This is a genomic window from Kitasatospora sp. NPDC089509, assembly GCF_044749365.1.
Classification (GTDB): domain Bacteria; phylum Actinomycetota; class Actinomycetes; order Streptomycetales; family Streptomycetaceae; genus Kitasatospora.
The window spans coordinates 716147-829319 of the sequence record NZ_JBIVHS010000001.1; the positions used below are offsets into that span (position 1 = coordinate 716147).

The 113173-nt window shown below is 70.9% G+C and carries 102 protein-coding genes and 9 pseudogenes (2 of these 111 cut by a window edge); 40 read left to right on the forward strand and 71 right to left on the reverse strand.

Features of this window, described 5'->3' with window-relative positions:
* Positions 1–1081, forward strand: the 3' portion of a protein-coding gene (locus ACIP4P_RS02790) for a mobilization protein (RefSeq protein WP_400914020.1). Its footprint begins 665 nt before the window's first position; only the last 1081 of its 1746 coding nucleotides appear in the window; its start codon lies beyond the left edge, outside the window; its stop codon occupies positions 1079–1081.
* A gap of 71 nt (positions 1082–1152) precedes the next feature.
* Complete coding sequence (locus tag ACIP4P_RS02795) at positions 1153–1551, forward strand: hypothetical protein (RefSeq protein WP_400914024.1); 399 nt, start codon at positions 1153–1155, stop codon at positions 1549–1551.
* 320 nt (positions 1552–1871) lie between these two features.
* On the opposite strand, the gene ACIP4P_RS02800 is transcribed toward ACIP4P_RS02795, so the two are convergent.
* Positions 1872–2888, reverse strand: coding sequence for a hypothetical protein (locus ACIP4P_RS02800; RefSeq protein ID WP_400914026.1), 1017 nt, complete (start codon positions 2886–2888; stop codon positions 1872–1874).
* Positions 2889–3563: 675 nt separating this feature from the next.
* On the opposite strand from ACIP4P_RS02800, the gene ACIP4P_RS02805 reads away from it, so the two are divergent.
* The 3 genes and pseudogenes from ACIP4P_RS02805 to ACIP4P_RS02815 all read left to right on the forward strand — a co-directional run bounded on the left by ACIP4P_RS02805 (position 3564) and on the right by ACIP4P_RS02815 (position 7097).
* On the forward strand, positions 3564–3770 hold the full coding sequence (locus ACIP4P_RS02805; RefSeq protein WP_400914028.1) for a cold-shock protein: 207 nt from the start codon (positions 3564–3566) through the stop codon (positions 3768–3770).
* A 187-nt stretch (positions 3771–3957) separates the two neighbouring features.
* A pseudogene (locus ACIP4P_RS02810) lies at positions 3958–4441 on the forward strand (prenyltransferase/squalene oxidase repeat-containing protein); the annotation flags it as partial.
* A gap of 886 nt (positions 4442–5327) precedes the next feature.
* Positions 5328–7097 carry a hypothetical protein gene (locus ACIP4P_RS02815; protein WP_400914029.1) on the forward strand — a complete coding sequence of 590 codons (1770 nt, stop codon included), beginning with the start codon at positions 5328–5330 and terminating at the stop codon, positions 7095–7097.
* A gap of 599 nt (positions 7098–7696) precedes the next feature.
* Here ACIP4P_RS02815 and ACIP4P_RS02820 read toward each other — a convergent pair.
* The 7 genes from ACIP4P_RS02820 to ACIP4P_RS02850 all read right to left on the reverse strand — a co-directional run bounded on the left by ACIP4P_RS02820 (position 7697) and on the right by ACIP4P_RS02850 (position 10718).
* Complete coding sequence (locus ACIP4P_RS02820; protein ID WP_400914030.1) at positions 7697–8050, reverse strand: hypothetical protein; 354 nt, start codon at positions 8048–8050, stop codon at positions 7697–7699.
* Positions 8047–8397, reverse strand: a complete 351-nt coding sequence (locus ACIP4P_RS02825; protein WP_400914032.1) for a hypothetical protein — start codon at positions 8395–8397, stop codon at positions 8047–8049. The genes ACIP4P_RS02820 and ACIP4P_RS02825 overlap by 4 nt, the downstream gene beginning before the upstream one ends.
* Before the next feature lie 112 nt (positions 8398–8509).
* Positions 8510–8839: an esterase gene (locus ACIP4P_RS02830; protein ID WP_400914035.1), complete on the reverse strand. Its 330-nt coding sequence runs from the start codon at positions 8837–8839 to the stop codon at positions 8510–8512.
* Between the two features lie 87 nt (positions 8840–8926).
* A complete protein-coding gene (locus ACIP4P_RS02835) occupies positions 8927–9139 on the reverse strand; it encodes a hypothetical protein (RefSeq protein WP_400914036.1) in 213 nt (70 codons plus the stop codon).
* A 547-nt stretch (positions 9140–9686) separates the two neighbouring features.
* The gene (locus tag ACIP4P_RS02840; RefSeq protein ID WP_400914038.1) at positions 9687–9929 is read right to left on the reverse strand and encodes a winged helix-turn-helix transcriptional regulator; all 243 of its coding nucleotides are present in this window, start codon (positions 9927–9929) and stop codon (positions 9687–9689) included.
* 161 nt (positions 9930–10090) lie between these two features.
* Positions 10091–10438, reverse strand: coding sequence for a hypothetical protein (locus ACIP4P_RS02845; RefSeq protein WP_400914039.1), 348 nt, complete (start codon positions 10436–10438; stop codon positions 10091–10093).
* 31 nt (positions 10439–10469) lie between these two features.
* Complete coding sequence (locus ACIP4P_RS02850) at positions 10470–10718, reverse strand: DUF317 domain-containing protein (RefSeq protein WP_400914041.1); 249 nt, start codon at positions 10716–10718, stop codon at positions 10470–10472.
* Between the two features lie 378 nt (positions 10719–11096).
* On the opposite strand from ACIP4P_RS02850, the gene ACIP4P_RS02855 reads away from it, so the two are divergent.
* The 3 genes and pseudogenes from ACIP4P_RS02855 (at position 11097) to ACIP4P_RS02865 (ending at position 12440) form a co-directional block, all read left to right on the forward strand.
* Positions 11097–11741: a hypothetical protein gene (locus ACIP4P_RS02855; protein WP_400914042.1), complete on the forward strand. Its 645-nt coding sequence runs from the start codon at positions 11097–11099 to the stop codon at positions 11739–11741.
* 23 nt (positions 11742–11764) lie between these two features.
* Positions 11765–11836, forward strand: a pseudogene (locus ACIP4P_RS02860) (hypothetical protein); the annotation flags it as partial.
* Positions 11837–12086: 250 nt separating this feature from the next.
* Positions 12087–12440 carry a Tn3 family transposase gene (locus ACIP4P_RS02865; protein WP_400914044.1) on the forward strand — a complete coding sequence of 118 codons (354 nt, stop codon included), beginning with the start codon at positions 12087–12089 and terminating at the stop codon, positions 12438–12440.
* Between the two features lie 163 nt (positions 12441–12603).
* Here ACIP4P_RS02865 and ACIP4P_RS02870 read toward each other — a convergent pair whose 3' ends face one another.
* A complete protein-coding gene (locus tag ACIP4P_RS02870) occupies positions 12604–13008 on the reverse strand; it encodes a hypothetical protein (protein ID WP_400914046.1) in 405 nt (134 codons plus the stop codon).
* A gap of 480 nt (positions 13009–13488) precedes the next feature.
* On the opposite strand from ACIP4P_RS02870, the gene ACIP4P_RS02875 reads away from it, so the two are divergent.
* On the forward strand, positions 13489–14127 hold the full coding sequence (locus ACIP4P_RS02875; RefSeq protein WP_400914049.1) for a hypothetical protein: 639 nt from the start codon (positions 13489–13491) through the stop codon (positions 14125–14127).
* A 628-nt stretch (positions 14128–14755) separates the two neighbouring features.
* Here ACIP4P_RS02875 and ACIP4P_RS02880 read toward each other — a convergent pair.
* Positions 14756–15235 carry a chitin-binding domain-containing protein gene (locus ACIP4P_RS02880; protein WP_400914050.1) on the reverse strand — a complete coding sequence of 160 codons (480 nt, stop codon included), beginning with the start codon at positions 15233–15235 and terminating at the stop codon, positions 14756–14758.
* A 654-nt stretch (positions 15236–15889) separates the two neighbouring features.
* Here ACIP4P_RS02880 and ACIP4P_RS02885 point away from each other — a divergent pair.
* The gene (locus ACIP4P_RS02885) at positions 15890–16651 is read left to right on the forward strand and encodes a hypothetical protein (RefSeq protein ID WP_400914051.1); all 762 of its coding nucleotides are present in this window, start codon (positions 15890–15892) and stop codon (positions 16649–16651) included.
* Positions 16652–17288: 637 nt separating this feature from the next.
* Positions 17289–18059: a glycine-rich domain-containing protein gene (locus tag ACIP4P_RS02890; protein ID WP_400914053.1), complete on the forward strand. Its 771-nt coding sequence runs from the start codon at positions 17289–17291 to the stop codon at positions 18057–18059.
* A gap of 341 nt (positions 18060–18400) precedes the next feature.
* On the opposite strand, the gene ACIP4P_RS02895 is transcribed toward ACIP4P_RS02890, so the two are convergent.
* The 3 genes from ACIP4P_RS02895 to ACIP4P_RS02905 all read right to left on the reverse strand — a co-directional run bounded on the left by ACIP4P_RS02895 (position 18401) and on the right by ACIP4P_RS02905 (position 20003).
* Entirely contained in the window at positions 18401–18589 is a 189-nt protein-coding gene (locus ACIP4P_RS02895) for a ClpX C4-type zinc finger protein (RefSeq protein ID WP_400914055.1), read from the reverse strand.
* Between the two features lie 373 nt (positions 18590–18962).
* On the reverse strand, positions 18963–19361 hold the full coding sequence (locus tag ACIP4P_RS02900) for a hypothetical protein (RefSeq protein WP_400914058.1): 399 nt from the start codon (positions 19359–19361) through the stop codon (positions 18963–18965).
* Positions 19362–19817: 456 nt separating this feature from the next.
* Complete coding sequence (locus tag ACIP4P_RS02905) at positions 19818–20003, reverse strand: hypothetical protein (protein ID WP_400914060.1); 186 nt, start codon at positions 20001–20003, stop codon at positions 19818–19820.
* Between the two features lie 234 nt (positions 20004–20237).
* On the opposite strand from ACIP4P_RS02905, the gene ACIP4P_RS02910 reads away from it, so the two are divergent.
* Positions 20238–20513, forward strand: a complete 276-nt coding sequence (locus ACIP4P_RS02910) for a hypothetical protein (RefSeq protein WP_400914062.1) — start codon at positions 20238–20240, stop codon at positions 20511–20513.
* Between the two features lie 45 nt (positions 20514–20558).
* On the opposite strand, the gene ACIP4P_RS02915 is transcribed toward ACIP4P_RS02910, so the two are convergent.
* The 3 genes and pseudogenes from ACIP4P_RS02915 to ACIP4P_RS02925 all read right to left on the reverse strand — a co-directional run bounded on the left by ACIP4P_RS02915 (position 20559) and on the right by ACIP4P_RS02925 (position 22711).
* Positions 20559–21623 (reverse strand): hypothetical protein, encoded by a 1065-nt coding sequence (locus tag ACIP4P_RS02915; protein WP_400914064.1) that lies wholly within the window; start codon positions 21621–21623, stop codon positions 20559–20561.
* 53 nt (positions 21624–21676) lie between these two features.
* A pseudogene (locus tag ACIP4P_RS02920) lies at positions 21677–22531 on the reverse strand (polyprenyl synthetase family protein); the annotation flags it as partial.
* A gap of 45 nt (positions 22532–22576) precedes the next feature.
* Positions 22577–22711, reverse strand: coding sequence for a hypothetical protein (locus ACIP4P_RS02925; RefSeq protein ID WP_400914065.1), 135 nt, complete (start codon positions 22709–22711; stop codon positions 22577–22579).
* A gap of 660 nt (positions 22712–23371) precedes the next feature.
* Between ACIP4P_RS02925 and ACIP4P_RS02930 the strand changes: the two are divergent.
* A pseudogene (locus ACIP4P_RS02930) lies at positions 23372–23710 on the forward strand (recombinase family protein); the annotation flags it as partial.
* 94 nt (positions 23711–23804) lie between these two features.
* A complete protein-coding gene (locus ACIP4P_RS02935; protein WP_400914445.1) occupies positions 23805–24014 on the forward strand; it encodes a hypothetical protein in 210 nt (69 codons plus the stop codon).
* A gap of 184 nt (positions 24015–24198) precedes the next feature.
* Here the strand turns inward: ACIP4P_RS02935 and ACIP4P_RS02940 are convergent, their stop codons facing one another.
* On the reverse strand, positions 24199–24525 hold the full coding sequence (locus ACIP4P_RS02940; protein WP_400914425.1) for an undecaprenyl diphosphate synthase family protein: 327 nt from the start codon (positions 24523–24525) through the stop codon (positions 24199–24201).
* Between ACIP4P_RS02940 and ACIP4P_RS02945 the strand changes: the two are divergent.
* Positions 24423–24644, forward strand: a pseudogene (locus tag ACIP4P_RS02945) (cytochrome P450); the annotation flags it as partial. The gene ACIP4P_RS02940 and the pseudogene ACIP4P_RS02945 sit on opposite strands and share 103 nt — an antisense overlap.
* 143 nt (positions 24645–24787) lie before the next feature.
* Positions 24788–25108, forward strand: a complete 321-nt coding sequence (locus ACIP4P_RS02950) for a hypothetical protein (protein WP_400914067.1) — start codon at positions 24788–24790, stop codon at positions 25106–25108.
* Between the two features lie 7 nt (positions 25109–25115).
* Here the strand turns inward: ACIP4P_RS02950 and ACIP4P_RS02955 are convergent, their stop codons facing one another.
* The 27 genes and pseudogenes from ACIP4P_RS02955 to ACIP4P_RS03085 form a co-directional block, all read right to left on the reverse strand.
* A complete protein-coding gene (locus ACIP4P_RS02955) occupies positions 25116–25601 on the reverse strand; it encodes a hypothetical protein (protein ID WP_400914068.1) in 486 nt (161 codons plus the stop codon).
* A 28-nt stretch (positions 25602–25629) separates the two neighbouring features.
* Entirely contained in the window at positions 25630–26448 is an 819-nt protein-coding gene (locus ACIP4P_RS02960) for a DUF317 domain-containing protein (protein ID WP_400914070.1), read from the reverse strand.
* Between the two features lie 614 nt (positions 26449–27062).
* Positions 27063–27692, reverse strand: coding sequence for a hypothetical protein (locus ACIP4P_RS02965; RefSeq protein WP_400914072.1), 630 nt, complete (start codon positions 27690–27692; stop codon positions 27063–27065).
* Positions 27692–28183 carry a hypothetical protein gene (locus ACIP4P_RS02970; RefSeq protein ID WP_400914074.1) on the reverse strand — a complete coding sequence of 164 codons (492 nt, stop codon included), beginning with the start codon at positions 28181–28183 and terminating at the stop codon, positions 27692–27694. Before ACIP4P_RS02970 ends, ACIP4P_RS02965 begins: the two co-directional genes overlap by 1 nt.
* Positions 28180–28920 (reverse strand): glycosyl hydrolase, encoded by a 741-nt coding sequence (locus ACIP4P_RS02975; RefSeq protein ID WP_400914076.1) that lies wholly within the window; start codon positions 28918–28920, stop codon positions 28180–28182. Before ACIP4P_RS02975 ends, ACIP4P_RS02970 begins: the two co-directional genes overlap by 4 nt.
* Complete coding sequence (locus ACIP4P_RS02980; RefSeq protein ID WP_400914078.1) at positions 28917–29507, reverse strand: DUF4913 domain-containing protein; 591 nt, start codon at positions 29505–29507, stop codon at positions 28917–28919. Before ACIP4P_RS02980 ends, ACIP4P_RS02975 begins: the two co-directional genes overlap by 4 nt.
* Before the next feature lie 136 nt (positions 29508–29643).
* Positions 29644–30357 (reverse strand): HAD family hydrolase, encoded by a 714-nt coding sequence (locus ACIP4P_RS02985; protein ID WP_400914081.1) that lies wholly within the window; start codon positions 30355–30357, stop codon positions 29644–29646.
* 27 nt (positions 30358–30384) lie between these two features.
* Entirely contained in the window at positions 30385–31596 is a 1212-nt protein-coding gene (locus tag ACIP4P_RS02990) for an MFS transporter (protein WP_400914083.1), read from the reverse strand.
* 160 nt (positions 31597–31756) lie between these two features.
* A complete protein-coding gene (locus ACIP4P_RS02995) occupies positions 31757–32629 on the reverse strand; it encodes a DNA cytosine methyltransferase (RefSeq protein WP_400914426.1) in 873 nt (290 codons plus the stop codon).
* A 121-nt stretch (positions 32630–32750) separates the two neighbouring features.
* Positions 32751–32942 (reverse strand): annotated as a pseudogene (locus ACIP4P_RS03000) (DNA methyltransferase); the annotation flags it as partial.
* Positions 32939–33526 (reverse strand): hypothetical protein, encoded by a 588-nt coding sequence (locus ACIP4P_RS03005; protein WP_400914085.1) that lies wholly within the window; start codon positions 33524–33526, stop codon positions 32939–32941. The gene ACIP4P_RS03005 and the pseudogene ACIP4P_RS03000, both read right to left, overlap by 4 nt.
* A 53-nt stretch (positions 33527–33579) precedes the next feature.
* Complete coding sequence (locus ACIP4P_RS03010) at positions 33580–34731, reverse strand: DnaB-like helicase N-terminal domain-containing protein (RefSeq protein ID WP_400914086.1); 1152 nt, start codon at positions 34729–34731, stop codon at positions 33580–33582.
* Complete coding sequence (locus ACIP4P_RS03015) at positions 34731–34973, reverse strand: hypothetical protein (protein WP_400914088.1); 243 nt, start codon at positions 34971–34973, stop codon at positions 34731–34733. The genes ACIP4P_RS03010 and ACIP4P_RS03015 overlap by 1 nt, the downstream gene beginning before the upstream one ends.
* Positions 34974–35049: 76 nt before the next feature.
* A complete protein-coding gene (locus ACIP4P_RS03020) occupies positions 35050–36834 on the reverse strand; it encodes a type IV secretory system conjugative DNA transfer family protein (protein WP_400914090.1) in 1785 nt (594 codons plus the stop codon).
* Positions 36835–36943: 109 nt separating this feature from the next.
* Positions 36944–38179, reverse strand: a complete 1236-nt coding sequence (locus ACIP4P_RS03025; RefSeq protein ID WP_400914092.1) for a hypothetical protein — start codon at positions 38177–38179, stop codon at positions 36944–36946.
* Positions 38180–38323: 144 nt separating this feature from the next.
* Complete coding sequence (locus ACIP4P_RS03030; RefSeq protein ID WP_400914093.1) at positions 38324–38827, reverse strand: hypothetical protein; 504 nt, start codon at positions 38825–38827, stop codon at positions 38324–38326.
* 75 nt (positions 38828–38902) lie between these two features.
* Positions 38903–39400, reverse strand: a complete 498-nt coding sequence (locus ACIP4P_RS03035) for a hypothetical protein (RefSeq protein WP_400914096.1) — start codon at positions 39398–39400, stop codon at positions 38903–38905.
* Complete coding sequence (locus tag ACIP4P_RS03040) at positions 39333–40343, reverse strand: hypothetical protein (protein WP_400914098.1); 1011 nt, start codon at positions 40341–40343, stop codon at positions 39333–39335. The genes ACIP4P_RS03035 and ACIP4P_RS03040 overlap by 68 nt, the downstream gene beginning before the upstream one ends.
* Before the next feature lie 43 nt (positions 40344–40386).
* Complete coding sequence (locus ACIP4P_RS03045) at positions 40387–41145, reverse strand: hypothetical protein (RefSeq protein WP_400914100.1); 759 nt, start codon at positions 41143–41145, stop codon at positions 40387–40389.
* A gap of 98 nt (positions 41146–41243) precedes the next feature.
* Entirely contained in the window at positions 41244–42356 is a 1113-nt protein-coding gene (locus ACIP4P_RS03050) for a hypothetical protein (RefSeq protein WP_400914102.1), read from the reverse strand.
* 420 nt (positions 42357–42776) lie between these two features.
* The gene (locus tag ACIP4P_RS03055) at positions 42777–44282 is read right to left on the reverse strand and encodes an ATP-binding protein (protein WP_400914104.1); all 1506 of its coding nucleotides are present in this window, start codon (positions 44280–44282) and stop codon (positions 42777–42779) included.
* Between the two features lie 24 nt (positions 44283–44306).
* A complete protein-coding gene (locus ACIP4P_RS03060; protein ID WP_400914105.1) occupies positions 44307–44756 on the reverse strand; it encodes a DUF6238 family protein in 450 nt (149 codons plus the stop codon).
* 35 nt (positions 44757–44791) lie between these two features.
* Positions 44792–46261 carry an SCO6880 family protein gene (locus tag ACIP4P_RS03065; RefSeq protein ID WP_400914107.1) on the reverse strand — a complete coding sequence of 490 codons (1470 nt, stop codon included), beginning with the start codon at positions 46259–46261 and terminating at the stop codon, positions 44792–44794.
* Positions 46262–46321: 60 nt separating this feature from the next.
* Positions 46322–47839: an ATP-binding protein gene (locus ACIP4P_RS03070; protein WP_400914108.1), complete on the reverse strand. Its 1518-nt coding sequence runs from the start codon at positions 47837–47839 to the stop codon at positions 46322–46324.
* Positions 47840–47875: 36 nt separating this feature from the next.
* Entirely contained in the window at positions 47876–48571 is a 696-nt protein-coding gene (locus tag ACIP4P_RS03075; protein ID WP_400914110.1) for a hypothetical protein, read from the reverse strand.
* On the reverse strand, positions 48571–48879 hold the full coding sequence (locus tag ACIP4P_RS03080; protein ID WP_400914111.1) for a DUF6112 family protein: 309 nt from the start codon (positions 48877–48879) through the stop codon (positions 48571–48573). Before ACIP4P_RS03080 ends, ACIP4P_RS03075 begins: the two co-directional genes overlap by 1 nt.
* 81 nt (positions 48880–48960) lie before the next feature.
* Entirely contained in the window at positions 48961–50148 is a 1188-nt protein-coding gene (locus ACIP4P_RS03085) for a C40 family peptidase (RefSeq protein ID WP_400914113.1), read from the reverse strand.
* A gap of 571 nt (positions 50149–50719) precedes the next feature.
* Here ACIP4P_RS03085 and ACIP4P_RS03090 point away from each other — a divergent pair.
* Positions 50720–51466 carry a DNA-methyltransferase gene (locus ACIP4P_RS03090; RefSeq protein WP_400914115.1) on the forward strand — a complete coding sequence of 249 codons (747 nt, stop codon included), beginning with the start codon at positions 50720–50722 and terminating at the stop codon, positions 51464–51466.
* 90 nt (positions 51467–51556) lie between these two features.
* Here ACIP4P_RS03090 and ACIP4P_RS03095 read toward each other — a convergent pair whose 3' ends face one another.
* A complete protein-coding gene (locus ACIP4P_RS03095; protein WP_400914117.1) occupies positions 51557–52492 on the reverse strand; it encodes a hypothetical protein in 936 nt (311 codons plus the stop codon).
* A 269-nt stretch (positions 52493–52761) separates the two neighbouring features.
* On the reverse strand, positions 52762–52935 hold the full coding sequence (locus tag ACIP4P_RS03100; RefSeq protein WP_400914119.1) for a hypothetical protein: 174 nt from the start codon (positions 52933–52935) through the stop codon (positions 52762–52764).
* Positions 52936–53361: 426 nt separating this feature from the next.
* On the opposite strand from ACIP4P_RS03100, the gene ACIP4P_RS03105 reads away from it, so the two are divergent.
* Together ACIP4P_RS03105 and ACIP4P_RS03110 are read left to right on the forward strand one after the other, a co-directional pair.
* Positions 53362–53526, forward strand: a complete 165-nt coding sequence (locus ACIP4P_RS03105) for a hypothetical protein (protein WP_400914120.1) — start codon at positions 53362–53364, stop codon at positions 53524–53526.
* Between the two features lie 564 nt (positions 53527–54090).
* Entirely contained in the window at positions 54091–54582 is a 492-nt protein-coding gene (locus ACIP4P_RS03110; RefSeq protein ID WP_400914122.1) for a hypothetical protein, read from the forward strand.
* A gap of 36 nt (positions 54583–54618) precedes the next feature.
* Here the strand turns inward: ACIP4P_RS03110 and ACIP4P_RS03115 are convergent, their stop codons facing one another.
* The 4 genes from ACIP4P_RS03115 to ACIP4P_RS03130 form a co-directional block, all read right to left on the reverse strand.
* Positions 54619–55332 carry a trypsin-like serine protease gene (locus tag ACIP4P_RS03115; RefSeq protein WP_400914123.1) on the reverse strand — a complete coding sequence of 238 codons (714 nt, stop codon included), beginning with the start codon at positions 55330–55332 and terminating at the stop codon, positions 54619–54621.
* Positions 55333–55666: 334 nt separating this feature from the next.
* Positions 55667–57544: a hypothetical protein gene (locus ACIP4P_RS03120; RefSeq protein ID WP_400914125.1), complete on the reverse strand. Its 1878-nt coding sequence runs from the start codon at positions 57542–57544 to the stop codon at positions 55667–55669.
* A 24-nt stretch (positions 57545–57568) separates the two neighbouring features.
* Positions 57569–58648, reverse strand: coding sequence for a hypothetical protein (locus tag ACIP4P_RS03125; RefSeq protein WP_400914127.1), 1080 nt, complete (start codon positions 58646–58648; stop codon positions 57569–57571).
* Positions 58648–59193, reverse strand: a complete 546-nt coding sequence (locus ACIP4P_RS03130) for a hypothetical protein (protein WP_400914130.1) — start codon at positions 59191–59193, stop codon at positions 58648–58650. The genes ACIP4P_RS03125 and ACIP4P_RS03130 overlap by 1 nt, the downstream gene beginning before the upstream one ends.
* A 210-nt stretch (positions 59194–59403) precedes the next feature.
* Between ACIP4P_RS03130 and ACIP4P_RS03135 the strand changes: the two genes are divergently transcribed.
* Entirely contained in the window at positions 59404–60111 is a 708-nt protein-coding gene (locus tag ACIP4P_RS03135; protein WP_400914132.1) for a hypothetical protein, read from the forward strand.
* 43 nt (positions 60112–60154) lie between these two features.
* Here the strand turns inward: ACIP4P_RS03135 and ACIP4P_RS03140 are convergent, their stop codons facing one another.
* The 5 genes from ACIP4P_RS03140 to ACIP4P_RS03160 are packed head-to-tail and all read right to left on the reverse strand — an operon-like array spanning position 60155 to position 71007.
* Complete coding sequence (locus ACIP4P_RS03140; protein ID WP_400914135.1) at positions 60155–61279, reverse strand: hypothetical protein; 1125 nt, start codon at positions 61277–61279, stop codon at positions 60155–60157.
* 9 nt (positions 61280–61288) lie between these two features.
* Entirely contained in the window at positions 61289–61981 is a 693-nt protein-coding gene (locus tag ACIP4P_RS03145; protein ID WP_400914137.1) for a hypothetical protein, read from the reverse strand.
* 60 nt (positions 61982–62041) lie between these two features.
* Positions 62042–65860, reverse strand: coding sequence for a hypothetical protein (locus ACIP4P_RS03150; RefSeq protein WP_400914139.1), 3819 nt, complete (start codon positions 65858–65860; stop codon positions 62042–62044).
* Positions 65857–68166: a hypothetical protein gene (locus ACIP4P_RS03155; RefSeq protein ID WP_400914142.1), complete on the reverse strand. Its 2310-nt coding sequence runs from the start codon at positions 68164–68166 to the stop codon at positions 65857–65859. Before ACIP4P_RS03155 ends, ACIP4P_RS03150 begins: the two co-directional genes overlap by 4 nt.
* A gap of 6 nt (positions 68167–68172) precedes the next feature.
* Entirely contained in the window at positions 68173–71007 is a 2835-nt protein-coding gene (locus ACIP4P_RS03160) for a DUF6603 domain-containing protein (RefSeq protein ID WP_400914144.1), read from the reverse strand.
* Positions 71008–71375: 368 nt separating this feature from the next.
* Between ACIP4P_RS03160 and ACIP4P_RS03165 the strand changes: the two genes are divergently transcribed.
* Complete coding sequence (locus ACIP4P_RS03165; protein WP_400914146.1) at positions 71376–72722, forward strand: hypothetical protein; 1347 nt, start codon at positions 71376–71378, stop codon at positions 72720–72722.
* Between the two features lie 272 nt (positions 72723–72994).
* Here the strand turns inward: ACIP4P_RS03165 and ACIP4P_RS03170 are convergent.
* Positions 72995–73138, reverse strand: a pseudogene (locus ACIP4P_RS03170) (IS5/IS1182 family transposase); the annotation flags it as partial.
* Between the two features lie 127 nt (positions 73139–73265).
* Positions 73266–74069, reverse strand: a pseudogene (locus ACIP4P_RS03175) (transposase family protein); the annotation flags it as partial.
* Position 74070: 1 nt separating this feature from the next.
* Between ACIP4P_RS03175 and ACIP4P_RS03180 the strand changes: the two are divergent.
* Positions 74071–74193 (forward strand): annotated as a pseudogene (locus tag ACIP4P_RS03180) (transposase); the annotation flags it as partial.
* Positions 74194–76092: 1899 nt separating this feature from the next.
* On the opposite strand, the gene ACIP4P_RS03185 reads toward ACIP4P_RS03180, so the two are convergent.
* A complete protein-coding gene (locus ACIP4P_RS03185) occupies positions 76093–77169 on the reverse strand; it encodes a PIG-L deacetylase family protein (RefSeq protein ID WP_400914148.1) in 1077 nt (358 codons plus the stop codon).
* 744 nt (positions 77170–77913) lie between these two features.
* Here ACIP4P_RS03185 and ACIP4P_RS03190 point away from each other — a divergent pair.
* On the forward strand, positions 77914–78312 hold the full coding sequence (locus ACIP4P_RS03190) for an ATP-binding protein (protein ID WP_400914150.1): 399 nt from the start codon (positions 77914–77916) through the stop codon (positions 78310–78312).
* An 8-nt stretch (positions 78313–78320) separates the two neighbouring features.
* Here the strand turns inward: ACIP4P_RS03190 and ACIP4P_RS03195 are convergent, their stop codons facing one another.
* Complete coding sequence (locus tag ACIP4P_RS03195) at positions 78321–79550, reverse strand: PP2C family protein-serine/threonine phosphatase (RefSeq protein WP_400914152.1); 1230 nt, start codon at positions 79548–79550, stop codon at positions 78321–78323.
* 118 nt (positions 79551–79668) lie between these two features.
* Entirely contained in the window at positions 79669–80034 is a 366-nt protein-coding gene (locus ACIP4P_RS03200; protein ID WP_400914155.1) for an STAS domain-containing protein, read from the reverse strand.
* 198 nt (positions 80035–80232) lie between these two features.
* Between ACIP4P_RS03200 and ACIP4P_RS03205 the strand changes: the two genes are divergently transcribed.
* Positions 80233–80526, forward strand: a complete 294-nt coding sequence (locus ACIP4P_RS03205) for a helix-turn-helix transcriptional regulator (protein ID WP_400914157.1) — start codon at positions 80233–80235, stop codon at positions 80524–80526.
* Positions 80527–80624: 98 nt separating this feature from the next.
* Here ACIP4P_RS03205 and ACIP4P_RS03210 read toward each other — a convergent pair whose 3' ends face one another.
* Complete coding sequence (locus ACIP4P_RS03210; protein WP_400914159.1) at positions 80625–80780, reverse strand: DUF6131 family protein; 156 nt, start codon at positions 80778–80780, stop codon at positions 80625–80627.
* A 176-nt stretch (positions 80781–80956) separates the two neighbouring features.
* On the reverse strand, positions 80957–82525 hold the full coding sequence (locus tag ACIP4P_RS03215) for a threonine/serine exporter ThrE family protein (RefSeq protein ID WP_400914162.1): 1569 nt from the start codon (positions 82523–82525) through the stop codon (positions 80957–80959).
* Between the two features lie 373 nt (positions 82526–82898).
* On the opposite strand from ACIP4P_RS03215, the gene ACIP4P_RS03220 reads away from it, so the two are divergent.
* The 5 genes from ACIP4P_RS03220 (at position 82899) to ACIP4P_RS03240 (ending at position 89701) form a co-directional block, all read left to right on the forward strand.
* A complete protein-coding gene (locus ACIP4P_RS03220; RefSeq protein WP_400914165.1) occupies positions 82899–83825 on the forward strand; it encodes a SigB/SigF/SigG family RNA polymerase sigma factor in 927 nt (308 codons plus the stop codon).
* Positions 83826–84012: 187 nt separating this feature from the next.
* Positions 84013–85143, forward strand: coding sequence for a helix-turn-helix domain-containing protein (locus ACIP4P_RS03225; protein ID WP_400914167.1), 1131 nt, complete (start codon positions 84013–84015; stop codon positions 85141–85143).
* Positions 85143–86315, forward strand: a complete 1173-nt coding sequence (locus ACIP4P_RS03230; RefSeq protein ID WP_400914170.1) for a PLP-dependent cysteine synthase family protein — start codon at positions 85143–85145, stop codon at positions 86313–86315. The genes ACIP4P_RS03225 and ACIP4P_RS03230 overlap by 1 nt, the downstream gene beginning before the upstream one ends.
* Before the next feature lie 271 nt (positions 86316–86586).
* On the forward strand, positions 86587–88113 hold the full coding sequence (locus ACIP4P_RS03235) for an RICIN domain-containing protein (RefSeq protein ID WP_400914172.1): 1527 nt from the start codon (positions 86587–86589) through the stop codon (positions 88111–88113).
* Positions 88114–88171: 58 nt separating this feature from the next.
* Entirely contained in the window at positions 88172–89701 is a 1530-nt protein-coding gene (locus ACIP4P_RS03240; RefSeq protein ID WP_400914174.1) for an RICIN domain-containing protein, read from the forward strand.
* Between the two features lie 91 nt (positions 89702–89792).
* Here the strand turns inward: ACIP4P_RS03240 and ACIP4P_RS03245 are convergent, their stop codons facing one another.
* Both ACIP4P_RS03245 and ACIP4P_RS03250 read right to left on the reverse strand, forming a co-directional pair.
* On the reverse strand, positions 89793–90341 hold the full coding sequence (locus ACIP4P_RS03245) for a hypothetical protein (RefSeq protein ID WP_400914177.1): 549 nt from the start codon (positions 90339–90341) through the stop codon (positions 89793–89795).
* A gap of 52 nt (positions 90342–90393) precedes the next feature.
* The gene (locus ACIP4P_RS03250; RefSeq protein ID WP_400914180.1) at positions 90394–91539 is read right to left on the reverse strand and encodes a hypothetical protein; all 1146 of its coding nucleotides are present in this window, start codon (positions 91537–91539) and stop codon (positions 90394–90396) included.
* A gap of 343 nt (positions 91540–91882) precedes the next feature.
* Here ACIP4P_RS03250 and ACIP4P_RS03255 point away from each other — a divergent pair, with 343 nt between their 5' ends.
* The 3 genes from ACIP4P_RS03255 to ACIP4P_RS03265 all read left to right on the forward strand — a co-directional run bounded on the left by ACIP4P_RS03255 (position 91883) and on the right by ACIP4P_RS03265 (position 95796).
* Positions 91883–92605, forward strand: a complete 723-nt coding sequence (locus tag ACIP4P_RS03255; RefSeq protein ID WP_400914182.1) for a hypothetical protein — start codon at positions 91883–91885, stop codon at positions 92603–92605.
* Between the two features lie 76 nt (positions 92606–92681).
* Positions 92682–94559, forward strand: coding sequence for an FG-GAP-like repeat-containing protein (locus ACIP4P_RS03260; protein WP_400914183.1), 1878 nt, complete (start codon positions 92682–92684; stop codon positions 94557–94559).
* Positions 94560–94731: 172 nt separating this feature from the next.
* The gene (locus tag ACIP4P_RS03265; RefSeq protein WP_400914185.1) at positions 94732–95796 is read left to right on the forward strand and encodes a M12 family metallopeptidase; all 1065 of its coding nucleotides are present in this window, start codon (positions 94732–94734) and stop codon (positions 95794–95796) included.
* 57 nt (positions 95797–95853) lie between these two features.
* Here ACIP4P_RS03265 and ACIP4P_RS03270 read toward each other — a convergent pair whose 3' ends face one another.
* Positions 95854–96744: an LLM class flavin-dependent oxidoreductase gene (locus ACIP4P_RS03270; RefSeq protein WP_400914188.1), complete on the reverse strand. Its 891-nt coding sequence runs from the start codon at positions 96742–96744 to the stop codon at positions 95854–95856.
* Between the two features lie 417 nt (positions 96745–97161).
* On the opposite strand from ACIP4P_RS03270, the gene ACIP4P_RS03275 reads away from it, so the two are divergent.
* From ACIP4P_RS03275 to ACIP4P_RS03290, 4 genes are read left to right on the forward strand one after another with little or no spacing between them, the layout of a single operon-like run.
* On the forward strand, positions 97162–98559 hold the full coding sequence (locus tag ACIP4P_RS03275) for an NAD(P)/FAD-dependent oxidoreductase (protein ID WP_400914190.1): 1398 nt from the start codon (positions 97162–97164) through the stop codon (positions 98557–98559).
* Positions 98556–99974, forward strand: a complete 1419-nt coding sequence (locus tag ACIP4P_RS03280; RefSeq protein WP_400914192.1) for an aspartate aminotransferase family protein — start codon at positions 98556–98558, stop codon at positions 99972–99974. Before ACIP4P_RS03275 ends, ACIP4P_RS03280 begins: the two co-directional genes overlap by 4 nt.
* On the forward strand, positions 99971–100393 hold the full coding sequence (locus ACIP4P_RS03285; protein ID WP_400914195.1) for a hypothetical protein: 423 nt from the start codon (positions 99971–99973) through the stop codon (positions 100391–100393). Before ACIP4P_RS03280 ends, ACIP4P_RS03285 begins: the two co-directional genes overlap by 4 nt.
* Positions 100390–101868: a GMC family oxidoreductase N-terminal domain-containing protein gene (locus tag ACIP4P_RS03290; RefSeq protein ID WP_400914197.1), complete on the forward strand. Its 1479-nt coding sequence runs from the start codon at positions 100390–100392 to the stop codon at positions 101866–101868. Before ACIP4P_RS03285 ends, ACIP4P_RS03290 begins: the two co-directional genes overlap by 4 nt.
* A gap of 9 nt (positions 101869–101877) precedes the next feature.
* Here ACIP4P_RS03290 and ACIP4P_RS03295 read toward each other — a convergent pair whose 3' ends face one another.
* The gene (locus ACIP4P_RS03295) at positions 101878–102573 is read right to left on the reverse strand and encodes a type 1 glutamine amidotransferase domain-containing protein (protein ID WP_400914198.1); all 696 of its coding nucleotides are present in this window, start codon (positions 102571–102573) and stop codon (positions 101878–101880) included.
* A gap of 98 nt (positions 102574–102671) precedes the next feature.
* Between ACIP4P_RS03295 and ACIP4P_RS03300 the strand changes: the two genes are divergently transcribed.
* From ACIP4P_RS03300 to ACIP4P_RS03310, 3 genes are all read left to right on the forward strand, one after another.
* Positions 102672–103619 carry a LysR family transcriptional regulator gene (locus ACIP4P_RS03300; protein ID WP_400914200.1) on the forward strand — a complete coding sequence of 316 codons (948 nt, stop codon included), beginning with the start codon at positions 102672–102674 and terminating at the stop codon, positions 103617–103619.
* Between the two features lie 99 nt (positions 103620–103718).
* Entirely contained in the window at positions 103719–104306 is a 588-nt protein-coding gene (locus ACIP4P_RS03305) for a TetR family transcriptional regulator (RefSeq protein ID WP_400914201.1), read from the forward strand.
* Positions 104307–104436: 130 nt separating this feature from the next.
* A complete protein-coding gene (locus tag ACIP4P_RS03310; RefSeq protein WP_400914203.1) occupies positions 104437–105120 on the forward strand; it encodes an isochorismatase family protein in 684 nt (227 codons plus the stop codon).
* Positions 105121–105162: 42 nt separating this feature from the next.
* Here ACIP4P_RS03310 and ACIP4P_RS03315 read toward each other — a convergent pair whose 3' ends face one another.
* Entirely contained in the window at positions 105163–105987 is an 825-nt protein-coding gene (locus ACIP4P_RS03315) for an alpha/beta hydrolase family protein (protein WP_400914205.1), read from the reverse strand.
* A 369-nt stretch (positions 105988–106356) separates the two neighbouring features.
* Between ACIP4P_RS03315 and ACIP4P_RS03320 the strand changes: the two genes are divergently transcribed.
* Complete coding sequence (locus ACIP4P_RS03320) at positions 106357–107745, forward strand: hypothetical protein (protein WP_400914207.1); 1389 nt, start codon at positions 106357–106359, stop codon at positions 107743–107745.
* Between the two features lie 69 nt (positions 107746–107814).
* Here ACIP4P_RS03320 and ACIP4P_RS03325 read toward each other — a convergent pair whose 3' ends face one another.
* The 4 genes in view from ACIP4P_RS03325 to ACIP4P_RS03340 are tightly spaced (at most 43 nt apart) and all read right to left on the reverse strand, a layout consistent with a single transcriptional unit that may run on beyond the window.
* Positions 107815–109860, reverse strand: a complete 2046-nt coding sequence (locus ACIP4P_RS03325; RefSeq protein WP_400914209.1) for a dipeptide ABC transporter ATP-binding protein — start codon at positions 109858–109860, stop codon at positions 107815–107817.
* A gap of 21 nt (positions 109861–109881) precedes the next feature.
* On the reverse strand, positions 109882–110832 hold the full coding sequence (locus ACIP4P_RS03330; RefSeq protein ID WP_400914211.1) for an ABC transporter permease: 951 nt from the start codon (positions 110830–110832) through the stop codon (positions 109882–109884).
* A complete protein-coding gene (locus ACIP4P_RS03335; RefSeq protein ID WP_400914213.1) occupies positions 110832–111776 on the reverse strand; it encodes an ABC transporter permease in 945 nt (314 codons plus the stop codon). Before ACIP4P_RS03335 ends, ACIP4P_RS03330 begins: the two co-directional genes overlap by 1 nt.
* A 43-nt stretch (positions 111777–111819) precedes the next feature.
* Positions 111820–113173: the 3' portion of an ABC transporter substrate-binding protein gene (locus ACIP4P_RS03340; RefSeq protein WP_400914215.1), read on the reverse strand. The gene runs 518 nt beyond the window's last position; 1354 of the gene's 1872 nt are visible here — the last part of the coding sequence; the start codon falls outside the window, past its right edge; it ends in the stop codon at positions 111820–111822.

The following is a 113173-nucleotide window of genomic DNA, read 5'->3' on the forward strand; positions in this document are numbered from 1 at the left end:
CGAGGCCGGCCTGCGGGTGAAGCTGCGCCATCTGCCTTCCGGTGACCTCGTTGGCTACAACGTCGCCCTACCCGGCGACCGCAACGCCAGTGGGGAGCCCATCTGGTTCGCCGGGGCCAAACTCGCCCCCGACCTCTCCCTCCCCAAGATCCGCCACCGCCTCGACGCCGCACCCGCCACTGGCACCCCCATCCCGGAGGACCGTCCGGCCCGCCCCGGCCGCTCCGCTCCCGCTCGCCGCCGTCGAGACGCTGCCCACGCTGCCGAGCGCGCCGTCGCCGCGCTCGACCAGGACGACGACGAAGCCGCCGCCTACCTCGTCGGCGCGGGTGAACTCCTCGACGCCCTTGCCCAGACCTCCCCGGCCGCCACCCGCGCCGAACTCCGGGCCGCAGCCCGTTCCTTCGAACGCGCCACCCGCAGCCACGTCCGTGCCGAAAACGCCGATATCCGCGCCCTGCGCTCGGCCGCCAGCGGAATCGTCCACGCCGGCAGCGCGCTTGGCCGGGGCGAGGACGGCGGTGCCACCGCGATGGTTCTGTCCACCTTCGTCCTCGTCACCCTGGCCGCCGCCCGCTGGCACTCCGCCCGCGGCCACGCCCAGCAGGCCGCCGCCTCCTGCCAGGCCGCCGACCACCTCCGCTTGGCCTACCAGCAGGCCGCGGCCACCCCGATGCGCACCCTGCGCGACATTGGCCGCGCCCTCCCTAAGGGCGAGCGGTTGCGCTACGACACCACCATCCGCACCGTTCTCCGCAGCACCGGTAACCCGAAGGGCCCGGCGAGCGAGTACGACGCCTTGGCCGCCGTCCTCGCCGAAGCCGAGAAGGCCGGCCATGACCCCAAGGCCCTCCTGGAGAAGGCCGTCGACCGGCGGGAGCTGGAAACCGCCCGCAACACCACCGACGTCCTCGTGTGGCGCATCCGCCGCCTCGCGGACCTGCCCGCCAACCCCGAACACCCCCACACCCGTGCGGCTGCCGGCACCCGGGCCCGGACCGGCCCGGCCCAGGCCCGCACCGCGCGGCCGGCACAGCCCCAGCCCCCGGCCGACCCACACCGCCCGGCACCACGCCGCTGACCCCGAAATCCCTCGACACCCGGTTCCACCAGGTGTTACGCAAGTACCCGAGCACCGCGAACGGAGAGCCCGTGACCAGAGCAACCGAGCACACCACCACCGCCCCGACCCCGATCACCAGCCAGGCCCCGGCCGCCTCCGACCCACTCCTGCAACTGGAGTACGAGACCCAGCCGCCCAGCGGACCCGACACCGTCCGCCTCGCGCAGCGCCCCTCCGAACTGGTACTGCGCGGCATCCCGGTGACCTGCTCCAACTGCCGCGCCCGCCGCGACTGGCTGCTGATCAACCACCGCCGGCACGTCTGGATTGGCTGCCGCTGCGGGGCGGAGTGGCTGGAGCCGGAGATCACCCGGCGGGACTTCGACGCCATGATCGCGGACCCGACCTGGACCCGGTACGGCAGCCTCACCGAGGCCCGAATCGCCCTGGGGTTCGACGGAATGTTCGCTGGGCTGTACCTGGAGTAACGAGCGGTGTTGCATCGGACGGAACACTCAGCATGACTGTGACTGAGCGTCATAGTTGGCGGCTGAGCGTTTTGCTTGGCGGGTTGAGCGCTGGCGGACGTCGCCCCGTGTGCCGACGCGTTGTAGGCGTCACATCGGCACGCAAACTGTCACTAGGATCGAATCGGCGGACTGCCCGGGGGTGAGGTCAGGATCCGAGGCGGCTATGGCTGGCCTGTCGCATCGTAGGTGGCGGATTCCCACTCGATCTCATCTGTTCTGTCGGGTTCTCACCGATTCAGATCGGGCGACACCTTCGCCCCCAAATTGGCGGCCAACGACTACACGGCGGTAATTCCGTCCTGGCCGAGCAGTCCCGCTGTGTGAGGGCTGAGCCTGGCAGCTGCTTCGGGGCTGTAGCGGCCGAAGTCGCTGTGGCCGTAGAGGTTCCCAGCGAGCAGGTCGCGTGCGTGGTCGACATGGCGGAGGACCGCGGTGCGTTCGTCTCCAGTGAGTCCCAGGCGGTCGCAGAACGGCTCTATGTTCTGGTGGATGTCCATGAAGTCGCGTACCCGCTCGTCCGCCATGGCGATGACGTGTTCGATGCCGACTTGGCGGGTGCAATCGGCGTGCTGCATGGCCATGTGAACGAGGTTGTGTTCGCCGCGCGCCTCGTCCTTCTCCAGGCCCATGACCTCGTTGGTGAAGACCACGTGCTCGCTGACGAGACGACGCATGACGGTCAGGCGGCTGCTGTGCCAGGCCAGGGACGGAACCTCGTAGTGGCCCGCTGCTTCCGAGAGGTAGAGGCACTGCACGGAGCCGACGGAGTGCCGTCGGAGTTCAAGGTAGTCCGTCCACGAGGGGAGTTGGTGCTCGCGGCGGTTGGCCTCCTCGGTGAGGTTCGCGTACAGGTAGTCCATCCAGGTCCTAGCCGCGCGCCGACGCCAGGTCGTCGACCGGCCCTCGCACATGCGCACCCACAGATCCGCGAAAGCCGCCAGGAGCGGCGGGGCCTCGTCACGCAGGACGTATCCCGGGTTGCCGAGCAGGTCCGCGATCTCCAGCACGACGGCCACGACGGCGTCCGCGGGCCGGCCGTCGGGGGTGTCGAGGAAGTCGTCGAGAATGAAGAAGAACGCCATCGCGTCGGTCAACAACCCGCAGTCGTCGCCCGCGTCAGGGCAGAACTCTAGACCGAACCGGGCGCCCTCGCTGAACACGTACAGTTCGACGGCGCTATCAACCGGCAACAGTCCAATCCTCCGGGCCCACTGGACGTTGCGTTCCAGCGCAGCCTTCCCCTGCGGGTGCGACCGGCGCGGGTAGGGCATGAAGAACTCGGCGTCTTGCGGCATCGGGACCGCCTCTTTCCCGGGAGCAGTCGCTGGTGGAGGTACTGGCCACGTCCGGTTTCCGGGCCCGCCCGCCGGGGACGGCGACTGGCTGAGCGCGAGACCGGCGCCATCAGGCTAGTCCGCAGGGCGTGACGCGTCAGCAGGGCAACGGAAACGCAGTTCGCCCACCCGACAGCGGGAACGAGGCCCGCCCACCGACGGACCGCTGCCCGCGGCTGTCCAGACTCCGCCGAAGCCAGGTGCTCTGAGAATGGCGAGCCTGCGTGATCTCACTCAACCTGGCATCCCGGCAGTTCGGAGCGAGATCGACAGCCAGGTGCAATGCGACGGGACAATGGCTGGCGACCTGGGTCTTCTGCAAGCACCTTGGTGTCGTCGAAGCGTGTCATAGAGGCCGACGAGGCTGCTGGTGTCCACTTAAGTGGCGGATCGAGCTGGTTCCGCAGCGGCTGACGCCGCCCGCATACTTCATCCGCGTTCCCGACAAGGACCTGGTAATGGTGGTGTCGCCGAAGGCGATCTTCCCGCCTGAGATCGAGCTGGCACCTTCCGGCACCAATCTTCCGCCTGGGGTGCCCCGTCTGGGTGACGGCCCATTCGGTTGTCCTCCGGGCGGGTATGTCTTCGCAATGCCTCTCTTGGGGCACTCATACACCAGCTAGCAGGAGGCACGTCATGGCACAGGGCACTGTCAAGTGGTTCAACGCAGAGAAAGGCTTTGGGTTCATCGCGCCGGAGGGCGGTGGACCGGAGGTGTACGTCCACTACAGCGAGATCATGTCGAGGGGGTTCCGGGCCCTGGAGGAGGGGCAGCGTGTCCAATACGAAGTCGGTCAAGGTACGAAGGGACCGCAGGCGACCTCCGTTACGGTCATTTCTTGAACCGGACGTCTTACGCATCGGAAGTACGGCCACACGCCATCCACGGCCATCGCCAACCCGGTGAACATTGCCGGTCACAGCACTAAACGGATTGGCCGCGTGACATCTGGGTGAGGGCACCGTCCCCATGTGCATAGCATTCAGCGTCGTGGAGCACGTCGGTACTTGCTCTTGGCTTGCGGACACACGTTGGGCTCTCGACTGTTGGCGGCCGGTACGGCGGCTGGGGGCCTACGACGCGGACAACACCGCCGCCTGGCCGGCCCGGTTTCCGTTCTGCGACTAGGGAAGAGTTACCGACCCGCCCTCGGCCGACGTCACTGCCCACGTCGTGGAGATGCTCGCCGACCAGGGCATGGCTGCACATCCCGCGGTCCGAGACGGCATCGCCTTCCTGCTGGCCGAACAGGAGCCCGACGGATCCTGGTGCGGCCGGTGGGGCGTCAACCATATCTATGGCACCGGTGCCGCCGTCCCAGCCCTCGTCAAGGCCGGCCTGCCCTCGGCGCATCCCGAGATCCGCCGCGCACTGACTGACCGGCCATCAGAACCCCGACGGTGGATGGGGCGAGGACTGGCGCTCCTACACCGACCCCGCCTGGCGCGGCCGCGGCGCCTCCGCCGCTTCCCAGACCGCCTGGGCCCTGCTCGCCCTGCTGGCCGTCGGCGAAGCACACCATCAGCTGGCCTTATCGGTGCAGCCGGCCCCACTGGAACCGGTTCGACTTGGGCCCACGCGAGTGTTCGGTTCCGGCCTGAACGGGCCCCATCTGATGCTGTCCGTCCTGGTCAGCGGTGGGGCCAGTCCGGACCGGGAGTGCCTGTGCCCGAATTGCCCCGGAACCACGTCAAGCCGGATGGGTGGGGCCGACTGCACCGATAGCGCCAGCAGCGGGCCGACGCAGCCAGTACACCTCGTTCGATTGAATCTCGGAGCTTTTCGACATGCCGGATCGTCTCGCCAGGACATTCACCCTGGATGAGCCTTCCTGCCACGCCCGGTACGTCGTCGCGCTTGCGGTCGGGGCTCGTCCGGTAGGTGTCCGGCAGGCTCTGGGGACGGTGGGCTCAACCCGGTGCCACCGCGGGCTGCCCCGCAAGGGCCCCGGTTCCGCCGGAACCAGCCCAGCCTGCGGCGCGCAGCGCGTTGACGCACTCGTGGCCAGGCAGTGCGCCGTGCCGCGCGTCCTGGCACCTCGGCGCCTACGGCATGCACAACGCCGTGACCGAGATCGAATCGACCAAGGGACATTTCAGATGGCGGACTACGAGAACGATGCCGACAACACACCACAGCCCGGGGCCAGCGGGCAGAGTGAACGTGGTGAGAACTCCCTGGAGGGCCAGAGCATCTCGGAGCGAACCGAGTTGACGTCGCAGGAGTCGGACCGGCGGGAGCGGCTACGGGGAATGCTCCGCGGTACCGGGCCGGCCGCCGACAGCAAGTGAATGCGGGGCCTGCGCAGCTCACGCGAGGCAGGTGTGCTCTTCGGGGTCGCGTTGCACGCTGCTGAGCGTTTCCGGACGGGTGCGACGCTGACGGACCTGGAGCAAATCATGCTGCGGTCCCTGCGGAGGCTGATGTCCGATCCGGAGATCCGCGCCACCGGGCAGGAGTACCGGTCGGCGGTGGTGGAGGTGGGGGCGCTGGACATCGTGCCGGCCTGGGTGACGTCGAAGGCGCCGACGACCGGTATCACCCTGGCGCAGTACCGGGCCCGGCTGGCCGTGATCGGAACCGAGGCCAAGGCGCTCCCGCATGCCTCCCTCGCCGACCTGGGCGCGGCCGCCGCGGGCGGGGAGGTGGACAGCGCTGCGTTCGTCCAGGGGGTGGGCGAGGTCGGGTTCGGTGCGACCGTGTACGCCTCGGCGCCGCCCGAGACCGCCACCGCGCCGTCCAACCCGGCGTTCACCTCGAAGATTGAGCTCAAGCAGTTCCACGTTCGGCGGGCGGTCGGCGACCAGTTCGGGGGCAAGGACGAGATCTACTGGACCGTCGCCATCCAGTCCGACCTGCACCGCCCGCCCCACTACCGGTCCCAGGAGTTCGGCTCGGTCAAGAAGGGCGACACCCGCGCCTTCGCGAGCAACCGGAAGGTCGTGTTCGACGGCCGGGTCAAGGACGGGCTGATCCTGAACGTCTCCGTCTGGGAGGCCGACCAGAGCAACGCCGAGTGGTTCACCAAGCTCGGTGAGGCGCTGGAGACGTTCCTCGACACGATGAGCGACATGAACATCTTCCAGCAGATCATCTGGAGCGCCCAGCCTTTCGACGAGCTGGGTCTGCTGCTGGACGCGGTCAGCCTGATCGTCGCGTTCTGGGAGTACTTCCGCAACAACGACGACCTGTCCTGCACTCGCGCGATCGCGCTGGACAACCGGGGCCTGTTCACCCTGTGGCACCGCAAGGAGTCCGTCTGGGAGTTCAACGGCGACGGCCACCACGCGCTGACCGTCTCCTACAGCGGCGACCGGCCCCCGCTTCCCAGCGGCGCCCTCGAGTACGTCGTGCGCCGCAATGGCGACACCACCTGGAGCGCCCCGGTCAACCTCGGCTGGCGCAGCGCCGCCGGCGCCGCACTGTGCGAGTACCAGGGCTCGCTGTACGTCGCCTACGTCAGGCCGGGCGACCATGCGCTCATGTGGAGCAGGTGCACCAACGGCATGTGGAGCGTGCCCGCGCGGGTTCGCAGCTGGACGACGTTCTACCAGCCCGCGCTCACCGTCCACCAGGGAAGGCTCTACGTGTCGGCCACCGGGGAGAACCGGAACGTCTACATCAGCCGCCTCAACGCATCGGGGACCGCCTGGGAGGGGAACCACCAGGCCGGCGGTGTCATCTCCTCCCACGGGCCGAGCCTGTTCTCGCACAGCACCGGCCTCATCCTGCCCACGGTGGGGACCAACGACATCATGTACCTCAACCGGGCCCCCGACCCGACGAACTGGTCGAACCCGGCGCGCCAGAGCCTGTGGAAGTCCAAGCAGCGCCTGTCCTCCGCGAACAACAGTGGATGGCACTGGCTGCACCACATCGCGCTCGACGGCACGGTCCACGTCAGCGTCCGGAACGGCGATACGTACTACCTCAAGCCTCTGCCGTCGAGCTTTCTCATCAACCCCGGCGGCACCCTCGTCTCCGTGGCGGGCGACGGTGTGTGGCTGATCGGCCGAGACTCCCAGGGCAACCTCGTCGCCGTGTGCAACAGAGGAGGGCTGGACGTGAGGTGGCTGCCCATGGGAACCATCGCCTCGGGCGTCATCGCCAACGAGGTCGGGGCCGCCGTGGTCGGCGAAGACCTCCACGTGATGTACCAGAAGCCCTGACCACCCAGCCAGCCCCGACACTCCGCGAGGAACGACGCACTGACGTGGCCCGCCTCGGCACCGCCTCCGCGCGGGCTCGGGCCTGTCCGACGTGGGTGGGAAGACCACGGTCTTCCCACCCACGTCGGACACAGGCTCCTGCGACTCCCGGCGCCACTGGCCGGTCTCGGCCGCGCCTGTGCGAAGGCGGTGGTCGGGCGGTGGCGCTCGGTCCACCTGGGAAGGGCGAGGTGGGCTCGCGGAAGGCTGAGGGTTGTCAGCGGCCAGGGCAGCTGGCCGCTGACACGTGGTGATGTAGTGCATCGCGGTCTGTCGCTGATGACGAACAGGTGCATGCAATGGAGCGGGTCGCCGGTGGCGGCGGCTTCATCGAGGACTCGGTCCTGGCGCAGCATGTCGAGGGTCTGCCGTTGGGCAGGTCCGGTTGCACAGCGATCCGGTACGCGGCCAGGCGGTCGAGGGCGGCAGGGCAGCTTGGGCCTGCTCTTCGCCGGATAGACCAGGAATACGACGCCCGAAGAATAAGGACTCTCCGCCGGTATAGGCAGGAAACGTGAAGGGACCGCCACCCGGTGTCGGGCGGCGGTCCCTTCGCTTGGTCAGCGCTCCGGGGCCGGAGGAGGTGCTGGTGAGGGGAGTTGGCCGGAGACGGCCAGCCGGTGGAGGCTGAGCCGGAGTGCGGCCGGGCGCAGGCCGAGGCTGTCGGCCAGCGTCTCGGGTGCGTGGCCGGGGGCCTGCTGAAGGTGTTCGAGGACGGCACGGTCGGTCCGCTCGTCGGCCGCGCGCATCGTGCGGTAGGCGCCGAGCGCGCCGCCGGCGAGGGCGAACATGCCGATGGCGCACAGCACGTAGGCGTCGGCCAGGGCGGCCGGGACGGCGGTGGCGGCGCCCAGGGCGGCGAGGGCGCAGCAGGGGATGAGCGCGCCGGGGCGGCGGATCGGGCGATCGGTCATCGGCGGGCAGTCCTTCCTGGGGCTGGCCTGGTCACGGGCGTGTCGGCATCGTGTCGCGGAAGTCGCAGCCGGGGAACAGAGCGAGGGCATTGGAGGAGGTGGTCGCGGCGGACTTCGTCAGCTGCTGGTGTCGGTGCCGGGCTGGTGTGCAGGTTGGTGCGGTGGCCCTGACCGATCGGGTTCCAGCGCTGGAGGGTAGACGGTTTCCAGCGGGGGCGGTCGGGGACGCTGGTGTCGTCGGTGGCGGGAAGGGTGCCGCGGTTTCGGCGGTTGCGGGCGGCGTCGACGCTGATGCCCAGGTGCGCGGTGACCTCGGCGTAGCTCCAGGGCTGCTGGTCGTCGACCATGCGTTGTCCTTCCTCGGTGCTTCGGTGACGAGCGTACGGGCCGCCGCTCGGGTGGGCGCACGGCGACGCCGCCCCGGTCCGGTCGGCGCGGGGCGGCCTTGTGTGGTGGTGCTCAGGAATCGGCGACGTGGTTGGCGAGTTCGAGGGCGGCGGTGGCGACGGCGAGGGCGGAGCACAGGCCCGTGACCTCGTGGAGGGTGGGGCGCACCAGGCGGGGCCAGTCGTCGGGGGCGGCGGGCCAGGTGGCGAGGTGGACGTCGGTGGTGGCAAGGCCGAGGCGGGTGGTGACGTCCCAGCCAGCCTCGGGGGCCTTCTCCCATCGCAGCAGGATGCGGCCGAAGGGGAGTCTGGGTACCGTGTTCGGGAGCCAGAGGACCTTGATCGGTTGGCCGGGGTCGGTGGGGACGCGGCGGACGAGCGCACCGCTCGCCCACGGCGGCACGGGGTGCAGCGCGAATCGGTCGAGCGGCTGTGGGCGGGCGAGGCGATGGGTGGTGGGGATGCGGGTCTCCTTGGGGCGGTTGGTGGCTCAGGCCCAGGCGAGTTCGTCGCGGACGGCGGCGGGCAGGTAGCTGTCCTGGCCGTCCTCGGCGAGGTAGGCGATGCCGTCGTGGACGACGACGTCCGTGCCGATGTAGTGGGCGAAGGCCCAGTCCGGGTTCACGGCGAGGCGGACGCGCAGGTTCGGGTCGACGTTCTGGAGCTGGGCGATCAGGTGGGCGACGGTCAGGTACTGGGGCACAGCGGTCTCCGGGCGGTATAGGGGCGGTGGTCACGGGAGATTGAGGCGGAACCTCTCGCAGAGCACAGCCCCTCAGGTTCTCTTGACGGACGGGATCGTCGGGGCGGGAAGGCGGTGTCGGGGGCGGACGAGGACGGGTTCGTCGGCGGGCCACGGGTCGCAGCACTCCCAGGGGAAGTCCCGGGCGAAGACCATGGTGCCGCGCGGGCCTTCGACCTCGGGCAGGCCGCAGACACCGCATCCGCAGGCCGGGTCGTACGGGCCGGGTCGTACGGGCCGGGGCCAGCCGGGTAGGGGCCGCTGGCGAAGTAGTCGGAGCGGCGCAGGTACGGGGTGCCGGCGGTGAAGGCGGAGACGATCAGGTCGCCGGGACGGACCTCGTCCGCGCGGACGATCCGAAGGGCGGGGCTGGCCAGGAGGAGGCGGGCTTCGCGGTGGTCGGTAGTGGAGGTGACGATGAGCGAGCGGAAGGCGACGTGGTGGGTGGTCATGCCATTGCCCGTGGTGGGCGGCTGCTCCGGCTTGGGCCGGGACAGCCGGTGGTGGTTCAGTCGGCGAGGCGGCAGGAGCGCTGCGGCAGCGGCCCGTTCTCGGGGCTGAGGAGGACCAGGCCGTCGTCGGCCAGGCGGATGAGGTACCTGGCGACGGTGCGGTCGCTCAGGCCGAGGGCGGTGCCGATCCGGCGGACCCGGGTGCCGCCCGGTGTCTTGGCGAGCTGGGCGAGGACACGGGTATCTCGGCGCAGGTCGCTCTCGTGGACGTCGTCCAGGGTGAGCAGCAGGCCGCTCACGGCGAAGCCGAGGCTGAGGGCGAACGTGGTGGAGACGGGTGGAACGAAGTAGGCGTTGGTCAGGCCGAGCGCGGAGATGACTGGGCCGGGGGCGCGGGCGAGGACGGTGGTGATCGTCAGGGATGCTTCCTTTGCCGGGGTCGGTGGCGGTGGTGGGCCGGTCAGGCGCGTTGGTGCGGTATCGGCGGGGCTTCGCCGCCGTGGGCCTCGATCAGGTCCCGTACCAGGGCGACGGGGACGTGCGGGTAGACGGATTCGGTGGGGTCGTCCTCGTCCGCGCCGGGTTCGAGGTGCTCGCGCCAGAAGAGGGTCCACGGTTCGGGGCGGCGGGTGGGGAAGCTGACCTCCAGCGTGATGGCGGGCAGCAGGAACGGGTCGGCGGGGTCGGGAGCGAGCACCGAGAGGCAGAAGCCGTCCGCGCACGCGATGTGCGCGTCGGTCAGGGCGCGGCCGAGCGCGTCGCGCCCGGCGCCGTGGGCGATGAGGTAGTCGAGGCGCGGTGTGGTCAACGAGTTCTCCGGGAGCGGTAGTTGGCCGGTGTCAGCGGGTGGGGGTGGCGATGAGCTCGGCGAGGAAGCCTGCGACGGCCTCGGAGGGGGTGTGGACACCGAACTCCTGGGTCCACGGGGCGGCGCCGGTGGGCTGGACCTGGATGCACCAGAGGATGCCGCGCTTCCACGCGCCGGGGTCCTCAGGCAGCCAGCCAACGTAGATGCGCCCGTCCGGGCTGGTGCAGTGCACGTTGGCCTCGGGGGTGTCGACCATCGGCCAGCCGAGGCGGGACAGCAAGGCGAGGACCGGCTCCGAGCTGTGGTCGGATGCGAGCCGGGAGCGTTCTTCGGCAGACGGGGGCGGGCAGGAGGCTGTTGGGGGTATTCACGGGGGCCGGTCCCTTCGTTGACCTGCGGTTTCGGCGACATGAGTACGTTGACATGCAGCGGCCCGAGGTTCGTAGTCGTTTACCGGGGACTGCCCTCTGCCGTGTGTGACTTCGATCGATGGATTGCGATTCCGAGCTGTAGTTTGCGAGCGCTGGCCCGGGTGTCGGTCGAGTCACGTTGAGTAGTAGTCATGTGCGGTCTCTGGCAGTGCTGAGGGGTCGGGCCGTGCTGTTGTGTATGAGTGGGTGCTTCGGTTGGGGCCTTGATCGGGTCCGGTGTGTGCGGCGTGGACGATCTGCTGGTGGCGTACGCGGGTGATGCCGCCGAGCGGGCTCGCCTTCGGCTGGCGGATGGCTGGCTGCGTCGCTGGGTCGGTACGTGGCTGATCGGTGGAACCGAGGTCTCCTGGCAGCTCGGAGACATGGCGTCGGTTCCGGTGTCGGTCTCGCAGCCGGTGCGGAGGTTCACGTGGCGGTCTCGGCAGATGCACCGGCCGGGGCTGCAGTTAATGGTCTCCACTGGGCGGCACCACGGCTTCGAGTCGCCGGAGGAACAGCGCCTGCTGGTCGCCCTGGACTTCGTCGGCGTCCTGGAGGTGCTGCCGCGGCCGTTCGAGCCGGACTTCGAGCACCAGGGAGGACGATCGCGCCATGTTCCCGACTTCCTGGCGGTGATGCCCGACGGCGGCATGTGGCTCTTCGACGTCCGCCCGGAGCGGCTGATCAAGCCCGAGGACCGGCTGAAGTTCGCGGCTGCCCGGCAGGCGGCGGCCTGCGGCTGGGGCTATTCGGTGGTGGCCGGCTGGCGGGAGCACGGAGATCGGCAACTGGAAGGACCTGGTGTTCTTCCGGCCGACCCGGCAGACCTCCTAGGTGCACATCGACTCCCTGTTTGGCGAGCCGGGGCGCAACGTCATTCGACTGGGACCTGATCGAGCAGCACTCCAAAGACCTCATGCGCGTTGCCCTGTCGGTGCGCGAAGGCAAGGTCTCCTCCGTCCTGCTGTTGCGGCGTCTGCGCTCCGGGTCGCGCAAGAACGCCCACTACGCGGCGTTCCGCGAGGTCGGGCGGGTGATCCGCACGATCCCGGCTGCTGCGCTACCTGACGGACCCGCAGATGCGCCGGCGGGTGACGGCCGCGACCAACAAGGTCCTGCGCCTGGCCGACGAGCCGTCCTACCGGCGCCAGGCCAACCTCCAGGAGGGCCGCCGCACCCTTGCCCGGTAGATCTTCCACGGCCGCGCCGGCCAGCTCTACCGGCACTGCCAGGAGGGCATGGAGGACCGGGTCGGCGCGCTCGGCCCGGCCCTCCATGCCCTGATGCTGTTCAACACCCGCTACGTGGACACCGCCTTCGACCGGTTGCGTGCTGGCGGCTTCGATGTCCGCGACGAGGACGTCGCCCGCCTCTCCCCGTTCGTGCGGCGCCACGTCAACAGGTTGGCCGGTACAGCCTCGTGCTGCCCGAGATGCCCGGCGGCTTGCGGCCGCTACGGCGACCCGGAGCAGGCCGAGGCGAGAGCCCGAGGGCGTGGCAGCTACCCCTTGCGGGGTCTTCTCGGCGGCGTCCGCGCTGGTCACCCGGCTCGTGGAGAGGGCCGGGAGCCGTCGTGGCCGGCGGGGCGGTGACGGCTTCGCGGACCCGCTGACGGACCCGGTGGGCGGCCTGCATCGGCGCACCCGCTCGGCCATGTCCCCACCGCACGTCGGACCTGCTGTGCGGGTCGTCTGCTCAGGCGGGCTCGATCCCGCCGCTCTCCAGGCCGAGCCCCACATCGCCCCGGGTGGTACGTCACGCCGTCGTCAGCAGGTCCCCGCCGAAGCCTTCGAGGATCAGTCCGTTGTCGAACCGCACCGTGTAGGTCGTGGGGATCTTTCCGGCCTCCGTCACGCTGCGAGCAAGCCCCGCACGGAGCTCCTCTTGCGGAGCCATCCCTTCGCTGACCGCCTTGTCATAGCTCGCCAGCATCTCCTTCGCTTCCGCGACGGCGGACTCGGCGTCCCGAGCGACCGTGACGACGCCTTCGAGGTCCTCGGCGAGGTACAGCGCCCCGGTGAGGGTGGCGAAGGTCGTCGACACGCGCTCCACACCCCTCTCCTGGGAGTACGTGCCCGCACCGCTGCCTGTCACGACGGTCTGCTCCGTCACCTTCGCGTTGCCCGTCAGCTTCACCTTCGTGCCGACCTCGTACGTCATGGAACACTCCCCTATCGATCACGATCGTGGCCATGGCAAGCGTAGCCAAGCGATCACTCACGGGAACTGGATTCGGCCTTTCCGGCCCATCCACACGATCAAAACGGCCACCCGCGGTCATCGCCGGGGGCGAGCAAGCCGGTGACGGCCGCGATGGCCTCCGCCAAGGGCTTGAAGTACCGGCGGATGTTCTCCGTCTTCTTGTCCCAGGATTTGGCCCTCAGCATCAGCCCGAACGCGCCCCGCTCAACGAGGTGGGTCAGCGAGGTGGGTCAGCGAGGAATGACGGGACTCGTGCGGGCCCCAGCCGGTGCCCGGCCCCGCCAGTGTCCCGTCCAATCTGAGGTGGAAGGCAATGCACCGCTGACCTACGGGGCTGCCAGGTGGTTTGAGATTTCGGTGCGGTGACGGGATGAGCATCTCTTGACACTGTCAGTAGCATCGGTCGGGCAAGCTCAAAACGGATCATGAGGGGGCGTCATGACTGGTAGTGCTTCGAACCATGAGTTCCAGGCGGGTCCGACGGACGGCAACGTTGTTCTCGTTGCCATGCGTCGGATGAATGTCAATACACTCGGCCTGGCCGGCTACGACATGCCGAAGACCGTGGCGTCAGCGGTGCCGGTCGGTCAGACCGTGCTCAAGGCCTACGTCTTCGACCCGGTAGCCGATGTCACCGACGTTTCCGGGGCCGCCGCCCACTTCTCCGCGCTGCTGATCGATGCGAACGACCAGTACTTCGTTGAATTCACCGCCGCCGACGGCACCGCGAAGGTCGTTCCTGCGGTCGTGAACGGCGAGACCAGGAAGATCGCTTACGATTCCGCCGATTCTTCGGGTGTGCTGCCTGTCGGAGACCCGCTTCCGATTCCCGTCATCAGTGCCTACGCCCCGAACACCGTCGGCAACCTCGTCTCCTACATCGACCAGGCAACCGGTTCACAGGGCTACGCGACCGTGGACAACGGCGTGTACACGGGTGTGGTGCTGATGTTCGACGGCACCGTCGTACCCACAGGCGAGCCGGTTCCCCTCAACGTCGAACAGGTCGATCTGCGGGCCCAGGCTTCCCGTGACCTGGCCGAGCTGAACCGCCTGGGGCGGGCTCAGAACGCCTGACCCAGAACGCGTGGAGGGTCCTCCCCCGGTCGGGGAGGACCCTCTTCGCGTTTCAGACGGGCCTTTCCGGTCGAGGTGTGCCGGACGACCTCGGCCGTCACCTCCATGTCGGTCCGGCCGGGGTACGGGACGAGCGCCCCGTGAACGTCCTGGAGGGTCCCCGGCAGGACCCCTCCTTCTCACGGCGTCGGGGGCGGCCCCGTCCTCGGGGAAGCCCGGCGTGTGCGCCGCTTGCGGCCGGCTCCACGCGGCGCCCCCTCAACACCCGGTGCGCAAGGCCCGGCGACCCCACGGGCCGCCCCTGCACCCCCGGCTCGGGCGCCTCGCGGACCGGGTGCGGCGCGCCGTCGCGCGAGGCCGGCGCGAGCGGGACCACGCGGGTGAGCGGGGCGTTCGAGGCCTCCTCCACGACGGTGCCGGCGGACCGGCCGTCGGGTCGCAGGGCGGTGTGCCGAAGCTGTGCGCCCTTGCGGAGGACGACGCCCGTCCGCCACGGGGTCCTCCCTTGCGCGGCGCATGCCAGGCGACGTTCCGGAGCCTGTCGCCGACCGCGGCGGTCCGTGGCGGACGGCCCCGGTCCGCCCGGAACCGAGACGGCGCGACGCGGTTCCGGGCCTGGGGCGGAGGCCTAGAGGGGGCTCCAGTTGTCCTGGAAGGTGATCTGCGGGACGAACCCGGACTCCCCGTCCACCTGGTAGCTGACCGTCATGAGCCGGTTGTCCGGGAGCAGCACGTAGTACGAGCCCTGGACCTGGCCGGCCGGCTCGGCGGCGGCCGGCGTTGCGCCGTCGCCGTCGCCGTCGGTCACGTCGTACTTGTAGTGGTACGACCGTGGCGCCTGGTCTGCGGCGGCTGCCGGGGCGGGGGCGGCGGTGGCGGGCTTGCTGGTGGCCTGGATGGTGGCCTGGATCCAGGCCAGGAACTGCGGGTCGAGGGCGGCGACCCGGCCGGGGTCCGCGGTGGAGTGCAGCTGGCCGGTCTCGGGGCTGTAGGCCAGGGCGGGCTTGTCACCGGGCTGCTGGGGGGCGAGCCTGACGCCGGCGGCGTCCTTGCTGCCGGCGAGGACGGAGGTGAGGGCTTCGAGATCGATCGAGAGGCCGTCGGCCATCGGGATTCTCCATACAGTACGGGTAAACGATCTTCAGGCGTTCGGACGCTACCCACCACCCCCGGCGGAAAACCCCGCGTCCCGGCCGCCCACGGGCCGGCCTCTCGAACGGTGGGCGTCGTAGCCGGCCCGGGACAGACCCGACCGGGGCCCGGACCACGCCCGGAGTGTCAAGGAACACGACCCGCCGCCCGGTCAGGACCGGCCACGCCGTACGACCGGGCAAGCGGGCGAGCGGACCGGTCCGACCAGGCCGGCGCCGAGGGCTGGCAGAGGCAAGGACGGACGAGTGGCGGCGGTGTGGGTACCCGGGGTACCGCACGGCCCGGCAACGGCGGGCGTCTGCCCCGGCCCGAGCGTCTGAGGTGCGAGAAGGGCCGCTGTGCTGTGGTCGTGGCAGGGCGGCCCGTGTTGACGGATCGTGCGGTCTGCCGTGGGGGTTGACCGGCTGTCGTACTCCGGGCGGGCTCGTGCGGTTTCCCAGCCGATGGACGTTCGTACACGCTTGGTGTGGCCGGCCGTCGGACCCGGCCTTGGCCTATCCACGCCTGGCCGCGTACCAGGGAAGCGGTCCCGGAGCGGCCGCCCGACGGCAGGTCACGGCCGATGCCCCGACGGCTCGTCCGGATACCTTGGCAGAGAGGAACCCCGCCCGTGATCCCCACCATCATGTCCTCGCGCGGCAGACGTCTTCCGGCGTGCACCGCTGTTCTGGCGCTGGCCGCCGTCACCGTCGTGACGGCTACCGCGCCCGCTCATGCCACCACGGGTGTGCTGGATTTCGACCAGTCGGGCACCTTCACCGTGCCTGCCGGGGTCACCGGCCTGACCGTCGACCTGTGGGGGGCCGGAGGCGGCGGCGCCGGCTTTCTGTCGAACGGCTCCTACACGGCCCCTGCGGGCGGGGGCGGGGGCGGAGGCGCGGGCGGGTACGTGCACGGCGCCGTCATCGTGCTCCCCGCCCAGCAGCTGACGATCACGATCGGAACCGGTGGCGCCGGCGGGGCGACCGGATCTCCCGGAAGTGCCGGAGGAGACACCACCCTCGCCTCCGGTACCACGGTCCTGACCACGGCCCAGGGCGGCCAGGGCGGTGGCACCCGCAACGGGAACGTCTACATCCCGGATGGAGGACCGGGAGGCGGCGGAACCCCGCCGACGGCCACCGCCCTGGGCGGAGGCGGCTACGTGCGCGCCGGCGGGTCAGGCGGCGGCGGAGACACGAAGTACAACGGTTCCCTGCAGGGGGGCATCTGCGCCGGCGGGACCGGCGGACGGCCGGCCGACAGCGGCGGCACCGCCCCGGACGGTTCCGGTCGGGGCGGCTCCGGCTCCTCAGGCACGATCGGCGGCGCGGCCATCGGGAGTTCCGAGCCCGGGACGCCCGGCCACGCCATCGTCCAGTGGTCGTTCTGACCCCAGGCCACCGGTCCACGTCAGGCCACCGGGCATCCATGGCGCCCGGCAGCGGTCCCGGCAGGATTCGTTCCTGCCGGGACCGCCGTTCGCGGGAAGGACGGCCACCGCACTCCGTCGACGGTCCTTGCCCCGGTGGCGCGGCCGCGGCAGCCGTCGCAGGGCCGGGCGTGTTCCGTGGGGCTGCCTCGGACGGCTGCCTCCTGGAGCGGCGGAAGAGACTGCTACCGGTGGCCGGTCCGGGCCGGTTCCGGGGGTCACGCGGCGGACACGCGGTCGGGTCGCCTCGTCGTCCCGGCGGCGCGGGTCGGCTTGTTCCCTTACCTCGGCCCTGGTCGGGGTCAAGGGAACAAGCCGGGCGCGGGGCACGGGCGCCGGCGAGCAGCTCGCGGACGGCGGCCGGCCAAGGCCTTTTGGGCCCCTACAGGCCCGGGTGGAGCGGGTTGGTCACGAGCGGGGCGGAAGGTGTCCGATCTCAGCTCCGGCGATGCGGTAAATGGTGCATCCGGCCCATAGGAGGAGCACGAACTTCCCTGGTCCGTGACGATTCTGACGGCGGCACCCGCCGCCCGCACCGGTCCCGGTCGCCGCCGCGAGCCGGCCGCTGTGCCAGCCGTGTTGCGAGGAGAAGCCGTTCATGCCCCACACCTTGATCCCTCACCGCCGTGGACGCCGCGCCGCCTGCGCGACCGTCCTGGTCCTGGCCTGCGGCACCGTCGCCGCCCAGACGGGCTCCGCGCACGCCACGACGGGCGTACGCGAATTCGACGCGAGCACGACCTTCACCGTCTCCGCCGGCGTCACCGGTCTTGTGGTCGACGCCTGGGGAGCGGGCGGCGGCGGAGCAGGCGCATCGACCGGTGCCTACGGGCCGGGCAGCGGAGGAGGCGCGGGCGGCTACGTACACGCCGCGGTGACCGTGAAGCCCCTCCAGCAGCTCACCATCACCATCGGCACCGGGGGCGCTGCGGGCACCAGCGGGGCGACCGGCACGGACGGTGCGCCCGGCGGTGCCACGACGCTCTCCGCCGACACAGCGGTCCTGACCTCCGCCGGCGGCGGAGGCGGAGGTCGCGTCCCGGACGCCAACGGCCTCGCGCTCGGGGGCGCGGGCGGCACCGGAACCGTCCCCGGCGACACGGCGGCCGGCGGAGGCGGCTACCTCCGGGCCGGCGGCAACGGCCAGCCGGCCTTCGGCGGCGTCGGGTGCACCCTGGGTTCGGGCGACTACTGCCTCGGCGGCGCGGGAGGCCGACCGTTCACCCTCGGCGGCATCCTGCCACCCGAGGAAGCGGCCGGCGGCAACGGCGCGGGACTCAACAAGAACATTCCGACCGGGCCCCCCACCCTCTCCTCCCCCTCAACATCGGACACCGTCGGCCACATGATCATCCAATGGTCCCTCTGAACACGCCCGGGGCTTGCGGGGCGGCATGAAGGGCCGGCGGGTCGTGCCGGCTGCGGCAGGACCTCCGGACGCGGGGTACGGGCGCCGGCGAGCAGCTCGCGGACGGCGACCCGCCGAGACCTCGGGCCCCTACCTCCGTGCCACACGCGAGCCACCCCACGACACCAAGACCCCACCCCCTCAAGCCACGCGCGAGACACCGACACGACGGCGAACAGCGGCCCCAGCACGGCCGCCATGGTTCCGTCACCTCCCGCCCGTGACAGGACCATCCGGCGCGGCCGAGGGCGGGGTCAGGCCTGCCAGAACACCGGACACGGGTTCCGTCACGCGGCCGGCGGTCACCGGTCCGGGGGCCGGTAGCCGTCCTGTTTCGTGATCACGGTGACCGGTTCGACGCAGGTGGAGCAGATGTCGACTCCCGGTCCGGTGACCAGGTGGGTGCGCCGGCGTCGGGGCGCGCCGCACCACGTGCAGGCGGTGCGGGCCGGTCCGTAGCGCAGCAGCTGGATGCAGACGGTCTCGCTCACGGGTGCCCCGAGTGGCAGGACAGTGGTCAGCGGGCGCAGTGCTCGCTCCGGTCAGGGACGGCCGGTGTGGCCGGCCGGGGGCGGTGGCTGTAGGAAGTCCCACGGGTTCCCCGACAACCGGGGAGGCGTCGAGGCCGGCGGACCGGCGCGGCGGGTGCAACACGACACCGCAACACGCCCACCCCAGGCCCTCCCCGGCCACATGACACCTGGTCAGACCCGCAAAACGGCCCCGCGTCGCACCCACCACCAGAGCGCCGAGCACCACCACCAGGAGAAGGCCGGCCCCAACCAGCGGCCCGCTGCGGACAGGCAAGGGCCGCCCACGCCGGACACGGCGTGGGCGGCCGGGGGGCTCCTCAGTCCTGACCGGTCAGTCGTGGCTTTCGGTGTGGAAGGTCTTCTTGAGGCTGTGGTTGTCGCCCGCGTGCTGCTGGGCCATGGCCGTGAAGTCCGTCCTGGAGATCCAGCCGCCCGGCTCGTGCTTGGTCGCCGAGACCTTGATGGTGACCCACATCTCGTAGGTGCCGGGACCCGGGTAGGGAACGTTCCTCTCCGCGACCTTGAAGGCCTTCTCGCCGTTCCTCGTCGCCTCCCACCGGTCGACGTACTCGATCCCGCACGTCGCGTTGTAGTCCGACCAGGTGCCGACTCTGCGCTGGCACTTCACGTCCGCGAAGGACAGGCGCATCCGGGAGCCGTCGGTCTCCACACACATGTCGAACGTCGCCTTGCCCAGGTGGCCGCCCTGGTCCTTGTACTCCGCCAGCATGCGATGACACCACCGCTCCGGCGCCTCCCTCACGGACACCGCCTGAGCAGGAGTTGGGGCAAGAGCCAGCAGGCAGAGCGCGGCCAGCCCACCCGCGACCGTCGTTTTTGCAGACATCGTCATGATCGGCCTAACGACCCAACCCACCCACGGTCACCCCCACACCGCAACCACCGCACCGCAACCACCCGCCACCGGACCACAAAACCCGCGACGGCCACCGCCGCGGAGCTCGGATGCCGAGACCGGCCCGAACGACCGCCAGCGCGCAGCGGGACGATCCCGCGCCCTGGCGTCGACCACGGTCTGACGCCAACGCCGCAGCAACACGGCCGCCGGGCAGAACCCGGTACGGCCCCGACCGCGGACAAGGACGCCAGGACGGCGGCACCCGGACGACGGCGAGGAACAGCACCAGCCCAGCCCCGTGGCGGTGAACGGGGCCGGACCAGGGTGTCACCGGCGCCGGCGGCGGGGCTGCCGGTGGGGGTTCAGCAGCACGTCGAGGCCGTCCCGGACGAGGGGCTCGTCCGGGACGGGGGCCGGGTCGCCGCAGCGGGTGATCCGGAGGTCGCGCACGCCGCACTCCGGGCCGCGGTCGAAGGCCACGGCGTAGGGCCAGGGAGTGGGGTAGCGGCGCACCAGGGTGATGACGCCTCGGGTGCCGGCCGGGAGGTCCGCAGTGATGCGGGCGTCCTGTTCCCAGTACTCCTCGGCGGCCAGAACGCGGCGAAGTTCAACGCCCTAATGGCCAACTGCCTGATCTTCCACAACACCCTGGACATCGCCTAGGCGGTACGCGAACTGCAGGCCGAGGGCTGGAAGGTCGACCCGGAGGACCTGGCCGAAGTCTCGCCTTACCCGACCGAGAAGATCATGCGGTTCGGCGAGTACTCCACCCACGAACTCGACCTGCCCCCGGAAGCGTACGAGCAGCGCCTGAACGTCGACTTCAGCAAGCTCGACCCGCAGGACCAAGTCGACCCTGGTGCCAGTGGCCTGACCTGCCGGTACTGGATCGAGCCCAAGCAGTGGCGGCACGCGCATCCGGGCTGGCCGAAGCCGTCTGTCTGCGAATTCGGCCAGCCGGCACCGCGTGGCTACGGCCAGGTGGGCCGGGCAGGCCCTCGCCGGAGGCGATCCCCAAGGTGACCAGCCTGCTGGCTCCCACAAGCGCACAGCGCTAACCGATGGCCGTCACGGGGTGCGGACGGGACGGAGCTCACAGCCTTGGTAGTCGGGGAGCAGTTCGGAGACGGTCGGGACGGTTGGTGGGTGATCCAGGTAGCCGCGGGCTGCTACCTGGAGGTGGGCGTGGAAGGTGCCGGTGACCAGGTCGCGGAGGTTGACCGTGTACAGCTCGGCCTTCCCGCAAGAGTTGCTGTCGAGTCCGATGGTGTGGCACTCGTCCAGGAACTGGCCGCTGGCGCTCTCCAGGGCCGTGAGCCGGGTTCGGTAGAGCGCCCGGGTTTCGAGGAGGGCGTGCTCCGTGCCTTGGTTGTGGTGGTGGGCCAGGGCCGTGACGACGTTGAAGGCGCTATCGGAGTCGCCGGCCAGGCGGTCTCGCTGGAGGGAGAAGACATCGTTCTGGAGCACGACGAGTTCGCTCAGCAGTGTGCGGATGCGGGAGAAGCCGTAGAGGGTCGTGACGACCATCGGCAGCTCGAAGCCTTCGAAGTACTCGATCAGGTCGGCGGACATATGCATGCCGATGTCGTCGGTCCGGACTGCCAGCGCGGTCACCGGGTCGACTTGCCGAGGGATCCGGGCCAGGCGGTGTTTGCCGAGGAGCCCTTGGAAGTACCGGCCGACGCTGCTGCGGAAGCGGAACATCCATTCGTCGGACATTACGGCCGCGGCCCGGGACAACAGGTCCCACAACGCCCGGTTCGCTCCCCGTAGGGGGTGGGGGACGGAACCGGCGGGGTCGCTGTGCAGGACCCGGAGGCAGTCGTCCAGGATGGTGGCGACGAACGCGACGTCCCCGGTGTACCGGTTGAAGATGTCGTCGAGAGTCAGGGCCCACGCGGCCCAGTCGGACAAGAGGTTCAGGGCCTCGCCCCTTGCACGGGGATAGCCGGCCGCAACAGAGGAGCCGATGTGCCAGGTGGCGAAGACCTGGGCGTTCTCGTTGCTACGGACGAGCCCTGTCTCTTGCACCCAGGCCAGGGTGTGCGTGTCGGCAGCCTCGGCATCGGGGCTGAGGCCCCAGCGGACGGGGGCGTAGAAGAATTCGGCGGCTTGCTCGATCGAGGTGATCACCTGTCGCACTCCCGGTGGGATGGGGCTTGAACAGACACGGGGGAGGCCGCTGGTCAGCGGTCGAGGCCGGTGACCAGGCTGACGAGTTCGGCCAGTTCGGCTCCTGGCACGGCGGTGGGTCGGGCTCGGGCAAGGTGGTGGAGGGCGTCGGCGCCGTGGCGGCGGCCCCGACGGGCAGTGGCCAGTCTGGCTCCGGTCTGTTCGATCAGGGTTTTGGCGTGCTGGCAGTCGTCGTCGCTGAGTGGACCGTCGTGGCGGTAGAGGGCGCGTAGCGCCTCAGCCTGCGGTGTACGGCCCGCTATGGCGGTGGCCACCGGCAGCGACACCTTGCGCCGGCGCAGGTCGGACAGGGCGGGCTTGCCGGTCGCGGCCTGCTCGCCCCAGATGCCGAGCAGGTCGTCGGTGCACTGGAGTGCGATGCCCATGTGCCATCCGAAAGCCCTTAGGTGACTGGCACGTTCGGGATCGGCGCCGCCGGTGATCGCGCCGAGCTCGCACGCGCAGGCCAGCAGTTCCCCTGTCTTGCCCGCCACGACGGCCAGCACCTGGTCCTCAACGACACTGGTATCTGCCTCCAACAGGACATCGAGGTACTCACCTTCGATCAGTGTCTGCACCGCGGCCAGCAGGACCGGAACCGTGCGATCGGCCGCGGAAGCTTCGGTGAGGGCCTGGACCGCGGCGAAGAACAGTGCGTCACCGGCCAGGATCGCGGCGGGTGTGCCCTTGACCGCCCACAGCGCCGGCCGACCCCGGCGCACCGCGTCGTGGTCGATGATGTCGTCGTGCAGCAGGCTGGCGTTGTGGACCAGCTCGACCGCCACCGCCACCGCCACCGACTCCGTGGCGGCGGCCCCTGGCCCCCCGCCAACAGCCTGCCAGGCAAGCAGCGCCAGCGCCGGGCGGAGGTACTTGGAGGCCGGCGGGGTGCCGAGCGCCGCACCGTCGTCATTTCACCAGCCGAAGTGCAGGCCGGCGAGGTGACGTATCTGCTCCGGCAGGCCGTCTATCCGGGAGCGGATCGATGGCGCCACCATGGCAGCGGTCTGAGACAAGATCGTCGAGCCGCCACGCGGTGGCTGTGCCACGGAAGCTCCTTTCGGCAGGCTCGGCTTTTCGTCCGCCCCAGCATGATGCGACCTCGACGTGGGCAGGAGGGCGCGCAGGCAGGTGCATGCAAGCACGGCATCGGTCCACAGGCGGCTGCTGCTACCGGATGGCTACATTCGCCTGCAATCACCGATGATCCCGCCCTCCGCCGTAGGCGGAGTGCGCAGCCGCACGTGCAGTAGTCTCATAAATGGTCCTTTCCGGGAGCGAGATCGGAAAAAGCCGCCGAGGTCGGCCCGGATGCCCGATCGGTTCTCGCAACCCGTTCTCACTCAAGTGGCGGCGACCCCTGTTCCGGGAATGGTTTGTGAGAGGTTTTCTGGCGTGACGGACCCTCAGGACACCATCGACAGCGACGTCGACGATGTCGAGCGCCACGACTACCCGCGCTGCGGCGTCCAGCCCGGCTCACCCTGCCGATCGCGCTCGGGCGCGGTCGCCGGGATCCACCACACCGGCCGCTTCAAGAAGGTCGCCCGACTCGCCAAGCTGCTACGGGCGCCCACCCCTGCCGACCGCGGCCCCGGCCAACCTTGGCGACCCGACACCCCGCCGCCGGCCGCGCCCGAGACGGACACCCCGGCGCCGACATCCGCATCGGGTACGCCAGCTGCAGACACCTCACCCAGGAACTGCAGTTGCAGCTGGACGCGCTCAGCACGCACGGCATCCCGCGTGACAAGATCTGCTCCGAGAAGATCAGCACCCGAATCCGGGTCCGCCCCCAAGTCGAGGCCGCCTTCACCCCCGCGCGCGAGATCAAGGCCCACGCCCCGCACTGCCGGGTGCTGTTCACCGTGTACGAGATGAAGCGGCTTGGCCGCGACGCCGCCGAGCTCACCGCGCTGGCCGACCACCTGACAGCGCACGGCCTGGTCCTGGAGATGCTGGCTGGCCCGCTGCCCGGCATCTACGACCCCAGCGGGCCTGGCCGAATGCTCTTCGGGTTCTTCGCCGCCCATGGCCGAGATCGAGCGCGAGAGCATCCGCGAGGCCACCCTCGGAAGGGGCTCGACGCCGCCGCCCGCAAGGGCAAGCACGGCCGGCCGGCCGCCCGTCATCATCGACGACATGCTGTACACCGTGCTGCGGCGCCGGGCGGCGGGCGAGTCCGTCGAGCAGATCCGCCCCGACCTGATCATCCCCACCGGCAAGCGCAAGGGCCAGAACCCCGGCCTGGCCAGCATCTACCGAGCGCTGGCCGAGTACGAGAAGCGCCAGACATACCCCGAAGCCGTCGAGCAGGCCCACGCCGACTTCGCCGCCCTCCAAGCCGACTGAGGCGACTCCGACCGGGTGCTTCACCCCCCCCCAAGATCACGTCATGGCCCCTTTTGCGGGCATCTTGGCTAGACCCCCATTCCGTCCTCCTGCCGCTTCTGGCCGACCACGCGGCCGACCCCCTTGCGGTCTGTGAGTGCGCTGTCTCCTCTGCCGAAATCCAGAATGGACTTAGCTTCATGGCTCACAGCCCGTAGCGCTTTTCGCGGGTGCGGTACCACTGCAGCGCGGCATCGAAGCTCTCGCGATCGAACGCCGGCCAAGGGACCGGGGTGAAGTAGAGCTCCGCGTGGGCGGTCTGCCGCGGCATGAACCCGGAAAGGCGCTGTTCGCCGGACGTACGGATGACTCTATCTCCTCCACCGTCGGTCGGACCTCCACCCGCGGCCCGACGCGTTCGACCCGGACCGCTGGCGCGGGGTCGAACCCGACCGGACCACCTATCTCCCCTTCGGCACCGGCGCTCGGAAATGCATCGGCGACCGCCTGGCCGTGAACGCTGCCGCAGCAGCCCTTGCAGTAATCAACAGCCGATGGAACCTGAGCCCCCTCACCGACCAGTCAGTCCGCCCCAGCGCTCAGGTCACTCTGGCTCTCCGAGGACTGCAACTACGCATCACACCGCTTTGAATCCGCGAACCTCGCAAAGTAACCCTCGGGACGGCTCGCAAACTACAACTCGAATCCCCGTGTCGCAGACAACAGACCGTCGCAAACTATCCGTCGAAGTCACACCGTGGGCGAACTGGGCGGGAATGGATCGGGGTGCCCGGGTGCTGAAGCAGGGTTACGGCGCTACGCCGTACGAGATCACGAGGGGGATGAAGGCGATGGTGGCGGGCAAAGGCCGGGACATGGCGGCGCTGGAGCGCAAGATCCGCAGCGCGGGGCGGGCGTGGACGTTGGGTGACGTCACGGCTATCGGCGAGGGCCAGTGGGCCGTCGCCACGACGAGCCGCGCCAAGCGGCGGCAGAATGATGCGGTGCAGGCGCGGCTGGCGGACGGTCGGCGGGTGGAGCTGACCGTGGAGGAGCTGGCCCTCGTGGTGGGCGCCACCGACCCGGGCGCCCGCCACGATCCGGAGGCGAACTGACCTGCAGCTAAAGCCTGTTCGTTACCGTCTGGGCCACAGAGGCAGTCGCCGGAGGGGCGGGCTGGTCGGCGGGAACCCCGAGGGGGTGGGGTACCCGCGAGCTGCGGGCGGTCGCGGCGCGCACGCGCTCGGCGTCGGGGTCGCCCTCGGTGGTGAGCGCGAGTTCGCGGGCGTCGATGACGTGGCGGATCATCTGGACGGCCGTGTTGATCTCGGCGTAGGCCGTGCGCAGGGCGCTCGCCGAGGCGGTGATCCGGTCGAGGTCGTAGAAGGCGGGGACGTGACCGGGCCGGGTCAGGGTGTGCAGCCGGTCCTGGTGCGCGGCGATGGAGTTGGACACGACGACGAGGTGGGAGCGGTGGTGCATGGCCGCGCGCAGCATCGCGTCCTCGACGGGCAGGCGGGGCGCGGCCTTCTCCAGTTCGGTGATCGGCCGTCCCCAGGCTTGCTCGATCATGGCGTCCGCGTGGTCGAGGGCGGTGGCGTCGGACACGGTGGCCTCCGAGGCGTTGGTGAGGTGGTCAGCGGGAGGGGCTGGCGAGGGCGACCCGAAGGGGCGCGGGCGGCGGGGCTGAGGTGGTGTAGGCGAGCGCGGCGGCCGGGGCGCGGGTCGCGGTGACGGAGCGGGAGGTGGCGGCCCGCACGCGCGCCACCTCCAGTGGGCTCGGCACTGTGGGCGTCGCGATAGAGTCCGCGGTCAGGCGCGCGACCTGATCGCGGCGCAGGTACCGGTGCACCGGGGACGGGTCGAAGGCGGCGGTGGTGAGCGTCTCCAGCAGGGGTGCGGGCACGTGCGAGGAGGCGGTGGCGTACCAGCGGCGCTCGGGCGGGCCCGATTCGAAGAGCCACCGTGCGCTGGTGTCGTCGATCTCCTCGGCGTGCGGCAGGAAGCCGGGGCGCGTCGACCGCGTGACGAGCTGGTCGGGGCTCTGGACGACGATGGGTTCCGCCCACTGCCCGGCCACCCGGCGTGGGGCGGGCTTGCCGGGGCCGAGGTAGGCGTCGGGGCCCTGGGTGTAGGCGTCGGCGAGGGCGGTGGTGAAGTCCTGGACGATCTCGTAGGGCACCCGGTCGTCGAAGGTGACCAGCCACCTGGGCACCGCGGTCGCCTCCGGACCCGCACTGATCTTCCAGAGCGTCGAGTCCGGGCCCTCGGGCAGGAACGCCAGGCGGGCCGTCAGGTCCGGTGCGGTGACGTAGGCGTTGCCCAGCTCGTCGTTGCTGGCAGCCCACCCGGCCCGGATCAGCGGGGTGACGGCATCGGTGGCGTCGGCCTCCGACCCAGCGAGGTAGCGCGGCTGGACGCGGTACTCGCGGGGCTTCTCGGGGGTGTACGGCATGGGGATTCCTTCGTGGGGGTCAGTGCCGACGCGATCCGCCGGGCGCCGGCACCGCAGCGGCAGGGGCGGGTGGGCCCTGCGGCGGGCGGACGCACGGATGGCGGGCCGGGTGCGCGGCGGGTGGTGACATGGGGCAGGTGGCGGGCCGGGATGGCGCCGAGGGGCCGTTCTACGGGCTCGGGGAAGCTGAAGGCGAGGCGCGCGCAGGAGCGGTTAGAACGGCACGCCGATCGTGAAGTCTGCACGCGGCGAACGGTGTTGTGATTTGCCAGCGAGCATGCTCCAGGCCGGCGACCTCCGCGTAGGCCATCTGGTGGCCGACGCGGTGCCGGTAGCGGGCGGTGGCGTCCGGCGCGATCTGGTCGTGGAAGCCCTTCGGTCCCTGGTCGGGCTGCCAGCCGCGTCGGAGAGGACGGACGCTGGTGTGCCGGGCAGGTGGTGCGGCTCATCCTGGTGGAGCTGATCGACCTCGCGGGCCGAGGAGGCGATCATGACGGCAAGGCGACCGAGAGGGTCCGAGCCGGGGTGGCCGGCGCGCAGGTCCCACGGGTTGTGGGCGCCGAGGCGTTCGTAGACGAGGTGGGCGTCGGGGTGCACCAGGGGGTCGTGCGGGTTCACCAGGCTGTTTCCATCCGGGCGAGGAGGGAGCGGACCAGGGTGGGCAGGCTGTCGGGACCGTCGCCGCCGAGGCGCACGACGCTGACTGACTCGTCCAGGAGACGCTGGGCGTCCTCGGTCAGGGCGCCGATGATCTCCGTGCACGCTTCGGTGAACTTCGTGGAGGCGAGCAGGGCCCGGCTGAGGGTCTGCAGGTAGAGGCCGGGCGGGAGGGCGGCCTCGGCGGCGAGGGCGGTGATGGCCTGCCGGTCCTGCGGGGCGTAGTTCGACAGGTCCAGGGCCTCGTCGGTGGCCGTGGCGTCGGCCGGCGGGCCGGACTCGGCGACCAGGAGGTCGACGGACTGGGTGAGTTCGGCGAGCGACTCGCTCAGCCAGCCCAGGGCGGAGGCGTAGGACGCGACGGTGAACAGGGTGGCGGGGGTTGTCGGCAGCCTGGCGTCCAGCAGGTCCTCCGTCCGCCCGGCGAGAGCGGTGATCACCTGCGGCCCGGCGGTGAGCGGCCCGAGGACGGGGTGGAGGTGGGAGCGCGAGGGCGCGGTGGCGTGTTGGGCGGTGACGATGCCGGAGACGGCTTGGGCGGCTTCGGCGAGCCATGCGGCGAGGTCGGTGTGCGTGGGGGTGGTCATTAGCGGGCCTTTCGGGCCGCGGCGCCGGTGGCGAAGCCGGGGGAGGCGGTGGTGTAGGCGGGGCCGGCGGTGGCCACCGGCGCGGGGCGTACGGACCTGGCGCGGGCGGCGCGGACGCGGGCTTCCTCGGCCGGGCTGAGGCCGGGCGGCAGGTTGAGTCCGGTGCGGCCCAGGCGGTTCTGTGCGGAGCGGTAGACCTGGTAGTCGGCGCGGGGGCCGGCGGCGACGAGGTGGACCTCGCGCCGGTGCTGGGAACTCGCCGGGGCGTCGCGGAACTGCACGACCAGGCGGTGGCTGGCCCACTGGTCGCCGACGCCGAGGTAGATCTTGTGGCAGCCCTCCAGCCGGCCTTCCAGGCGCGTGGCGACGCGTTCGCCGCGGACGAGGTCCTGCAGGTGCAGCAGGGCCTGGTCGCGGATGGCGTCGGGGAGTTGGCGCAGGTCGGTGAGGGCGTCGGGGTGGGCGGAGAAGGCGAACTTGGCGCGGCTCACAGCGACCGCCCCCGATCGGGCTGCGCGACGGCGGCGGCTGCGGGTGTGGACGCCAGCACGGCGGCGGCGTTGGCCGGTGAGGTGGTGCTGCGGGCGAGGGCGGCGCGGGTGCGCAGGGTGTCGCGGCGGTACTCGGGCGGCTCGGGCAGAGGGGTGGAGCGCTTCTTCAGCCACTCGTCGGCGGCGGCGTGGTCCGGGAAGCCTCCCTCGCGCACCGTGTAGGTCCACTGTTCGGGCTGAAGCGTCTCGATGAACAGGCGGACGGGCAGTTCCTTGGCCTCGCTGTCGACGGCGATGCTCCAGCCCTCGGTCTCGGCCCCGTCGATGACCTGGTAGCCGGCGACCTCCAGGCGCTCGCCCGAGCGCCGGATGCGGTCCTCGACCCGGACGGACAGCTCGTCGGCGGGGTTGGGGCCGCCGAGGACTGGTGCGAGCGTGTCCGGCGGGCAGCCGCGGTTGACGAGCCAGTTCTGTGCGAATGCGAAGGTGGCGTGCCGTTCCCGGTGCATGTTGAACGTGCCTTGGCTGCTGTCGCGGTCGGCGTCGAAGGAGACGATGTTGGCCTTGTTGGGGTAGTCCCAGGTCGCCGTCTTGTCGAAGGCGATGATGAAGCTGCGCTCGCCCACGTCGTGCTGGGAGATGAGCTGAAAGTCTTTCTCCCAGGGGTAGTTGTATGCCTGGCCCAGGGACTCGTCGGCGGGCTTGAGGCCGTCGAGGCGGAAGTCGAGGGTGTTCATGCGGCGAGTCCCAGCTGGTCGGGGGCGGTCAGGACGCGGTGGGCCGGCCGGGACGGACTGGTGGTGCACGCGGCGAACGGGCCGTCCGGTGCGCGGAGCTGGAGCAGGGCGTGGTCGAGGTGGTCGCGGTGCCAGGTCGAGGGACCGCTCGGGCCGGCCTCGGCGGCGGTCAGCTGTTGCCAGGCGAGCCACAGCGCGTGGAGACGGGCGACGGCCTCCGGGTGTTCGTGCCACTTCGCGCACCAGGGGCGGGTGGAACCGATCTCCCGGCCGTAGAAGGGCAGCAGGAGGTGGGTGACCCAGGCTGAGAGCTCGGCCAGTTCGGCGGCGTACTCCGTGCCGCCCATGGCGAGGATGAACAGCGGTGGGGCGCTGGCGGGTTCATCTCCGGCCCCGGGGTCCGGCGTGGTTGGGCCGGACCTCGGTTCGTCGTCGGCTTGGGAGCCGAGGCGGTCGAGGATGACGCCGTGCTGGCGGACCTCGGCCATGGTGCGGTTCAGGGCGCTGACGAGGTCGTCGAGGTCTTCGTCGGGGATGCGGATCGGCTCGGGCTCGGGAGAGCCCGGTATCGGGTGGGTCTTGGACATGGCACATCCAGGTGGTTCGGGCGGACAGGAGGGCGGGCGTGGCGGGTCTTCTTCTGGTCACGGCGGGCTCCGGTGAAGCGGTCGTTGGGGGAGATGGTCCGCAGGATCGGCGGCCTGGTCTCGCTGCCGATTTGCGCTAGGCACAGGCCAGTTGGGCACGGCGGTCGTGGATCAGGCGCAGGCCGAGGGCGACGGCGTCGGCGAGGGTTGCGGTGAGCGGGTGGCCGGAGGCGGCGAGCTTGGCGGGGTGGTGCAGCCCGCCGGTGTGCAGCACCGCGGTCGCGCTGTTGGCGTGCGCGGCATCCGCGTCGTCGACGGCATCGCCGATCAGCAGTACCCGGTATGCCTGGCCGGTGAGGCCGAGGGCTTCGATGTGGGCCGTGAGAGGGGCGGCCTTGGTGCCGCCGGAGGGCCCGGTGCGGCCCTCGACCCGGGCGAAGAAGTGCCCGATGTCGGCCTGCTCGACCTCGCGCACGAGGGTGTCATGCGGGCACAGCGACAGCAGCGACTGTGTGTGGCCGGCCTCGCGCAGCGCGGCCATCAGCTCGACGGCGCCCTCGCGCACCCGAACCGGCTGGGCGCGCAGGTGCTCCAGGAAGGCGCTGTCGCTGGAGATCCACTCCTGCTCGGTGATGGCGCGGCCGAGCAGGCGGGCGTAGAAGTTGGGGATCGGCACGGTGTGCTTGGCCCGGTAGGTCTCCTGGTCGACCGGCTCGCCGCCGAGGGTGGGCAGGGTCGCGTTGAGCGCGTCGACGTGGTCGGACAAGTCGTCCTTGACCGTTCCGTTCCAGTCCCAGACCACGTGGATGCGGGTGGCGAGAGTTGCGGCGGCGAAGAGGGTGGTGTTCACGGCGGTGTCCTTCGGGGAGCGGGGTGGTCAGGAGGAGAGGAGGTCGTTGAAGCGGCGCAGCAGCCACAGCGCGAAGGCGGCTCCGGCGAGCGGGACGGTGGCGACGAGCAGCGGGCCGGCCGGGTCGGCGAGGGAGGCCAGGGCGGTGCCGGCGGCTTGGCCGATGCCGATGCAGGCGATCAGCCAGGCGAACGCCTCGGTCGATTCGCCCTCGGGGGCGAGGCGGTCGACGGTGAGGAACGCGGCCGTCAGCAGCGGCGCGAGGAAGGTGCCGGGCAGTACGGTGCCGAGGACGGCGACGGCGGGCGCGGGGTCGGGCAGTAGCGGCAGCCACCCGGCGGCGAAGCCGATCGAGGCGGCGACCAGGTGCCGGGCGGGGGCGCCGGGCCAGGCGTGGCGGCCGTAGGCGAGGCCGCCGAGCATGCTGCCGATGGACAGTGCGGCCGGCATCACCCCGGCCAGCCACCCGGCGTGGTGACGTTCGGCGGCGGCCAGCGCCAGGACGTTGACGGCGCCGAGTGCGACACCGGTGCCGATCAGCGCGGCGAACAGCACCCGAAGTCCCGGTACCCGCAGCGGACCTGCCCAGTGCATGGCCTCGACTGACTCCGCAGGCAGCCAGGTACGGGAGGGGCGGGCGGTGACGACCAGACCGGTGCCGAGCAGTCCGAGCGCCGCGGTCGCCACAAGTGCGGTGGTCGCCCCGGCTCCGGCCGCGAAGCCAGCGGCCAGCAGCGGGCCTGCGACGAACACCAGGCCCTGGGTGCTGCTGTCCAGCGAGAGCGCGCTGCGCTGGCGCCCGGCGTCCGGCAGCAGCACCGGCCACAGCGCGCGAAGACCCGCCTCCAGCGGCGGCGTCGAAAGCCCCGCTAGCAGCACGGTGAGCGCGGCGACCACCGGGTGGCGCGCCGGACCGGTGCACGGCAGCAGTAGGAACGCCGTGCTCGCCGTGGCCGTGGCGGCGACGAGGACCCGGGTCTGGCCGTGGCGGTCGACCAGGCGCCCGAGCAGTGGCTGCCCGAGTGCGGAGGCGAGGCCGTACAGGGCGCCGAGGGCTCCGGCCAGGGCGAGCGGGCCGTGCTCGGCGCGCACCAGCAGCAGGATCGCGATCGGCGCCATGCCGGTGGGCAGGCGGCCGATCAGGGTGCCGCCCAGCAGGCGGGCGACGTGCGGCGCACGCAGGACAGCGCCGTAACTGCTGCTGTCCTGGGTTGGGCCGCGGTCGGTGGTGGTGCTCAAGGAGAAACGTCCTTCGGTCGTACGGGCCGGCGCCGCGCGGCCGCGCCGGACCGGGGCATGCGTAGGCATGACAGCGCCCTCGATTCGGCGCGGCTGCGGGGAGAAGAGTCCACGGATTCCGGGATTTGGTACGGCCGGGAGAAGGAGGTAGAAGCCCCCCTCAGCCGGTACGGCAGCACGCACAACGCGGAAAGGGCGGTGTCAGCAACTCAATTGCCTTGGAAGCCTGTTGGGGTACGACGCCGTTACCGAGGGCGGTGAGCTGGGCGGGGCGGCCGAGGCCGGGGGTGGCGGTCACCCAGCCCGGCGGAAGCCCTTGCATCCACTCGACGAACTCCGCCCGGAGCTTGCCGCCCTCGTCGGTGGCCGCCGGCGCCGGGCGGGTGAGCGTCTCCCATCGAGCGACAGCTGCGGCGTAGGGTCCCCACCGTCCGGGGTCGTGCCGTCCAGCGGCGTCTCCGTCCACAGTGCCAGCGCTACCGCCGCCGGGGTCGGTGCGGCTCGGCGCCGGGGGGAGCACGAGGCCGGGTTCCGGGGTGAGGAGGGCCGCAGTGAAGCCGCTGCCGAGGGCAGGGTCAGGTCCCCACCACCGTGCCGCTGATTCGGTGAGCCCTTGGTGCCATCGCTCGCCTTCGGTGTTGGCAGGAGCGTCACCGCCGTCCGCAGGTCCAAACCGCCCTCGCCGTGCAGACCTGGACCATTGGTGTCCGAGGTCCGGGGAGTTGGCAACAGGGTGCCCGGCATCGCCGCTGGGCCACGCGGTGAGGAAGACCCGAGCCCGGTGATGGGGTGCGCCGACGTCGGAGGCACGAAGCACGAGCCACTTCGCGTCGTACCGGAGCTGGGCCAGGGTGCCGAGTACGGCGCCAAGTGCCCGAAGATCACGTTGAGTTGGGTCGTCTCCCAGACACCACGGGCAGCGTTCCACGTCGCCAGCGGAGGCGGCGACGGCGGGGGAGGTGAGCAGTCCTCGTACATTCTCGACCACCAGGAGGTGTGGGCGCAGGGCCTCGACAGCGCGGGCCACGTGCAGCCAAAGGCCGGATCGGGTTTCGGGGTTGAGCCCGGCGCGGCGGCCGGCGACCGAGACGTCTTTGACAGGGAAAACCTGCCGTCAGGACACACACCCGCGGAACGTTGGCCCAGTTGACCGTCGTGATGTCGCCCAGGTTCGGCACACCGGGCCAGTGGCGGGACAGCATCGCGGACGGTCCGGGCTCGGTCTCGGCATGCCAGGCGACGGAGCCGCCGAACACGGCCAGCACCCCCAGGTCGAGACCGCCGTACCCGCTGCACAGACTCCCGACCAGCGGGCCGGGACCGGCGGACAAGGGCGTCTGCGTCATCGCAGGCGCCGGTCGGCGTGAGCGGCGGCTGCGGCGGGGGCTGGTGCGGGGCCGCCCAGGTCCGCTGGAACAGGCGTGGCGGTGGTGGCCGATCGGCTCAGCGCGGCTTGCCGGCGAAGGTCCTCGGTCGGTGGCGAGAGGTGCTGGGCGGCCTGGTTCAGGGTCCGAGTGCCGTGGCGGAGTTCGTCGCGGGCCGTCTCGACGGCGTACTCGATCACCCGGACCGCGTCTTTGCGGCCCTCCCGGGCCCAGGGGAGGTGACGGTTTTCGGTGGTCTGGCCGAGGAAGCCGAGCTGGTGAGCGACCGTCCCGAGAGCGGCGGAGGCTTCGCCGAGACTGCCGATGGCTTCGGCGTACGCCATGGCGGCGCGGATCGCGTGGCCGGGCGCCGGCTGATCGGCGGCGCGGTCGGAGAACTCCTCTCCCAGTTCCCGGATGAGGGTGCCAAGTTCGGATATCTGCCCGCCGACCTGCACGGCATCGGGAATCTGGGCCGGTCCGGTGGCGGGAAGCAGCGCTTCCTGCTGCTGCAGGGCGTTCGCCTGGGTGCGCAGGGCGAGCGATTCGTCGAAGGGAGTGTTCACAGGTGGTTCCTGGATGAGTGGTTGGTGATGGTGGAGGGGACGGAGGGATCGGTTCAGCGCGAGCGGGCGGGGGTTCGCTGGATCGCTGCGGCGCCGGGCGGGGCGCTCCTCGGGACGTAGGGCGACTGGGGGCTTCGGGACAGTGCCGCGCGTACCCGGGCCTCAGGGTCCGAGCGCCCTGCCGGGTCGGCCTTCTCTGCTGCGGGTGAGGGGACTTGGTTGGCCGTGTGCCAGCGGGCACGTACCTCGTCGAGCGGGCCGAGGGCGTGCAGGGCCTGGCCGATGAGCCGACCGGGCGCCATGGCCGAGCCCTCGGCGAATGCTTTGATCGTGGCGGCGGCTCCGGCGGCGGTGCGGACGACGGAGGAGCGGATGACCTGGTCGCCCAGCCACTCGGCCGAACCCGCCCCTGGTCCGCCGAAGAGGCTGTCGAGCTGTTCGCGCGAGATCGTGCCATCGGCCAGCAGGCCGCGCCGCTGGACCTCCCACAGGGCGGTCACCCCGTCGATCGGCTCACCCCGATGGTGGAGGGCGCCGAGGCAGCGGTAGACCTGGCCGTGGCCGGCATCGGCGAAGTCGCCGGGCCGCAGCCAGTCATAGACCTCGGTCATCGCCGCAGGCTGGCTGACGAGGACGGCCAGGAGGAACCGCTCGTCCTCGGTCCCCTCGGGCCCGACCGGTGAGGGAGGAGCGGTCGGGCCCGTTGCGGGCGGAGGGATGGGCCGGGGCTCGGCGCCCCAGCGCCGGGCGAGGTCGCCGAGAACACCGGTGAGGATGTCGGCGTGGTGCAGGACGCCCTCGACCTCGTGTGCTTCGGCGTCGATCCGGGCGACGTGCTCCAGGCGGACGGCGTGTTCCAGCACCGTGCGGTGGATGGAGCCTTCGAGGACCATCCGGCCGTATATCGGGGCGTTCTGCGGGCGCGGACATGCGGCGATCAGTGTGTGCGCGTACGAGGCGCTCAGTCCGCGCACCTCGCGGCCGGCCTCGGTGAGGGCGTCGGTCACCCACGACAGCGGCACCGCGCCGTCAGCTTCCCGGACGGGCTGCTGGCCGGCGGCCAGGTTCCGTATCGCGGTGAACAGGGCGCGGTGGGCCGGGCGGTAGAAGTCGGCGGGCGTCAGCCAGGCCAGCGTGTCGAGCTGGGCCGGGTCGAGCAGGACCGCGCCGAGTAGGGCTTGCTCGCCCTTGAACAGCGCGTCCATCACCGCTTCCCCGTCTGCTTCTTCCGGGCGGCAGCCTGGTCGTCCCGCAACCGGGCGACCTCGCGGTCGGCGGCGGCCATCGCGACGGCGAAGCGGTCCAGCTCACCAGTGAAGACCGGGTCGGTGGCCAGGATCGAACCGGTGCCGGTGATCAGCCACCACTGGCCGCCCCGTCGGACGACCGGCGCTCCGGCCAACGGAACCGAACGGTGCCGGGCGGCGGGCGAGTTGATGTCGGACATGAAGACCTTCCGGGAATTGATCGGTGGTTCAGCTGCTGCGGTGGGCGGTTACCGGGCCAGCTGCCGGGTGGTGTGGTCAGGCGGAGAGAGTGAAGTCGTCGCGGCCGGCAATGCTCTTGGCGATGGCGCGTTCGGTGATGGCCTTGGTGGCGCGGGCGGAGGCCGGGCCGATCTCCTTGGCGGAGCGCTCCTTGTACCAGGGCTTGATGTTGAGCATCGCCACGCGCATGCCGGTCGCGAAGAGCAGGATCTTGCCCTTGGGCAGGGCGCGGATCTCGTCGGGCGGCAGGATGCGCGCGGTGCGCATCGACACCGACGTCGACTTGCCGCTGTCGGAGTTGGACACGGAGACGGTCTGCACGTCGTGCTCGCCGATCTGCCGTGACAGCTTGTCCGCGAAGTCGGCGTCGTCGATGCCGCTGCCGATCACCTTGACGGTCGCCGCGGACCAGAGGGCGTCCATTCCGGCTTCTCCCCAGCAGCGCTGGCCCTGCCGGTAGGACTGCAGGATGGTGATCGGGATGACGCCCCGGCTGCCCAAGTGGCTGTACAGGTCAGGGAGATCGGAGATCCGGCACACGTTCGCGGCCTCGTCGAGGACGCACAGCGCGGGCGGGTCGAGTCGTCCGCCGGAGCGTTCGGCGACGATGACGGCCGCGCGCATCACCGCGTCGGCCGCAGCGGCGATGATCGCCGATGCGCTGCCACCGCCGTCCTTGCTGAGCAGGAACAGCGTGTCGCGGGAGGAGGCGAAGTCGAACGGCTTGAACTCCGCAAGGTCGGGCGCGGGGGTGACCCAGGCGGCGATCTCCGGGTCGAGCAGGCAACTGGCGTACTGGCGCGCCGTCTCGTAGATGCCGTCCCTGGTCTCGGTGGCGCCGGTGACGGTGCCCTGCAGCTGGGCGGCGACCGCGTGGTGGCTGGCGTCGGTGAGCAGGTCGATGGGGGTGCGGTCGGAGGGGGAGGCGAGCCAGGCCAGCACGTCGGTGATCGGGCGGCGATGGCTCGCCGCAGCCAGGAAGAGCGACCCGAGCGTGTTGCTCGCCGCGGTCGACCAGAAGTCGGAGCCACTGGACTCGTCCACGCTCGCAGTGACGAAGTGCCCGGCCAGACGCTTGGCGCCGGCCAGGTCGCGGGCGTCGGCGAGGATGTCCCACCACATCTCGCGCGGGTGGTGCGCGATCTGCTGGGGGTCGAGCGTCCAGACCGTGCCGACCTTCGCACGGGCGTCGACACACGCCGTAAAGGCGTCGTTGGCGGCCTTGTTCGACGTCAACAGAACGGGGCCAGGGGCTGCCAAGATTGCGGGGATCGCGATGCCGCTCGTCTTGCCGGAGCGGGGCGCCATGATGGCGACCATCACGTCCTCCCACGAGGCCCGGACCTCGGCCTTGCCCGGGGAGAGCGTGCCGATGGGGATGCCGCGGTCGGCCGGGGCGATGTCCTTGACATCCCTCAGGCTCGGGCGCAGGCTGCGGGCCTTGGCGGTGATCTCCTTGTCCAGCAGCGGCGCGATGTCCGCCCGCCGGGCCATGCCGCTCCTCGTCCCGGAGCGGTGGCGCAGCCACAGGATGAGCGCGGTGACTGCGAGGGCGAGGGTGAGCGCACCGGGAACGATGCGGGCACCGGCCAGGGCGGCGACTGGCTCCAGGTGGGGCCACAGCCGGTCGGGGTGGAGGAGGGCCTCGGTGGCATGGAACGGCGCCCAAGGGCCGGACCCAACAAGGGCATTGGTGAGGTTGCCGGTCAGCCAGGCGAGCGAGCCGAAGGCGAGGGCTGCGCCGACGACGGCGAACAGGGAGTAGAGGAGCGCGTCCGTACCGGTGCTGGTCGACGGCGCGCCGGTGCGCGGGGCAGGCAAGAGGAGATCCAGGAGGGTGCGAGCGGGCGGCGGCGGGCGGGGCGCGCTCGGCTCTCGTACGGATCACCACGGGACTGCCCTCTTTCGGAGTTGGGGGTGGCGGAACGTTTCAGCGTATGCGGGCGGCAGGCCGGACAGGCGCTGCCGCGGGCGTGCCGGCCTGTGTGGGGGCGGCGTTGGCAGCGGCGGAGGGCCCAGTCCGCAGGGTGGCGGGGGTGGTGATGCTGCGGGCGAGGGCCGCGCGGGTGCGCAGGTCCTCGGCGGCAAGGACGTCAGCGGTGCCAGCGGTGTCGGACCTGGCGAGCTGCACCTCGTCGAGGACCCCGGCGAGTTCGGCCTGGGCGGTGACGAGCTGGTCGGACGCGGCGCCGAACCGGTCGGAGAGTTCGTACTGGTCGGGGTCGAGATCGGTGATCTGCTCGGAGGCGCTCTCCAGGGCCTCCTGGAGACGGACGAGTATCCCGTCGTCCGGGTCGAGCAGTTCGTCAAGGACCCCGGCGAGTTCGGCGAAGTCGGCGGCGCCGCGAATCGTGTCGGTGAGATGGAGGATCTGCCGACCCGGCGTGTCGAGCGGCTCGACGTGGAGCTTGGGGTCGAGGTCGACGTTGTAGCGGGCGGCGCGCAGCATCTGGGTGGCGTGGGTGGCGATGGAGGCTGCTTCGGGGCGGGGTGTGGTGGTGGGCAGGCGGTGTCGGCGGCCGTGCCAGTCGTCGATCTGTTGGAACCCGGCGTGCCGGAGCAGGGTGGCGGAGAGGTCGTCGCCGGTGCCGGTGGCGACGATGCTGCCGCTGGGCTCGGCGTTGATGGTGATGACGGGCATCCGGTGGTCCTTGGCGGTGGTGACGGTGCGGGTGAGATGGCCGAGTTCGGCGGCGATACGGGTGCACTCGGCCTGCACGTGGAAGGGGTCCCGGTAGGTGCCGTGGAGGTAGCCGTCCTCGCGGACGACGGTGGCGACGACGTGCACCGACCGGTCGCCGTTGCGAATCGCGGCCCACCGGCAGCCGTGCGGGTCCCCGGCGGGGGCGAGTCCGGCCGCGGTGACCAGGCGCCGGGCGACGTCGGCCCACTGGGCGTCGCTCAGGTCCGGGTGGTGGGGGTCGGAGCGCACCGAGCACATCCACACCGGCTGCTCGGGCGCCCGGGAGCCGATCCGCAGCGCCGGGGCGTCGAGCACGCCTCCGCCGAGGACCTCCTGCAGGTCGCCGAACAGCGGCAGCTGCTTGTCGCCGCGGTAGTCGGCGCCGATCAGCCGGGGGCGCCGGCGGCCACGTGGGTCGTCCAGATCGTACAGGGCGGGGATCAGCTCGGCCGTGGTGGTGGCGCGCTGCAGGTGAGCGATCACGAGCCTCCCATTCTCGGACGGCGGACGGTGGGGCCCGGCGGACGGGCTGACGGGGACAGGATCCGCAGATCCGCCGGTTTGGCCCGGCCGGAGATCGGTGGTAATCGGTCGTCGGCCGGGACCAGGCGGTGTGCTGTGGGGGTGTCAGCGCCGCGCGGTGAGCTGGTGGTCGCGGGTGAAGTCCTCGCAGGCCCACCGGGCGAGGCGCTGGTCGTTGTGCAGCCGGGCCCAGCGGCCGTCCTTGCGGATGACGGTGGCGACGAGGTCGAGCCGGTCGCCGGTATTGCGCAGGGCCACCCACCGGCAGGCGTCAGGGTCGCCGTTCGACTCGATGCCGGTGGCGTCGAGTACCTGCCACATCAGCTCGAACCACAGGTCGTCGCTGAGCGCGCCGGTGCTGCGTATCGAGCAGTGCCAGGTCAGACGCCGAGAGGGGGTGTGGCCGGTTCGGGGCTTGCGCAGCGCCACCGGCTCGTCCAGCAGCGCGGCCAGGTCCGGCAGGACGATGTCCTCCTCGGCGGGCGGGCCGGGCGACCACGACGCCAGCAGGTAGGACTCGAAGCCGGGATCGTCGTTGTACAGCGCGGCGAGCAGGTCGGGGGTGCTCTCGGTGCGCTTGACGGTGCAGTACAGAGGGGAGGTGGCCATGGTTCTGCGTTCCGAATCAGATTGCGGTGAGAGTGAGTTGGGGACGGCGACGTGCGCCGGGCAGGACGCTGGCGGTCAGACGAAGGGGTTCTCGGTCGGCCGGTCGGCGTCGACGGCCGCCTCCAGCAGCTCGGGCAGGTCGCGCGGCTCGCAGGCGCGCTGGTCGATCCACCAGCCGGCGCGGGTGATCGTTCGGGCCTGGTCCTCGATCCGCTCCCACTGCAGCTCCGACATGCCGCTGTCGAGGACGAGGGCGGTGTAGGCGGCGGCGAGGACCTGGTGGCGGCAGCGGGCCCCCCAGGCGACGCCCTTGGCGGTGCCTTCCAGCGGCGGCATCCGGAACTGCTCGGACCAGGCGTCGGATTCGGCCTGTTCGGTGGCGCGCTTGGCTGCCAGCCACTGAGCCTTGCCCGCTTCGTCCTCGCTCTGGGCGGCGCGCCAGCAGTCGGTGCAGTCCTGCTTGGCCAGCCACTCGGCGAAGCCGGCCCGGCGGTCGGCCGGACGGTCACCAAGATCCCTTGCCGATTCGTGTCCGCACTGGTGGGCGATCTGCCAGACCTTCTTCACAGCCATCTGAATTCTGTTCCTTGGTGATCGGGGGAGTGGTCATCAGGCACGCGCACTGGCCGGGTGGCCGCTGACGGCGGGCCGGGGCGTCGGCGTCGGCAGGGTTGCGTCGGTTGACGTCAGTGGCGCAGGCCGGGACGACCGGCGCTCGGCGGCCCGGGCGCAAGCGGTGGCTGCGCCTGCTGCCCGGCGCGGGTGGGCACGGCGGTAGGAGAGGTGGCCAGGGCGGCGCTGACGCGGGCGTCGGTGGCGGCCGTGACGCCGGAGGCCCGCACCGCCGGTTCGGCCAGGGCCGGTCCGGGGTGTGGGCGGCGGAAGCGGCGGTCTGGCTGACCAGGCCAGCCTGACAGTCATACGCGAAGCCCTCGGCCTGCAGGTAGTCGATCGCCCGGGTCACTGCCGCCCGGCGCTCTGCCGGGTCGGTCATGGAGGAGGCAAGCCGGTGGTGGGTCTGCTGGTCGGTGGTGACCGCGACGAACCCGGCTCGGTGAAGCAGTGACTCGGCTCGGTTCCGTCGGTCCTGGACGTCCTGCTCGGCCGGAACACCACGACGGTCGAGGTGCCCGTCGAGGGCGGCGTGCATCGGCGCGACATCGGTTCGGTGCTGCTGGTCGAGTCCCCCGGGCCGGCTGTCGTACAAGACCTCGACGTCGACCTTGCCGGAGAGGGGATCGAGCCAGCCCATGACCCAGCCGTTCTGCGGTCCCGTCGTCTCGAGGTCCTCGTCGATGTCGTCGAACGTGGGGCCGGCGAGCAGGAAGCTGCTGTCCGGGAGCCGTGCCTCGATGTGTTCGCCGGTTTCGAAGTCGATGGTGAAGCCGACTCCTCGCTTCACCAGCGGAACGGAGACGGCCGCGAACCGGTCGGTCGGTAGCGGTGGACGGGTGAGGGCGGTGACGCCGCGGTTGTCCTCGGAGAACCGGACAGGCTGAATGTGGATCGAGTGCATGCTGTGCTCCTGGGTGACGGCCGGACGGTGCGGCACGGGTCGGTCAGCGGGCGCGGGCGAAGGCGATGCGCGGGTCACCCGCCGCGGCCGGCGGGCTCGCGACGACAGCGGGCACCACGCTGGCGGGTGCCTTGAGCGCGGCCTCGTCGACGCGGAACTTGTGCGTGGTGAACGCCTGGCGGACCGCCGCGCGGTGGGCGGCGACGTCGTCGGCGAGCTGGGGCTGCATGGCGACCTGGAAGTGACCGCGCCGCAGTCCCGAGACGGTGTGGGCCACCACGTCGAGCGACTCCTCCCGGGTACCGGCCGGGGGGAGGTAGACGTCCAGATCACGGTGGTGACGCCAACTATCGGTGACCAGGAAGATGCCCGGGTTGAAGGGCAGATCGTCGTTGACAGCAGCGACGATGCCCAGGCTCGGGTGCTCGGCGATGGCGACGTCCGGACCGGCGTCCTGCGCGGGTGCACGCTGCGGCCCGGGGACCTCCGGCGTGGCGCGCTCCTGTCGACCTTGGACCCGTTCCTGCCCCTTGGTCTTCGCGGGAGCCAGGGACATGTCGGTGTCGACGCGGTAGCCGGCGCCGGCGAGGAGCTTGGCGGCCCAAGCGGCACGCTCAGGGGCCTCGCGGTGCTGCTCGGTGAGCGTGTACAGGCGCGGGTTGCCGGGCAGACGCTCGAAGTCGAGGCGTTCCAGCATCCACTGGGCGGCCGGGTTCTGTGCGGGCAGGGAGGCGACGATGCCGTGGCTCGGGTGGCGGCCGATGGCGACGTCGGGAAGCTGGGTGGGTTCGGCGGCAGGCACCGTGGGGCTCCGCTTCGCTGGTTCGGACGGTGGACCGGTGGGCGGGGCGAGTTCTGTTCCGGCGGGGCACAGCGGTCGTCCTTCCTGGACAAGGGAGTTCAGCGGCGCGGCCCGGCAGCGCGCGCGGCGGCCGGAGCGGCCAGGACGGCCTCGGCCGGGTGGCCGGTGAGGGTGCGCACGGCGGTGGGGGAAGTAGCGAGCGCGGCCAGCACCCGGACGTCGGGGCCGCCCGTGGCTTGGGCAGCGGGCCGGGTACGGCCGGCGTGGACGGTGTGCCGGTCGGCGAGGTCGCCGCGCATCGCCCGAATCTCCCGCACGTAGCCGTCCGCCATGTCCGCGATGTAGCGCAGGCGCGCGGCGTAGTGCGGATCGGAGGCACCGCCCAGGCCCTCCCACCAGCAGGCGCTCTGGTGGAGCACGCCGACGACCTGGTCGAGGACGCCGTCCCCGGGCGCGGTCAACTCGCTCAGCGCGTCGGCCACCTCCCGGGTGTGCCCGGCCCCGGCGATGGCCTCTCCGACCTGGACCAGCGACCGGGACGGGGGCAGCGTCGGCGGGAGGCGGTGGTCGATCAGGTCCGCCGGGCAGGTGAACCCGTAGCCGATGGCGCGCAGGTAGTCGACAGCCCGCGTCACAGTGGCCTTGCGCTCGCCGGGGTCGACCATGGCGGCGGGAAGCCGGTGATGGGTCTCGTGAAGGCGCACGACGGGGACGAACCCGGCCCGGTGGAGGGCGGACTCCGCTCCTGCGCGAACGGCCTGGACCTGCTGGCGGGACGCTACTGCGAGGCCGTCGAGGTGCTCGTCGACGGCGGCCAGCAGCGCGGGCACGTCGCCCCCGTGGCTGGCGTCGGCCCCCTTGGGCCCGCTGTCGTAGACGACTTCGAACAGCTCGGGGTTGTCCGGGTGGTCCCGCGTCACGAGCCACGCCTGCGGGAAGCCGGGGACCTCGTGGCTCCCGAATTCGTACTCCGGCGGGGGCGAGATCCTCAGGCAGGTCCCGTCGTTCAGCCGGGCGACGACGACGTAGTCGTCCGCCCCGAAGTCGACCCGGATCTCAAGGCCCCGCTGGGCTAGGGGACGGGTGACGTGGGCGTAGCGCCGACCCGGACCCTTGGCGGCACGGTCGGACAGGGTATCCGGGCCGTGGATGTGGGCGGTGACACCGAAGCCGTTGTCGGCGAACAGGACGGTCAGCTGGTCGGGTTGCATGGGGATGCTCCTGCGAGGTGTGCGCCCGGTGGCGTGGTGGGCAGGCGCTGATGATGCCGGGGAGAGGGAACTTGGACCGGCCGCGAAACGGTGATAGGCGCGCACCGCGTGCGGCGCGGTGCGCCGGGTGCCGACGCGCCGGGTGCCGACGCGGCGGGCACCGGCACCGCAGCACTGGCGCCGTGGAACTGGCCCCTGCGGGCGAGCGCGGGCTTGACCTGCTACTCGCGGTCCGGCACGAGCAGACCGATCCTCGGTGCGACGTGCGCGGCGAGCGTGGAGAGCGGGCCGTCCGGGATCCGCACGGTGCTCCCACGCCTCCTGGGTTGCGCAGGCCCTCGGCGCGTTCTCTGGTCGCCTCGGCAGGATTCAACGTCGTTGTCAGGCACGTGAGTTCAGGATTCCCGAAAGGCCGGGTGGTCAGGCGGCCATGCGGAAGTCGGTGTCGTAGAGCGCTCGTTCGCGTGCGTGGAGGAGGTGCTGGACGATGAAGGAGAGCGAGGCGACCTTCCACAGGCCCCGGCCGCGGGTGAGGGAGGCGATGGCCTGGGCTTCGACGCCGGTGAGGCCGAGCAGGGCCATGGCGGCGGGGATCTGGTCGGGTTCCTGGCGGTAGATGATCCGCGTGCTGCAGTCGGCCAGGAGGCCTTCGGCCAGGACACGTCCGCGTGATCCGGCGTCGCCTGCGGAGAGCAGGTCGGAGAGCCGGTGCAGGATCAGCAGGTTGGCGATGCCCAGGCCCCGCGAGAGCTTCCACTGCTGCTGCATCCGCTCCAGCAGGCCGACGTGGCGCATGATCCGCCACGCCTCGTCGTAGATGACCCATCGCCTGCCGGCGGCGGGGTCCGCGAGTGCGGCCTCCATCCACGCGGAGGCGCAGGTCATCGCGAGGACGAGGGCGGTGTCGTCGCCGCTGCTACCGAGGCGGGACAGGTCGATGGAGAGCATCGGCGCGTTCGCGTCGAACACGACGGTGGACGGGGCGTCGAACATCCCGCTGAGGTCGCCGTGGACCAGGCGGCGCAGGGCGTGGGCGAGGTCGTCGGCGGCATGGCCGAGGCTTCCGGCCTGGCCGCCGAGGGCGGCGTCGAGGCGGTCGGGGCGGCCGAGGACGTGGGCAATGTCGCCGAGCAGCGGCACGGTGCCGGCAGTGTCGGCGTCAGCGACGACCAGGTCGAGCGCGACGTCGAGGCCGGTGTGCTCCATCGGCAGCAGGTCGCGCTTGAGTACGGTGGCCGCGAGGCTGGCCAGCAGGAGGAGGCGGCGCTTGCGGACCTCGCTGTTCCAGTCGTCTTCGCTCACTCCGGCCGGACGCTGCGGTGCGTCCAAGGGGTTTATCCTACCCGGCAAACCCGGACCCAAGGCGATCGTCTGCCCGCCCAACTCCTGGGCGAGAGTGGACCATTCGCCCTTGGGATCGCTCGGCACGTAGATCTTGTACCCGTGGGCGATGGCCCGGGTGGCGATCGACTTGGCCAGGGCGCTCTTGCCCATACCGATGACGCCACACAGGATCGCGTTCGGGTTCGTAAACCCCTCTATTCGGCCGGAGTTGTAGAGGGCGAAGGGGTCGTAGCAGAAGCTGCCCTCGGCGTGGAGGTCGCGGCCGATGAAGATCCCCTCGGCGCCGAGACCGGCTTCCGCAAGGAAGGGGTAGGCCCCGCCGGCGACGGCGGTGGTCAGGCGGTGCTTGGGCAGACGGAGCTTGCCGCCGCGAGCGGAGGCGGGACCAGGTCGGCCAGCGGCCGGGTAGGCGGGCTGGACGTCCGCGTCGGGGCCGCTGTTCCTGGGGCGTTCGGCGGTGGGCTGCGCGTAACGGGCCTTGGTGCGGGCCTGGGCGAACTCAGCCCGGGCGGCGCGCTGTTGGGCGCGGGTGCTCTTGCGCGGGACGAACAGGGGGCTGGCGGTGGCGCGGTTCCTGGGCATGATCACGGATTTCGGGGATGGGGGTCAGCGGCGGACGAGGCCGGTGAACGGGGCGTGCAGGTCGGCGGGGGTGGCGCGGCGGCGCACCAGTTGCGCGGTCTCCTGGTGACGGCGGCAGATGGTCAGCTCCGGCGCGCCCTCGGGCAGGCGGGCGCGGCAGGCGTCGGGGCCGGGGACCTCGCCGCTGCCGGGCCGGGGCGAGGCGTGGTAGGCGGAGTGGAGGTGGTCGGCGGTCTGCCACAGGCGGGTGCGGGCGGCCTTGAGGTGCTCTCCCTCGGCTGGCAGCAGCGGGGCGGTGCGCTGGGCGTGGGCGTCGAGGAGGCCGTGCAGCGCGACCAGGTGCTCGTGGAGCGAGTCGAGTTCGGAGCGGGAGGCGACCAGCGGGCCGGTGGGGATGTTGAGCGCGCGGTGGAAGTCGATTGCGGCGGTCGCGTACGGGACGAAGTCCTGCGCGACGGGGGCGGGGGCCGGCATCAGGGGTGCTCTTTCGGGAGGCGGGAGGGCCGGCGTCAGGCGGCGAGGGCGAACGGCAGGGCGGAGGCGGTGAACGCCTCGGCCTGCTGCCAGGTGAGTGGGCGCAGGTCGAGCTGGGCGCCCACGGCGGCGGTCTCCACCACGGCGCAGGCGGAGCGAAGTTCGCCCTCGGTGTCCGCGCTGACGGTCAGCAGGCCGGTGAGGGCGACGTCGGCGTGGCCGGCGATCAGCTGTCGCTCGCGGTCCTGGATGTCCTGGTACTCCACGGAGTCGGCTTCGCTGGAGACCTGGCCCTTGCGGGCGCGCTCGGTGGAGTCGGCGATCACGCTGGCCTTCTTGCGGCGCACGTCGCGCAGCGCCGAGTCGAGGTCCTGCGGCTCGTAGGCCAGGGAGACGGTGCGCCGCACGCCGGAGGCGAACATGAGCTGGTGGAGGAAGCCGGGGTTGACCTGCGTCCTGGGCCAGTTCTCCACCCAGTAGGTGCTGTGGTGGGCGGAGTCGGTCGAGATGTGGTCGGCCTTCTCCACTACGACCACCGGGCCGGCGGCGCCCGGGTCGGCGGACGGACGCCCGTCCTCGGACCAGCGGTCCAGTGCGGCACGGGACTTGGGGTCGTAGGCGGTGCGGGCGACGGCGGCGATCTCGCCGGCGGACAGCCAGCCGGCCGGGGTGAGGCCGGCGGTGCGGGCGGACTGCTCGAACGCGGAGGTGAGCTGGGCCAGAACCGCGAAGGCGCCGGTCAGGCCGCCGCCGGCCTGGTTGATCAGCCGTCGTGCGCCCTTGAAGTCCAGGGCTATGGCGACGTACGCCTCGTGCGGGGCTGCGGCCGGACCGGCGCCGCGGATCAGCTCCCCGTACAGCTCACCGGCGAGCGGGGCGTCAGGGCGGCCGTGTTCCTCCCAGTAGCGGCGAAGCGCGTCGCCGGTGTCCGGGACGGTGCGCTCGATGACCTGGATGCGGGCGACCTGGCCGGTGCGGGCGAGCGCCGCGAGCGCGCGTCCCCACCCGCTGACGTTGGCGTTCTGGGTGCCGGGGTCCAGAAGGGCGTAGGCGCGGGAGGAGACCTTGACGATCGCGGTGAGGTTGCCGGCGTGCGGGTCGTGGACGGCGCCGTAGCGGCCATCGGGGGCGGTGACGACACGCAGGCTGGCCGCGCTGCCCGGCAGGTGGAGCAGGCCCTCGCGCACCGGGCGGGAGGAGGGGCGGGTGAGCCAGATGAGCTGTCCGCGCAGGCGCCGCAGGCCGTAACGGGCGGCGACGGGCGCCCAGTCGGCGAGGGTGCGGCCCCGGTAGCGGATGAACACCAGGGCGGCGACTCCCGCCCACAGAGGTATGAGCTGCAGGGCGCCGGTGACGCCCCGGGTGATGAGCACGGCGAGCAGCAGCAGGCCGGTAACGGCGCAGGTGATCAGCTGCGGGGCGCTCAGGCCGAGCAGCACACCTCGGCGGCTGCGGTGGGGGAACTTGACGGACGCAGGGGTGGCGTCGGGCGTCGAGGAGGACATCGGGATTCCAGAGGGATGAGCGTGCGGGCGGCGAGCGAGGGCGCGGCACTCTTCTGGACGTCATCGCGGACGCTCCTTCCAGGGGCTCGGGGGCGGGGCCCGGGGGGGGGGGGGGGCGGCCCCCCCCCCCCCGGGGGGGGGGGCCCGGCAGGGAACCGGGGGTGTGGGGCGGGTTGGGGAGAACCAACCGGCCCGGTACCGCGCGGGGGGGGCCGCCGGGGGCGGTGCCGGGGCGGCCGGTCCTCCAGGTGCCGGTGCGGAGGCCCCGGGCGTGGGCGCGCTCGCGGCTGGGGGCACGGCAGTCCCGGACGGCGAGAGCATGCCCGCCGCGACGGCGTCCTGGAGGGGCGGTGCGGCCGGGGCCTCCTGGCCGCCGCCGGACTGCGGCTGCCCGCCACCTTCCCCGGGCGAGGCCCGGGTGATCAGGGCCGGCAGGCCGGGCCGGGTGACCAGGGCACGTCCGCGGTCGCCGCCTGCGCTCGGGTCCTCGCCGGAGCGGAACTTCGTCTGCTGCCGCGCGGGGCCGGCGTCGATCCCCTCCTGGCTGATCCGCCCGGTCGGATCGATGCCGGAGGCGCCACCGCCACCGCCCATGCCCGGGACCTTGGCTGGGCCCTGCGGCGCCGGGACGCCGATGCCCATCTGCATGGCCAGCGAACCGGCGGTCTTCGCCGCCCCGGCCGCGACCGCCATGCCAGCCATGCCGGTACGGTGCGTGTCGTCGTGGCCGCTGCCGTCCGTCGCCCAGTGGACGAACTTGTAGACGGCATACGGGCACAGCAGCACCATCACCATGATCACGACACCCGCCATAGCGTCGGACAGGGCGGCCATACCGTCCTTGGCGTCCGTCTTGCCGAGCGCGGAGACACCGACGAGGAAGACCACCGTCATCAGCAGCTTGGACACGATCAGGGTGGCGGTGGCCTCGATCCAGCCGCGCCGCCACCGCTGGGCGACCTCCCAGCCGCCACCGGCCCCGGCGAACGCGGCGAGCACCACCAGGATCAGCACGCCGACCTTGCGGGCGACCATCACGCCCCAGTAGAGGAACGCCCCGATCGCACTGCCGACCGCGACGAGGGCGGGGATGGCCCAGCCGAGGGCGAACATGGGGCCGAACTGGCTGATCTTGATCATGCGCCTGACCGCGTCGGCGACGCTGGTGTGCGCGGCCTGCAACAGCCCGGCCGACAAGGCGTCGACCACGGTCACCGCGACCGCGGTGAAGCTGATCGCACCGAAGGTGAACAGGACACCGGTCATCGTGCCCCAACCGGCCTTGGCCAGCGCCCGTTCGTCCCGCCGCCAGGCCGCCAGGATCAGCTGCGCGCAGAACGTGCCCACGGTCAGAATCAGCCCGATCGGCAGGATCAGCTGGTAGTTGTCCCTGAACCACGGCGCCGACAGGTCGATGGCCGTGGTCTCGTCGACCGCCTTCGCGCACAGGTCGACGGCGCTGGCCGCCAGCTCGCCCATGCTCTTGGCGATCCACGCGCCGATGCCGTCGGTGACGCTCTTGCCCGGGTCGCTGGCGAAATTGATGCCGTCGACGACGTTGCACAGCTGGGCGACCATCGGGAGATTGCAGATATCCACAAGGAACTCCCCGGGTCAGGGCGCCACGGCCGGCAGCACGCCGGCCAGGGCACATGGACGGTCAGGACGGCACTGCACGGCGAGAGTGGCCGAACGGTCCTCGGCCCCGGCCTTCGGGGCACCGGTCCAGGCGATCGACTGCTTGCCGGAGACGGTCACGGCGTAGACGTACGCCTGCGTGATCGCCCCCGGATCTGCCTGCAGCGCCCTGGTGAACCGGTCCGGGAAGTGCGCCTCGTCCGCAGTCGCGGTGGCGAACTGACCGGAGTCGGCCATCCGCCCCCACAACACTGGTGAGGGCACCAAGCGGTCGACCGAGTCGGCGTCGACGTACTGCCCCTCGCTGGTCAGCCACTGGTGGAGGGAGGCCACCAGCTCGGGCTGCGAGAAGGAGCGGGTGTCGTACGACCACAGCGCCACCGCAGCCGCCTTCGCGAACGCGATCGGATCGTGCGTCGAGGGCGGACCCGACAGCCCCTTCGGATGCCCGCCCGGCGTCGGCGAGGCCACCGGAGCGGAGGGCGCCGCCGAACCCGCGGCTGCCGCAGTCGGGTTGGCGGCCTCGCGTCCGTCCCGGGTGACGTAGGCCAGCACGCCGGCGAAGGCGACGAGCACCACCAGGACCAGCGAGCCCAGCAGCGCCCGGCGGCGCACCAGCGTGCCGCCGGAGCCCCCTGCGCGAGGACTGGGGTTGAAGGAACGTTTCTGCATTACTTGACCTGGCTTCCGAGGGTCGAGAAGAAGGAGACGACCCCGTTGGCCGCGCCGAGCAGCAGCGCCGCGCCGACGCTGACGAGGACGCCCTTCTTCCCGTTGGCCTCCGCCTGGTGCCCGCCCGAGTGGTGACCCCAGGCCCACACCCCGGCGCTCACGGCCAGGGCGCCGACGACCGCGATGATCCCGAAGAGATTCAGGCTGCCCATCACCTGCTTGAGGACCGAAAGGCCAGGCAGGCCACCCTCGTTGGGGGTGATGCCGGGGTCGTAGGCGAGCTGGGCGACTGCGTCCGCGAGATACAAGGGAAGCTCCAGAGCAATTCAGGGCGCGCGAAGGCAGCCCAAAGACAGGGGGAGAGGAGAGAGGGGAGGCGGGGGCGCGGGTCAGACGACCCGGCGGACCGCGAGGATCTCCGGCCGCCACGCGGCCAGGGTCGAGATCTTGACCACGTCACCGGTCTTCGGCGCGTGCACGATCAGCCCCGAACCGATGAACATCCCGACGTGCTCCGGCACGGCGGCGGTGCCCCGCGTGAACAGCAGGTCGCCCGGCTTGAGCGAGTCCGCCGAAGCGACGGCGCCCTGCTTGACCTGGTCGTACGTGGTCCGCTCCAGCGAGAAGCCCGCCGACCGATAGGCCATCTGCATCAGCGAGGAGCAGTCACACCTGCCCAACGGGTCCGCACCGTGCGAGTTCGCGCAGGTGCCGCCCCACTGATAGGCGGTGCCGAGCTGGCCGAGCGCCCACCGGATCGCCGTCTGCACCGGCTGCGGCGCATCGGCCGGGATCGTGTACCCGCCCGGCAGTGACCCGGCCGGGATCGTGCCGAAGTTACTGCCGTCACCGCCCGCCGGGGGCGTCCCGCAACCACCGCCCGCAGTCGGGCCGGCGCTCGCGCCGGCCGTCGTTGCCGGTGCCGGTGCCGGCGACGGGTTCGGCGTCGGCGAGGTACCGGCGGCGGGGGCCAGCAGCGGCGCGAGGGCCTTCTGTAGTGCTTCCGCCAACGGCTGCCACTTGGCGTAGGCGTCGGGGAAGCCGGAGCGTTGCACCGCCTGGGCGGCCTGGGTGACGGTCATCGACTCCCAGCCGCTGACCTTCTGTAGCGCTTCGTAGAACTTCGTCGAGGCGTACACCGGCTGCATGATCTGCTGCGGGGTTCCCCAGTCTTGGCTCGGGCGTTGCTGGAACAGGCCCAGTGAGTCCCGGTCGCCGTCGTTGACGTTGCGAAGTTCGCTTTCCTGCAGCGCCGTTGCCAGGGCGACGACCTGCCCGCGGACGGGGATGTGCATCGCGACGCCGGTGGCCTGGATCGTCTTCGCGTTGGGGATCTGCTCGGACGGCTTGCTCAGCCCGGCCACGGCCGGCGCCGACAGCGGACTGGAGCCCTTGAGGATCGCCTCGACCTGTGCCGCCACTGCCGAGGAGTCCACACCCTGCGGGCTTCCGTCAGGGGGACAGGACTTGGACGCGGCGGCCTTGGCCATTCCCGCGCTGGCGATCGCGACCGGCAGGGCCAGCGCCAGCGGACCGCAGGCGACGACGCCGACGAGCGCGCCGACTGCCGTCTTCACGACGGCCCCCGGTCACCGGGTAGTGGCCGACCCGGGAAGGGGAGTGGATAAGGGCACGGGTATGCCAGGGCATGCTGCATTGCAGCGGCTCCTCGGGGCTTCGTAGGAGAACGCGGTGCCGGCCTCTCGTGCGAAGAAGTCGCCGGCACCGCGCCGGTGGTGAAACCGCCCTCGTGCAGGGAGGGCCCGGGTCAGGGGAGTTGGTGGCTCCAGGACGCCGGTCTCGGGTCACGCGCGGCAAGCAGCCGCGCTCGTAATCTCAGCCGGAACACGACGGGGCTCCTCGGTATCGGGGGAGGGGAGATGCTGCCCGCGTGGTTCCGCGAGCGCAGGGCGGCACGGATCAACACGCGCTCGGTCAGGGCTGTTTGGCCTGCTGCCCGGTCGGCACGACCAGACAGTAGATGCGAAAGACGGCCGCACCAAACGGCCCCGGACCAGGCGTGGAACCCCGCCAACGCCCGTTAGGTACGGCCGCCGATCGCCGCTACCTTCCTCGGTATCCCCACTCCCGGCTGCTGCTGCGGGGAGCCGCCCGGAGCGGGCCCAACCACGCTCGGAAGGAAGACCCGTGACCTACACGCTGCACCGAGGCGACGCCCTCACCGTGCTCAAGACCCTCCCCGACGAGTCCGTCAACGCCGTCATCACCGACCCGCCGTACAACAGCGGCGGCCGGACCAGCTCGGAGCGCACCAGCCGCGACGCCCGCGCCAAGTACGTCACCAGCGGCAGCATCCACGACCTCAAGACCTTCCCCGGCGAGAATCGCGACCAGCGCTCCTACCGGGCCTGGCTCACCGAACTGCTCACCGAGGCGTACCGGGCGAGCACCGAGCACTCAGTCGCCATGGTCTTCAGCGACTGGCGGCAGGAACCGACGACGAGCGACGCACTGCAGATGGCGGGCTGGACATGGCAGGGCACCATCCCCTGGATCAAGCCCACCAGCCGTCCGCGCAAGGGCGGCTTCAAGCAGTCCGCGGAGTTCATCACCTGGGGCGTCAAGGGCACCCTCGACAACAGCCGCGCGATCTACCTGCCCGGCCACTTCATCGCCAGCCAGCCCCGCAAGGACCGGGTCCATATCACCCAGAAGCCGCTGGAGATCATGCAGCAGCTCGTCCAGATCTGCCCTGAGAACGGCGTCGTCCTCGACCCCTTCACCGGCAGCGGCTCCACCGGTGTCGCCGCCCTACGCGAAGGCCGGCGATTCATCGGCGCCGAACTCTCGCCCCACTACGCCGATGTCGCCGAACAGCGCCTGCGCGCCGAGCTGACCCAGAACGACTTCGTCCTCGCCGGACCGGAGGCGTGAGCGTGAGAACCCCGAACCGCCGGCATCTACTTGCCCGCAGACACAGAAGGGCGGCTGGAGCATGATTTTCCAGCCGCCCTCGCCGTTCCATCAGGCCGCCTGGACCGCCCGCTCGATCAGCGGTCCCGCCTTCTTGAGGTCCGCCGCCGAGGCGATCCGCACCTCCAGATCCCCGGTGCCCAGGTGCCCGATCCGGCGCATGTCGCGTGTGAAGCCCTCCTCCAGCTCCACCGTGTCCGGGTCCAGGCGTAGGTACACCAGGATCACCCGGTGCGAAACCGAAGGTCGGAAGATCACGTTGGCCACGTTCTGCAGCCGCCGGTAAGCGATGTAGTGCTTGAGGACGACGGTCTCCACCTCGCCCGATGCGGTGAGCACCTCGTCCAGCTCACCGTACAGATCCCGGAGGCACTTCGGTACGTCGCCGATGACCGGCCGCTCAGCCGCCTCGGCGGCAGCCGCCGGCACCGAAGGCGTGGCCGATCTGCGCACGGCTGCCTGGCTGACGACGGCGGAGACCGGCTCGACCAGCTGGAGGCTCAACAGCCCGCCGTCGAAGATCCGGTAGCGAACCAGCTCGATCGGCCACTGCCGACCCAGGTCACCAACGGCAACCCGGTCGTGGTGCGAGAACCCGGCCGCGATGCACAGCGCCCGGGGAGCGCGCCAGTCGATGGACTCGGCCGTCTCGGACCCCAGCTTCTCCCTGACGAGGGCCTCGAACTCGTGGCGACTGCTTTTCAACCAAGTCAGGTAGGAGACGGCCTGCGAGACGACGCCGCTGTCGTTGCCCTTCTTGAACTCGATCACGACCGGCACGCCGTTCTCGTCCAGGCCGAGCGAGTCCACCCGTCCCCGATGCCACGGACCGGTTGGGTACTCCGACGCCAGGAACCGGATACCGAGCATCGCCTCCATGCCCGCTTCCACCCGGCGCTGCAACTGCACCTCCAGCGCCACCGTCGAGCTGCGCAGCTCCACGTCCTGGCCGTCCGTCCCGAGCCGGAACACCTTGAGATCGCTCACCCAGCCCCCTTCGCACGATCGTACGAAGGAGCCAATCGAAAACAGCACTCCCATATTCCGGATCTGATGCGTCAAAGGTGCCGCCCGGCCGAAGCGTGACAGCTCGGGGCGCTGGAAGGCGGCTCCGCACGTTAGCCGCTCGAAGCCCCCGCGACTGCGGTGGCTGGTGAAACAGCTGAGGAGATGGGGAGTTGGCATCGCAGGTGGCGACGAAGACCGGCGGACAGCTTCGGTTCCAGACCGTGGCCACAGATGGGCGCAGGTCGTCCTCATGCTGGACCCAGGCACTCGTGCAGCTTCAGGTCCTCGGCGCCGAGCGGATCAACGGGCCGGTGGAGCCGTTCGGGCACAGGGCGCCGGGGCTGGTCGTCGTCAGCCAGGCCCGCGGCGGCCTCTTCGGCTTCGGCGTGCGCCCACAGCTGCGACCGCGCCACGACGGCCATGGACGGCAATGGACGCCTTCCCGCCGGCCACCCTGGCCGCCGGCCGAGCGGTCCGTCCGGGGGTGGCCGAGTGAGCACCGTGGGCGAGTGGTAGCGGGGCAGCCGGCGCAGACCCCCAGGTCAGCTCCACGCGCGCCGCCGTGCGCGGGCCATGGTGCGGAAGGACACTGGTAGTTGAGATCCCCATACTCTCCGCTGTAGGAAGGACGACTGATCATGGGCAGCGACGGCAACGGCGAGTTCCGTGTAGAGAATCGACAGCGGATCGACCGACGAGGACACCGAGGAGAGGGTCGATTCCGAGACGGCCAGCCCCAGCCCGGAGAAGCCACTGCGGAGTTCGGCCCAGTTTGTGGAGAACGTGGACGACGAGAGCTGGCTCGGTAACAAAGCCGGTGGCAAACTGTTCGGTGGTCGCTAGACCGGGTGATCGACGCGGTGATGACGGCGGCGGCGCCGAACCCCCTGGGCGCGAGGTGGACGGCGCGCCGCCAGCCGTCTGGTGCGGGCTCGGGATTGCGGCGAGGCATCCAGCAGGTCGGCGACGGTGAGGGCGGGGTGCTGGGCGATCAGGCGCTCGCGCAGCACTAGCTAGGCGTAGGCGCTCCTGCTGACATCGAAACCCACAACCCCCGGCTGAAGCAGCAGAGCGTGGAGGCGGCATCCCACGTTCACCGGACTCGCCGCAGCCGAGTGGGACGCCCTGACCACCCAACTCCTGGCACTCCACGGGACCCAGCACGAGGGCCAACTCGACAAGCGGCGCGGTCACCGGCCCTGCATCAAGGGCGACGGCACTACCGGCCGCCGCCCCGATCTCACTTCCGCCGACCGCCTCCTGGCCGTTCCTACTCCACCAGCGGCTCGGCCTCCCGGAGGCTGCCGTAGCCCGACTCTTCGGCGTCACCCCTGAGACCAACAACCGCCGCATCCGCGACATCCGACAGCTCCTCCAGACGGCCGACCGCATCATCGAGCCTGCCGAACCCCACTCCCCGCAGGTCGGGCAGCTTGCCACGCCGCGATGGGACACACCGACCAGGTAGGCCGCAGTCTCGCCGGTTCAGGGCATGCTGTTGCCAACGGCCAACGTAGCCCAGCCGTACCGCTCCCTGTATTTCGCGTTCCTTTACAGCACACCATGGAAGGAGCCCCGTGCGACCCTCTGACGGCGACATTGTCATCGATGGGAGGAAATTCCCCTTCGAAACGGATACTCAAGGAGACACGACGTACAGGACTGGCGAAATCGTGTCGGTGTCGATGAAGGCCCTCACGGATTGGATCGCCGGTACGCTGCAGGTTGCTGACCCTCCGCATTTCCTGGACGGGATCACGATCGACCGGCTTGCCCTGACTATCACCCAGAAGGGCTCGGTCAAGACTCCGGAGTACCACTTCGAGGCATCCGTTCGGTTTGCTTTGGACGGCTTGCCGATCCGGTTTGACGTCGTTGACTTCGTCAGTGATGCTCGAGGATTCCGGGTGGCGGTGGAACTTTCCGTGATGACCCGGAGGGGGCAGGAGGAGATGAGCATGCGTGGGGCTTTGGAAAAAAGCGGAGGTCAGTGGGCGGTGTTTGCAGGATGGTCCGCCGAAGACGGAGTGCTGCTGACGGATCTGGCGGACTGCTTCACCGTTTCCTGAGAGCTCAGGACGGCGCGTCGGGCTGACGGCCCAGCCTCAGCCGGGGTACACGTAGAGCTGCGGGTGGCTCCCGGCCCAGCTGATCACCGTGATACCCATCACGGGTGCGCTCGTACAGCGACCATGTTCTTTCTCCAGGTCGTCGATGACCACCTGGATGGTGATTCCCAGTAGGGCGACCTCGTCACTGCCGGTCTTCGGGTTCTTCCGGATATACACCAACGGTCCTCCCGAATCGCCACTGCAGCCGCGTGCCCTCTCCTTGTTCAGGTCGTTGACGACCTGGAATTTATTCTCACTTATCGACTCTTTGGATTTCACTGGCTTGTAGGGTTCCGTTCTGACCGTCAGGATGTTGATGGTCGTAGATCGTACTCCGTTTCCGTTTTCGGCTCCAGGGATCCGCCCGGCTCCGTAGAGGAACGCCTTCTTTCCGAGGAGCGGCTTGGGGCTGCTGCCGTGCTCCAGGGCGATGGCCGACCCGCTGCTGAATGCTTTCGACAAGAAGAGGCGCCCGAGGTCGTCGACGCGGGAGACGATTGCTGATTCCTTTGTTTGCTGGTTTTCCGGGCTGCCAATCGGACCTCGGTAGACGGTGTAGGTGGCGCCTTCGCGAAGGCAGTGAGCCGCGGTTGCCACCGTTCGCGGTGTGGTGAGCACGCCGCTGCAGGCGGCATTTGGATCTTGCGGGTCGTTTGTTGTCCGAAGGATGGAGACGAAGAACTTGGCGTTCTCCGGTTGGATCGTCACGTACTGCCCCGTCATTGGAGCAGCCGTTGTCGCGGGCCATAGGACGGACATCGCGGCCACGGAGCAGACCACGGACAGTCGATGAGAACGACGGCGTAGCGATGCAGGCATGGCGACCACCTGACCGAGATGTTGGTGTGAGGGCAGCGGTAGCGGCTAGCGGGGTCCTGTCGCTTCGGCGGTGCTGGCAGCACGTTCTCCTCATGAGAGCACAGCGGATGCAGGGCTGCGAAAGGGGAGCCTTTCGGGGTAGGTGGCCCCGAATGACGGTGGGCCCGGCGCAGGTCGCCCGACGCAGGGCCCGTGGTGTGGTGTCAGCTGCCGCCGTTCGATGTCAGGTGGTGACGGGTTCCGCCTTGGGGGTGAAGCGGAGGGTGTCGTGTTTCGCGTCGACGCCGCCGCCCAGGTAGGACTTGAGGCCGTGGATGGTGGCTTGGTATTCCACGTCTGGCTGGAACGCCGTCTTGGTCTTCACGATGATGTGGTACGGCGAGTCGGGGGCCACCGCTGCCTGGGTGATCTCGATCGGTGGGGTGATGGTGTAGTTGCCGGCGGGGGACACCGTTTCGGGTTTGGGTGCGATGTTGACGGCGAGGGTGAGGGCGTAGTCGTTGGCTGTCGCTGCGGCGTCTTCGAGGGCGATGGGGAGGGGTGGGGGGCCGCCGGCGCATTCAGGGAAGCGCGGCGAGGTGAAGGAGATGCATTTGCGGCGGCAGGCAATGGACGGCTCGTCGGTGCCGGGTTCAGGGTTGCCCTGGGCGTTCTTTTCGGAGATGAGATCGAACAGGGAGTTGAACTGGGCTTTCGCCAGGAGCCCGTTGGGCAGGATATCCTTGTCCCACCAGAAGGCCCGGCTCAGGAATTGGAAGGCTTGGTAGTCCGCCCAGCCGGTGGTACTGAAGCCATTGGTGTTGCGTGGTGCCTTCCCAGAGAGTCGGGCGATGCCGTGGCCCACGGCCAGCACCATACCCGGGAACTCGAGCGCCATGGCCTCGCCATCCTTGCTCTGCGTCCGGGCGAGTCCTCCGGTGACGACGACGGTCTCCTTGCCGTGTCGGCGCAGTGCGTACACGTTGGGTTCGGGCTGGTCCCAGTCCAGGAAGAAGTGGATGTCCGGGTAGAAGCCCCGCCAGTGCGAGAAGACTTTTTCGACCATGAACTGGGGAACCGTGTTGCCAGGGCTGAGCTGATTCCCGGCGGCGCGGATGTCATCGGCTTGGGCGGGAGTGAAGAGCGCTGCGACGTCGGGGCCGGTGTAGTCGGCGGGTCCGGTGAAGATGGTGAACTTCCCTTCGGCGAGGACTGTTTCGTTGCCGCACCCGGGTGTTCCGAAGAGGAACGAGACTCCCTGCCTTTCCGCGCTGTTGTCCTGCGCGTATTGCTCCTCCCAGATGTGGGGACGTTTGGCGCTGTCGTCGGCCCAGGAGTCCGCGAGCAGGTTCGGTTGCAGTTGGAGGTAGTAGTCGCCGACGACGATGCCGGCGGCCTGCAGCAGGTGGCCGCCCGCTGGGTCGGCGGAGCGGCCGGTGCCGAGGTGGTGTAGGCCGCCGGTGTAGTCCCCGATGCCGACTGAGCGCACCGGGACGGGTTGGCCGTCGGCGCCCATGAGTTGGTCGCGGACGTGTACCTGGGATGCCTGGACCAAAGTGCTGCCCGCGAGAAGGATTGGCTGGTCGGTGGTGCAGATCAACTCGCCGAGACGCTCATCCGGCCGACCGAACGACATGTGCATGATGCTGGGGCTGTTCCCGCCAATCGCACCGTCGCTGAAGGTGACCAGGCTGGGTGCCCAGGTCACCTTGCCATCAGGGGCGAGGGTGCCGGTGAGGATGTGCTCGCCCTTGGCGATCGTCTCGATCCTCTCCTGCCGGTCTAGAGAAAGCGCGATCTTTGTCCCGTACGCCATGCAGGCGCAGCAGCAGTAGCATGCCAGCAGCTTCCCGGACCACTCAGCGCATAGGGTCTCGAAGTCCTTGTTCTCCTTGTCCATCCTCTCCTGCACCTTCGGGTCCGTAGAGATTTCGACGGTCCCGTTGTGTGTGCAAGTGAATGCGCTGACAGGAAGGTTGGAGTTGTTGGTATTCATGCAGAGGTCGTGGAAGGCGTCCTGGATCGCCTGGCAGTGGCTCGGCAGGTAGCCTGGGATATCCGCGCAAGCCGGCATATGGGTTTTGCTGATATTTGATTGACATACTTCTTTGTCGTAAGCCATGTTGGCCCCTAGTCTCCGATGGAGTCAGTCGGTTTGTCCCCAGGTGTAGCACCAGAGGTGCTCGGGGGTGTCTGAGTGCAAGTCCAGCGAGGAATGCCACGTCGTGATGGACGCGAGTGTATCCGTCGGCTTAGCAGGGTTCGCGGAAACCACTTGAAGCCCGGTCTGCTTGGGACTGGTAGAGAAGATCTTGATCGCGTAGAGCGTGCCGGTATCCGGGTTGACGGCCAGTGGGGCCACGCCATATGCATCGCTCAAGGGGATGACGGCCGCTGTGTTCTTCGTGAACTCTTGGACGTCCGCCACCACGATCCCCCACACCAGATCCGTGCCCGTGCCCTTGCGTGCGACGATGCAGCAGTATTGCCGGTTCTCCGCAGTGGCGATGACTGGGCGCCCGCAGCACTGCCACCCGGTCGGGATGCTGATCTCGGGGGTCAACTGCTTCTTGTCGGCATTGAACCGCTGGATCGTTCCGAAAGATCCTTCAGGGGTTCCCAGGACGTAGGTGTTCTCGGATGTCGGCGCGATGGCGAGCCACCGTGCTGCGCCGAAGTTGATACTTGACGAGCTGCCCCCGGAGCCAGCCTGGAGTTTCCCCCACACAAGAATGTTGGACGTGGACTTCTGCAGCCCGAACAGGAGGGCTGCCCCCGTGTCGAAGAGGAGGTCCGAGAAGGCGGCCTTGTCCGTGGCTCCGATGGAATGCTGGACCGGTTTCGCCAGGAGCCTGGTTTCCTGGACCGGGGGGCCGTACTTGTCGATAGTGGCCGAGTCCGTTCGCGCGGCCAGTAGGGCTTTGTCAGCGGCCGACCAGTAGAACGCGCTGTAGAGTCGGTTTTTCGGCCAGAACGTTCCGCTGACCTCGCCGGGGGTCCAGTTGAGTTCCGTGACCACACTGGTCTGGGAGTAGTACGCGAGGCCCCATGAGGTGTCGAGGGCCAGGCCGGAGTGGGCTCGAGTAGGCAGGGTCTCCGGGCCTGGCGGCGACCCGCGCTCGTACACCTTCTCCTCCGACTTGGTCGTACTGCAGAGCACCCGGACGTGGCCGCGTTGGATCGTGACCCCGACGAAGCCCAGGCCGTCGACTTCGGTCGCGCCCATCACTTCACCCCGGCGTTCAAAGCTGCGGCGTCGCTCCGGGCGACGTTGTCCGGATCACCCCATCGGCTGTGACCCGGCCGTTCCGGATCGGCTCCGGGGCACCGCTCGGAGGGCAGTCGCGCCTTGCGGGCGGCGACGCAACCGCACAGCGTGCAGGTGGACTTGTCGGTGAGGCCCTTGGCGGCGATCTGCTGGAGCAGGTTGCCCTGCTGCATCGACAGGTGCGGGCATGCGGCACACGCCCGCGTCCGGGCGTCGAAGACGTCGTCGGAGACGACGGTGAAGCCGGTGCGGGCCCACCGGCTCAGCGCCGACGCTCCGCGGGCAATCAGGGTCGAGGACGGGAGGGGTTCGGCGGGAACGGGCGGACGGGCGAGCACAAGGTTCAGGAGTTCGGGGTCGCGGCGGCAGGCGAGGAGGTTCCGGGCGTATCCGTCGTCGGTGACGGCGGCGCGGAGCACGTCTTCCGAGGCCGGGGTGTCCAGGCCGAGGATCCGCCCCAGTTCGGTGCGTTGGGCTTCGAGGGCGTCAGGTGAGACAGACATGTGGAGTCCTTGTTGTCTCGTCGAATGGCGCTGCCACGATATGGGCCGAGCCAGGTTGATGCGTATACGATATCACGGAGTGTATGTGAATAGCTCCTTTGTGCAATCATTGGGCTTGCGGTGCCACGGGCTGCCCCCGGCGGGCGCTGCGCGCGTCGCGGACGGCATCACGGGTCGCGGGAACCCGTCGACGAGAGGCAAGGGGACAACATGAAGCACGCACCGACCGCGATGGTCGCCGGTAAGGGACCTGACGGTGAGCCGTTGGTCTACGTGTTCTACTCCAATGGTATGGTTCGCCGGATCCTCCAGGGCGTCGGCGGAGGGCCCATGGAGACGTGGAGTGCGGGAGGCGTCGACCACCCTTATCCGTTCCGGGATCAGGGGCTCCACTACCGGAAACTGTGGACCAGTCTGACCGGGGTGTTGACGGCGGTGCCGGTGGCGGTGTTCCGTCGCGACGAGGAAGTCCCCGACAACACCTACACGTTCCACGCGCTGGTGGCGGCGGGGGAGGGCAAGTACCAGAGGATCTCCTGGAACCACACTGTGTTCGGGAAACAGCATGTGGGTAGCGTGCCCTTCTCGGTTCCCGCAGGCTTCGCCGTCACGGCCGCCTGCGAGATCTCCGGAGGCGATGTCGTGCTGTGGGGACTGAGGACGACCGAGCCCGCCTCCGCGTACTGCGTGCTTCAGGGCGATGTCGTCGGCGCGGTTCGCAAGGGCCCGCTGGAGACGGCGGTGACGGCCGCGTTCCTCGGCTACGACAAATCCGGCAGCCAGCACGTGACACGTCTGTACGCGGGCGCCGACGGCAAGGAGGAGTCGGCGTACACGGTGGAGGTGGCGCAATCGTCGTGCGTCTTCACCCCGCTTCCGTCGGCGCCGAGGTTCCTTGCCGCCGCGGAGTCGAAGTAACCGACGTTCGGCTGGAGTTCGGAGAGATGAACCGGGTGGTCGTTCAGGAGGCAGCCGTGAGGCGACCACCTCCGAACGGCCGCCAGTCGAGCGCGACCACGTACCAGGGTTCGTCGGCGGGGCTTCCCGGTGACGTCGTGCTGATCGTGACGGCCGACCCGGCCGGGACCGGCAGGGTCGCGGTGCGGCGCCGGGTGTCGGCCACGGTTGTCATCCGGTAGAGCGGCTCATGGCCCGGCGCGTCCGCCAGGGCGAGATGCAGGTGCACTTCGCGTCCGGCAGGGATTGAGCGGACGTCGGCAAGCAGCAGTCCATCGGTATGTGCGACGAAGGTGTCTCCCGTGACGAGTGCTTGCCGCACGTCGATGGACGTGTAGCCGGGGATCCCGGTGTTGCCGGGGTCGGTTCGTCCCAACAGCTTGACCGTGGTGTCCGCGGTCAGCGTGCGCGCGGCGACGGCCGGGCCCGCGACCAGGAGGAAGGTGCTCAAATCCGCGCGGGTCGTCGCCCCCGACACGGGCTTCACAGTCGCGGTCAGGACGCAGGTGGCGTCGCTGGGCGGGGCGACACGCTGCGTGGTCCTCCCGGTGACGTCCCAGGGATGGGCGTATCCGGTGCATCTGAGTGCGTAGGACGCAGTGGTGCCGGCCGGGAGCGTGGTCCGCCACGTCAGGTCGGTGGTGGTGTGCTCAGGGTCGATGATGTACGGGTCGGGGCGGAAGTCCGTCAGGACGAAGCCCGCCGGAGTCTTGTCGAAATCGAGGGTGCGGGTCGCGGTATGGAGGCCCTTGACCTCTTCCATGACGGTGAGCTGGACGGGCTTCGCGATGCCGTTGATGTCGAGGTTTGCGATGCGCAGCTCGACGGTGTCGCCGTTTTCCAGCACCTTGCCACCTGCGGCGGACACCGTCAGTTCGAGGTTCTTGCCGACCTTCTTGGGATCCACGTCCCAGCCGTCGCCGGTGGCGAGGCTCAGCGCCTGGGCGTCCTGGGCGGTCAGATCGGTGGGTGCGGTGCCGCACGGGAGGGAGAGCGTGACCGCGTTGCATGTGACATCACCTCCCGTGCAGTTCCTGCCGATGAGGGTGACGGTGCCGCCCTGGGTGGCGGCGCTCAGGAACCGGGGGTCGAGGACGTAGGTCAGCAGGGTGGCTGGCTCGGTGGACATGGTGGGCCTTCAGGTGATGTGCGGTGTGAGTTCGCCGCGGCCGAGGGGGAACCAGGTGGCGCTCGCCTTGGGACTGCTTCCTTCCACCTGGAGCGTCACGAGGGCGTCGGCGTGCACCGGCAGTAGGGTGTTGATGGGGATTTGCGCGCGGTCCGCGATCAGGGTGCTTCGCAAGGGGGGCCGGGGATCGTGCCCGGTGTCGGTGATCGTGACGTGGAGTTTGGCGACGGTCTTCTGGGCGACCGTGGTGACGGTGGCGGCGAGGAATCCGTCGGTGGGGGCGGAGTAGGTTTCGTTCGTCTGGGTGTCTTTCTCGAAGAAGGTTGGCGGCTTGGGGTTGAGAAGCCGGGTGACGCCGGTCGCGGAGAGCGCCCCGGCATGGACGTCGCCGCGCTCCAGGACCACCGTGGTGATTGCGCGCGCCTCCTGGTGGTTGGGGCCTTTGACGATCACCAGGAACGCGGTGACGGTCTGGGTGATGTCGGGCTCGATATGGCTGCACACGCCCTGGGCGTCTTCGGTGGGGGTGATCGGTGTCAAGTTCTGGACATGGTCGGAGCGTTGCAGGAAGTAGCTGTGCGCGGTGGTGCCGGGCGCCGGACCGTGCCAGGTGAGGGTGACCGAGCCGCCGTAGGGCGGCTGGGATTGTGGAGCGAGGTTGGTGATGGCGAACTCGCTCCCGGCGAGGGAAGGGGTGTCCACAGGTGCGTCTCCGTGGTGGGGATGCCGGGGGTCGGCGGCCGAACTCCCGTCGGGGTGGCGTTACTTCTTCTTCGGGGCGAGGGTGAGGTGGCCGGTGAGGGTGTCCGGCGCGGTGGGGGTCAGGCGGGGTTCGCTGACGGCGGCCGACAGCCCGTAGGTGGTCCACGACGTTGCCGGTGGCCGTGGGGGGACCGCGAAGTGCCAGTCGCCGCCCGCGTCGGGCGTGGGCAGGCTGAGGCGTGCGGGCGCGGGTGGCTGCCCGGCCGGGGAGGGCAGGACCCGGGTGAGGACGGGGCCGAGCGGGACCGCCAGGGTGAGGTGTTCGAGGTGTGCCGCGACGGCCGGGGGAGGGAGCCGGTAGGTGACGACGGGCAGCACGTCGGTGCAGGCGGCGACTGTGGTGTGGGGATCCATCAGGAGGGTGAGGTAGGCGGCGTCCACGGGTTTCACGGTCTCCGCCAGCGGCCGCGCCGGGACGCTGACGTCGGCGCCGGTCGTGCCGTCCGTCCGCACGATGGCCTTCGTGTAGGTGCTGACCGGGTCGTGCGGCGGGTGGACGGCGTGCAGGAGTTCGTAGTCGGTGGCACCGGGGTGGTCTAGAGGTCCGGTGAAGTAGCCGACCAGGCCGTCCGCGAGGTCGCCGCCGGCGCCGAGACGTACCGGCCAGCGCCGGTCGAGGTGAGGGTCGGTCTTCGCGGGCGGGTCGAACACTTTGTTCCACGAGGGGTTCGCGCGCGGCTCGCCGTCCAGTTCGAGGTGGACGCGCGTCCGCACCAGCGCCAGGGCACGGCCCGCGACCATGCCCGCCCCGACCCTGGTGTTCCCGGGGCTGTGAGCCGTGGACATGAGGGTCTGGTCGATGCTCCGCGCCAGATCCATGAGGCGGTTCGGACGTTGGGTGGCGGCCTGCTGTCCGGCCGCGATCGCGTCGGGTTCCTGGTCGACGAGTGCGCGCAGGAAGCCCGCGAGCGCCGGGTTCCGAGTGGCGAACGCCGGAGTGTGCACGGCCCGCGCCGTGGGCAAGGGAGAGTCGGGCAGCGGAAGCCAGGTGACCGCGTCCTGCGCGGGCTTCGGCGCGCGGAGGTAGCGGATCTCGCCGAGGCCCTGGCCATCGGGCGCGTAGACGGCGAGGTGCCAGTGCGCCGCCGCGTTCTTCGGATCCGTCCGGGAGCGCCGGACGACCAGCCACCCCGCGACCGGTGTGTCAGCGGTCAGCAGCGGATCGCTGTCGGCGTCGACGACCTTGTCGAGGCCAGCCGAGGGGGAGGCCGTGTGCGCGAGGGGTGTCAGGCACAGGCGGGCGGGCTGCGGGAGGCGCGGAGCCAGTTGCACCAGCCGGTTGACGTCGTCGGCGGTGAACCCCAAGGCTGGCACGGCCGGGGTCACCGACGGTGAGCGGACGACGCGGTGCTGGGCACGCTCCTTCGGGTCGATGACGATCACGCCCCGGCCGAAGGTGTCGACGATGTTGAGTTCGTCCAGGGTGAACTGCATCGCCTGCACCGGCTCGTAGGTGCCGATCGCGGGCGCGGGCGCCGCTGCGTCGGTGCGGGGGACGGGTGGTGAGTCGAGGTGGAACGCGGGGGTGCGTCGCCCGAGGGCCCCGCGCAGCCCGGCGAGCCGCTGAGAAGCGAGGTTCCACCTCCCGGCCAGGGCACGGAAGTCGGCGAGGGCTTTCGGGGGCGCGTCCGGGTAGGTGTCCAGATGGGCGTCGATGCGCCGCCGCAGGGTGGTGACGGGGGTCTCGCTGAGCAAGCTGCGGCCCTGGAGGCTGAACGTCTCCCGCGCAGGGACCGCCTTGGCGAGCTGGCGGTGGCTGCCGTTGAACGTCCACTGGGCTGCGCCGGCGCTGTCCTCGTACGACACGGTCCGGCAGGTCGCCTTCCAGGCGAGGGTCAGGGGGCGCCACGGCTGCTCCCAGACGTCGGCGACGTTCGGCCACTGTGCGTCGCCGGTGAGGGCACGGACGCGAGGATGCTTGTTGAGCGGCGTGCCGAGCCGGTCGTCCCCGAGGTCTCCCGCCTCGCGCAGGTAGTGGGCCACCGTGTGCAGGGTGTGCAGTTCACGGGCGAGGGCGCCGAGCAGCGGGCGTACCGGTTCGGGAGCACTGTCAACGGCCTTGGCCCACTGTGCCGGCAGCCGAAGGTCGGCGACCGCGGGGGCGGTGACCGGAAGGTCCGCGGAGCCGCCTTTGCCCGCCACGGTGACGATCGTGACCACTTGACCCGCCCGGCGGCAGTTCAGCGCCTTGCCGGTTGCCAAGGAGTCGCTGAGCGGGGTCCCGGCGCCGCTGACCAGGATGGTCGGGTCGGCGGGGGCGTGGAACGACGGCAGCGCCACCTCGGTGAGGCTCCAACCCTTGGGGAGGTCCTTGGCTGCGTCGGCGCGGGCCTGGTCGCGTGTCGTGGTTCGCGTCTTCAGGCTGGCGGCGGCCGTCTCGAAGTCGTGCCGGGGGCCCGCGTTCTGCGTCGGGTCGAGCCCATGCTTGCACCGTTCGATGTCGAACTCGGGCTTCGTGCCGTGCGTTTCGCTGTACAGGCCTTGGAGGAACCACAGGTCGGCCACCATGCGGGCGGCCTGCGCGACTGTGAGGCGCTGCCGGTCAAGGGCGACCTGTGCGGCGTTCAGCCTGGCCAGCGCGGCCCGAGGATAGGGTGACTCGTGGCCGGCCGCTACGCTGCTGGGGAGGGCCGAGGACGGTTGGTCCGGAGGCGTGAGCTTCCACCAGGTGCCGCGGGGCGCCGGGGAGAACCAGTCGTGGTGGGCGGCCGTGTCCAGGAGTTCCGCCTCGGCGCCCGAGTCGGCGGCCCGGTCCAGGACCGCGAGATTGCCGGTGTGGAAGGCGCGCAGTAGGTGGGTGGCTGGTCCCGGGGCGTGGTAGGCGGACAGGTCGAGGCTGTCGTGGATCAGGGCGGCCGAGGCGTCAGCCATGTCGTGGCCGACCGCGATCTTGATGCCCTGGTGGCCGTCGGGCTTCTTCGACGGTGGCGCGGTCTTCGCCCCGGCGTCCCAGGCGAGGCCGAGGACGGTGCCGGCGTACACCGAGCGCTCCTGGCCGGTGAGTTCGGACGTCGGGGTCATGGTCCACCCGAGCTGGTGCAGCGCGTCGGCGGTGCGGGCCGCAGGGGCGGTCGGGCAGAAGAAGGCGAGCAGGTCGTCGATCTGCTGGGCGGCCAGTGGATCGTCGGCGGCGGCGGCGTGCCAGCCGACGACCAGGTAGCTCAGGTCGCCGGCCGGGAGCGCCGCGGGGTTGTAGGTGTCGTCGGTGAGCGGGTCGTGGAAGGAGAAGACGTCCTGGCAGTAGGGCTGGAACGCGGCGAACGCGGGCATGCCCGGCCCGAGGACGGTCAGCGGCGCCATCCGGCCGCCCGCGGGCTCGGTCCAGGGGTTGGTCAGCGGCACGGTGTGGCCCATCCAGAGCGCCGGGCCCACCCGCGACGTTCCGAGGCCGCCCTTGTCCGGTTGCTTGGTGGACGGGGGCTTGGTGTCGGTCACGTCGCTGTACACGAGCCAGCCGGCGGCGTCGGGGTGCTGGTCCTGCGGGACGCCGCGGCGATGGTGGTAGCGCAGGATCAGCCACCGGTTGGGGACCGTCGGGTACCACAGGTCGGCGTTCCGTCCCCGCATCAGGTCGAGGCGCCCCTTGCCCAGAGCCGCTGGCATGTGCCAGTGCAGGTAAACGCCTTGGTGCTCGGGCTTGGTGCCGAAGTGCAGTCCGAAGTCGAGCGGGCGCGGCTCCGGGTCCCGGAAGCGGCCGGCGAACGTAGGGGATGCCCGCCAGAAGGGGTCGTCGGCTACGGGCGCGGTCACCGAGAGGGCGTCGATGACCATCGGGACGGCTACCACGGCGGGAGCCCCGGTGGTCGGATTGTCGTTCATGCGGAGTCGCCCTTCGAACGGTCGGACCCGGCAGGGAAGTTGCCGTGCATGTCGGGGGCGGGTGGGGACGAAGACGTATCCGCGTCGAAGACCAACTTCCCAGCAGAGTTCAGCAGTTGCAGGGCCAGGCCGGCCGCGGTGAGGGTATAGGAGGGGTGGCCGTTGGCCCGCAGGGCCTTCTGCACGACGTCCGTGAGGGTGGCGGTGGCGTTGCCGCGCGGTTGAGCGATGCACAGGACTTCGCCGCGGACTCCGGCGGTGCCGCGCCGACAGGTCTCGATGCGGTCGGCCGGGTGGTTCAGCGATTTGCCCATGTCCTTGCCCGGGACGGGATTGCGGAGGTTCAGGGTCTCCGGGGCCAGGGTGTCGATGCCGAAGCTCAGGCCGTGGGGTGGTTCGCGCACGATGACGCGCTCGGGGCGGGCGTCCCAGAGCAGCAGCATCGTGTCCGGCAGCGGTCTGCCGACCCAGGTGGACAGCTGGCGGCCATCGGCTGTCGCCTCCACGACGAGTTCGGGCCAGTAGCGCACCAGCGGGGACCGCAGGAGTGCCCCGAACACCGGCAAGGCCGGATCCCTGGCCAGGGTGTGCGTGTCCAGCAGGTGGTTGAGGTGCCGGTCGAACCTGGTCGCGGCGCCGAGGCCGCGCATCCCGGAGAACATGGCGCTCATCCACTGCCGGTCGATCTGGAAGAAGCGGGCGCTGTGCTCCGGAAGCATGCCCGCGTGCGGCACCACGTTGTCGAACGGTACCCGCATCAGCCATTGGACGCCGGGGCCGAGGGCCTCGGAGACACGTTCAGCGTGGTCGCTCACCACCGCGTCCAGGGCTTCGGCCAGTGGGGCGGCTTCGTCGGCTCCGGCGCACAGGGCGTCAACCGTGACGGCATGGCCGCCGGCGTGCGGGCGTGGCGCCGCGGGGCGGCGGAGCGACCGTCGGGTGTGCGTCGGCTTGGCCTTGAGGCCCTTCTCGATCGAGGGCGTCAACTTCGCGTCCCCCAGCAGCCTTTCGAAGCGGGTGCGGGCGGTGCCGTCCGAGAAGTCTGCTGAGCCACGGGATGGTACGAACTCCTGGAGCAGCGCCAGGCCTTGAGCACGGAACTCCGCCAGGGCCTGGAGGAGCGCGGGGTCGGCGGCGGCCAGTACCTGGCCGAGGGTGTAGGCGCACGCGTAGCTGACGTCCCAGACTCCGAAGTCCTCCAGGTAGACCAGGCCGGCCTGGGCGTCCGCGAGCGGTAGGCGTCCGTCCGGGAGCGGTAGGGCGTGGTATGCGGTCCACGGCCCGCGGTACCAAGCAGGGGTGCGCTCGCCGGTGGGCAGCCGGTGGACGACCGGAACGTACCCGGCCGCCAACCGGTCCGTGACATGCTGCTCCACGCCGGCGGCAGACGCACCGGACTGGTTCGGCAGGCACAGCGCGTTCGCCGTCCTGGAGGCGGCGGCCATCTTGGCGGCGAGGGACTTGAAGTCGCTGTTGGCGGGGTCTGTGTTCGTTGCGGCGGTACTGAAGGACCACGACCACAGCGCGGCCATCCGGACCGTCGTCGTCCCGGCCAGGGGTGGCTCGGTGCCGCCCAGGTAGGTATAGCCGAAGTGTCCTTCCAGTGAGACCAGCACGGCGGTGTAGCGGCGGGACGACAGCCGGGGGAAGCGGTTGGCGACGACCACGCTGCGGCGTCCGGGGGTGAAGTCGTCGGCTGCTGTCCCGGCGGACACCGCGGTGACATCACGGACGTGCACCAGCCAGGGCAGGTCCGCGAGATCGGGCAGGAGGTCGATGAGCCCGGCGAGGTGCAGGTCGACGATGCGGCACGGCGTCGACTCGGGCACCTCGGCGGCCGTATGGGCCAGTTTGGGACCGAGGACGTGTTCCGGGGGCTTGAGGATGTCCTTGACGGTTCCGGAGCGGACTGCCTCGCCGGTGCCTGGGTCGGTCGCGACATCGTCATCGGTGACCAACAGCAAGGCGAGCCAGGGGCGTTCCGGGTGCGCGTCGTCGCGACGTGCCCAGGGCAGCGTGTGGCTGCTGAGCACGACGTGCGGCAGGGCCGTGTCGAAGCGGCCCACGGCGGTGGGCGGCGGGTGGACGGCCGCCGCGGCGTCGGGCGGCAGCGTGAACCGGGGCGCGTCCACCGTGAACTCGACGGAGGCGTGCAGGGATTCCGCCGGGTGCGAGTCGCCCTCGACGACGATCGGCTGGTCGGCAGTGAGGGTGTAAGTATCCGCGCCCAGAGGTGGTTCGTCGCGGCCGATGAAGGAGACCTCGAGGCGGGTCGTGGCGGAACGCAGCGCAACGCGGTCGGTCATGCGGCATCAGGCCTTGTCGAGAGTGGTGGCGGGAACGAGCATGGGGTCGGTTTCCAGGAGCGACCACAGCCGCTTCGCATAGCCGTCGTGCGCGTCGAGCGGGTCGAGGGGCGGCGGCTCGGACGCGGCGCCGGGGGAGAGGCCCAGGGCCCGCCAGCATTCGACCAGGGCATGCCGCGCTTGTACCGCCTTGAGTGTGCCGATGCTCGCGGCGACCTTCTCGCGAGTGCCGTCGGATGCCTGGCTGCCGACGGGAACGACGTCGACGGCAAGGCGGCCGGCCTCGCCGTGCTCGTACTCCAGGTGCTCCTTCGGCATGGGCCCCAGGCGGTCGACGGGTTTCGTCGGTGGTGGAACCAGCCGGGCACCGAGTGTCTGCCCGCTGATGACCTCGGTGTCACCTGTGCTTTCGGACTTCTTCGGCTGGATCGCCGGGGCGTCGCCGGGACCGTTCAGCAGTGGGCCCCACACTGCGGACGGTACGCCGCCGATGACGCGTTTGACGGTCCAACTCGACAGGTCCACCGGCGTGGTTGGCGTCTTGCTCGCGGCCAGGGAGAGCAGGCAGTCGGCGCTGATCTTCCGGTGTATGGGCCGAACCGGGAGGAGGGCGGTGTCGTCGCCGGACCCGTTCGCGGGGTCCGGTGGGACGGGCACCGTCACATTCCCGTCCTTGCGCAACCCGAGACGCGTGCACGGCACCGGCGTTTGCACGGACAAGGCCAACGACCCCAAGGACACCTTCGCGGGCAGGGGCTTCTGGTCCTTCTTCTCACCCTGTTCGTGGACCAGACCCGAGGCCACCACCGCCTGCAACTGCTGCTTGGCGAGCACCCGGCCGCGGACCTGGTCCCAGGAGAGTTCCGCTGCTACGGCCGGCCGTCCGGCACCGAAGCGGATGTGGACGTTCGGCACCACCGGCAGTTCCAGGGTCGCGATACCCCCGGTCGGCGGCCCCCACAGGGTCAGTCCGACTGTCAACTCGAAGTGGTGAGTGCCCAGGAAGTGGACGTCCGCGCCCACCTGCACCGTGATGTCGACCTCGAACCGGAAGGGATCCCACTGCACCACGGCGTTCATCTCGGCGCGCAGCCACGCCGACACGGACCCGGAGCTGTACTCGACCCGCAGCATGCCCCCGACCTGCAGCATCGAGGGCGTCACGGCCGCGTACGCCTCGCCGCGTACCACCACCGCGTCGCAGGGCTGCCAGACCACACCGATCCGGTCCACGCTCTGCGGGTAGTGCTTCGGCGGTGTGTACGCGGGGTTGTAGCCGCCGAACGTGATGACGAAGTCACCGACGTGCGTCGAGGGCGGTACCCAGGTGCACACTGCGAACCCGCCCTGGACGTGGCAGTCCCGGCTGATCAGAAAGGATTGGGACGGATCCAGCGCGCCGGCCACGGACAGTTCGCCCGTCGACATGCGGTAGACGGCGCGCAGCCCCAACGTGAGGCTGACGTACGGGTTGTCGTTCTGCGGGAACCGGACCCGCGCGGTCCCAAGGACCGCGATGGTCAGGTCTCCGGGGGAGACCTGGACGGCGATGACCGCCACGGCTTCGATGATCTCGAACACGGTGAACGCCACGCCGACGGCGACCCACAGGTGATCGCCCGCCGGTTTGAGCACGGCGTCGAGCTTGACCAGCGCCGCGGCCGCGCCCTGGTCGACCGGCATCGCCTTGGGGTTCGCGAGGCCCGCCACCAGCGGATAGGCCTCGACGTCCCGCGGGCCGACGGGGAACGTCAGATCCGAGTTGTATCCGAAGCCGCCGAGCAGTCCGGTGACGTCCACCGGTCCCAATGGCAGGTGCAGGCCGGTGACCTGGCCGATGACGAACACCGTGGTCCGTCCGTCGGAGAGCTGCCCGTACATGCCCACGGCCAGGAAACCGATGCGCGGCGTGGAGACGGTCAGCATGCCTTCGATCATCAGCTTGAGCGGGGGCGGCGGCGGATCCCTGCGGACCAGAGCGCCTGCCACGCGTGCCGGGCCCGCCTCGAACGACAGGCCTAGCCCGTCCAGCAGCCCCGTCACCGTGTACGACCCGTCCAGTGCCACGCCGAGGCCCAGCCCGACGGCGTCGAAGACCAGTCCGACTGCTCCCAGGGACGCGTCGATGAGGACACACAGGCGTTTCGGGGTGGCCGTGGCGTCGTAGCGCAGCCCCAGGCGGTGGATATGCAGCGGTCCCAGGGCCTTGTCGACACTCAGCCAGGCCGCCACCCCCGTCCCGCCCGGGCTGCCGCCCCCGGGAGGCATAATCGCGGCCAACTCGCCGGTCGGCGCGGTATGGGACCCCACGTCGTCCGACTCCTGCGGGACGACTGCGAACCCGGGCAGCTCGGTCGGCGGCGTGGCACCGAACTCCAGCCACACTGTTGAGGGCCGCCCGTCGATCACGACTCCTGCTCCCAGCGCGGCGCGGGCGTCGAACGCCTTCGCGTCCAACTGCAGCGGTCCGCCGCTGCCTGGCCCCTGAAGCAGGGTGGTCAGCTCTGAGGCCAAGCCACTGCTCGGCTTCTTCGCCGTCCGTACGACCAGGCACAGCTGGGACATCTTGGCCAGGTCACGGGGAATCTGCGGTCCGACGACCGGCAGGTCCGCCAGCGACATCGACGGCGCAACGCCGGCCGCCACCACGGTGACCCGGTCGCCGGTGGCCTCGCACGCCGAGGCGAGTCCGACATGCCACTCTCGACCCAGATCGGTCCCGGACAAGTCCATCCCGAGCTTGAACTTCTTGCCACTGGAAGGAATTTCCAGTCGCAGGTGTCCGGAGGTCAGGGTCGGCACCAGGTTCACCGGCAGGTCGCCCCAAACGTCACTCCCCACGCGCTACCACCTCCATCGTGCCGAGCTCGGCTTGCTACCTGCGGGGGCGTGACGTGTCCGGCAGCGCGGACTCCGCTCGCTCGTGACGCATGGTTTACGACTGACTACTGATGGTCACTGTATACCGGGTGAGTGGTTCTCGCCCTGAAGCCGCTGGCCCTTGTTGCCTGTGGTCTGCCACCTGGGCGTCGATGGGAGACCCATTGTCGGCCGGGCGAGCTGGTTCCTTGGGGATGCCGACTCGTCCGCAGAACGGGATCGAACCGGCTGTCGCACTGAAGGTGCCGGGTGGCATTCATCCGGGTCCCGGTTGTGGCGAGCTCGTGTGAGGACCGAAGTGGTCGCAAGGTGCAGAGGAGATTGGAAGTATGCCGTCGAATGTCAACCTGGTCTGGCGCCCGGAGCCCAACGCCCGTCCTTCCTACCCCTTCGATGACGAGCTGGTCAGGCGCGATCTGTATAACCTGGACAAGCTGAACCGGCCTGAAGGGATCGGGCTGTCAAGGCATCATGTGATCCCCTACAACACACTCATGGACGCATGGAACAGTGTCGTTGAGAACGAGTACAACAACAAGAAATCCGCCCTCGCGGGCGAGCTGCGGAAGTTCGCCAAGGCAGTGGCCGGCAAGCTCGGAGACCTGCGGCTCGAGGCACGGTTCGCGAGAAACATTCCGAGGATCAGGAATTTCGCTGAAGAATTCAGCAAGTCGAGTACCAGGCATGACCCCAGTAAGCAGGAGCGCCTGGAGGGGTGGGATGATTTCCTGAGTATCTTCGCTTGGCTGCCGGGAAACCTCTTTGTCGGTCCGGAGGGGGCCAGGAGGGCGGACGAGCCAGCAGACGGCTTCGAGGCCGGGAGCGCCGGGATCGTGGGGGCGGAGTCCCTGGCCCAGCGCCGGCAAGTATACGACCGCTTGGACCGGTATCTCATGAATCCGAACAGCCCCGGCATGAAAGTGGATGCCATGCGTGGGATTCGCGACCTCGCCCAGGCGCTCGACAAGAATGGGCTGCGACCCGTGAGGGAGGCGGACTGGAAGCGAGAGAAGCAGGGCGACAAGCTGCGATTCCGGATCAAGCCACTCGCGGAGCATGCGGTGCTGATGGAGTCGGATACGAGGCCCCGTCGAGATCTCCCACGAGGGTCGGCGTCGCCATCCGTCCCGACCCTTTCGGGGAGTGCGCCGAATGTCGACGCGGGCATCACCATCGATGGTGTATCGCTGCAGTTGGCTGTCCAGTTCGACCAGAACGGCTATGTGCGCCGACGGGCGCATTCCGCAGGTATTCAGATGGGCGCGCTCCTCAACTGGATCGCCAGTAAGTGGGGGGTGAGTGATGGGATTCCGAAAGGGCTGCGGGACCTCACCCTGCAGTACCTGACAGTCGATGTGCTGACGGGGCCGGGTGGATTGGAGGAATGGGAGTTCACCGCCGCCACGGAAGCTCGTTTCTCCGGCGCGGTGATGGACCTGCTGTTCTTCTTGCGGCGCAGGACGCCGTCCGGCGGCGGAGCCCCGGTGTTCTCCGTCTCCGCCGACGCCGGAGTGACCATCGGCCATGGAGACGAACCCGCCCGGCTGTGGTTCCGGGGCGGAGTCGAGAAGACGAGTGTGGGGGCATGGGAACTGAACGCCTCCGCCGAGGCCACCAGCGATGCCCTGACACTGACCCAGCTGCTCTCCGCTGCGGGGACTGAGGGCTCTGCGTAGTGGGACCGCTGGATGCGGTGACTCCCCGGACCGGCCGAGGGAACGTCTGGGTTCGGTGACAGGCATCACCCGCCAGCGCCGTCGATCCGTCCTCGGGGCTGCGAGCCGGACGTGGTCCGGCCGAGCGCTCCCACCTCTCGGAGGGCGAGAACATCGGCGGGAACTGACAGAGTTCTGCGCGCACGTCATCAGCGAGCTGTACGTCGAGCTCGACCGCGTCACCGTCGAACGAGACGAGCTCCTCGGCAACATCCACTTCCGTAGCACGTAGCACGTAGCACGTAGACGATGCCGGCCGGGGCCGCCCTGTCCGGAACGCGAAGTCGCCCGGGATGGCGATGGCGTCGTTCGGGAGCGGGCGGCAGCAGCGGAGCCACCCGCTCCCACAGGCCGTCCGGAACAAGATCAGCACAGATCTGGACACCCTGCCGACCAAGATTGCCGAGCACAAGCCCCTCGGCTCAACTCATTCTGAAACGATCAGTACGAGCTGGTGCGTGATTGCGGCGGCGATGTGGCTGGCCGGGGGTCGCCGTTTGCACAGATGGTGGCGGTGCGGTCGGAGACGATGCCGGCGACGGCGAGGTAGGTGGCGGCAAGGCCGTCGCGGCGGTGGGTCCAGTGGGTCAGTCCCTTCCATCGCTTGTGGTCGGCGAGGGCGTGCTCGACGACAATGCGCTGGGACGAATGCTCGTGGCGCGCCTGCTCCCGGGCTTCGTGGACTTCCGGCGCGGCGATTTTGTTGGGCTTTCTCGGCGGGGTGACTGCCTTGCCAGGATGATCACGGCGAAGTCCCCAATAGCCGTCATCCAAAAGCACTTCGACCTCCGGGAACTGGCGGAAGAGATCGTCGATGCCCTCGCCCCGTATCGCCGTCGTGTCGTGTATGCGGCCAGGACGCAGGTTGCCGGCCCACAGGGTGCGACCCTTCGCATCGGCGACGACGGTGGTCTTCATGGTGTTCTGCTTCTTCTTGCCGGACACGAAGGCTCGCCGCCCACCGCGGTGCGGGGTCGGGCGGTGGACCTGGACCTCGGTGGCGTCCAGCCGAAGCACGACACCCTCGGCCTGCGCGTAGGCGAAGACGTCGGCCAGGGTTCGCAGCCGTACTCCCGGACGGCCGGGCACCGCGAAGCCCCGGGTGGCAAGCAGGCCCCTGACCTCGCCGATCGCCCGGCTGACCGTGGAACGGTCGACGCCGAACAGCAGGGCCAGGACGGCGTGTGGCAGGTCGTGGCGCAGATGGATGAGCGTGGCGACCACCCGGTCGGCAAAGACCAGGCGGTGTTTGGCGCCGGCTCGCGCCGCACGCCGCCGTGTCCCGCCGCGGGCGCAGTGGCGCCGGCCCTACGCGGTCATCATGGAGGCCTACGTCCACGGCGTGTCGCGGTCGGTCGACGACCTGGTCAAGGCCCTGGGCGCGGACACGGGGATCTCCAGGAGCGAGGTCTCGCGGATCTGCGAGGACCTGGGCCCAATGGCGCCAGACGTGCCGATTTTCATCCAGGATGACGACGATGCCCCTGCCAACTCCATTGGGAGTAATTCCAGCGAGCGGAGCGACTGTCCGGGGCGCCGTGGCGCCATCAAGAGTCAAGAGGGCCTACCGATTAACAATCGGTACACGAACGGTTTTCGGTCGATATATGCCGGCGATCTCTCTTGCGCGCCCACAGGGCAAGCGGAAAGGAAGCCAGAAATGAGCGACGGCAATGCCATTCAGAAAACTCTCGGAGGAACGGTGAATGCCAATGGAGATATTCTCCAGGGGGCGGGGTTCACCGTAGAAAGGAAGAAGGGCGGCGTCTACAAGGTCAGCTTCACCAAGCGGGCCTGGCCGCCGCACCCCCGATTGCGAAACGCGCAGGTCAGCGGGTGCGCCCACGTGCCTTGAGGGGAATTCCCGGGAGCTCCGGGGCGGGCAGGCGGTCGCCCGGGTAGCCCTCGACGGCGCCGAAGCGGGCAGGGTTCGCGGAGCTCATCCACTCGTCGCGCGCTCGGGTAATGCCTTCGTGAGACCGCCCGATGAAGTTCCACCGTATGACGATCGGCTGGGGCTTCTGGAGGGCCTCGGGTCCTCCTTCGGCGAAGCCATCGGTTTCACAGGCGTGTGGCGGCCAGTACCGGCCCGCAGTCGAGGATGGGTGGGCGCTGTCCGGTCAGACGGCGCGGTCGCTGGAGGGGGGCGGCCGTGAGCCGATGCTCCGTCAGATGAGTCAGCAAGGGGTCAGCGTCGGGATAGGTACTCGCTGCTGCACATGCGAAAACATGAGAACGCTCATCATCCGCGCGGTGTTGCGACGGGACGTCCGGAGGTTTGCTCTGGGCCCTCGCGTGCGACTTGAGTGGGATGGTTTCAGATTCGTCGCAGGGCGGCCCCGACTGTCGATCAGGGAAGCATCTCAGCAGGTCAGCGCACTCATGTCCGAGGCGTTAGCTGTACCTACCGTGCGACTGACGTACACCTGGTCATCCGCCCAATCGCGCACCTCGCCCGGACCTCACCTGCTTCCCCTGCCTCTCGCTCGTCTGTACGATCTGCCTATCGGATCGGTCGATGTAGTCCGCCCAGTTCTCGATCGCTTGAGGCACTCTGGCGTCCGGCGGATCATGCTCTCGCCTGATGTGCCGGACAGGCCCCGGTGCGAGGGGGCTCTTGCAGTCTCCGGCACGGAAGGGTGGGGGTCCAGAGTAGGACATGAATGACTGAGTTGGTCAAGACCATTGGCCTGATGCTGCATCAGAAAAGTCAGCAAATAGTCAGCATTGATCTGATCAAACACTGTCACACATCTCCGGACGTGAGGCACCGCCGATCTCCAGGTTGGGTCGGTCGCGAATCTGGCCACGCCTCCCGGGCGCTCTGCGCAGCTGGGGCGGTAGGCGTGCCCCAGCCTGGTGGGCACCAGAGAAGGCGCGTATGCATGGATGGGTGTTTTAGCAGGTCAGAGCGCATGCTTTCGCACCTCCAATGAGATGCGGGGGAGCTTCGGGGTGTTCAGGCTGACGTCGTTGTGGTCGCGCACCTTCGCAGATCGTGGCCCTATCTCCCAGTTATTCTGTGCCTGTACGATCCCTTCACCGGATCGGACGATGAAGTTCCACTGCCACATCGCCGCCCATGAGGACCACGGCATGATGGGCTTCATCGACGTGGTCCCGTAGACGGGGTCTGACCTGCGGAACCACCGTCAACTTCAGCCGCGGCATGGGGGACGTTCTGCAAGGAATGCGAACACCCCATGCCGCGTTGGTCCGAGTGCCCCCGGCCGGCGCCACGCTGGTGGTGGCGGCGTACCGGGGGCGAACAGGCGCCGGGGGCTTTGCGTCGAGAACATGGTGCAGCGTTCAATGACCCGCCGGCGGTCCGTCAGGACCAGCCCCACTGCGGCTTGCCGTCGTAGTCCTCGCTGTCCGCGTCGATGTTGCCGGTCTGGTACTTGCCCTTCTTGGGGAGGGCGAAGACGTACTCGTGCCGGTCGGCCGCAGCCGCCTCCATCTTCTCCGGGACGCTGTGGTAGCCGAGCGCGTAGAAGTTCTCGGACGGGCTCCACTTGTTGTAGCAGTGGATGGCGTTCTGCTTCTTCTGCAGGTGCTCGTCGGGGATGTCCAGCACGTAGGCGGCGCCCCTGCGGCGGTCGCTCTCCGCGAAGTCGTAGGCGTAGACGAAGTTGAAGCGCACGTCGGTGAGCACGCCGTCCCACGCCAGCTCCACGGCCGCGTCGGTGATCGCCTTGTGGGTCCGGGTGACCTCCAGCCAGCCCGCGGTGAACTTGTGTGAGGCTCCCGGGTACTGGTCCGCGAGGGACGCGATCTTCGACTTGACCGTCTTGGTGAACTTGTCGTAGGCGTTGCCGGGGTTGTACACGGTGTCGGAGATCTTCCAGTTGATCACCTTGTCGACGCCGAGGGCCTTCGCCGAGGCCATGAACTCGGTGGTCCGGCCGGGCACGACCATGGCGTCACCGTCGGTCGGCCAGTCCACCCCGTGGCGTCCGTGCGCCGCGCACCGGCCCGAGGGGCGCAGCCTGCACGACCAGTCCATCTTGGTCGTCTTGGTATCGTCCTTCCACTTCCACTCGTTCATGATCTCCGCCAGCTGGGTGTTCTCACCCCGAGTCACCAGCACCAGATACACGGGCCGTCCGGCCGCCTTGTGCTCCAGGATCGACCCGGCCAGGCCCAGCGCCTCGTCGTCCTGGTGCGGCGAGTAGAAGATCGCCGGCTTGGAGGCGGCCGAGGCCTTGCCCCCCATCAGGCCGGTGCCCAGCAGCGTCGCCCCGGCCATCGCGCCCGCCGTCAGCAACCGCCGCCGGGACAGGCCCGCGGGTGCGAGGTCCGCCAGCGCGGCCTCCGGCCCGCTCCACCGGGCGGGCCCGAACCCCGGCCCGGCGTCGCCGGTGGAAGCGGAGAGATCGAGGCGGTGGCGGAAATGACGATCGGCCATGGGCAGGCTCCTTGGACAGCGGCGCCACCGGGGGCGGCACGGGAAACGGGCGTCGAAGGTGACGGCGGACGAACCACCAGGTCACACCCACGACACTACGGAGCGCACCGTCACCAGGCGTCACCCATCGGAACGGGGACCGCACTCCCGCACCCACCCCGGACCGGGACCGTGCTCCCGGGCACCGGCCCGCCCATCGGCGGTGGCAGCATCGGCAACGGCATCGGTGGGGGCACACCTACGGGCGGCCGAGCGGCACCTGTACGCGCAGCGTCCGCGCCGCGAGCGTGGACGACACCGGCCACGGCGCGTACGACGCCGTCGCCGCCTGGATCACCGATCCCGCTGGTCGACGGCCTGCGCGTGGGGAGTGCAGGGATCCGGCGCCATGTCCCGACCCGCCGCCCCGTGTAGCCGAACGAAGCCTGGGCAGGCGCCGAGTTAGGAACAGCCGAGCAAGGAACAGGAGCAGGTCCCGGCCACCCCCAGGACCAGGACCGTCCAGCGCGCTGTTCACGCGGGTGCCCACCGTGCGCGGCATGATGACGGGAAAGGCACACCGCCGTCCCATCGGCCAGGGAGCGCACCATGACAGGGCCAGCCGAGGAGGCCGGCGAAGCGGCGTCGAAGGCGTTGCGGCCCCCGGAGCAGCACCGCGCGGCTCCTCGATCGGATCAGGGGTGAGCAGCTGTGGAACGGCGTTCCCGGCAGGAGTCCTGGCCAGGCGGCGAGCGCGTCCGTCGGATGCTGTTCGTCGGGTGCGGTGGCGCGGTGCGCCGTGGCCGGGACTTCAGCGAGGACGTGTTGCGGTCGTGGGGCTGGTTGCCCGCTGCCGGCGACGAGGAGCGGGCGGTCGCCGAGGACGTTCTGCTGATGGTGTCGGAGCTGGTGACCAATGCCTGTCTGCACGCTCCGGGAGGTCCGCGTGAGCTGCGGTTGCGCTGGGACGGGCTCCGATTGCGGGTGGAGGTCTCGGACGGGAGTCCCGAGCTGCCGACCCTTCGTCCGGCGGGGTCGGGGCGGCCGGGCGGGCATGGCCTGCGGGTGGTGCACACGCTGGCCGGGGCGTGGGGGAGCACGCCCGAGGACGGTGGGAAACAGGTGTGGCTGGAAGTGCCCTCGCCGTTGACCGGTCGCTACTGACGTGATCGTCAAGGCGCGGTGGACGGGCGTCCTTCCGGTCGGCCCGTGGCCGTGCTGAGGCCCTCGGGGTGCCATTCGGCCAGCACGATCGTGGCGTCGTCCTGCAGTCGGCCGTGGTGGTGGTCGAGGATGTCGTGGATCAGGCGGCGCAGGGCTTCGGGGGCGGGCTCACCGGCGGCGAGGGCACGGGTGACGAAGTCGACGAGCCGCTCTTCGCCGAACTGCAGGCCGGTGGCCGAGCGGGCTTCGGTGACGCCGTCGGTGTGGATCAGGACGCGGTCGCCGGGTTCGAGCTGGGTCTCGTGCACCGTGCGGGAGTACTCGTAGCCCGGGCCGAGGCCGAGCGGCAGCTCACCCGGGGATTCCAGGGCCCGCGGCACGACGCGGTGGCCGCGGATGAGCAGCGGCGGCGGGTGACCCGCATTGAGCCAGGCCAGCTGCCCGGTCGCCAGGTCCAGGTGCGCGAAGACACCGGTGAGCAGGCCGCCGGGCTGCCAGCGGTTCAGGTCCTCGTCGATCCGGTCGGCGATGTCGGTGAGGGATCCGCCCGCGCGGCGGGCGGACCGGAAGCCCGCCAGCGCGACGGCGGAGGCCAGACCCGCCGCAAGGTCGTGCCCCATGGCGTCGACCACGGTCAGGTGCAGGTGCCCGTCGTCGAGCCCGTGGTCGAAGGCGTCGCCGCCCACCTCGTAGGCGGGCTCCAGCACGGCCGTGGAGGTGACCTGGTCGGTGCCGAGAGTGCGCGGCGGCAGGAACGCCCACACCATCTCCGCCGCCGTGGTCATCGGACGTTGACGGGCCGTGCGGCTGAACAGGTCGCTGAACCCGCTCTTGGACACGACGGTCAGCGCGGTCACCGCGGCCAGCTGCACGGCACCGTCCAGCACCGCGGGCGTGACCCGGTCGGCGACGACCTGCAGCACGCCGATCCGCGCGATGCCGTCGACCAGGGGTAGCCACACCGTCGGCGGCCGGCGATGCGACCGCCGTAGCGACATCGTCCGGTACGCCCACCCGGCCACCGTCCCCTCGATCGCCAGTGCCCGCACCTCACCGTCGTCACCGGGGCGGGACAGGGGCACCAACTGCTCCTCCTGCACGTCCGCCAGGTAGACGGTGGCCGACAGCATTCCCAGTCGGCGGGCCGTCTCGTCGACCAGCTGCGGCAACTGTCGAGGGGCCACGGTGTGGGACCGCTCCAGGAACAGGGCCAACGCGGCCCCCGTTTCCTCCTCCATCGCGCACCGGCCCCTCTCGCCGTGTCGGCTCCTCCTCCGAGTCTGGGACCGGTCCGGCCTCGGTGCGCGGCGTCGGCAGGTGCCGGTGCGGCGTGCCGACGCCGGCGAGGTCATGGGCTCAGCCGCGCGGCGTGGTCGGCGTGTGGTCCCGAAGCACATCCCCGACGTCGGCGTACAGCGTGAACAGCCTGGCGGTGTCGGTGATCTCCAGGACCCGCAGTGTCTGCTGCGGGGGCGCGAGCAGCACCAGCGGGACACCCTCGGCGGCGGCGCGCCGTCGGGTGGTCAGGAGCAGGTTGAGGCCGGTGGAGGTGAACAGCTCCACCCCGGCCAGGTCGACGACGAGCAGGCCGGGGTGCTGGTCCAGGGCGGCGTTCAGCGCCTGCTCGGCCTGTGGTTCGCTGTCGAGGATCAGGTCCCCGGTGAAGGAGCACACCAGCGCCGGGCCGACCCGTACGGTCTCCGACTTCAGGCCGGGCAGCACAGCCGCCTCCTCACAGCCGGGGTGCGGGCTCCACACGCCCCGCGTCCTTGCCGCACTCACAGGAGGCGCCGACCCGCTGCGACGGCGGCGCGATGTGCGGTACTTCCACTGTTCGCCCTCCTCCGAGACCTGTCAACCAATACATGAAACGTCTATCGCGTTTCGCCAGGCGTGAAACAGGTGTCCTATCGTGGAGACATGGACGACGACACGACCACCGAACGGCAGTGGACGTTCCTGACCAACCACGCCCGCGTCCTGGTCCAGATCGCCCGCGACCCCGGTATTCGCGTCCGCGACATCGCCACCCGCTGCCTGCTGACCGAACGCGCCGTCCAGCGCATGATCAGCGACCTCGAACAGGCCGGATACCTCACCCACGAACGCCGCGGCCGCACCAACCACTACAGCGTCATCGCCGCCAAACAGCTGCGCCACCCCGCGGACGCCGGCCCCACCGTCGCCGAACTCCTCGCAGCCCTCATCCGCTGACGCCTGGCGTGCCCGTCGGCCGCCCGCGCCGGCCTGTGGGGGTCGACGCGGTGGCTCGGGCAGGGGCGGAAGCAGTCGGGTCAGAAGTAGCAGTCGGGTCAGAAGTAGTGACGACGCCCGCCGACGGTGTGCCCGACGGCTCCGGCGACCCAGAGCACGAGCCCGATGACGACGAGGATCATGCCGATGGTCCACAGGATCGGAAACCCGATCACGAATCCGACGATGAGCAGGATGACGCCGAGGACGATCATGGTTCCTCCTTGGTCGATGACAGGACGGTTGTCGGAAGGCCTGCTCTGCGTCTGTCGCGCCCGAACGGCCCTGGGCAGCGGAGCCGTCGCACCTCCGGCCGTGCCCATGGGTCGCGCCTACCGCACTGCGTGTCCGGTAAACCTTCACGAGGCGTTCGCGCAGTCGGTCGTGCCGCTCAACGGCGGTGGCGTCCGCCGGGTCGCCGGCCGGCGAGGACCACTCCGGGCGCGGGGAGGAAGAGGCGGGCCACCTCGTGGCCCAGGCTGACGCCGATCGCGAGGGCCATCGCGGTGGCCGTCGCGCGCCCGACGCCGCTGAGCCCGGCCTCGGGTTCGCCCTGGACGAAGGCGATCAGTCCGAAGTAGAGCTCCGACCCGGGGAGCAGCGGTCCGAGGGCCGCGGTCACGAACGGCAGGGCGGGGCTGCCGCCGAACCGGGCCGTGAGCTGTCCGGACAGGCCGACCAGCATGGCGGCGAAGCCGGTGGCCATGATGGGTTCGGTGCCCGCCTGCACCAGTGCGCCGTACGTCGACCAGCCCGCCGCGCTGTTGACGAGGACGGCCGGAAGCGCGGCGGGCTCGGTGTTGAGCAGAACGGCGAAGAACAGGGTGAGCAGGACCGCCGCTGTCAGTTGGAGCGCGGGGTTCGACGGGGCGGGCACGCCCTGGGCCATCAGGTCCGCGCCGTTGTTGACGCCGACGTAGAGGACGGTGGTCACCCCGACGACGACGCCGGCCATCAGGTACAGCGCTTCCAGCAGCCGGGCGGCGGCGGTCAGGTAGAAGCCCGTGAGACCGTCCTGGACGGCGGCGACCATGGGCCAGCCCGGCATGAACGCGTACAGTCCTCCGGCGATCACCACGGACCCGCGCAGGTGCAGCTGGTTGAAGGACATCAGGATGCCGACGGCCGCCGCCGGTGCCGCGGCCGCGGAGATCCGGTAGAACTCCGGCAGGGCGCGTCGTGCGACCAGGGTCGACAGCCGGTCTCCCGCGACGGCCGCCACGACGGCGCACACGAACACCAGCCAGGCGCGGGCGTCGGCGCGCCCGCTGACCAGCAGCGTCGCAGAACCTGCCAGCAGGCCGGTGGACGGAACGGTGAGCCAGCAGGGGTAGCGGTGGTGTTCCCGGTGCACGGCCGTCAGTCGGCGGTGGGCGGCTTCCGCCGGCAGACCGCCGGCGGTGATCTCGGTGACCAGTCGGAAGAGCGCCGCCAGCCGTGCGTAGTCCCCGGTGGGGCGGCGCACCGAGCGTTCGGCTGTCACCGGCGGCTCGCCGGGGCCCGGCTGGTAGGAGATCGCGACCCGCGTGAACGTGACCTGCGGGTCGCAGAACGGGGCACGGTAGGTCGAGGTGACGGCGAACACGGCCGCCTCGACGTCCTCGGCACTCTCGCCGCAGGCCAGCATCAGCTCTCCCACCCGCAGGGCGAGGCTGACGGCGGCGGCCAGCTCCTCGGGCTTCGGGTGGTTCTCGCGCACGCCGTCGTCGAGCGGGCGGGCGGCGGTCGGGAGGCGCAGCAGCGGCAGTATCCGGTCCGGCCACGCCACCGCGCCGTCGACCTCGCTGCCGCCGTCCTGCGCGTCGGCCGGGTCGCCGACGGCGGGTGCCGGTGCGACACCCGGGTGGACGGGTGCGGTGACGGCCGCCCGGTCCCCCGGAGGGCCGCCCTGTGCCGGCACCTGCGGGCCGGGCCCGCGGTCTGGCTCGGCTCCCGCACCGAGCTGCTCGTGCTCCGGCATCGCCGCTCCTCGCACCACCCCCTGCGGTAACTCTTCGTGCTCGCTTGTCTACCCGTGGGTCACCGGGGTGAACGTTGCGTCGGAAGCGCGGAGGAACCGTTCGCGCCCGGCGTTCGGGTGACCGGGACCATCGCGCATTCCTCGCGAACGGTAATAAGTCATCCGAAACATGAATTCGGTGTCGTGTATCGGGGTAGAACACCTGTAGCAGCGGCCGTAGCCGATCCGGTGGCCGCGCCGACACCCGTCGGGTGTCGCCGGGACCTTCGCTTGAAGAAGCCGGGCACAGGTCCTGGGGGAAAGAAGTCCACCGCACGCGAGCGGGACTCCGCTCGCGGAGCAGGGCGTTCACCCCGATGCCCAGGAGAAGCAAGTGTCCACCCTCACGGAAACCCTTCACCCTGCCGGACCCGAGGCCGTCGGCCCCCCGTCCGTGCCGCCCCGACCGGACCGTCCGCCCCGGTTCACCGAAGCCGAGCTGCGGGCCATGGGCAAGTGCGAGGCGCGCGAGCTGAGCGACGGGCTGTTCGAGCGGCTGGCCGAACTGGCCCGCGAGAGTGGGGAGTACAGCTACGTCCGCGGCACGGTCATCGAGCTGAACATGCCGCTGGTGCGCTTCATCGCGGCGCGCTTCCGCCACCGCTCGGAGGACATGGAGGACATCCTCCAGGTCGGCACGGTCGGACTGATCAAGGCCGTCGACGGCTACGACCCGCACCGCGGCGTCGAGTTCGTCACCTACGCCATCCCCACCATCGCCGGCGAGATCAAGCGGTTCTTCCGTGACACCTCCTGGCCGGTGCGGGTGCCGCGCAGCATGCAGGAGCTGTACCTGACGGTTGCCCGCGGTTCCGACCGGCTGGAGCAGGAACTCGGCCGCGTCCCGAGCCCCGAGGAGATCGCGAAGGACCTGGACCTCACCGTGGAGGAGGCCACCGAAGGCCTGGTCGCGGGCCGGGTCCACCACCCCAACTCCCTGGACGCGCTGCGCGAGCAGGACTCCGACGAGGCCGGCAGTGCACTGGTGGACCGCCTCGGTTCCTGCGACCCGGGTATCGAACTCGCCGACTTCCGCACCGCGGTGCGTCCGCTGCTGGCCCACCTTCCGGAGCGGGAGCAGACGGTGCTCAAGCTGCGCTTCTGGGACGGCCTGACCCAGTCCGAGATCGCCGCCCGGATCGGCGTGTCCCAGATGCACGTCTCCCGGCTGCTCAGCACCGTGCTGGCGGGACTGCGCGAACAACTGGACGACCGCGACGCGCCGGGCTGGTCGCCCAGGGGTCACCGCCCGCACGCCTGACCGGCTGGTGCCGGTGCGAGTCGACCCGACGGCCCGTCGTGCGGCGACGCGGTCGGGTTGCGCCGGAGAGGGGTGCGGGGGCGGGTTCCTTCGGGTGCGGACTTGGCGGGTGCATGGCGGGTGGCCGATGATGTCGGCGGGGGAGCCCTGCCGGCTCGGCGGGGGAGTGCTGTCCGGAGGGGTGGAGATGGCGGCTGGTGTCCCGGGGGCCCGGTGGGACGAGGGTTTGTCGGCGAAGGACCGTTTCGAGGTCTGGCGGGACACGCTGGGCAGGACCCGGGAGTGCGAGGCGACCAGCGCTCACGCGGACAGTTTCGAGGCGGAGCTGCGGTACTCGGAGCTGGGGCCGGTGGCGATGTTCTGGACGTCGTTCCGGTCGGCGCGCTTCGTGCGGAACGAGCGGCTGGTGCGGCGCTCGGACCGTCAGGAGCTGTACCACCTGACCCTGCTGACCTCCGGTGGCCAGGCGCTGACGCGAGGGAGGGACCAGCGGGACAAGTCCGGGCCCGGGGAACTGTGGCTGATGGACAACACGACCCCGTACGACGTGCGGGTCTTCGGCACCGGCCCGGGGGACGCCCGCGCCGCCGGGGTGGCAGTGGACATTCCCCAGGCGCTGCTGCCGGTGCCCGGCCGCCTGGTGGGTGACCTGCTCGGCCGCAGGCTGCCCGCGAGTGCGGGCTCAGGTGCGTTGCTCGCGGAGTTCCTGCTCGGGCTGGACCGTCAGGCCCACACACTGGGGCCGGCGGAGGCGGCCCGGCTCGGCACGGTCGTGATCGACCTGGTGGCGGCCTGGATCGCCAGGGAACTCGACGCCGTGCCCGCCCTGCCGCAGGAGACCCAGTGGCGGGCCCTGATGGAGAGCGTCCGCGGGTTCATCCGGCACAACCTCCACGACCCCGACCTGACCCCGGCCACGGTGGCCGCCGCGCACCACCTCTCCCTCAGCCATCTCCACCACCTGTTCGCCCGGCACAGCGGTGGTGAGACCCTGGCCGCCTCGATCCGCCGGCAGCGCCTGCAACGCGCCCACCGGGACCTCGCCGACCCCGCGCTGCGTGGGGTCGCGATCCACCTCGTCGCCGCCGCCTGCGGTCTACCGCGGGCGTCCGAGTTCAGCCGCGCGTTCAAGGCCGCGTACGGGATCTCCCCGCGTGAACACCGGAGCCGGGCTCAATGGGTCGACTCCCATTGCGCTGCTCCGGTGAACACGGCCGGGCACCGGTCGGCCACCGGGTCGGCGGATGCCCGGATGTCCATCATGAACGGGCGCCGGCAGGCCGTCGGCACCCCGATCGAGCAGGACGGAGAGAGCTGATGACCACGCTGGACGACATCCCGGGAAACCCACCCCCGGCCGAGACGGAGGACGAGTCGGACGTCTACCGGGACGACCGGACGTGGGCGATCGACACCATCGCGGCCATCCGGGACGAGCTGAGGCCCGAGCGGACGAAGCTGACCAGGATCCCGCTGCCGGACGCCTTCGAGCAGAACGGGCTGACGCTGCACGTCAAACGGGAGGCGGAGCAGCCCTCCGGCAGTCACAAGCACCGCCTGGCCGCGGCACTGCTCACCCACGCCGTCTCCAGCGGCTGGCTGAGCCGGAACCAGCCGGTGGTGGAGGCGTCCAGCGGGTCGACGGCCATCTCCGAGGCCTGGTACTGCCAGAAGCTCAAGATCCCCTTCTACGCGGTGGTGCCGGCCGGCACGGCCAAGGAGAAGCTGCAGGCGATCAGGGACCTCGACGGTGCCGTGATCCCCACGACGGGGGACATCGTCCAGCACGCGCGCCGGGTGGCCGCCCGGTACGACGGACACTTCATGGACCAGTTCACCTACGCCGAACGCGCCTACGACTGGCGCGGCACCGAGGGTCTCGCCCAGGAACTCCTGGACGATCTCAAGGACTTGAAGTGGTTCGTGATGGGCGCGGGGACGGGCGGCACGGCCACCTCGGTCGCCCGCCACGCCCGCTACAGCGGCAGTCGGTTGAGGGTGTGCGTGCCGGACCCGGACCACTCGGCGTTCTTCGACGGCTGGTACTGGCGGGACCCCACGGTGACCGACCAGGGCTCGCTCATCGAGGGCATCGGCCGCCCCCGGGTCGAGGCCTCGTTCGTGCCGGCCACGGTCAACCGGATGATCCGGGCCCATGACGCGGCATCGGTGGCGACGATGCGCGTCCTCGCGAAGGGGGACTGGAACATCCAGGCGGGACCCTCCACCGGGACGGGGGTGTTCGGTGCGATCCGGGTGCTGCTCGGCATGCTCAAGGCCGGGGAGAGCGGCGGTGTGGCCACCGTGATGTGCGACCCGGCCTCCCGCTACACCAACGAGTACTACGACGACGCGTGGCTCAAGGAGAAGAAGATCGACTACAAGCCCTGGGTCCCCACCATCGAGACGTTCTTCGAAACCGGTGAGTGGGCCCCGCCCGCGGCCTTCCAGCCCGTTCCCCGGCCGGCGGCCGCCCTCTGGAACATGTGACGGTCGGGCGACAGCGCCCGCTGTCGCCCTGTTCGTCCCCGCTGTCGGGTGCCCGGGCGGGGCCGTCGGGATCGCCGGCGGCCCCGCCCGGGCGTTTTGTCGGCCGGTCGGTGACGTGCGCAGAGCGGCAACGACCCGTCACGTCAAGCTGTTGCAGCGGAATGCACTCGTTCGAGAAATTGCCGTGTTCCTGCCCTTCCGAGTTGCTGGAATCAACCGACAGTCACCTGAAATGAGCAACAGGCGGCCAGTGAACGGCGAAGGGATCACGATGAGCACCGCCCCGCAGGCAACGACAGGCAGCGAGAACCCCGCCCCTCCGATCAGCACGGTCGCCGGGACCGGGGTCGCGGGCCCCAAGGGGGACAACGGCCCTGCCGTCGCCGCCGAGTTGAACCGTCCGTTCGGGATCGCGGTGGACCGCACCGGCACCCTCTACTTCGCCGACCGTGACAACCACCGGGTCCGGAAGGTCACGACCGACGGGAGGATCAGCACGGTCGCGGGCACGGGTACGGGCGGCTTCGGCGGTGACGGCGGCCCGGCGGTCAAGGCCCAACTGAACTACCCGCGCGGGGTGTTCGTGGACGGCGCGGGCACCCTCTACATCGCCGACGGCGACAACCACCGGATCCGGAAGGTCGCGGCGGACGGGACGATCAGCACCGTCGCCGGCACCGGCACCGCGGGCTTCAGCGGTGACGGCGGCCCGGCGGCGAAGGCCCAACTGGACGGTCCGTTCTGGGTGGTGGCGGACGGCGCGGGCGTCCTCCACATCGCCGACTACAACAACCACCGGGTCCGCAGGGTGGCGGCGGACGGGACGATCAGCACGGCCGCCGGCACCGGCACCGCGGACTTCGGAGGTGACGGTGGCCCGGCGGTCGAGGCCCGACTGAACCGCCCGCACGGGCTGGCACTGGACGGCGCGGGCACCCTCTACATCGCCGACAGCCTCAACCACCGGGTCCGGAAGGTCGCGGTGGACGGGACGATCAGCACCGTCGCGGGGGTCGGCACCGCGGGCTTCAGCGGTGACGGCGGCCCGGCGGCCCAGGCCCAACTGAACGTCCCGACCGGGGTCGTGGTGGACGGCGCCGGCGTCCTCCACATCGCCGAGTACAGCAGCCACCGGGTCCGCAGGGTCGCCGCGGACGGGACGATCGGCACGATTGCCGGTACCGGCACCGCGGGATCCACCGGCGACGGCGGCCCGGCCGCCGAGGCCCAACTGAGCAACCCCCTGGGGCTCGCCGTGGACTGCGTCGACACCCTCCACATCAGCGAGTACGGCGGACAGCGGATCCGCAGGATCGCCGCGCCGGCCGTGGCCGGGCTGCCCGAGTCGGGCACGGTGGTCTCCTGGGTCAACGTCCGCAGCAGGCTGCGGATGGGGGCCCTGCGCGAGTCCACCAAGGACGGTGCCGAGATCCATCAGGTCCTCGCCGCGCCCAGGGAGCACCAGCGCTGGCGCCTGGTGGTGGCGGGCCAGGACGGCGGCGAGGTGCTCTACACGTTCGAGAACGTGCGCAGCGGCAAGGTGCTGGAAGTCCCCGAAGCGCTCAAGGTGCACGGGACGGTGGTCGCGCAGCGCGCCTACGCGGGTGCCGACGCGCACCACCAGCAGTGGCGGCTGATCCCCATGGGCCCGGCGACCGACAGCCCCCGGGCGTACGAGATCGCCAACCGGCACAGCGGCCTGCTCCTGCGCGTCGACGCGACCACGCCCGTGGCCGTCACGCAGCAAGGGGCGGACGGCGACCACCGCAACCGGCAATGGCAGCTGCTCCCCGTGTGACGTACGAGCAGCAGCCACCCACCCTCGACATCCGGGCACCACGAGTGAAGGAACGACGATGACCACTCCCGACAAGGCGACGACTCCGGGCCAGCAGACCGCCCCTCCGATCACCACGGTCGCCGGGACCGGGCCGGCGGCGTTCGCCGGGGACAACGGACCGGCCGTCGCGGCACAGCTCAACCGCCCGCTCGGGCTGGCGGCGGACAGCGCCGGGATGCTCCACATCGCCGACTACAACAACCAGCGGATCCGGAGGATCACCACCGACGGCCGGATCGGCACCCTCGCCGGCACCGCCACCGCGGGATTCAGCGGTGACAACGGCCCTGCCGCGTCGGCCCAGGTGAACCAGGCGCGCGGGCTGGCGGTGGACAGCGCGGGCACCCTCTACATCGCCGACGCCGCCAACCACCGGATCCGCAGGATCACCAAGGACGGCCGGATCACCACCTTCGCCGGCACGGGCGCCGCGGGTTTCAGCGGCAACGGCGCCGCGGCGGCGTCGGCACAGCTGAACTACCCGTTGGCGGTGGCGGTGGACAGCACCGGGGCGGTCTACGTCTCCGACTACAACAACAACCGGATCCGGAAGATCGCCGCGGACGGCCGGATCAGCACCGTCGCAGGCACCGGTGCGGTCGGCTCCGGGGGTGACGGCGGCCCGGCGGACAAGGCCCAGCTGAACTACCCACGCGGACTCGCGGTGGACGCCGCGGGCACCCTCTACTTCGCCGACGGCGGCAACCACCGGATCCGGAAGGTCACGGCGGACGGCCGGATCAGCACCGTCGCCGGCACCGGCACCGCGGGCTTCAGCGGGGACGGCGGGCCGGCGGACAAGGCCCAACTGAACCTCCCCATGGGGATGGCGGTGGACAGCACCGGGGCCGTCTACGTCGCCGACTACAACAACCACCGGGTCCGTAGGATCGGCCCGGACGGGCGGATCAGCACCGTCGCCGGTACCGGCACCGCGGGCTTCGGGGGCGACAACGGCCCGCCCGTGAAGGCCCAGTTGAACAACCCGGCCGCGCTCGCCGTGGACTGTGTGGACACCCTCTACATCGCCGACCACGTCAACAACCGGATCCGGAGGATCGCCTCACCGCTGATGGCCGGCCTGCCGGAGTCCGGCACGGTGGTCTCCTGGTCCAACGTCCGCAGCGGGTTGCGGATGGGCGTGCTCCGCGAGTCCACCAAGGACGGGGCGGAGGTCCACCAGTCCCTCGCCGTCCCCCGGGAGCACCAGCGGTGGCGGCTGGTCGTGGCGGGCCGGAGCGGGGGAGGCGAGGTGCTCTACACGTTCGAGAACCTGCGCAGCGGCAAGGTCCTGGAGATCGTCGACGGGGAGGAGGCGGCCGGGGCGGTGGCTGCGCAGCGCGCCTACCAGGGCGTCGACGCGCACCACCAGCAGTGGCGGCTGATCCCGGTCGGCACCGCGACCGACGGCCCGCGGACGTACGAGATCGCCAACCGGCGCAGCGGCCTGCTCCTGCGGGTCGACGCCACCGCGCCCGCGGCGGTGAAGCAGCACGAGTCGGACGGCGACCAGCGCAACCGGCAGTGGCAGCTGCTCCCCGTGTGACACCGTCCGGCACCGTCTGACCAGGTCCGACCCACGCGAAAGGGGGTCAGGGACGGCAGCGTCCCTGACCCCCCTCATCGGGCGTCCGCCGCTACGAGCGCGGCGGTGAGTCGGCGCGCGGAGGCGTGTCGGCGCTCGGCTTGTCGGCACTCGGCTTGGCGGCCTCCGGTGCCGCCGGGGCGTCGGGGGCCTCGACGGTCGGCTTGGCCGGCTTGGGCGGCTTGGTGTAGTCGCTCTTCCTCGGCCTGCTCTCCAGGTCCGGGTCCTTCTGGAGGCCGCCGTGGTCCGCCACCGTCGGGCTGGAGGCCCGCATGCCGCCGGCCGCCGCCGTGGACACCGAGCCGGGGTCCTGGTTGTACTGCGCCTGCACCCCGGCCGACGCCTGGGTGGTCCGTACGAAGGAGCCGAGGAAACCGAGGACCGCCCGTGCCTCGGGCGACTGCTCCTGCACGATCTTCGCGCGGTTGTTGGCCCCGTGGATCCCGCTGGTGAACAGGCTCGTGGTCGTGTCGTCGTACGTGGCGTCGTCGGAGTCCTCGAAGTCGACGTCCGCCCCCGGCTCCGGCTTTCCGTCGCCGGTGATCACCGAGAACAGCCCCGCGCCCTTGCCCGCGGAGTCGAAGATGTTGCCGAACACCATGGTTGTCACCTCTGGTCGTCTCTGGTCGTCGTGGTGGTCACCGCCCGCCCGGTCAGGGCTGCTTGAACAGCTCTCGTTCGCTGTCGGTCAGGCTCTCGCCGTCGAACATCGTGTGCTGGACCTCCAGGGCGGAGACCACCTCGGCCAGCCCCTTCATCCGGAAGCCGCCGCCCGCCAGGTCGAGGTCGGCGATGTCGCGGGCCACCAGTCGGTCGAGGCCGGGGTAGTCCCCGGGCTGCGGCGGCGACAGCACCGCCACCGGCACGTCGTACCGCACCGCCAGCAGCCCGGAGAAGGTCACCGGGATCTCGTAGGAGTACTGCTTGCGGGTGCGCCGCTGGCTGACCAGGGTCTCCACCCGGGAGCCCGCCGGGACCTTGCCGGAGATCTGCGAGTTGGACATCCAACTGGTGGTCAGGGTGCCGCTGACGGAGCCCGTGATGCCTGCCATCAGACTGGCGTTGAGCTGCGCGTTGCCGGTGGCGGTGCCGGTGGTCGTGAACGCCACCGAGTCCGTCACCGTGCTCGTCGCGGTGGCCGTGGCGGAGGCCGACGCCGAATTCGCCACCGAGTTGTTCACGCCGTTCTCGGTGGCGTTCGCGACGTCCACCCCGATGTCGTCCTTGCTGTTCTCATTGGTCACCGTGTTGGTGCACTTGTTGTCCATGGCGTTCTGCAGCTGTGTTCCGAGCTGCCCCTGGAGTTGCCCCTGGAGCTGGCCCTGGAGTTCGATCTGGAGCTGGTTCTGCAACTGCAGCTGGAGTTCGGCGCTGACGCTGCCGCCGAAGGTGAGCTGGGATTCCCCCTGGAGGGTCCAGGTGATCGCGTTGGAGACGGTGAACTCGACGGTGTCGGTGAAGTCCATATCGGCCGTCCGGCTGCGGTTGACATAACTGCGCGAGGAGAACATATCGGGCGGCGGCTGGTGGATGTTGCGCCGTTCCTCGACCAGCGGCTCGCCGAGGTTGAGGTAGGCGAGCCAGCCGAGTTGGTGCGCTGTGCCGGGGAAGGCGCCGAAGCTGGACTTGTTCATGGAGAAGCCGACCGGCTTGTGCTGCACACCGTAGTCGTCGACGTAGACCAGGCTGGGGTGGTCCAGGATGGCCTGCCAGGTCTGCTCGATGCCCAGTTCCCGCAGGTTCTTCTTGGTCAGTGGCCGGCGCTTGGCCCGATCCAGGTTGTACGCGTTGGAAGGCATTCCCCGTCCTCGGATGGTGTCCTCGAATGATGTCCTCGAATCGATCCGGCCGAACCGCGCGCGGATGAATTCGGTGAATTCGGTGGGTTGGGAGTGGGTCGGGAACGGAATTCTGTGCACGTTCCGGCGATGGAAGCTATCACGGCCCCTATGCCGCGGCGTGGCCGTTGCGGGCATGACACTCGATCGGGTGAACCAAGGACCGGGCCCTGTCGGTGAATTCGGGAGTGTGGAACCCTGGCAACTCGGCAATTCCGGGACACGTCCACGAACTTGGCACCCGACGCATTGCTCTCCCGCAGCACAGAACACTCCCGTCCTGAGAACAGGTGAGGTTTCCGCTATGTACACCCAAGAACGCACCGCTATGGCGAATTTGGTGGTCGGCGGCCCGGTGGCGGTGAACAGCTACGACAACGCGATCGTGGCGGCGCTGGTCGAGAACCGGCCGGTCATGCTGGTGCACGCCTTCAACGGCGGCTACCTGCGGCCCGTCGACCTCAAGGACTCGGTCCACGACAAGGGGGTCAAGCTGGCGACCACGCTCGACCCCGACACCAAGGAGGCCAAGGGCCACCTCTGGTACATCACCCCCGGCGGCTTCTTCGGGCAGCGGCCGCTCTACTTCCTGGAGAGCGCCGCGGGCCAGGTGGTCCCCAAGCCCGTGGACCCGGCCGGTACCGCCGCCGGGCGCGGCGACGACGGCACTCCGAAGCCCCAGCGCCGGCGCATCAGCGTCCACCAGGACGCCCCGAAGGCCGCGACCGCCGACACCGTGCAGGTGGGCCTGCCCGACAAGGTCGGCGAGAAGTGGCGCGGCCGCAACGGCGCGCCCGAGGACACCCAGCTCTGGGTCGTCACGGTGACGCCGTGGGGCGGGATCACCTTCGTACCGATCACCCACCCCGACGCCATCCTCGGCTTCAAGGACTACGCGGTGACGCCCGAGAACGAGGCGCGCCTCACCTACAACTGGGGTGGGGACTTCACCGGGACGATCATCAACACCTTCTACCCGAGGCTGCCCAACGAGTGGAACGTGCCCTACCACCACGTCTTCACGTGAGCCGCGGCCACCGCCGCGCAGCCCCCGTCCCGGGCCAACGCCCGCACCGTCCGGAAGAGTTGGAAGAGGCACCACGATGCCCGTGCCCACGCAAGAACTGAAACTGGAGATCGTCAACGCCGCCACGGGGAAGACCCTCGGCGCCCCCCTGGTCCCGACCGCGGACGGGGCGCTGGTCGTCCGCGACTTCGCCGCCGCCGACGGCCCGCGCCCGGAGCAGTGGCAGCTCACCCCTGTGAAGACCGCGCAGGGCGGGTTCGAACAGGACGACCAGGGCTATGTGATCCGCAACGCGGCCGGGGGAAAGGTGCTCGACGACCCCGGCGGCAAGGACCGTGGCCTGCGCCAGGCGGCCGCCGCCGCGGGCAAGAAGAACCAGCAGTGGCACGTCGTCCCCGTCGAGGGCGAGGCGGGTCTCTACTTCATCGAGAGCGCGAGCGACGGCGTCGTCCTCGACCTGCCCGACCGCGACGAGGACGACGAGCCGCCGGCCGAGACCCGGGTCGTCCTGCGCGCGTACGACGACGCCTCGAAGACCCAGCGCTGGCGGTTCGTCACCGCCGAACCCGAGCGCACCAGCGACCTCGTGCTGCGCTTCGCGCAGCGGGACCACTGGAACGGCCGCCGGTCCTGGCCGCTGGTCCGCTCCACCGCACTGCGGATGGCACCCGGCGCGACGCCCTCCTTCAGCGACATGCTGCTGGTCCTGGAGCAGTTCGGCAGCGACAAGGCCGCCGGTGAGTGGACCGGCGAGGGGCCCAACCGCGTTCCCGGGCAGCCGGGTTGGTGGGCCGGGACGGGGGCGCGGTTCCTGGCCGACCTCACGGGGGCGGGGCGGCACGACATCGTGGGGCTCAAGCCCGCCAAGGGAGCCGTGACCGCGCCCGGCCGGGGCGACGGAACCTTCGACGCCGAGCAACCCCTGCTCAAGACCGCCGCCGCCCTGGCACCCGCCGACCTGTGGACCCTCGCGGACACCACGGGCGGCGGCAAGCCCGACATCGTGGTGCTGGCCGCCGACGGCGTCCGGGTGTCCCGCCGGGGCGAGGACGGCACATTCGCCCCGGCCGCCGGCAAGCTGGTCCTCAAGGCCTTCGGGAGCGACCCGAAGGCCGGCGGCTGGCTCGCCGACCGGCACCCCCGCTTCCTGGTCGACACCACCGGTGACGGCCGGCTCGACCTGGTCGGCTGCCACGACGGCGGGGTCTGGGTCTCCCGCCAGGACGAGGACGGGAAGTTCGCCGAACTCCCCGACGCACCGGTGCTCAAGGCCTTCGGCCGCGGCGAGGAGGCCGGCGGCTGGCTCCTCGACAAGCATCCCCGCTTCCTGGTCGACACCACCGGTGACGGCCGGCTCGACCTCGTCGGCTGCCACGACGAGGGCGTCTGGGTCTCCCGCCAGGACGGGGAGGGCGCGTCCGGCACGCCCGGCTCGTTCGGTGAACCGGAGCTCGTCCTCGGCGACTTCGGGACCGCCCAGGGCTGGAAGTCGGTCGCCAAGCACCCCCGGTTCCTGGTCAGGACCACCGTCGGCGGTCAGATGGACCTCGTCGGCTTCGGCCCGCAGGGCGTCGCGGTGGCCCGCGGGCGCGGCGACGGCACGTTCGAGCCCGCGAAGCTCGTCCTGAACGACTTCGGGACGGCACAGGGCTGGACGCCCAGGAAGCACCTCCGCTTCCTCGCCGACGTCACCGGCAACGGCGTCCCGGACATCGTCGGCTTCGGCGACGAGGGCGTCTGGGTGTCGCACGGCCTCGGTGAAGGCCGCTTCGAGCAGGCCCAGTTGGTCTGCCGCGGCTTCGGGTACGGCGACGACTCGGGCGCCTGGCGGGTCGATCGGCACCCCCGCTTCGTCGCCGACATCACCGGCGATGGGCGCGTCGACCTCGTCGGCTTCGGCGGCCCGGGGGTGTACGTGGCCCGGAACCTCCACCGCCGCTTCCGGACGCGTTAGGTCCGGTCCGGTCGATCTCGGCGGCACCCGGTCGGCCCCGTGTCGCGGTACGGCGCGGTTCCTCGCCGCATCCAGTATGTAGGCGATCCATTGCGTGCGCGGTCCCGGTGAGGACGTCGGACTCACCGGGACCGGCACCCGCCGCCCGAGAACGAGGGACACCGAACAGCCCATGGCCATCCGCCGATCCGTCACCCTCTCCGCCGTCTCCGCCCTGCTGCTGGCCGCCCTCGCCGGACCGCTCGGTCCGACGGCGGCCGCCGACGACTCCGACCCGGACGCACCGGAGGGCACCGTCACGCTGGAGAGTCTGACCTACCAGGCGCCCGACACCGTCACGGCGGCCGTCTCCTACAGCTGTCTGCCCGACACCGCCACGTCCCTGGTCATCGGCTACGAGGAGGACTTGGACACCGGGGACGAGGCCGCCGGCAGCGCCACCGTCCAGGACCTCATCTGCGACGACACCGTCCAGACCGTGGAGGTCGACATCCCGACCAGCGACGGCGGTCCGGACTTCGAGGAGCCCCTCACCGGCCAGGTCGTCATCACCCTGACCGGGGACGACGAGCCGGTCGTCGAGGACGCGTTCGCCGTCGACGCGTCCGGCCGCCCCCGTGCGCAGGGCCGGGCTCTGGGCCGGGCGGACAAGAAGTACCGCTGGAAGAAGGCGACCATCCCCTACGTGGTCAACTCCAAGCTCAGCAAGGACCAGCAGGCCGACGTCAAGGCCGCGATCGACCACTGGCAGCAGAAGACCCCGATCAGGTTCGTCGCCCGCACCGCCAAGAACGCCAAGTCCTACCCGGACTACGTGGAGTTCCAGCCCAGCCCGGACGGCACCTGCAGCTCCGAGGTCGGCCGCGTCGGCGGACGGCAGACCATCGACATCGTCGACGACGCCTCCTGCGACGCGGTCGAACTGGTCCACGAGATCGGGCACACCGTCGGCCTCTTCCACGAGCAGGCACGTCCCGACCGGGACACCTACATCAAGGTCTCCTTCGACAACATCGAGCCGAAGGACAAGCACAACTTCCAGATGCAGAAGAACGAGAGCACCTTCGGTACGGCCTACGACTACGCGTCGATCATGCACTACGGGACGAAGTCCTACTCCAAGAACGGCAAGGACACCATGACCCCGAAGAAGCCGCTGCCCGCCGGGGTCGTCCTGGGCGAGGCCACCGAGCTGTCCGCCGGCGACATCGCCGGGGTCAAGGCCATGTACAAGTAACCGGGTGCGTGCGCCGGGCCGGGGCCTCGACACGACACCCGGGCCCGGCGGGGTGCGTCACGGACGACCGCCATCGGCGGGCGCAGGGGGTCCGGCCGCGATCCGGGCGCGGACGAGGTCGACCGGGCCGCGGAACCAGCCCAGTTTCTCCACCCACCAGGTGAGGCCGGCCGCCCGGTACGGGGCGATGACCATCGCGTCGGCGTCCTGTCGGAGCCCGGACGTCCGGCCCTCCATGACGACGTCGAACGGCCTTGTCCGGTCGGTCTGTCGGGCCCGGACGTAGGAGACCACGGCGTCCAGGTCGGCAGGGGGCATCATCTGGGTGTGGCCCACCCCGGCCCGGGTGGGGAACACGCCGTCCCACTGCGCGGCCCGGCGCATGGGCCGTCGCGCGGGCCACGTACCGGCGATCCACACCGGGATGCGGGGACGTTGCGGGCTCACCGGCTGGAAGGTGAGGTCGGTGACCGTGAACCAGCGGCCGTGGAAGGTGAACGGCCGGCCCGTCCACAGCCCGTCGAGGACCTGGAGCGCCTCGTCCAGTTTCTCCGCGCGCACCCGTGGGTCCGGGTCCTGGCCCAGCGCCTCGAACTCGGCGGCGGAGGACCCCAGGCCGGCGCCGAAGACCAGCCGGCCGCCGCTGAGGAGGTCCAAGGCGACGGTGGCGCGGGCGACTTCGGCGGGGTTCTTGAGGGCGAGTACGTTCACCATGACGCCGAGTCGCAGGCGCTCGGTGTCGGCGGCGATCGCGGCGAGGGTGGTCCACGAGTCGGTGAGGTGCTCGCCCGGGTGTTCCGCGACCTGGCCGTCCCAGAGGAAGAAGCCGTCCCAGCCGGACCGCTCCGCCAGGACCCCCAGTTCGCGGAGCAGGCGGGGATCCGCGTACTCGCGCCGGTTGGGCAGTCCGACGGCGTAGCGCAGCGGCTGCGGTGGGGTGGCGTCCATCGGTTGCCGCCTTCCTGGTCGCCGTCCTGCACCGGACACATCGCCGTCCTGCACCGGACCCGGCGGGCGCCGACGCGCCCGGTTCCAGCCTCGATGATGTGCGCTGCGCGGCGGCCGGGGCAACCGGAGCCGGGCGGGCGGACGCCGCTCCGCAGGCCGGGAGCCGGACGCGGTGCTACGGTCCACTGGGAGCCCGGATCGCCGACGGCGGTTCCGATGCCCTCCCCGCGTGGCGGCGCCCCCTTCGGCCGGACCGCACGCCACCCTCCCCGACCTCGGTGATCGACCGGGATCCCCCGGCCGCCGCGGCGGGCCGAAGGTCGTCTCCGATGCCGGCGGGCCCGGCCCGCGCCGCCCGTACCTCCGCACTCATCGCCTCCGGACGCAACGGCGCCGGAGGATTCGAAGGGAGCAGCGATGTCCGAGAACAGCGCGGCCCCGGGGCCCTGCGAGGAGGTCCTGGTGATCGGCGGCGGGTTCACCGGCCTGGCCGCCGCCCATGAGCTCGCCCTGGCCGGGGTGCCCTGCCGGGTGCTGGAGCGAGAGCCGTACGTCGGCGGCCTGGCGGGGTCCTTCGAGGTCGGGGGAGCGCGGCTGGAACGTTTCTACCACCACTGGTTCTCCTCCGATCTGGAGGTCCAGGGGCTGTGCGCGGAACTCGGCTGCTCCGACCTCCTCCAGCCGCACCGGACCCGGACCGGCGTCTACTACGCGAACTCGGTGTACCGGTTGTCGAGCCCGTGGGACGTGCTGCGCTTCGCCCCGCTCCCGCTGCCCGACCGGGTCCGGCTGGGCTGGTCCGCGGTCCGGGCCCACCAGGTGAGGAACTGGCGGGATCTGGAGGACCTCACGGCCCGGGAGTGGCTGTTGGAGCTGAGCGGGCCGCAGGTCTACGAGACGGTCTGGCGTCCGCTACTGGAGGGCAAGTTCGGCGAGTACGCGGCCGAGGTCGGCGCCACCTGGATGTGGACCAAGCTCCATCTGCGCGGTGGCAGCCGGTCGCACAGCGGCCGCGAGGTCCTGTACTACCTGCGGGGTGGCTGCGCCGCCCTGCTGGACGCGTGGGTCGCGCGCCTCTCCGACCTGGGCGTCCGGATCTGCACGGGCACCCCGGTACGGCAGGTGCTGACCGACGCCCGCGGGGTGTGCGGGGTCCGCACCGACGGCGGAGTGCTGCCCGCGCGGCGGGTGCTGGCCACCACGGCGCCGGACCTGCTGGCCCGCTTCCTCGCCGACGCCCCCGCCGGACCTTCACCTCACCCGGACGTGCCCGCGGTCCGGCGTCGGCTGTCCGACATCCCGTACCTCGCCAATCTGTGCCTGGTGCTGCAGACCGACCGCTCCCTGTCGGACACCTACTGGCTCAACGTCACCGACCCGTCCTTCCCCTACGTCGGCGTCATCGAGCACACCAACCTGGAGGCGTCCGACGCCTACGCCGGGCGGCACCTGGTCTACCTGTCCGCCTACCTCCCGACCAGCGCCGAGCTGTACCGGATGGACGACGAGGCGGTGTTCGACGCCAGCCTTCCGCACCTGAGCCGGATGTTCCCGCAGTTCCGGCGGGACTGGGTCCGCCGCCACCACGTCTGGCGGGCCGACCACGCCCAGCCGGTCATCACCCCGCACTACTCCGACCGCATTCCCGCGGTGGAGACCGACGTGCCGGGGCTCTACCTGGCCAGCATGGCCCAGGTCTACCCCCAGGACCGGGGCACCAACTACGCCGTGCGGCAGGGGCGGCAGGTCGGCCGGCTGATCGCCGACCGGATCCGCACCGCCCACCGCACCGTCCCTGAGGAGGCGACGCCATGAACTCCCTGATCAGCACCGAGGATTGCGAGCGGATGCCCATCGAGCGGGTGCACGAGCTCTACCGTCGGCACGTCAGTCGGGGGCAGGTGACGCTGCTCTCCGCGTTCGGGTTCGGCCGCGACGTCGTGGAGAGCGCCTCGGGTTGCTGGATCACCCTGCGCGACGGGCGGCGGGTCCTGGACTTCACCGGCGGGATCGGCGTGCTGAACCACGGCCACAACCACCCGCGCATCCTGGCCGCCCGCCGACGCTTCCAGGAGCTGCACCGCATGGAGGTGCACAAGAACTACTTCTCGCCGTACGTCGCCGCGCTCGGGCACAACCTGGCCCAGCTGCTGCCCGCGGACCTCGATGTCAGCTACTTCCCCAACTCGGGCGCGGAGGCCGTCGAGGGCGCCCTCAAGATGGCCTACAAGTACCACCGGGGCCACCGCGGCACCGTCCTGCACTCCGACATCGCCTTCCACGGCAAGCTGCTCGGCGCCGGGAGCCTGACCGCCTCGCCGGAGGTGCACTTCACCTTCCCACGGATCCCCGGCACGGACGCCTTCGCCTTCGACGACCTGGCCTCCCTCGAACTGGCCCTGGAACGGCACACCACGCCCGAGGGCGGCAGCGACGTCTACGCGCTGGTCCTGGAACCCTTCAGCGCCTCCAGCCTGCGCGAGTGCTCGGAGGAGTTCCTGCGCGAGGCGCGCCGGCTGTGCACCGAGCACGACATCGTCCTGATCTTCGACGAGGTCTACACCTCCTGGGGCAAGACCGGTTCGCTCTTCCACTTCATGCGCCACCCCGGTCTGGTCCCGGACGTGGTGACCACCTCCAAGTCCTTCGGCGGCGGCAAGGCGTCCATCTCCGGCTACGTGGCCAGGGAGCCGGTCTTCCGCCGGGCCTACGACTCGCTCCCCGACGCCACCCTGCACAGCACCACCTACTACGGCTTCGGCGAGGAGACGGTCACCGCGCTGGAGGCCGTGGCGATCGCGGTCGAGGACGACTACCCCGCCCGGGCCCGCCACCTCGGCGAGCGGTTGCACCGCGGCCTCACCGCCCTCGCCGCCGACCACCCGCAGCTGATCGCGGAGGTGCGGGGCACCGGTGCCCTCCAGGGCGTCGTCCTGCGGCACGGTCCGGCGGCCCTCGACCACGCGCTGCGGCTGCTGCCGTCCTCCTTCGCGCGCGACCCGCAGGCCGGGGCCAAGCTGGCCACCGCCGCCGTGGTCGCCGCCCTCTACCGCGACCACGGTGTGCTCACCTACTACGGCTCCAACCGGGACCTCCCGCTGATCGCGGCGCCTCCGCTGGTGGCCGAGGACGCCGACCTCGACGTCTTCCTGAAGGCCCTGGACGCGGTCCTGGCCAAGGGGATGCCCCGGCTGCTGGCGGGCCTGGTCCGGGAGAAGGTCACCGCATGAGCGCCCCGGCGGCCCGTACCTCGCGGGAGCACCGCCGCCTGCGGGTCTGGGAACGGCGGGTACGCTCCGCCGGGCTCCCACCGCTCTGGGCGGGCCGCTGCACGGCGCTCGCCGAACCGGCCCGCCAGGCCGCCGCGGTCCGCCACACGGCCGCCACCCTGGCCGCCCTCCCGAAGCCGTACCGCCTGGTGTTCGCCCTGCTCATGCGGGCGCTGCCGATCGCCGCCGTCCTCGCGGCCCCGGCGGGCCGGCTCCGGGGGAGTGCGGGCCGGGCCCGTCCACAACGGGTCGCCGACCGGCTGTCGACGGTGCCCGGCTTCGCCGAACTGCTCAGGGTGAGCCTCGCGCTGGCCCTGCACGGCGCTCTGGACGGTGCCTTGGACGGGCCCTCCACCACGCCGCGGCAGGAGCTCCGATGATCAGGACCGTGCCCACCGTCCGCTGCGACGCCCTGGTGATCGGCTCGGGGGCCGGCGGCAGCACCGCGGCCCTGGAACTCGCCGCCGCGGGCCGGGAGGTGCGCGTCCTGGAGGAGGGCCCGTTCGTCCCCCAGGAGCGGATCACCCGGGCGTCCCCGGCCGAGAACCTGCGCCTGCTCTACCGCCAGGGCGGTCTGCTGCCCATCCACGGCGCGCCCACCATCCCCTTCGGGGAGGGGCGTTGCGTCGGGGGGACCACCGTGGTCAACGGGGGGCTGTTCTGGCGTCCGCCCGAACGCCTGCTGGCGGGCTGGGCGGCCGCCGGCGTCGACGGCTTCGCGGCCCACCACCTCGCCCCGCACCTGGCCGAGGCGGAGCGGCGCCTCGGGGTCGTCGACCAGCCGCCCGGGCCGGGGAACCGCGACTCGGTGCTGCTCGCCGAGGCGGCCGACCGGCTCGGCTGGCGCTGGGCACCGGCCCGCCGGGTGGTCCGGGGCTGCCGGCACGCCAACCGGTGCGTCACCGGCTGCCCCACCGGGGCCAAGCAGAGCATGCTGGTGAGCTACCTGCCCGCCGCCGAGCGGCTCGCGGCGGTCGTCGAGCCCGACACCCGGGTCGTCCGGCTCGAACACGACGGCACCCGGGTCACGGCCGTGCACGCGCTGCGCGACGGCCGACCACTGCGCTATCTCCCGCAGACGGTGTTCCTGGCCGCCGGTCCGATCGGCAGCCCGCTGCTGCTGCGGCGCAGCGCCATCGGCGGGCGCGGACCGGGCCGGGCCATCGCGTTCCACGTCAACTTCCGTACGGTGGCGCGGTTCGACGAGTCCGTCCGGGCCACCGAGGGCACCATCTTCACCGCGCAGCTGCAGGAGTTCGCCGACCGGGGCGTGCGGGTGATGCCCGGCAACCTCACCCCGGGTTCGCTCGCCGCGGCGCTGGCCGCCCACCCCGCCGGGACCGTCGACCGGATGCTGGCCCAGCTGGACCGGATCGCGGTCTACACGACCCAGGTGAGCGTGCGGGGCACCGCCCGGCTGCTGACGGTCCCCGGCCTCGGCGCGGTCCTGCGGCACCGGCTGACCGACGGCGACCGGGACCTGCTCCGCTCCGCCTTCCGGCACACCGCCGACCTCCTGCTGGCGGCCGGCGCGGTCGAGCTGCTGCCGCCCGCACCCGTCGGCCTGACCGGCGCCGCGCAGGCGGCCGACTTCGCGCGGCACGGGCGGCCCGAGAGCTGGGACCTGATCTCCGTCCACGCCATGGCGTCCTGTCGGATGGGCCCGCCCGACCTGGGCGGGGTGTGCGACGCCCAGGGGCGCCCGCACGGCTTCGGCAACCTTCGGCTGTGCGATGCGAGCGTCCTGCCGGGCGCCACCGGGGTCAGCCCGCAGGAGACCATCATGGGCTTCTCCCACCTGCTGACGGCCCGGTACCTGGAGCAGCCCACCGGCCGTGGGCCGGGGGGCCCCTGAGCCCTCGGGTCAGGCCAGCTGCTTGAGCAGCTCGACGGCGACCGGGGCGGAGGAGGCCGGGTTCTGGCCGGTGACCAGGTTGCGGTCGACGACCACGTTCGGCGCCCACGGCTCGCCGACCCGGACGTTCACGCCGGCCTCGGTGAGGCGGTCCTGGAGCAGCCACTTCGCCCGGTCGGCGAAGCCGGCCTGGGTCTCCTCGGCGTTGGTGAAGGCGGCGACGTCGTAGCCGGCGAAGGCGTTGGTCCCGTCGGCGCCGGTGGCGGCCAGCAGCGCGGCCGGGGCGTGGCAGACCACGCCGAGCGGCTTGCCGGACGCCAGGGCGAGGGTGAGGAGGCGGCCGGAGTCGGCGTCGACCGCGAGGTCCTCCATCGGGCCGTGGCCACCGGGGTAGAAGACGGCGGCGTAGTCGCCGAGGTCCACGTCGTCGAGCCGGACGGGCGACCGCAGCTCGCCGAAGCCGGCCAGCGCGTCGGCGATGCGGTCGGCGTTCTCCTGCCCGCCGTTGGCCTCGGGGGCGAGGCTGCCCCGGTCGACGACGGGAACGACACCGCCGGGTGTGGCGACCACGATCTGGTGACCGGCCGCCTTGAAGGCCTGGTACGGGGCGACGGCCTCCTCGGCCCAGAAGCCGGTGGGGTGCTTGGTGCCGTCGGCCAGCGTCCAGTGGTCGGCGCCGGTGACGACGAAGAGGATCTTCGACATGGGGGTACTCCCGAGCGTGCGGATCCCGTACGGGATCGCGGACGGTACGTCGCCGAAGGTAGACGCCTGCCCCATCGGAATCCAATAGGCTCCCGCATGTGAGAGATAGGGATCCTGATGGCCGGGCCGGACCGTCGTCGCCGCAGGGGAACGGCCTGCTCGATCTGAACCTGCTGCGCACCTTCCTCGCGGTGTACCGGGCCGGCGCCTTCACCGCGGGCGCCCGGGTGCTGGGCCTGTCGCAACCGACGGTGACGACGCAGATCCGCTCCCTGGAGGCCCAGCTGGGCCGGGAGCTGTTCGAGCGGCTGTCGCGCGGCGTCGCGCCGACACCGTTCGCCGACGAGCTGGCCGCGCGGGTCATGGAGCCGTTGGACGCCCTCGGCCCGGTCGGCGGCGCCCTCCTCGACGAGGGCGACGCGGAGCCGGTGCACCTGGCCGGGCCCGCCGAGTACCTCAGGCACTGCGTCATGCCGACGCTCGCCCCGCTCGTCGACAAGGGGGTGCGCCTGCGCATCGCCTTCGGCCTCACCGACGACCTGCTCGACGGACTGCGGGCGGGCCGGCACGACCTGGTGGTGGCCACGTTGCGCCCGCGGGGGCGCGCGCTCGCGTCCGTGCCGCTGGCCGACGAGGAGTTCGTCCTGGTCGCCGCGCCCGCATGGGCCGAACGGATCGGATCCCGCCTCGCGACCGAGGGGCCCACGGTCCTGCACGCGGTGCCGCTCGTCTCGTACGCCGAGGACCTGCCGATCGTCCGGCGCTACTGGCGCCACGTCTTCGGTCGGCGGCTGACCTGCCGTCCGGCCGTCACCGTCCCCGACCTCGGCGCGGTCAAGGAGGCGGTCGTCGGCGGTGCCGGGTACAGCGTGCTGCCGCGCTACCTCTGCGCCGCCGAACTGGCCGCGGGCACCCTGGTCCTGCTCGACGAGCCGGAGGACCCGCCGATCAACACCGGCTTCCTGGTCCAGCGCCCGGGATCGTCCACGAACCCCCATGTCACGCTGGTGCGCGACCACCTGCTGCGCACCGCCCACGAGGCCTGAGCACTGCGGCAGCCGGTCACGATCCCGACCGGGCGGGCTCCGGGGCCGCCCGGCGGACCGGGATCCAACCGGCGGGTTGGGACTTCCTATGCTGGTCGTATGGCATGGGACACCGCGAAGACCAAGAGGCTGCTGCTGGACGCGGCCGTGGACGAGTTCGCCGCGCACGGGCCCGAGGGGGCGAGGATCGACCGCATCGCGGCCGCGGCCGGGGTCAACAAGGAGCGGATCTACCCCTACTTCGGGGGCAAGACCCGGTTGTTCGAGGCGGTGGTCCAGCGGGAGCTGGAGCAGCTGGCCGCCGCGGTGCCGATGGCGGAGGCGGACGGGCGGGCGGTGGAGCTCCCGGAGTACGCCGGGCGGGTGTTCGACTACCACCTCGCCCATCCGCACCTGCTGCGCCTGCTGCAGTGGGAGGCGCTGTGCGGCGACGCCGCTGCTCCGGCTGCGGGTGAGGAACAGCGAACGGCGTACTACGCGGGGAAGGTCGAGGCGGTCGCCCGTGCGCGGGGGGAGGGGGCGGGCGCGATGCGGCCGGAGGACCTGCTGTACGCCGTGGTGGCGTTGGCGGGCTGGCAGTTCGCCGCGCCGCAGCTGGCCCGGATGATCCTCGGTGGGGCGGCGGTGGCGGATCCGGCGGCCCGGCGTGCGGCTGTGGTGGAGATGGTGCGCAGGCTCGCTTCCTGAATCGACCTTCCTGAATCGACTCGGGCCCCATTTCCAACTGGTGAGTTGGAAATGGGGTCGCTTCCGGCTAGTGTCCAACTCGTCAGTTGGAAATCCTTCCGTGAACCGCAGGGAGCCGACCATGCCGGTCATGTCCGCACGCCCCGATGCCGCACGCCCCGATGCCGCACGCTCCGACGCCGCCCTCGTCCTGATCGAGTTCCAGCGCGAGTGGCTCGACCCCGAGCACGGCCGCCTCAACCACCTCGTCGAGGACCGCGGCCTGCTCGACACCGCCGTCCGCGGCGCGGCCGCGGCGCTGGCCGCCGCCCGTGCGCACGGCGTGCCCGTCGTGCACGTGCCGCTGGTGCTCACCCCCGGTGCGCCCGAGCTGGCGAGCTGGACCCCGGCGCGGCTCGGCCTGCGCGCGGCGATCCCGAAGGCCGGCACCTGGATCGAGGGCAGCGCCGGCGTCGAGTTCGCCGAGGCGTTCCGGCCCGCCCCCGGCGAACCGGTCGTACGCGGCCGGGCCGGGGCGAGCGCCTTCGCCGGCTCCTCCGACTTCGACCTGATCCTGCGCCGGCTCGGCGTCACCGACCTCTACCTGGCCGGCTTCGCCACCCACGTGTGCGTCGAATCCACCCTGCGCGAGGCCCATGACCGCGGCTACACCGCCCACGTCGTCCACGACGCCTGCGCGGCCTTCACCCGGGGCCAGCAGGAGTACGTCCGCGAGCACGTGATCCACCACTTCGGGGCCGAGACCGACGCCGCCGCCTTCGCCGCCTTCGCCGCTTCGCTGCGCACCGCGGCAGGGGCCGCCGAACTCCGTTGAGGCGCCTGTCGCCTGGCTGTCGCCTGTCGTCTTGCCGACGCCTCACGCCGGGGTGGTGTCGGGGGGCAGCAGGCGTGCCAACTCCCGGGCCGTCCGGGCCCAGGCGGGGGTGGCGGGGTCGATGACGTCGAAGTGGTCGGCGCCGGGGAGCTCCAGCAGGAGGGCCTCCGCTCCGGCGGCTTCGGCGTAGCGGCGGCTCAGTTCCGGGGGCACGTGCGGGTCGGCGCTGCCGTGCACGATCAACTGCGGTACGCCGAGCGGGAGCAGGGTCATCGGGTCGGCCCGCCGGTACACCTCCGGGCGTTCGGTCGGCCCGCCGCCGAGCAGTTCGGCCACCGCCCCGTCGCTCAGGCCCAGTCGTGCGGCCAGGCCGAGATCGCAGACGCCGGCCAGCGACACCACCGCCGCCGGCCGGACGGCCCCGGACAGTGCGGCGGCCCAGAGGGCGAGTTGGCCCCCGGCCGAGTGGCCGATCAGGGCGACCCGGGCGGGGTCGACCGCCCCGCCGTCGAGGTCGGGGAGGGCGTCCAGTGCGGTGGCGACGTCCTCGAAGGTGCCCGGCCAGCCGCCGCCGGGCAGGCCGGTGCGCCGGTACTCGACGTTCCAGACCGCGTAGCCGCGGGCCTGGAGGTCGGCCGCGAGCAGGTGCATCAGGTCGAGGCGGTAGCGGGCCCGCCAGTAGCCGCCGTGCAGCAGCACCGCTGCCGCGCCGTCGCCGCCGGGCCAGTACTCGCCGTACTGCTCCGGCGCGGGGCCGTACCGGACGATCTTGAAGGATCCCGGCGGGCTGTCGGTCAGCCGGGCCAGTTCCGGCGGGTAGGCCTGTGGCGGGGAGGTCTGTGGCGGTGCCTTGTCCGTCGTCGTCATCGGGGCGGTCCATCCGTGAAGTCCGTGAAGTCCGTGATGTTTGTGAAGTCCGTGATGCTCGCGGTGTCCGGGAGGCGCGGGTGCCGGTGGTGCACGAACGTGACCCTGCCCGGTCCGAACGGCCCGGCACCCGTGATGTTCCGCACAGTCAAGCCAACCACCGCCTCAGCCGGGCTGGTTGGCGGACTCGCGGGTCCGTTCGATCGCGGCCCCGACGAGACGCGCGAGGCCGCCCGCCGGCAGACCCCGACCGCCGGGAACCCCCGCGCGCCGGGGCCCCGGGGCGGGTAGTGTCCCGCGCGGGGCGACCGGGCGGGAGCCGGTGACGTCCCGTGAGGACGGGGGCGAACCGTGAACCGGGAGGGGACGATGGGACGTCACGAGCTGGAGCCGGAGCTGGCCGTGCTGGTACGGACGGCGTTCGCGGAGGCGGGGACCGAGGTGACCCTGCACGGGGACGTCGCCCGGGACGCCCACGGGCGCGACTACGGGCTCGGCGGTCTGCTGGAACTGGTGGCGCGGCGGTCGGACGTCCCGCTGGGGCTGCTGGTCCGCAGCCATGTCCTGGACCTGGTGGCCGCCGTCCAGGGCCGGGCCGCCGACGACCCCGGCTCGCCGGAGGAGGAGGCCGCCCGGCTCCATCCGCTGCTGCTGGCCGCCGCCGACCTGGCCGACCCCGCGCAGCACCCGCACGCGCGCGAAGTCGCGCCCGGGATCCTGGAGTTCCTCGCGCTGGAGTCGCCGCTCGGCTGGCAGGTGCTGACCGCCGCCGCCGTCGCCGAACTCGGGGACGTGCCGTCGCTGCGCCGGGACGCGCGGGCCCGGCTCGCCCGGCTGTCGGTCGAGCAGCACCAGGTCCGGCCGGCCGGGCAGGGCGGCAACCTCCATGTGGTCACCGGGAATTCGGCGCTGACCGGGAGCCGGGTGCTCGCCCTGGACGCCGTCCACCGGGAGCTGACCGGGCGGGAACTGCCGCCGGACGGCGCGGTGGTGGCCTTCCCCACGCCGTTCTGCCTGCTGTTCGCGCCCTTCGACGTCCGGGTGCCGGAGGTGTTCCAGGACCTGATCGAGACGGCGGTCCGGGAGTACGAGGCCTCCGGCGCGCCACTGTCCCCGCACAGCTACTGGTGGCGGGGCGGCGAGTTGACCCCGCTCACCGCGGTGGCGGAGGGCGGACTGCTGGAGCTGGTGGACGCGGACGCGGTGATCGCCGCGGTCACCCGGCTGGCCGACGGGGGCGGGGAGGTGTCCGGGAAGCGCCCGCACCACTACGGCTTCGCGCACCGGGTGCTGCCCTCGCTCACCCACCTGGGGTCGGTGCCGGGGGAGCGGATCGGCGCCGAACTGGTGCGGCTCTGGGAGGAGTTCGGCGCGACGCTGCCCGCGGACCAGCGGTTGGCGCCGGACGGCCTCCAGGGCGGGTTCGTCCAGGCCGACTTCGTCCAGGCCCGGGGGCACCGGCTGCTCATGGTCGCGCTCCCGGCGCCCCGGGCGGTCCCGGAGGCCTTCGCGGTCGTGCTGGCCTGGCCGGGCGACGGCTCCGCGCAGCGGGCCTTCACCCTGGAGTACGCGGTGGACCCGATCACCGGCGAGCGCGGGGCGGTGCTGGGCGAGTGGGAGACGGCCGGCCGGCGCCGGATGCACCGGATGGGCATGACCGCGGAGGCCCGTCCCTTCCTCCAGGCCGTGGTGGCCCTGCTCGACCCGCCGCCCGCGCCGCCGGCGAAGCCGAAGCGGCGCGGCCTGTTCCGGCGCTGAGCCCGGCCCGCGCCACCGGCCGCCGGCCGCCGCCTCGACGGTCGGCGACCGGTGGCCGGTGGCCCGGGGTCAGCTTCCCGGCGCGGGCCGCAGCGGGAAGTGGCAGGCGGCCAGGTGGTCGTCCGGCCCGAAGGCGGTGAGCGGCGGCTCGGCCTCCGCGCAGATCTGCTGCGCCGCCGGGCAGCGGGTGCGGAAGCGGCAGCCGGACGGCGGGTCGATCGCCGAGGGCAGCTCCCCGGCGACGCCCCGGCTGCTCTTGGCCCGCTCCACCACCGGGTCGGCCACCGGGACGGTGTCCAGCAGGCCGCGGGTGTAGTGGTGCACCGGCCGGGCGTACACCGACGGCGCCGGCCCGATCTCCACCAGCTTGCCCAGGTACATCACGCCGATCCGGTCGGAGAGGTAGCGGACCACCGACAGGTCGTGCGAGATGAACAGGTAGGACAGCCCGAGCTCGCCCTGGAGGTCGCGCATCAGGTTGAGCACCTGCGACTGGATCGACACGTCCAGTGCCGAGACGGGTTCGTCGGCGACGATCAGTCGCGGGCTCAGCGTCAACGCGCGGGCCAGGCCGATGCGTTGGCGCTGGCCGCCGGAGAACTCGTGCGGGTAGCGCTCCAGCGCGCTGAGCGGCAGGCCGACCAGGTCGAAGATCTCCCGGATCCGCCGGTCCCGGTCGGCCTGGCCGTCGACCCGGTGGATGTCCAGGGGTTCGCGCATGATCGACTGGACCGGCATCCGGGGGTTCATGGCCGCGTAGGAGTCCTGGAACATCAACTGGACGTCGCGGCGCAGTCGGCGCCGCTCGGCCCGGGGCACCAGGGTGAGGTCCCGGCCGTCGAACACCAGGCTGCCGCTGGTGGGCCGCTCCAGGCCGACGATGAGTTTGCCGACGGTGGTCTTGCCGCAGCCGGACTCGCCGACCAGACCGAGAGTCTCCCCCCGGCGGACGGTCAGCGAGAGGCCGGCCACGGCGCTGACCGCGCCCACCGTCCGGCGCAGGACCAGGCCGCTGGTCACCGTGTACTCCTTGACCAGGTCGTCCACGCGCAACAGCGGCTCGGCGGGCGCCGCGTCGGCCACCGCCGGCTCCGCCGCGTCCTTCAGCAGCGCCACGGCGACCGGGTGCCCGGCGGTCCCGCTCCCCGCCCCGTCGACCGGGAAGTGGCAGGCGTAGCGGTGGTCCGGGCTCTCCCCGGCGAGCGGCGGCTCCTGGGCGTGGCACAGCTCCGTGGCGTAGCGGCAGCGGGAGGCGAACCGGCAGCCGGGCGGGGGAGCGGTGAGGTCCGGCGGCAGGCCGGGGATCGAGTAGAGCCGTTCGCCGGACTGGGCGAAACGTTCCGGCAGGGAGTCGAACAGCGCCTCGGTGTACGGGTGCCGGGGGCTGCCGTAGAGCTCCTCGGTGCCGGTGGTCTCGACGACCTTCCCGGCGTACATGACGGCGATCCGGTCGGCCCGTCCGGCGATCACGCCCAGGTCGTGGGTGACCAGGATGACGGCCATGCCGAGCTGTTCCTTGAGGTGGTCGATGAGTTCGAGGATCTGCTTCTGGACGGTCACGTCGAGGGCGGTGGTCGGTTCGTCGGCGATGAGCAGCTTGGGCTCGTTGGCCAGGGCCATCGCGATCATGGCCCGTTGGCGCATGCCGCCGGACAGTTCGTGCGGGTAGACCAGCGCCCGCCGGGCCGGGCTGGGCATCCCCACCAGCGAGAGCACCTCGACGGCGCGCTCGTGCGCCTCCTTCCGGGAGGCCCGGCGGTGGATGCGGACGGACTCGGAGATCTGCCGGCCGATGGTCATCGTCGGGTTGAGCGAGGTGGTCGGGTCCTGGAAGATCATCCCGATGTCGTTGCCGCGCACCCGGTCCATCCCGTCCGGCCCGAGCGCGAGCAGGTCCCGGCCGTCGAGCCGGACGCTGCCGCCGACCACGCTGCCGCCGTTCGGCAGCAGTTGCATGATCGACATGGCGGTCATGGTCTTGCCGCAGCCCGACTCGCCGACGATGCCGAGGGTCTCACCCGCGTCCACCGCGAGGTCGACGCCGTCCAGGGCGTGCACCACCGAGCGCTTCAGCCGGATCTCGGTGCGCAGGCCGGTCACTTCGAGGAGTGCCACTGCCGAACCTCCGTCACTTGGTCACCGCTTCTGGAGCCGGGTCTCGAAGGCGTCGCGCAGGGCGTCGCCGATCACGTTGAAGCACAGGATGATCAGGATGATCACGGCGGCGGGCGGATAGATCATCCACCAGAAGCCCTGGCCCGCGTAGTTGGTGCCGACGTCGAGCATGCCGCCCAGGTCGTTGTCGGGCGCCTGGAGGCCCAGGCCGATGTAGCTGAGCGTGGACAGGGCGAAGACCGCGTCGGCGATCGAGAACGTGGTGTTGACGATCGTGGTCCCGATGGTGTTGGGCAGGATGTGCTTCAGCACGATCCGTCGCCCGCCCGCGCCCATCATCCGGGACGCGGCGACGTAGTCCCGGACCTTGATCGCCAGCGCCTCGCCGCGGACCAGGCGGGTGATGCCGAACCAGGAGGTCAGACCGACCTCCAGGATCAGCATGGTCTTGCTCTTGCCGTAGACGCTGCTGAGGTAGATCAGCAGGAAGATCAGCGGGAAGGACATGAAGGAGTCGATCACCCGCATCATCAACGCGTCGAGCCAGCCGCCCAGATAGCCCGCGACCGCGCCGTACAGCGCGCCGATGACGGCGGCGATCAGCCCGGCGGCGAGGCCGATCTCCAGACTGGTCTGGCCGCCGGCCATCACCTTGCCGAGCTCGTCGAGCCCGTCGTTGTCCGTGCCGAGCGGATGCCCGGCGCCCGGGGGCAGGGTGACGGCGGAGAGGTCCACCACCGAGGTGTCGGAGTGGTAGAACAGCGGGCCCAGGAAGCAGAACGCGATGATCGCGACCAGGACGCCGACGGAGACCAGGGCGAGCCGGTTCTCGGCGAAGACCTCCGCGCCGCGGCGGAACATCGAGCGCGGCCGCCCGGCCGGTTCCCCGCCCGGGGCGGCGGGGCGGCCCGGGGGCGGGCCGGCCGAGGCGTCGGAGGGCGGGCCGGGCGTGGTGTCGGGTGCGGTGGCCATCAGGTGAACCTCACTCGTGGGTCCAGCACGGCGTAGCCGAGGTCGGCCAGCAGTGAACCGACCACGGTGGTCACCGCGGTGAGCAGGGTGGCGGCCAGCGTGATGCCGTAGTCGCTCTGCAGGGCGGCCCGGGTGGTCAGCAGGCCGATGCCCTGGATGTTGAAGACGTACTCGACGATCAGCGCGCCGCCGACCAGCGCGGGCATCGAGAGGCCGACCAGGGTGACCATCGGGATCAGGGCGTTGCGCAGCACGTGGCCGTACAGGGTGCGACGCCGGGAGGCGCCCTTGGCCTGGGCGGACCGCACATAGTCCTGGGTGATCTGGTCCAGCACCCCGGAGCGCATGTAGCGGCTGTAGCCGGCCACGGTGGTGATGGTCAGGGTGAGGATCGGCAGGCAGACGGCCTGCGGGTGGGTCAGCGCCTCGCCGAAGGTGGCCACCTGGTTCTGCACCGACACCCACCGCAGGTCGTCCTCGAACCACTGCTGGATCAGGAAGCCGAGGAAGAAGGTCGGCACGCCGTAGGCGACGAAGGAGAACACCGTGAAGGCGTGGTCCAGCCCGCTGTTGCGCCGGGTGGCCTGGAGCAGGCCCGCCGGCACCGAGATCAGCAGCGCCAGCAGCAGCGAGGCGCCGACGATGTAGGCGGAGGCGCCGAGGGCGTTGAACAGCAGGTCGGAGATCGGGCGCTGCTGGATGTAGTCGAAGCCTAGGTCGCCGTGGAGCAGGCCGTCCAGCCAGGTCCAGTACTGCACGTAGACGGGGCGGTCCAGGCCCATCTGGTGGGTGAGGTGGGCGATGTTGGCCGGGGTGGCGTGGGAGCCGAGGATCGCCCGGACCGGGCCGCCCGGCATCAGCTGCATCAGGCCGAAGGAGATGACCGTGACCAGCAGCACCGTCACGAGGGCCTGGAACAGCCGGCGGATGAGGTAGGCGGTCACCGCCGCCCCCCGGAGGGGGCCGCGGTGCGCTCGGGAGTGGCCGTCATTTCGTCAGGTACCAGTACTCCGGCTCGTAGCCCTGGAACGGGTCACCGGGGTCGACGTGCAGCTTCTTGGTGACCTCGCTGACCGTGAGGGTGTTGGGGGTGTAGATCACCGGCTGCACGCCCGCGATGTAGTCCTCGTAGGCGTACATGTCCTTGACGTCGCTGCCGGTGGTGGTCTTCACGATCAGCTGGTCCAGCTTCGGGTCGGAGAAGCTCCAGACGTTCGGCCCGGCCCCGGTCGCGAACAGCGCGTCACCGGTCGGGTAGTAGTCGGGCGCGAAGACCCAGCCGCCGTAGAGCAGCGCCTGCCACTGGCAGCCGGCCGGCTGGGCGGCGGTGCAGGCCACGCCCTCGTTGCCGATGGTGTTCTGGGTCTTGCTGACCGCGGTGATGCCGATGCCGGCCTTGGCCGCGTCCGAGCGCATGTCCGCCGCCATGGTGTCCAGCGCGGCCTGGCCGGAGGGGTAGTCCATGGTGAACGCGGCCTTGGTGCCCGCCGCGATGCCGGCCCCGCACTGGTCCGGGCCGGTGCCCGGGTTGCTGCAGGTGGCCGGGGTGCTGTCGGTGTTCCAACCGTGGCTCTTCAGCAGCTGTTTGGCGGCCGCGGGGTCGTAGACGGCGCGATCGGACTGGCTCTTGGGGGAGAGCGGGTTGCCGGCCGGTTGGGTGGGCACGGCGCCGGTGCTCGGGTAGGCCCAGCCCTTCCAGACGCCGTTGATGATGCCCTGCTGGTCCACGGTCTCCTGGACCGCCTTGGTGAAGTACGGCTGCTTGAACAGCGGGCCCACGTCCGGGTTGGCGAAGTTGATCTGGTAGTACGAGATCTCGTCCAGGTAGGTCGGGGCCGGGATGTAGTAGCCCGCGGAGCTCAGCGGGTTGCCGGCGTCCGGGTTCTTGGCGTTGAAGACCGGGGAGTCCTCGGCCGGCAGGTAGCCGACGTCGATGGCGTTGGTGCCCCCGCTGCCGGCCTTCAGGTCCGCGTACTCGGTGGTGTCCGAGGTGTAGGGGACGAAGTCCACCTCGTCGAGGTGGGGCTTCTGCGGTCCCGAGTAGGTGGCGTTCGGCACGATCGAGTACGCGCCGGAGGTGCCGTTGTAGCTCTTGAGCTTCCACGGGCCGTCGACCACCGCCCACAGCGGGCTGCCCGCGAAGTCACCGCCCTTGGTCGACTGGGCGTTGAGGTAGGTGTAGTCGGCCGCGCAGTCCTTCGCGGCGGCGTCCGAGCCGAACGCGTCGCTCGCGCAACTGCCCTTCTGGCCCGCGCCGGTGACGTCCCAGGCGAGCGGCATCGGGGTGATCTGGCTGAGCTCGTCGTCGGTGAACCAGTTCTGGTTGACCGGGGTGTTGAGG

Coding starts and splice junctions, on each gene's coding strand:
- ACIP4P_RS03290 (WP_400914197.1), top strand. CDS start 100,390: ATGATCAGGACCGTGCCCACCGTCCGCTGCGACGCCCTGGTGATCGGC.
- ACIP4P_RS03205 (WP_400914157.1), top strand. CDS start 80,233: ATGGACGACGACACGACCACCGAACGGCAGTGGACGTTCCTGACCAAC.
- ACIP4P_RS03240 (WP_400914174.1), top strand. CDS start 88,172: ATGACCACTCCCGACAAGGCGACGACTCCGGGCCAGCAGACCGCCCCT.
- ACIP4P_RS03165 (WP_400914146.1), top strand. CDS start 71,376: ATGCCGTCGAATGTCAACCTGGTCTGGCGCCCGGAGCCCAACGCCCGT.
- ACIP4P_RS03100 (WP_400914119.1), bottom strand. CDS start 52,935: ATGGCCGTCGTGGCGCGGTCGCAGCTGTGGGCGCACGCCGAAGCCGAA.
- ACIP4P_RS03010 (WP_400914086.1), bottom strand. CDS start 34,731: ATGGACGCGCTGTTCAAGGGCGAGCAAGCCCTACTCGGCGCGGTCCTG.
- ACIP4P_RS03230 (WP_400914170.1), top strand. CDS start 85,143: ATGACCACGCTGGACGACATCCCGGGAAACCCACCCCCGGCCGAGACG.
- ACIP4P_RS03190 (WP_400914150.1), top strand. CDS start 77,914: ATGCTGTTCGTCGGGTGCGGTGGCGCGGTGCGCCGTGGCCGGGACTTC.
- ACIP4P_RS02960 (WP_400914070.1), bottom strand. CDS start 26,448: ATGCCGTACACCCCCGAGAAGCCCCGCGAGTACCGCGTCCAGCCGCGC.
- ACIP4P_RS03270 (WP_400914188.1), bottom strand. CDS start 96,744: ATGGACGCCACCCCACCGCAGCCGCTGCGCTACGCCGTCGGACTGCCC.
- ACIP4P_RS03050 (WP_400914102.1), bottom strand. CDS start 42,356: ATGCAACCCGACCAGCTGACCGTCCTGTTCGCCGACAACGGCTTCGGT.
- ACIP4P_RS02820 (WP_400914030.1), bottom strand. CDS start 8,050: ATGACCGATCGCCCGATCCGCCGCCCCGGCGCGCTCATCCCCTGCTGC.
- ACIP4P_RS02815 (WP_400914029.1), top strand. CDS start 5,328: ATGCTGCGGTCCCTGCGGAGGCTGATGTCCGATCCGGAGATCCGCGCC.
- ACIP4P_RS03075 (WP_400914110.1), bottom strand. CDS start 48,571: ATGCAGAAACGTTCCTTCAACCCCAGTCCTCGCGCAGGGGGCTCCGGC.
- ACIP4P_RS03250 (WP_400914180.1), bottom strand. CDS start 91,539: ATGCCTTCCAACGCGTACAACCTGGATCGGGCCAAGCGCCGGCCACTG.
- ACIP4P_RS03035 (WP_400914096.1), bottom strand. CDS start 39,400: ATGGCTGTGAAGAAGGTCTGGCAGATCGCCCACCAGTGCGGACACGAA.
- ACIP4P_RS03140 (WP_400914135.1), bottom strand. CDS start 61,279: ATGTCCACCGAGCCAGCCACCCTGCTGACCTACGTCCTCGACCCCCGG.
- ACIP4P_RS03330 (WP_400914211.1), bottom strand. CDS start 110,832: ATGGCCACCGCACCCGACACCACGCCCGGCCCGCCCTCCGACGCCTCG.
- ACIP4P_RS02865 (WP_400914044.1), top strand. CDS start 12,087: ATGGAGGACCGGGTCGGCGCGCTCGGCCCGGCCCTCCATGCCCTGATG.
- ACIP4P_RS03235 (WP_400914172.1), top strand. CDS start 86,587: ATGAGCACCGCCCCGCAGGCAACGACAGGCAGCGAGAACCCCGCCCCT.
- ACIP4P_RS03260 (WP_400914183.1), top strand. CDS start 92,682: ATGCCCGTGCCCACGCAAGAACTGAAACTGGAGATCGTCAACGCCGCC.
- ACIP4P_RS03225 (WP_400914167.1), top strand. CDS start 84,013: ATGGCGGCTGGTGTCCCGGGGGCCCGGTGGGACGAGGGTTTGTCGGCG.
- ACIP4P_RS03150 (WP_400914139.1), bottom strand. CDS start 65,860: ATGAACGACAATCCGACCACCGGGGCTCCCGCCGTGGTAGCCGTCCCG.
- ACIP4P_RS03275 (WP_400914190.1), top strand. CDS start 97,162: ATGTCCGAGAACAGCGCGGCCCCGGGGCCCTGCGAGGAGGTCCTGGTG.
- ACIP4P_RS02975 (WP_400914076.1), bottom strand. CDS start 28,920: ATGAACACCCTCGACTTCCGCCTCGACGGCCTCAAGCCCGCCGACGAG.
- ACIP4P_RS02800 (WP_400914026.1), bottom strand. CDS start 2,888: ATGCCGCAAGACGCCGAGTTCTTCATGCCCTACCCGCGCCGGTCGCAC.
- ACIP4P_RS03135 (WP_400914132.1), top strand. CDS start 59,404: ATGAAGCACGCACCGACCGCGATGGTCGCCGGTAAGGGACCTGACGGT.
- ACIP4P_RS03055 (WP_400914104.1), bottom strand. CDS start 44,282: ATGCCCAGGAACCGCGCCACCGCCAGCCCCCTGTTCGTCCCGCGCAAG.
- ACIP4P_RS03040 (WP_400914098.1), bottom strand. CDS start 40,343: ATGCACTCGATCCACATTCAGCCTGTCCGGTTCTCCGAGGACAACCGC.
- ACIP4P_RS03015 (WP_400914088.1), bottom strand. CDS start 34,973: ATGTCCGACATCAACTCGCCCGCCGCCCGGCACCGTTCGGTTCCGTTG.
- ACIP4P_RS03295 (WP_400914198.1), bottom strand. CDS start 102,573: ATGTCGAAGATCCTCTTCGTCGTCACCGGCGCCGACCACTGGACGCTG.
- ACIP4P_RS03185 (WP_400914148.1), bottom strand. CDS start 77,169: ATGGCCGATCGTCATTTCCGCCACCGCCTCGATCTCTCCGCTTCCACC.
- ACIP4P_RS02910 (WP_400914062.1), top strand. CDS start 20,238: ATGCGGTTCGGCGAGTACTCCACCCACGAACTCGACCTGCCCCCGGAA.
- ACIP4P_RS03195 (WP_400914152.1), bottom strand. CDS start 79,550: ATGGAGGAGGAAACGGGGGCCGCGTTGGCCCTGTTCCTGGAGCGGTCC.
- ACIP4P_RS02980 (WP_400914078.1), bottom strand. CDS start 29,507: ATGTCCAAGACCCACCCGATACCGGGCTCTCCCGAGCCCGAGCCGATC.
- ACIP4P_RS03125 (WP_400914127.1), bottom strand. CDS start 58,648: ATGGGCGCGACCGAAGTCGACGGCCTGGGCTTCGTCGGGGTCACGATC.
- ACIP4P_RS03060 (WP_400914105.1), bottom strand. CDS start 44,756: ATGCCGGCCCCCGCCCCCGTCGCGCAGGACTTCGTCCCGTACGCGACC.
- ACIP4P_RS03320 (WP_400914207.1), top strand. CDS start 106,357: ATGGGACGTCACGAGCTGGAGCCGGAGCTGGCCGTGCTGGTACGGACG.
- ACIP4P_RS03280 (WP_400914192.1), top strand. CDS start 98,556: ATGAACTCCCTGATCAGCACCGAGGATTGCGAGCGGATGCCCATCGAG.
- ACIP4P_RS03070 (WP_400914108.1), bottom strand. CDS start 47,839: ATGGTCGCCCAGCTGTGCAACGTCGTCGACGGCATCAATTTCGCCAGC.
- ACIP4P_RS03030 (WP_400914093.1), bottom strand. CDS start 38,827: ATGGCCACCTCCCCTCTGTACTGCACCGTCAAGCGCACCGAGAGCACC.
- ACIP4P_RS03310 (WP_400914203.1), top strand. CDS start 104,437: ATGTCCGCACGCCCCGATGCCGCACGCCCCGATGCCGCACGCTCCGAC.
- ACIP4P_RS02875 (WP_400914049.1), top strand. CDS start 13,489: ATGACTGGTAGTGCTTCGAACCATGAGTTCCAGGCGGGTCCGACGGAC.
- ACIP4P_RS02880 (WP_400914050.1), bottom strand. CDS start 15,235: ATGGCCGACGGCCTCTCGATCGATCTCGAAGCCCTCACCTCCGTCCTC.
- ACIP4P_RS03215 (WP_400914162.1), bottom strand. CDS start 82,525: ATGCCGGAGCACGAGCAGCTCGGTGCGGGAGCCGAGCCAGACCGCGGG.
- ACIP4P_RS03130 (WP_400914130.1), bottom strand. CDS start 59,193: ATGTCTGTCTCACCTGACGCCCTCGAAGCCCAACGCACCGAACTGGGG.
- ACIP4P_RS02900 (WP_400914058.1), bottom strand. CDS start 19,361: ATGCTGGCGGAGTACAAGGACCAGGGCGGCCACCTGGGCAAGGCGACG.
- ACIP4P_RS03245 (WP_400914177.1), bottom strand. CDS start 90,341: ATGGTGTTCGGCAACATCTTCGACTCCGCGGGCAAGGGCGCGGGGCTG.
- ACIP4P_RS03285 (WP_400914195.1), top strand. CDS start 99,971: ATGAGCGCCCCGGCGGCCCGTACCTCGCGGGAGCACCGCCGCCTGCGG.
- ACIP4P_RS02825 (WP_400914032.1), bottom strand. CDS start 8,397: ATGGTCGACGACCAGCAGCCCTGGAGCTACGCCGAGGTCACCGCGCAC.
- ACIP4P_RS03210 (WP_400914159.1), bottom strand. CDS start 80,780: ATGATCGTCCTCGGCGTCATCCTGCTCATCGTCGGATTCGTGATCGGG.
- ACIP4P_RS03305 (WP_400914201.1), top strand. CDS start 103,719: ATGGCATGGGACACCGCGAAGACCAAGAGGCTGCTGCTGGACGCGGCC.
- ACIP4P_RS03065 (WP_400914107.1), bottom strand. CDS start 46,261: ATGTCCTCCTCGACGCCCGACGCCACCCCTGCGTCCGTCAAGTTCCCC.
- ACIP4P_RS02890 (WP_400914053.1), top strand. CDS start 17,289: ATGCCCCACACCTTGATCCCTCACCGCCGTGGACGCCGCGCCGCCTGC.
- ACIP4P_RS03255 (WP_400914182.1), top strand. CDS start 91,883: ATGTACACCCAAGAACGCACCGCTATGGCGAATTTGGTGGTCGGCGGC.
- ACIP4P_RS02935 (WP_400914445.1), top strand. CDS start 23,805: ATGCTGTACACCGTGCTGCGGCGCCGGGCGGCGGGCGAGTCCGTCGAG.
- ACIP4P_RS02805 (WP_400914028.1), top strand. CDS start 3,564: ATGGCACAGGGCACTGTCAAGTGGTTCAACGCAGAGAAAGGCTTTGGG.
- ACIP4P_RS03265 (WP_400914185.1), top strand. CDS start 94,732: ATGGCCATCCGCCGATCCGTCACCCTCTCCGCCGTCTCCGCCCTGCTG.
- ACIP4P_RS03315 (WP_400914205.1), bottom strand. CDS start 105,987: ATGACGACGACGGACAAGGCACCGCCACAGACCTCCCCGCCACAGGCC.
- ACIP4P_RS03120 (WP_400914125.1), bottom strand. CDS start 57,544: ATGGCTTACGACAAAGAAGTATGTCAATCAAATATCAGCAAAACCCAT.
- ACIP4P_RS03155 (WP_400914142.1), bottom strand. CDS start 68,166: ATGACCGACCGCGTTGCGCTGCGTTCCGCCACGACCCGCCTCGAGGTC.
- ACIP4P_RS02965 (WP_400914072.1), bottom strand. CDS start 27,692: ATGACCACCCCCACGCACACCGACCTCGCCGCATGGCTCGCCGAAGCC.
- ACIP4P_RS02870 (WP_400914046.1), bottom strand. CDS start 13,008: ATGACGTACGAGGTCGGCACGAAGGTGAAGCTGACGGGCAACGCGAAG.